The following is a 114200-nucleotide window of genomic DNA, read 5'->3' as shown; positions in this document are numbered from 1 at the left end:
CGGCGGCCTTCGCGAGCGCTTCGGTCTGCTCCTCGGCGCTCCACGTCAGTTCCGGCGCGACGCCCTGCGCTTGTGCGAGCGAGGCGAGTTGGAATGCGAGCGACTTCGCGAAGCCCGCCCCCGCCGAGGAGTTGTTGAGCGAGACGACGACGGAGAAGCCGCTGTCGGGGTCGCTGTAGGCGGCGGTGAGGGTGCCGGTGATGGCCCCGCTCCGGCCGTACAGCGGCCCGACCTTCTCCACGCCGAAGCTCCAGAGACGACCGTCCATGGCGATCTCCTCGGTGGGTTCGCCGTTCTCGTCGCGCTCGGGGTTCTTGGTCGGGAAGGCCTCGGTGACGACTCCGGCACTCTCCCCGCCGAAGGTGCCGCTGAGGTACCCGTCGTAGAAGTTCTTGAGGTCGGTGACGGTCGTGACCGTCGCGCCCGCTCCCGCGAGCATCGAGGGTGACACCTCGGCTACCTCGACCGGTTCGGCGTCGCAGACTGCCTTGCCACCGCTCGAGGGATAGGTGAGGCCCTGCAGCGTGTCGCCGGAGATCGTGGTGCTGTTCAGGGCGGGGAAGTACGTCGATCCCATATTCGCGTCGGAGAAGACGTGATCGCGCAGCAGGTCGGGGATTTCGAGCCCGGTCTTCACCTTCAGGGCGCGGGCGAGGAGCACGAGGTTCGAGTCCGACTGGTGGAAGTCGAGCCCCGGCCACGATTCGGGTGACCGCGAGAGCCCCTGCGCGAGCAGCTCCTGCTCGGCCCACGGCCGCGTCGGGTTGTTCGCGAAGATGTCGGCGAAGCCGCTCTTGTAGTCGGCGATGCCGGACCGCATCTCGCAGAGCTGCCGGTACGTGACGTCTTCGATGCCGGACTGGCGGGTCAGATCCTCCGACACCTTCCCGTCCAGATCGATCGTTCCCTCATCGACGAGGTCGAGCATGAGTGCGCACATGACCGGCTGGGTCGCCTGTGCTCCGCGGATACTGACGGAGCCGTCGACCCCGCTGTCGCCGTACCCGCGCAGATACTCGCTTCCATCGTTGCCCCAGACGCCGACGACGGCTTCGGTCGAACCGCTCTGCTGCATGGCCGACGCGATGGCGTCATCGATGCCGCTCGCGAGTGCCGGGTCGACGGTGTTGACGTCGGCGGAACTGGTCACCGAATCGCCGTCGGTGCATGCCGTGAGACCGAGTGCGGCGACGACGATGGCCCCGACGGCCAGCAGGCGGGTGCGAGGGGCAAAGCGCGGAATCAAATTCGACCGCCAATCTCGAAGGTGAATTGGACACAGAACACACGGGAGTCTACTGCGTGCGACTGGGAAGTTTGGCGCCGGGTAGGGCGAAGTGAGGCCACCCTTACTAGACTGACGTGGTGACGAATTTTTCGGATGACGTGATCTCGGGCGTGACCCGGCACATGAACGGCGACCATATGGCCGACAACCTCCTGATCGCGCGTGCTTTCGGGTACCCCGGCGCCACCTCGAGCACCATGGTGGGCGTGACCGGCGCCTCCGGTCGATGGCTCGTGACGGATGCCGAGGGAGAGCACGAACTGACGGTGGAATGGCCCGGTGGCCCGATCACGGAGCGACCGGAGATCCGGCGAGAGGTCGTCGCGCTCTACACCGCGGCGTGCGCGAAGCTCGGTGTGCCGGCGCGCGACGAGCACGGCGCGCAGCCGCAGAGCGACGCTGCGGATGCGTCCGTCGACGCGCCAGCCGCAGCGCCAGAGGACCGGCCGTTCTCCGTCGTCATCCGTGAGAGCTCGTGGTCGGATCACTCCGACAGCGAGGGGGCGACGTTCATGGAAGACATCATGCGCGGGAAGGGGTCGCTGCAGGACTACATCGATCTCGTCGCACAGCATTACTTCATGTACGAAGCCCTCGAGGCTGCCGCTGATCAGGTCGCCGCAGACCCGCGCTTCGCCGGTTTCCATTCGCCGTCGCTCGTGCGTCTGCCAGCACTCGAGGCGGACCTCGTGCACCTCATCGGCGCCGACTGGCGCGAGCAGATCGTCGCCGTTCCTGCAACGCTCGAGTATGCGGCGCGCATGCGGGAGGTCGCGGCTGAGGGCTGGGCGGCCGGCGTGGTCGCGCATCACTACACGCGGTATCTCGGCGACCTCTCGGGCGGGCAGTACATCGCGAAGCGCGTCGCGAAGCAGCACGATCTGCCGAGCGCCGGCATCGCGTTCTACGATTTCTCCGAGCTGGGCGATCTCGCCGAGTTCAAGCATCAGTACCGGGCGGCGCTCGATGTTCTCGGCGAGCAGCTCGACGAGGCCGAGCGCGCCCGGATGCTCGACGAGGTGCGCGCGGCGTACGCATTCAACACGGCGGTTTTCCGCGATCTGGGCCAGGCGAAGCTCGCGGTGGCGTAGTCGCCGTCACGCGATGCAGGATCAGGGGATCGGGCGGAGCCCGATCCCCGCACGCGTACTGTCTTTGCGGCGAGTGCTTCCGCTCAGACGGACTCTTCTTTGCCGCGCATGAACCGGACGACATTGGGGTCGACGATGACGTCGCGCGGCTGCAGCGGACGCTGCAGGTACAGGCCGTCGAGTGAGCGCACGCGGCTCAACGCCACATACGTCTGACCCGCGCTGAAGGCTCTGGGTCCGAGATCGACGACCGCTGCGTTGTAGGTGTGTCCCTGCGACTTGTGCACGGTGACCGCCCAGGCGAGGCGCAGCGGAAACTGCTCGAACTCAGCCACTACCTCTTTCTCGAGTTTCTTCGTCTCGGCGTCGTACCGGTAGCGGTACCGCTCCCAGACCATCGGTTCGACCTCGAACTCCTCGCGATCCACCTCGACCCACACGGTCCCGTCGACGCGCGAGACGGAGCCGATCGTGCCGTTCACCCAGCGCCCGTCCGAGTCGTTCCGCAGGAACATCACCTGCGCTCCCGGTTTCAGCTCGAGCACCTCGTCGGCGGGGTAGGTGTTCTCGCGGAACTCGCCGTTGATCTCGGCGACCGCGCGAAGCGATGAGCCGGTGATCTCGGAGAGGCGCTGGGCGTTGAGGCGATTCACCGTGGCGTTCGTCGTGGCGAGGGTGATGACGTCGCGCGGGGCTGGCCGCGCGCCCGCCGAGTTCAGCTCGTGCGCCTGATCCTCGGTCACGACCCCGTGGCGCACCGCGCCGAGAATCTGTTTGAAACGGTCGTCGCGCTGACGGTGCACTTCGAGCAGTTCGATGGTCGAGAGCGGCGTCGATGTCCACACGTTGGCGTCGAAGAACCACAGCGAGCGGTACGTGTCCGCGAAGTAGGCGCGCTCGTGGGGGTCGCGCGGAGGCACGGGCGGCAATTGGTAGGGGTCGCCGAACATGATGATCTGCGCGCCGCCGAACGGATCGTGCTTCTTGCCGCGCGCGAGGCGCAGCGATCGGTCGATCGCGTCCATCAGGTCGGCCGACACCATGGAGATCTCGTCGATGACGAGGGTGTCGATCGCGGCGAGCATCTTCTTGAGCTCAGCGGGCTGATCCAGCTCGTGGTCCGCGATGATGCCGGTGGGCAGCCGGAGCAGCGAGTGGATCGTCTGCCCGCCGACGTTGAGCGCGGCCACGCCGGTGGGGGCGCATACCGCGATGATCTTGCTCGTGTTCCACGAGAGGTGGTTCAGGATGGTCGACTTACCGGTGCCGGCGCGGCCGGTGATGAACAGGTGCTCGCGGGTGTGCTCGATGCGTTCGTAGACGGCGAGCTGCTCGGCGGAAAGTTCAGGACGGGCCACCCGAACAGGCTACTGCCCCAGGGCCCGTGCTGCGCGCCTCACCTGGGGGCGCGCACCGGAAGCAGCAGCAGGAGCCCGATGAGCAGCACGGCTCCGATGCCGATGATGCCGAAGATGGTCGCGCCCCCGATCGCGATCGCGATGGTGAAGCCCGCGGGTGCCAGGAACGAGACCGCGCGGCCGGTGGTGGCGTAGAGGCCGAAGATCTCTCCTTCTCGGCCCGGCGGAATGAGCCGGGCGAGGAACGAGCGGCTCGCCGACTGCACCGGTCCGACGAAGATGCAGAGCAGGAGACCGAAGATCCAGAACACCCACGAGCCCGAGTCGTGCAGCGCGAAGACGAGCATGGCGCAGATGACCATGAGCACGATCGACCAGACCATGACGCGCTTCGCCCCCAGCTGATCCTCGAAGAAGCCGACGAGGATCGTCGCCAGCCCCGCGACGACGTTCGCCGCGATGGCGAAGAGGATCACGGTCGTGTTGTCGAACCCGAAGCTCCGCGCGGCGATCACTCCGCCGAACGTGAAGACTCCTGCGAGCCCGTCGCGGAACACGGCGCTCGCGATGAGGAAGTGCAGGGTGTGCCGCGCATCGCGCCAGAGGCCGGCGACGCTCCGGAACACGTCGGCGTATGCGCGCAGGAACCAGCGTCCCTTGCTCTCGGGGTGAGCGGCCGCCGGGATCTCGGGCACCGCGAAGAAGACGGGGATCGCGAAGACGGCGAACCACGCGGCGGCGAGGAGCATGGCGATGCGCACGTTCCAGGCGCCATCCGAGGTGACGCCGAACCAGCCGACCTCGGGGAAGATGAACCCGACGAGGATGAGGGCGAGCAGTACGATCCCGCCGAGGTACCCCATGCCCCAGCCCAGGCCCGAGATCTTGCCGACGTTGCCGTTGTTCGCGATCTGCCCCAGCATCGCGTTGTAGCCGACGCTCGCGAACTCGAAGGCGACGTTGCCGATCGCGAGCAGCACGAGGCCGAAGATCAAGAACTGCTCGTCCGGGGCCACGAGCACCATCAGCAGGGTGGAGACGACGACGATGCCGGTGTTGATGCCGAGCCAGGTCTTCCGGCGTCCCGCTTGGTCGGTGAGGCGCCCGATCACCGGCGCGAACAGCGCGACGACGATGCCGGCGACGAGCAACGCGATCCCGAGCTCGGCCGAGACCCGCTCTTCCGGGCCGAACGGGGCGCTCGTGATGTAGACGCTGAAGACGAAGGTCGTGACGACCGCGTTGAACGATGCCGACCCCCAGTCCCACAGCGACCAGGCGAACACGGTTCGCTTCTTCACGGAGGCGGGGGCGGCTGGGCCCGACGCGGCGGGGGCCGGCAGCACGTGGTCGCTCATGGGATTCAGCGTAGCCCCGTCACGGCTCGGGGTGAGGAGCTTCGCTGCCGTTCATGGCTCCGTCATCTTCCGTTGGTTCCCTGGTGCGCGCTTCCGCTCCGCCGTAGGCTCGGGCCGGAGGCGCAGGAGCTTCCCTGACCCGAGGAGCCAGAATGCCCATCCAGCACACCGTCGTTTTCCGCCTCATCCACGCCAGCGGGTCTTCCGAGGAGGCGGAGTTCTTGGAGTCGGCGGCGCGTGATCTCGCGCAGATTCCCGGCGTGAACGGGTTCACCGTGCAGCGCCAGATCAGTCCGAAGAGCGGCCTGGAATGGCAGTTCTCCATGGTGTTCCTCGACGAGAGCGCGTTCCGCGCCTACAACGACCATCCGGCTCACGTCGAGTTCGTGCGGGCGAGGTGGGCTGTCGAGGTCGCCGAATTCCAGGAGTACGACTTCGTCGTGCACGTGAGCTCGGACGAGCGCTGAGACGTTCGCACTTCTCATTCTGAGAGTTGAGTGGGATCGACTCAAGTTTTGCCGTGCAGACTTGACCTTCGCTGAGCGGCGAGTAAACTTGAGTCCAACAGGCTCAACATCGTGAGCACTCGCGCTCTCGTGCGAGTCGGCGGTGACGAGCAGTCTCCGGCCAGGCGCTTCGTCTGGTCGATCCGATCGACAGAAGGAGCACATATGTCACGCGCAGTAGGCATCGACCTCGGCACCACGAACTCGGTGGTCTCCGTACTCGAAGGTGGCGAGCCCACCGTCATCGCGAACGCCGAAGGCCTTCGCACCACGCCCTCGATCGTCGCGTTCACGAAGGACGGGGAGGTGCTCGTCGGCGAGACCGCGAAGCGCCAGGCCGTCACGAACGTCGACCGCACGCTCTCCTCGGTCAAGCGCCACATGGGCACCGACTGGAAGACCGACGAGATCGACGGCAAGCGCTACACCGCGCAGGAGATCAGCGCGCGCACGCTGCAGAAGCTGAAGCGCGACGCCGAGACCTACTTGGGTGACAAGGTGACCGACGCGGTCATCACCGTTCCCGCCTACTTCAACGACGCAGAGCGTCAGGCGACGAAGGAAGCCGGCGAGATCGCCGGGCTCAACGTGCTCCGCATCATCAACGAGCCGACCGCTGCGGCGCTCGCGTACGGCCTCGACAAGGGCAAAGAGGACGAGCTGATCCTCGTCTTCGACCTGGGCGGTGGCACGTTCGACGTGTCCCTGCTCGAGGTGGGCAAGGATGACGACTTCTCGACGATCCAGGTGCGCGCCACGGCCGGTGACAACCGCCTCGGCGGCGACGACTGGGACCAGCGGATCGTGCAGTGGCTGATCCAGCAGTTCAAGTCCTCGACCGGTGTCGACGTGGCGAAGGACAAGATCGCGCTCCAGCGTTTGAAGGAGGCGGCGGAGCAGGCCAAGAAGGAGCTCTCGAACTCGACGAGCACCCAGATCCAGCTCCCGTACCTCTCGCTCACCGAGAACGGTCCGGCGAACCTCGATGAGACGCTCTCCCGCGCCAAGTTCGAGGAACTCACCAAGGATCTGCTCGAGCGCACCCGCAAGCCGTTCCAGGACGTCATCGCTGAAGCCGGTGTGAAGGTGTCCGACATCGCGCACGTCGTGCTCGTCGGCGGATCGACCCGTATGCCCGCCGTGACGGAACTGGTGAAGTCGCTCACCGGCGGCAAGGAGCCGAACAAGAGCGTGAACCCGGACGAGGTCGTCGCCGTGGGCGCCGCACTGCAGGCCGGCGTGCTGAAGGGGGAGCGCAAGGACGTTCTGCTCATCGACGTGACTCCGCTCTCGCTCGGTATCGAGACCAAGGGCGGCATCATGACGAAGCTCATCGACCGCAACACCGCGATCCCGACGAAGCGCAGCGAGACGTTCACGACGGCGGAAGACAACCAGCCCTCCGTCGCCATCCAGGTCTTCCAGGGCGAGCGCGAGTTCACCCGCGACAACAAGAACCTCGGAACGTTCGAACTCACTGGTATCGCCCCGGCCCCGCGCGGCGTGCCCCAGGTCGAGGTGACCTTCGACATCGACGCCAACGGCATCGTGCAGGTCTCCGCGAAGGACAAGGGCACCGGCAAGGAGCAGACGATCACGATCTCCGGCGGCTCGACGCTCTCGAAGGAGGACATCGAGCGCATGGTGCGCGAAGCCGAGGAGCACGCTGCTGAAGACAAGCAGCGACGCGAAGCGGCGGAGGTGCGCAACAACGCGGAGCAGCTCGCCTACTCGGTCGAGAAGCTCATCTCCGAGAACGACGACAAGCTGCCCGAGGACGTGAAGACCGAAGTGCAGGGAGATCTCGACGCGCTGAAGCAGGCGCTCGCCGGTGACGACGACGAAGCAGTGAAGAACGCTTCGGAGAAGCTCGGCCAGAGCCAGACGAAGCTCGGCGAGGCGATCTACGCGGCCGCGCAGGCCGAGTCTCCTGCTGAAGGCGGCGCCGATGCAACGTCGAACGACGATGACGTGGTGGACGCCGAAGTTGTTGAAGACGACGAGGAGAAGAAGTAACCATGGCGAACGAGGAACAGCGCACGCCCGGGGAAGACCCGAACGCTGACGAGGTTCCTGCTCAGGAGCCGGAGTCGCAGGACTCCGGCTCCTCGCCCCAGCCCGATCTCACGGTCGATGACATTCTGGGAGCGGAGCAGAGCGACGCCGCAGCGGACGCCGACGCGGCGAACGAGGCAGCGGCGGGCAACGAGGCGGACAACCCGTATCTCGATGATCTGCGGAGGCTGACGGCCGAGTACGCCAACTATCGGAAGCGCACGGAGTCGAATGCGGCTGTCGAGAAGCAGCGGGCGATCGCAGCGGCGGTCTCCCCGATGCTGACGGTGCTCGACGATCTGGATCGCGCTGAGAAGCACGGCGATCTGGCAGAGGGCACGGCGTTCGCAACGATCGCCCAGAAGATTCGCGGAACGTTCGAGCGCATCGGCGTGCAGAGCTTCGGTGAAACGGGTGAAGTGTTCGACCCGCAGATCCACGAGGCCATTGCACAGGTTCCGGTTCCCGGCACCGAGCAGCACACGGTGCTCGACGTCATCGAGCGCGGATATCGCATCGGCGAGGTCGAACTGCGCCCCGCCAAGGTCGCGGTGGCGGTGGGAGCGGATGGCTAGTCAGGATTGGCTCGATAAAGACTTCTACCAGCTTCTCGGCGTCTCGAAAGATGTCGGCGACGCCGAGCTGAAGAAGACCTACCGCAAGCTCGCGCGCAAGTACCACCCGGATTCCAACCCGGGTGACGCGGTTGCCGAGGCGAAATTCAAGGAGATCAGCGAGGCGTACTCGGTGCTCTCCGACCCCGAGCAGCGCGCCGAGTACGATCAGATCCGCGCGATGGGCGCCGGCGGTGCCCGCTTCACCGCGGGTGGCGGCGGAAACCAGGGCTTCGAGGACGTTTTCGGCGGCATGTTCGGCGGAGGCGCGCGCAACACCCATTTCCAGTCGGGCGGCCCTCAGGGCTTCGAAGACATCTTCGGAGGCATGTTCGGCGGAGCTCCACCGCGCGGGCCGCAGTCCGGGCGTGACATCCAGGCCACGACGACCCTCGACTTCGAGACGGCGGTGCAGGGTAAGACGGTCACGTTGCAGGCCTCGACCGGTTCGGTCAAGGTGAAGATCCCTGCAGGGGTCTCCGACGGCCAGAAGATCAAAGTGCGCGGCAAGGGCGAACCGAGCCCCACGGGCGGACCAGCGGGAGACATCATTCTCACCGTGAGCGTGCGCAAGCACCCCGTGTTCGAGCGCGACGGCCAGAACCTCCGCGTGAAGCTACCGGTGACGTTCTCCGAAGCGGCGCTGGGGGCGACGGTCGAAGTGCCGACACTCGGTGGCGCTCCGGTGAAGCTCAAGGTGCAGCCCGGCACGCCGAGCGGCCGCGTGCTTCGCGTCAAGGGGCGCGGAGTGTCGAGCTCGAAGGGCACCGGCGACCTTCTCGCCGAGGTGCAGATCGTGGTTCCCTCGCATCTGTCGCCAGAGGCGAAGGCGGCGCTCGAAGCGTTCCGCGACGTCGAACCGCAGGAGAACCCGCGAGCCGATCTCCTGGCTCGCGCGAAGGGATAATCTCCTCTCATTGAGCGAGGAGCGCAGTGCCGGCCGTGCGGCCCGCACTGCGCTCCTCGACGAGCCACACGAAAGCAGGTCAGCATCATGGCGAATCCGCAACTAGACCGTTTCACGCCGGTATTCGCCATTGCCGCGGCCGCAGAGCTCGCCGAGATGCACCCCCAGACCCTGCGGCAGTACGACCGCATCGGACTCGTCTCACCGCAGCGCACCCGCGGGAACACCAGGCGGTACTCGCTGCACGACGTGGCCAGGTTGCGAGAGGTCGCGCGTCTCTCCGCAGAAGGGCTCAGCCTCGAGGGCATCCGCCGCGTGCTCGAGCTCGAAGACCAGGTGCGCCGTCTCGAGGATCGCGTGCGCGACCTCGAACGCGCACTGACGGAGGAACGACTGCAGCGCCCCGACCGCCGCGTCTTCGCGGCCGGATCCGCCGGGGGAGAAGTGGTCACCCTCCGTCGCGGCACACGCATGCGGCGCAACGCCGAGGTCGTCGTGTGGCAGCCGTGAGTCCGCACGATACCGATGATCGACTCGAGGCCCTGTTCGCGCAGCTGACGCGCGAACCTGATTTCGACGCGCCGGAGCTGCAAGCGTTCGATGCCGCCGACCAGCTCATCCTCCGCACCGCGGCCGACGACTTGGCCGACCACCCATTCGAGGTCCCCTTGGGAGTCGACGACGTCGTCGTCATCGGCGACCGCCATGGCGCACTCACCCTCGGAGCCGCGACCGTGTTCGGAGTCGCGGGGATCCGGACCCATCAGGACCCGCTGCTCGGAGAGCGCGCCCTGGCTCAGAACGCCCGGCGCATGCGGTTGGCTGGCCGGTACACGAACCACGGGCTCGATGCCGCTGCGCTGACGGGGGCACGGGTCGTGCTCGTGCAACTGCCGCGCGGCCTGGACGCGCTCGCCGAGGTGTCTCGGGCGATCGCGCGCTGGGCGGACCCGGAGGTGCGCGTCTTCGCCGGCGGTCGCGTGAAGCATATGACGCGCGCGATGAATGACGTGCTCGCTCGCGATTTCGCGGAGGTCTCGGCAGGTCTCGGCTGGCGCAAGTCGCGCGTGCTCCGCGCGGCAGGGCCCCGAGTGCCGGCGACGACGGAGAGCGCGTTCCCGAGGTGGGGCACCGATCCAGATCTCGACTTCTCGCTCGCGGCCTTCGGTGCGACATTCGGCGGCCCGGTGCTCGACCACGGCAGCAGGCTGCTCCTCACCACGCTCGCCGACACGCAGCGGCAACCCGCCACGATCGTCGATCTGGGATGCGGCAACGGTGTGCTCGCCGTGTCGGCCGCGCGCCGCTTCCCCGAGGCGCGCGTGCTGGCGACCGATCAGTCCACGGCGGCCGTCGCGGCCACCCGCCTCACGGCCCAGGCAGCGGGGGTGGCGGATCGCATCGCCGTCGAGCGTTCCGACGCGCTCGAGGCGGTGCCCGATGCGTGGGCGGACCTGATCGTGCTCAACCCGCCGTTCCACACCGGCGCCACGGTGCACGCCGGAGTCGGTCATCGCCTCATCCGCGCGTGCCGCCGTGCGCTCGCGCCAGGCGGGGAACTGCGGCTCGTATTCAACTCGCATCTCGGGTACCGACCGCTCGTCGAGCGAGAGGTGGGGCCGACGCGGCAGCTCGCGCGCAATGCCGTCTTCACCGTGCTGTCGGCGACGCGCGAATCCTGACCGGGACAAGGCCGACGCGGCGCTGCGCGCGGAGGGCGCCGGAGCGCGGCGCCGCGTGAGGCCGGCGGCGCGCGATGCTGAGAGTACTGTGGAACCGATATGACGAATTCGGCTCCGGCGTTCCTCTGGCGGCTGGCCCCGAGCATCTACGGGCCGTCGGTGCTCTTCTCATTGGGCGAGTACGCGATTCTGCCGCTCGTCGCCGTCATCGCGGTCGAGATGGGCGCGAGCATCGCGCTCGCCGGGGTGATCGCCTCCGCGGCCGTCGTCGGGCAGGTGCTCGGCAACCTTCCGGCGAGCTGGGTGGTCTCACGAGCCGGTGAACGCGCGGCGATGCTGCTCGCCGCCGCCGTCGCCCTGCTCGGCTGCCTCGGGGTCGCCTTCGCCCCGACTCCAGCGCTGCTCGGCGCAGCCGTGCTCGTCATCGGGTTCGCCGCCGCCTCGTTCGGGCTCGCGCGGCACGCGTTCATGACGAAGCGCGTTCCGCTGCACTTCCGGGCTCGGGCCCTGTCGCTGCTCGGCGGAACGAACCGGCTCGGGCGGTTCATCGGCCCGTTCCTCGCCGCGGCCATGATCGCCACGACCGGCGATCCGGAGGCCCCGGTCTGGGCATTCGCCGCGTGCCTGGTGCTCGCTGCAGCGCTCGTCGCCTGGGCGCCCGATCCCGAACGCGCAGCGCCCGACGCCATCGCCGATCGAAGCGCGCGCAGCACCGCGTCGCGCACCGTCCCCAGTGAATCCCGCCCGGGGGTGCTCGGAGCGGTGCGCGACGGCGGGGCAGCGCTCCTGCGCATCGGAGGCGCCTCCGCGATCCTCTCCGGCATGCGGTCGATCAAGGACGTGCTGCTCCCGCTCTGGGGAGTGTCGATCGGACTCGACGCGACGCAGGTCGCGCTGGTCGTCGGCATCTCCGGCACCGTCGACTTCCTCTTCTTCTACACGAGCGGCCAGATCATGGATCGCTTCGGCCGCCTGTGGGCCAGCCTCCCTGCGATGGTCGTGATGGCGATCGGGTTCCTCGTGCTCGCGGGCACGCACGACCTACCGGGAGCCGGCGTCTGGCTGCTCGTGATCGCGATCGTGGTCGGTCTCGGAAACGGCCTGTCGAGCGGCATCAACATGACGCTGGGCGCCGACCTCGCGCCCGCCGACCGTCCGGCGCCGTTTCTCGCGGCATGGCGCACGCTGACGGACTTCGGCGGCGCTGTCGCGCCCCTCGCCGTCTCCGGGCTCGCCGCAGTGTCGCTGCCCGTTGCGAGTGTCGCCGCCGGGCTGCTCGCGGTCGCCGGCGCCGTCGGATTCGGGCGATGGATTCCGCGGTATCTGCCGCACGTCGGTCGGCGCCCGCCGCGATCCGGCGACTGAAGTGGTTCCAAGCCGCGCTTTGTAGACTGGTGCAGCGTCGCGCGTCGTACGCGCGAATCCGCACCCATCTCCGACCGAAGGACTCCCGCGCACCGTGAGCACCACCGATCGCCAGGCTCCCCTGCGTATTCTGCAGGGCTGCGACACCTTCTCTCCAGATGTGAACGGCGCTGCTCGGTTCGCCGAACGCCTCTCAGCCGGGCTCGTGCAGCGCGGCCACGACGTCCACGTCGTCGCACCAGCGAAACGCCACAGTCAGCACGGCAGCTACGTCGAGACCATCGAAGGCGAGCGCATGACCGTGCACCGGTGGGCGAGTTGGCGCTGGTACCCGCACGATTGGCTGCGGTTCGTGCTGCCCTGGAGGGCGCGCGGATACGCGCGAAAGCTGCTCGACCGGGTGCGACCCGACGTCATCCACATCCAGTCGCACATCGTCATCGGCCGGGCGCTCGCCATCGAGGGCGCGAAGCGGGGCATCCGAATCGTCGCCACGAACCACGTCATGCCGGAGAACGTGCTCGACTTCACGCTGCTGCCCGAGAAGGCGAAGCGCGTCTTCGTGCGCTGGGGCTGGAACGCCGCTGACCGCGTGCTCCGGCTCGCCGCCGCCGTCACCACGCCCACCCGTCGGGCGGCGGACTTCCTCGAGCGCAATACCCACCGCCGCGGTGTGCGACCGGTGAGCTGCGGGCTTCGCGCCTCCGATTACACCGCGGATCTCGAGCCGCGCACCGCGAACAAGCTCGTCTTCGTCGGTCGCGTCACGCTCGAGAAGGAGATCGACGTGATTCTCCGCGCGATCCCGCGCCTCGACGAATCACTCGACGTGCACTTCACCGTCGTCGGCGACGGCGACCAGCGCAAGAATCTCGAGAAGCTCGCCGAAGAACTCGGCATCTCCGATCGTGTCGAATTCACGGGCCGGGTCACCGACGCCGAACTGCGCGCGCACCTCACCAGTGCGAGCGTCTTCACCATCGCATCGATCGCCGAGCTGCAGTCGATCGCGACGATGGAGGCCATGGCCTCGGGTCTCCCCATCGTCGCCGCGAACGCGATGGCGCTGCCGCACCTCGTGCACGACGGGGAGAACGGCTTTCTCTTCCAACCGGGCAACGACCGCGAGCTCGCGAGCCGCATCACCCGCGTGCTGCAGCAGACGCCAGAGGAGTACCTGCGCATGCAGCGCGCGTCGCTCGAAGCGGTGACCGTGCACGACATCGATCGCACCCTCGACACGTTCGAGGAGCTCTACCGCGGCGAAGCCGACTCCCGCTGACCGTGCACATCCTCATCGTCACCGATCAGCACCCCGAATCGCTCGGCGGTGTGCAGGTGGCGATCCGCATGCAGCGACGCGCTCTCGAACGCCTCGGGCATCGTGTCACGGTCGCGGCACCCGCACTGCACCGACTTGGCTACTCGACGGCGGAGCCGAATCGCGACGCGTACATCGATCTCCCCTCTCGGCCGATCACGCGCGATCGCGAGTACAGCCTGATCTGGCCGGGGAGGAGTGCTGATCGCAGGCTCGCGAACGCGCTCGCGACCAGGCCGCCCGTCGATCTGGTGCACGTGCAGGGCGACTTCTGGGGAGCGATGATCGGCGTGCGTGCGGCACGAGGTCTCCGGGTGCCGATCGTGCACACGATGCACAACCACGTCGATGAGGGCACGCGCGCCGTGACGCCGCTCGCGCCGCTCGCGTTCGCGGGGCTGCGCGCGTGGCGACAGCTCGTTCTCGGCCGCCCGCGCGGGGGCGTCGACCCTGCTTCGCGTGGCGCGTGGCGGTACCTGGCCGAGCTCGCAGCCGACGCCGACGCCGTCACCGCACCGTCGCAGCACTTCGCCGAGGCGCTGCGACGGCACGGGGTGAGCTCCACCGTGCTCGTCACGCCGAACGGGGTGGACGACGAAGCGGTCGCCGCTGCTCGGGAGGTGCCGCGCTCGGAACGAACTCGCCCGAAGCTCGTGTGGCTCGGGCGCATGAGTCACGAGAAGCGCGTACTCGAGTTCATCGACGCGATCGCGCTGTCGGGAATCGACGCCGACATCGCCCTGCACGGAGCCGGGCTGCTGCTGCCGCGCGTCGAAGAGCGCATCGCTGCGCTCGGGCTCGCCGACCGGGTGACGATCCCCGGGCCGGTTCCCTATCCCGCTGCGCTTGCGGCGCTGCGGGATGCCGACGCCCTGGTGCAGACATCGATAGGGTTCGAGACGCAGGGCCTCACGCCGTTCGAAGCGGCAGCGCTCGGAACGCCGACCATCTTCTCCGACGCGGAGATCGCCGACGACGTCGACGTCGACCAGAAGTGGGTGGTGGCCGACGGAAGCGTCGCAGCCCTCGCGCGTGCACTGCGGGAGGCCGCCGCGGAATTGGCGGCTGCTCCGGGAGTGCGACGGGTGGATGCGTCAGTGGCGACGCGTTTTCTGCAGTCGGCTCGCAGCGGCGAGATGCTCGCCGTGTACGAGTCGGTGCTCAGCGCCGCTCGCAGCGCCTGAGGGGCGCGATGGGGAGCGCGTGAAGCTGCCGGAGCCGCGCGGTGCGCGCGATGGGGCTAGAAGCGCCAGACGGCGGCGGTGAAGCCCTCCGGCGGCGCCGGGGTCCAGTCCTGCTCCTCGGTGACGAGGCCGGAGCCTCCGGGGCTGTTCGACTGGATGATCGTGAAGGTGCCGTCGTCGTTGACCTCGGTGATGAGCACCGTGTGGACGCCGGTCACCCACGATGTGGGGGAAGCGGTGTACTCGTACTGGATGATGTCGCCGGCTTCGGCATCGGCGAGCGACACGCGAGTCGCGCCCGTGTAGTTCGCCACGGGATCGCCGCTTCCGTTCCAGGCGCCGTTGCCTGCCTTGACCCAGCGCTGCGCAGACATGATGCACTCGCCCGGAGCGTTCCACCCGGTGGGGCGGCTGGTGCCGATCTCGCTCTTCGCGAGCTCGATCGCCGCTTCGACGTCGTAACCGTGCGGAACCGTCGCGATCTCTTCTTCGACCTGCAGTACCGACTCGATGGAAGCGCCGGCGAGGGCGTCTTCAGTGGTGTCGAGCTGCTGGGCGACGGTGGTGACGGGCTGTACGGCTGCGGCCGGTGAGGAGAAATCCTCGAGCGGCACATCGGCCGCCGCTGGTGCTGCGCCGACGGCAAAGGTCACTGAGGAAACCAGGCCGACTACGAACACCTTGGCAGAAACATTCACGCGATAAACTCCGGACTTTCCAACAAAAAGCGCCGGGCGGTGGCCCGTGCGCCTCACCTAGTATGCGTTACCGTTCCGTTACTTTCAAGTTCAGTAGTCAGGTCTCGTACATCTTCAGGTTTCTTTCGGGCGACGAACAGGCGTCTGTGAGGTCTCCGACGCGGTCGGCGGCACCCCCGGTTCGGCGTGCTGACGAGAACCCGCTAGACTGGTGCGCGCTGGCTTCGGCCAGTGAGGAGGATTCGCCTAGCGGCCTATGGCGCACGCCTGGAACGCGTGTTGGGTTCACGCCCTCGGGGGTTCAAATCCCCCATCCTCCGCCATCAGGGCCCGTCGCATTGCGGCGGGCCCTGTCGCGTCTGCCGGCGTGGCGGGGGAGAGCCGCGCCGAGCTCACTCTGAGCTGGCGAGCAGCTGCTCTCGCACGCTTCGGCGCAGCACCTTGCCGATGAGCGAGCGGGGGAGGTCTTCGACCTGGAAGAAGCGTCTCGGCACCTTGTACGGGGTGAGGCGCGTGCGGCAGAAGTCCCGCAGGGCCGCCGGTTCCAGCTCCGCACCGTCTCGGAGCACCACTGCGGCGGCGACCTCCTCGCCGCCATCGGGCCTCGGCAGCCCCACGACGGCAGCCGCGACCACGTCCGGGTGCGCCGCGATGGCGCTCTCCACCTCGCTCGGCGAGACGTTGAATCCCCCCGTGATGATGATCTCTTTGAGTCGATCGACGATCGTCACGAACCCGTCGTCAGAAACCTCGGCGATGTCACCCGTTCGGAGCCACCCGTCGGGCAGCAGGGCCTCCGCAGTCTCGATCGGGCGACCCCAGTACCCCTGGAAGACCTGGGGGCCGCGGATGAGCAGTTCTCCGGCTTCGCCCAAGGGAAGGTCGGTCAGGGGATCCTCCGGGTCGACGACGCGGATCTCGGTGCTGGGAAACGGCACGCCGACCGTTCCAGGACGCCGGGTCTTGCCGATCGGATTGCCGAGTGCGACCGGCGAGCTCTCCGTCATCCCGTAGCCCTCGACGAGCAGGCCGCCCGTCGCGTCTTCCCATCGCTCGACCGTCGCGACTGGCAGGCTCATGGCGCCGGAGATGGCGAAGCGCACGCTGGAGAGATCGATGGTTCCGCGGGACGCCGCACGCGCGAGCTGATCGTAGATCGGAGGAACCGCTGGCAGGAACGTGGGAGCGCTCTTGCGCGCCGCCTTCGTCACGAGGTCGACGCTGAAGGTCGGGAACAGGACGAGTTTGGCCCCGATGCTCATCGCGAAGGTCAGGCACAGCGTCATCCCGTAGGCGTGGAAGAGCGGCAGCACTCCGTAGAACGTCTCGGATCCCGCGACGAGCCCCGGCACCCACGCCCGGCCCTGCATCGCGTTGGCCATGAGATTCGCGTGCGTGAGAATCGCACCCTTCGGGGTTCCGGTGGTGCCGCTGGTGTACTGCAGGAGCGCCGTATCCCGCATCGCAGGACCCGGGACGCGCTTGGAGAGCCGTCGGTGGTCGAGCAGCGATTTCCACGAGATGAGATCCTTCGCCCGCGGAGCGGTCGTCAGTTTCGCCCGCGATGCGCGCGCCGCCGGAATCGGCAGCCGCAGGAGGAGACGCTGCGCGCGGGGCATGGCGGCGGTCAGGTCAACGCTCACGATGCGTTCGAGCTTGAGATCCGACGGGAACCCGGCGACGGTGTCCACGACCTTGTCCCAGACGATGGCGAACCGGGCGCCGTGATCCTCGAACTGGTGCCGCAGCTCGCGCGCCGTGTACAGCGGGTTGTGCTCCACGACGATGGCGCCGAGCCGGAGCACGGCGTAGAACGCGACGACATGCTGCGGACAGTTCGGGAGCACGAGCGCTACGCGATCCCCCTTGGTCACGCCGATGCGCCGCAGCCCCTCAGCCGCGCGTTCGACCTGTTCCCCCAATTGCCGGTAGGTCGTCGGAGCACCGAAGAACTCGAGTGCGACATGGGAGGGAAACGCTCGCACACTCGCCGAGAGCATCTCGGGCAGCGATTGCGCCGGTTCATCGATCTCTGCGGGCACACCCTCCGCATACGAGGTGAGCCAGGGGCGAGAAGCGTGCGGGGAGGCGACCATGGTTCTATCCTGCCGTCTCGCCGGTCGCCCCGGCAGAATATTCCGCCTCGAACTCGGAGGAGCGGTGCGGAGCAGATCGCGCCACTATAGGGCAGCCGACGCCAGTTCGCGACCCCGATGACGACGCGCGCCGGCCGTCATTCACTGGAGAGGAACGTCCGCATCTTCGAGCCGACACGGGAAGAGCACCTGATGAACACGGATCACACCTCACGCACCGCGAGCGCGCATCGCCGCCCGCAGACCGACGCCAGGAAGGCCGCACCGGACCCGGAGGATTCGCGGAAGCCCGATGGGCCGACGGATCTGCAGAAGCGGTCATGGGTGTACGTTCTGCGCAAAACCCTCCGCGAATTCGGAGCGGACCAGTGCACCGATATCGCGGCGAGCCTCACGTACTACGCCGTACTCGCGCTCTTCCCCGCGCTCATCGCGATCTTCTCGCTGCTGGGCGTCTTCGGGCAGGGCCCTGCCGCGACGGATGCGATTCTGGGCATCGTCGACGAAGTCGCTCCCGGGGGGACGGCAGATGTGGTGCGCGGGCCCATCGAGCAGTTCGCCACTTCGCCCGCCGCCGGTTTCGCCCTGGTGAGCGGCCTCGTCGTCGCCATCTGGTCGGCTTCCGGCTACGTGACGGCTTTCAGCCGTGCGATGAACCGGATCTACGAAATCGAGGAGGGACGACCGTTCTGGAAGCTCAAGCCGGCCCAGCTGCTCGTCACGATCATCTCGCTCGTGCTCATCGTGATCGCAGCGGTCATGCTCGTGGTCTCGGGGCCGGTCGCCGACGCGGTCGGCTCGGCGCTCGGCATCGGCGAGACTGCGACGATGGTGTGGTCGATCGCGAAGTGGCCCGTGCTCGCCGTGGTGTTCGCGCTGATCCTGGCGATCCTCTACTACGCGACTCCGAACGCCAAGCAGCCCAAGTTCCGCTGGATGAGCATGGGAGCCTTCCTCGCGCTCATTCTCCTCGCGATCGCGACTGCCGCGTTCGGCTTCTACGTCGCGAACTTCTCCAACTACGACAAGACCTACGGTTCGCTCGCGGGCGTCATCATCTTCCTCCTGTGGCTCTGGATCGCGAACAACGCCATTCTCTTCGGAGCCGAATTCGACGCCGAACTGGAGCGCGGCCGTGAACTGCAGGCCGGCATGCCCGCGGAAGAACGCATCCAACTCCCTCCGCGGGATACCCGCAAGAGCGACAAGGCCGCGAAGAAGGAGCAGAAGGACATCGACGACGGGCGGGAGATCCGCGAGCGCAACGAGAGCTGACGGGCACCGCGGGCGGAGGGCCGGTCACGGCGCATAGCGCACGCACTGGCACGGCGCCAAGCCCTGTTCGTGCACCTCTCGCTCGGCCAAGCTGAGAAGACTTGAGATAGGAGAGCCATGTCCGCCACCGTCGACACATCATCCGCACTGCTCGCATTTCACGCGCGGGGGCCGCTGAGCGAATCGCTGCTCCGCAGCCTCGCCGGGGCGGAGGAGACCGCAGGTGCTCCGGAGGCGGCGCGGCGCGCGGTCGAGGAGAGTGCGGACATCACGCACGATGATGACATTCAGCTCGCGCTCTTCCTGCTCTACGCCTGCCACTACGGGTCCATCGACGGCATCTCCGCCGACTGCGAGTGGGACACCGCGCTCATCGAGGCGCGAGCGGTGCTGGAGGCGGCATTCGAATCGGAGCTGCGCGCGCGCATCTCGCTTCCCGAGATTCCGGCCCCGCAGGCGCGAGCCGTCGCGAAGGCTCTCTTCGATCTGACGTCGGCAGACGCCGGGCCCAGCCTGTCGCGGTACTTCGCCAAACGAGCGACGCAGGAGCAGGCCGAAGAGTTCCTGATGCAGAAGTCGATCTACACGCTCCGCGAAGCCGATCCGCATTCCTGGGCGATTCCGCGCCTGCGCGGGGGAGCGAAGGCGGCGCTCGTCGAGATTCAGGCGGACGAGTACGGGAGCGGCCGGCCGGACCGAGTCCATGCCACGATCTATGCGAAGACGATGCGCGAGGCGGGGCTCGACGACGCCTACGGGCGATACGTCGACGTCGTTCCCTCCATCACCTTCGCCTCGCACAACATGATGTCGATGTTCGGGCTCAACCGCAGGCTGGTCGGGGCGATCGTCGGGCACCTCGCCGCGTTCGAAATGACCTCCGCCATCCCGAATCGGCTGTACGGCGACGGATTCCGGCGCCTCGGATACGGCGAGGAAGTGACTGACTACTTCGACGAGCACGTCGAAGCCGACGCGGTGCACGAGCAGATCGCCGGGCGCGACATGGCCGGCGCGCTCGCCGAGGACCGCCCCGAGCTCCTGCCGGACATCATGTTCGGAGCGGTGGCGTGTCTCACCGTCGACGGTTGGATGGGAGAGCACATGCTCACCGCGTGGACTGAGGGGCGTTCGTCGCTCCGAGAGGCGACGGCCGCATGACTCCCGAGGAACCGTCGATCACTCCCTACCCCGACGGTCCGCTGATCGTGCGCGGGGCGATCAACCTGCGGACGTCGGACGGAGCGCCGATTCCGCAGAAGCGACGAACTATCGCGCTCTGCAGGTGCGGCCTCTCGACGATCAAACCGTTCTGCGATGGGACCCACCGGCTCTCCGGATTCCGCACGGACGACTAATGGCGGCATGATGGGCGACCGGGAAGCGGCTGAGTACGTCATCCCACTGCGCTGGCGCGCGGATGGCGAGCTCGCCGAAATGACGTCGTACCTGCGACAACTCGCCACATGGATCGACGTCACCGTCGTTGACGGGTCGGACGAGGAGCGGTTCTCGGCGCATGCTGACGCCTGGCGGGGTATCGTGCGGCATCTTCCGGTGACCGGCTCCGGCGCGGGCAACGGCAAGGTGCACGGGGTGCTCGCGGGAGTCGCAGCCGCGCGCCACGAGCGCGTCATCCTCGCGGACGACGACGTGCGGTACGACCGCCCCGCGCTGACCGCCGTGATCCGCGCCCTGGGCGCCGCCGATCTCGTCAAACCGCAGAACTACTTCACCCCCGCCCCCTGGCACGCGAGGTGGGATACGGGCCGCAGCCTGCTCAATCGCGCGCTGGGTGAAGACTACCCGGGCACGTACGGGCTGCGACGGTCCACGTTCACCGCCATGGGCGGGTACGATCCCGAAGTGCTGTTCGAGAATTTGGAACTCGAACGCACCGTCCGCGCGCACGGGGGGCGGGTCGCGCACCGACCCGGGATCTACGTCGCGCGGCGCCCGCCCTCGGCGCGCCACTTCCGGTCCCAGCGCGTGCGCCAGGCGTACGACAGCTGGGCTCAGCCGGCGCGTCTGCTCGCCGAAGCAGCGATCCTCCCGGTCGTGCTCTGGTGCCTGCGCAAGCGCGCACGTGCCATCGCCCTGCTCGGTGCGCTGCTGCTCGTCGCAGAGCGCGGTCGGCGGCGCAGCAACGGTCGCAGGGTCTTCCCGCGGAGCGCGCCCTGGTGGGCTCCGCTGTGGATGATCGAACGGGGCGTCACGATCTGGATCGCCCTCGCACTGCGCCTGCGCGGAGGTGTGCGTTACGGAGACGCGCGGCTCAGCCGTGCTGCTCACTCGCAGGCTCAGCTGCGCCGCCGAGTCGAGACAGGCGATCGATCGCGGTACGCAGGGTCCGCTCGTCCTTGACGAAGGTGAAGCGCACCCACGACGAGAGCGCAGAAGCCGTCTCCGACCCTGCGCGGCAGAACGCGGAGATCGGCACGCACGCCACGCCGATCGCACCGGGCAGCATGCGCGCGAACGCCGCACCATCGGGCGCGGCATCGCTCAGGAACGGTGTCGCGTCGGCGCACACGAAGTATGTGCCCCCTGGGACCACGAGATCGAAGCCGGCCGCGCGCAGGCCCGAGACGAGCAGGTCACGGCGATCCGCCAACGAGTCGCGCAGCTCGAGAATGTCGTCGTCGCCTGCGGCAAGGGCTCGTGCGATCGCGGGCTGGAACGGAGCTCCGCCCGAGTAGGTGAGAAACTGCTTCACCGCGGTCATCGCCTCGATGAGCGGCGCGGGGCCGACGGCCCATCCGATCTTCCAACCGGTGAGCGAGAACGTCTTGCCGGAGGACGAGATCGTGATGGTTCGGTCGGCCATGCCGGGAAGCGCCGCGAGCGCATGATGCCGGGCTCCGTCGAACGTGAGGTGCTCGTAGACCTCATCGGTCAGCACGAGTGCGTCGACGCGTTGCGCGGCGTCGGCGATGAGGCCGAGCTCGTCGGCGCTCAGCACGGTGCCGGTGGGATTGTGCGGAGTGTTGATCACGATCACGCGAGTGCGGTCTCCGACGGCGTCGGCGAGGGCGGCGCGGTCCACTCGGAACGCTCCGTCGATGTGCCGGAGGGGCACCGTCACATGCGTCGCACCCGACATGGCGATGAGTGCGGCATAGGCGTCGTAGAAGGGCTCGAGCGTCACGACCTCATCACCGGGACTGGTGAATGCGAGCAGCGCCGCGGCCAGGGCTTCCGTCGCGCCAGCCGTCACCAGCACCTCGGTCGACGGGTCGACGGCGATGCCGGTGTGGCGGAGACGGTGCTGCGCGATCGATTCGCGCAGGGCTGGGATCCCGCGCCCAGGCGGGTACTGATTCTCTCCCTGCAGGATCGCCTCCGCCGCGAGCCGACGGATCCACTCCGGGCCGTCGGCGTCTGGAAACCCCTGTCCGAGATTCGCGGAATCCGTCGCCAGCGCCAGTGCGGTCATCTCCGCGAAGATGGTCGGCCGGGTCGAGCCGTCGTCGGCCGCCAGGCCCGCCGCTGCCGCCACGGACCGCCATCGCTCAGTCATTCCGCCAGTCTAAGCGAGCACTCACCTGACTCGCGGCGGGCTGCCAGCGTCACGACCTAGGCTCGCCCCATGCCCGCACCCGACGCACACCGAGCCGCGCCCGACGGGCGCTCACGTCGTCGCTGGGATCGCATCGCGTGTGGCTCGTCGCGCGTTCGCGCCGTCATCAAACGGCGTCGGTGGCTCGACACGCTCTACCGCGTCGCCCTGACCGCGGTGGGTGCGCTCATCGTCGGCATCGGGCTGATCCTGGTGCCGCTGCCCGGGCCGGGCTGGCTCATCGTCTTCTTCGGACTCGCCATACTCGGCACCGAGTTCCACTGGGCGCGCCGGCTGCTCGTATGGGCGCGCATGGCCCTCGCTCGCTTCGCCGAGCGCTGGCGAGCACGGCGCTCGCGCCGCGCTGCTCTCGGCACCTGAGCCGCTGACCGCCCGGGAGCGGCGCGCGATCACGGCTCCAGCTCAGCGCGGAAATGACAACGGCGCCCCGGCTTCGCAGAAGCTGACCGGGGCGCCGTCGACGGAGGAACGACGCGCTACTTGATGAGCGGAACGTTGAAGATGAATCCGGGCTGCTCGCCGCGGCGGAATCCCTCGCTCGCCTTCACAGCGGCGATGATGTGGAACACGAACAGCACGACCGAGCCGATGCCGAGCAGGAAGCCGAAGATCAGTCCCAGGTATGGGATGAGCCCGAGAATCCATGTGGCGAGGCCGACGCCGACGCGCAGCAGCGAGAAGTTCAGGTTGTCGCGCTGGTAAGCGTAGAGACGCTGATCGCCCTTGTCCTTGTCGACGAGGAAGAAGATCAGCGCGGGAATCCACGAGAAGAAGACCGACAGCCAGTAGTTGAGCACGACATTGCTGGCCGGATCGGCGACCGGCTGAGCGTAGCCGGCGGGCGGCTGCTGGTAGCCGCCCGGAGGCGGAGGCGTCTGGCCCGGCGTGCCGTACTGCGGCGGCTGCTGGGGCTGCTGCGGCTGCTGGGCGTTCGGCGCCTGGTACTGCGGCGCCTGGTACTGCGGCGCTTGCGGCGGGACCGGAGGCGTAGCCGGCGCCTGGTACTGCGGCGACTGGAACTGCGGCGCCGTCGAAGGCGTCTCGGGAGCACTCGGGGGCGACTGGGGCGTCGCCGGAGGCGTGGGAGGAGCCGGTGGCGTGGTCGGTGCGGGATCGCCTGAAACGGGTGCGGCAGACTCTCGGCCGGGCTGATCCTCTGGGGGCAACGTAGTCATGTTCGGTCTCCTTCAAGACGTAGGATGCGTTTCCGAGGCTACCGCAGGTGGCTCACGACGCGGTAGCGCGTTGCAGCGCGCGACAGGATGGCGCAGCACCGCAGCAGCCGTCACGGGCCTGCGCTGCGCGGTGAACCCGTGCGGTGAACCCGTGCGGTGAACCCGTGCGGTGCGGCTCAGAAAGCGTCGGGGCTCGGTGCCGCCGTGTGGAGGATCGCGACGTCAGCGTGACGGTCGAAGCGGTATCCGGTGCCGCGCACCGTGCGCACGATGTCCTGGTACTGCGCCAGCTTCACCCGGAGACGGCGGATGTGCACGTCGATGGTGCGCTCACTGGGCACCTCTTCGTCGGTGCCCTCGCTCCACAGCGCGGAGATGAGCTCCTCGCGGCTGATCGTGCGCCCCTCGCGCAGCACGAGGTACTGCAGCAGTTCGAACTCCCGGAACGTGAGCGCGGCAGTGACGTTGTCGAGCAGGACGCGCTTCCGCGACAGATCGAGGATCACGCCGCTCGCAGCGTGATCCTGCTCTTCCGCTTCGTGCTGCTTCTGACGGGCGACAGCTGCGGGGTCGCCGAGCGCGAGGCGCACGACGTCGACGTCACGACCGCCCGTCTGCTCCGGGGCGAGGGCGACGGCTGCGTAGGTTTCGGCCGCCGGAGCGAGTTCGGCGACGAGCTGCTTGATGCGGGTGACGATGGCGCCGAGCTTCGGGTCGCCGTCGGCGATCTTGTCGTCGGCGAGGCCGACGTAGAGTGCGAAACCGCGCACCTCGGTGCCTTCGGGAACGCGGCGCTCTGAAGTGTGCTGCGGCGAGAGATCTGCGGCGAGGTCGGGGCGAGCGGCGCGGAGGGTCTGGGTGGTGGCGTTCATGATGATGTCCTTCGAGGCTGTCGAATGCGGTTCTGCGCAGCGGTGCGCGGAACACGGAGGCCGGTGACCGGCCAGTGGTGCGGGCGAAGCGGGCGGCGCTTCCGAGGAGTCTCAGTGGAAGCGGCGACCCGAGATCGCGGCGACGGGAAGATGTCGCGGGGTGGACGTACTGCTAGAAGACGTTCACATGCACATTCGACAACGCATGACACTCTGCCCGGCCATCATCATGCCGGGGTTCCCAAAGTTCACCTCGAAGGCGGACTGGGGACGAATGGTCTCATGCATAACCGCAAGTTAAGCAAAGCATTGCTCCGAGTGTCAAGCGGAAGCTGCGGATGCAGCAGAACTGAGCGGTCGCGCGGCCGGGTCAGTGGTCGGCGGTGCCGTACAGGCGGTCGCCGGCGTCGCCCAGGCCGGGGACGATGTACGCGTGCTCGTCCAAGCCGTCGTCGAGCGCTCCGAGCACCAGCGTCACTTCGCGGTCGCCCGCTGCCTGCTTGATCGCCTCGACGCCCTCAGGGGTGCCGAGCACGCAGATCGCCGTCACATCGTCGGCGCCGCGGTCGAACAGGAACTTGATCGCTGCCGCCAGTGATCCTCCCGTCGCGAGCATCGGGTCGAGCACGAAGCACTGACGCCCGGCGAGCGAATCGGGCAGCCGCTCGGCGTACGTCGTGGGCTGCAGCGTCTCTTCGTCGCGTGCCATGCCGAGGAATCCGACTTCGGCTGTGGGGACGAGCTTCACCATGCCCTCGAGCATTCCGAGCCCCGCGCGCAGAATCGGGACGATGAGCGGCAGCGGCTCGCTGAGCTTCACGCCCGTCGTGGGCGCGACCGGCGTCTCGATCGCGTGCGGTTCGACGCGCACCTCGCGCGTGGCCTCATAGGCGAGGAGCGTCATCAGCTCCTCGATGAGGAGCCGGAACGTCGGCTGGGAGGTCTTCGTGTCACGCAACACGGTGAGCTTGTGGGTGATGAGGGGATGATCCGCAACGAAGACTCGCATGGACCTATTCTATTGGCGTGACCCCCATCCCCCCATCGCGCGCCGAGTTCGAGTCGATGGGACTCGCGCTCCACCAGGCGCGCGAGGCATTCGATGCGGGCGAGATTCCGGTCGGAGCGCTCGTGCTCGATGCCGACGGGGTCGTCATCGGTGCGGGCGGCAACGCCCGCGAGTCGGTGCCGGATCCGACGGGCCATGCCGAGGTGCTCGCCATTCGCGAGGCGGCAGCTGCGCGTGGAAGTCGCATGCTCGACGGCTGCACGCTCGTCGTGACGCTGGAGCCCTGCGTCATGTGCGCCGGCACGATCCTCGCTGCGCGCATCGAGCGCGTCGTGATCGGAGCCTGGGACGAGAAGGCCGGTGCTGTCGGCAGTGTCTACGATCTGCTGCGCGACGGGCGACTGCCGCACGCGGTGCCTGAGGTGGTGGGAGGGGTGCGCGCCGACGAGTGCGCCGCGCTGCTCCGCGCCTTCTTCGAGCGCCGCCGCTAGCGGGGCGCGGGTGCCGCGCCTCGCGCACCTTCTGCGAGCGGGGTCACTGTTGGTGCGTGTCGCGCGCCCGACACGCACCAACAGTGACCCCGCTCCGGCGGCAGTGGGCGGGGTGCCCCGCCGGGGCACCCCGCCGGGGCACCCCGCACCTCACGGCCAGCGGGGTCACTTTGGGAGGGTGTCGGCGCGGTCGCGCGGCGCAACACTCTCCCAAAGTGACCCGCGTGGCAGTGGCGGAGGCGGAGGCTCAGTAGGAGGCGGAGGCGCCGAGCCGCCCCGGGCCCCGTCAGACGCGGGGCGCGACCGTGACCGGTTCGGCGGCGAACGACACGACGACGCGGTCTCCTGCGCGGAACGACTCGTCCGCCGCGTGCTGCGACGCCAGTTCGGTGCCGTCGTCGAACTGCACGACGGTACGGCGAATGGGCCCGAGGAACCCACTCGACAGCACGACCCCGCTCAGCGGCGTGGCGAAGGATCCCGGAGTCTCTGCCGCGAGCCGCACGTGCTCGGGGCGCACATACGCCACCACTCGGGCGCCGGCCACGCCGGTCGTACCGGTTCCCGCCGGAACGATCGTCGGGAGCCGGGCGCCGCGGATGTTGACGAGCTCCCGTTCCTGCGTCGCCTCGAGCTGGTTGGAGAGCCCGACGAAGTCGGCGACGAAGGGCGACGCCGGCCGGCGGTAGAGGTCTTCGGGGGTGCCGAGCTGCGCGATCCTGCCGCCCTCCATCACCGCGACCCGGTCGGAGATGGCGAGCGCCTCCTCCTGATCGTGCGTGACGAATACGGTCGTGATGCCGAGGTCCGTCTGGATCATGCGGATCTGCTCGCGGAGCCGCACCCGCACCTTGGCGTCGAGCGCCGAGAGCGGCTCATCGAGTAGGAGTGCCCGTGGGCGAGTGACGAGCGCGCGCGCCAGGGCGACGCGCTGCTGCTGCCCGCCGGAGAGCTCGTGCGGGAAGCGCGCAGCGAGGTGGGTCAGCCCGACGATCTCGAGCATCTCGCCGATGCGTGCGACGCGCTCGGCCTTCGGCACTTTGCGCATGCCGAGCCCGAACTCGACGTTGCGCGCCACGGTCAGGTGGGGGAAGAGCGAGTACTGCTGGAAGACCATGCCGATGTCGCGTCGGTTCACTGGCACGCCGGTCACGTCGTCGTCGCCGATTCGCACGTGCCCGGACGTCACGTCTTCGAGGCCCGCGATGCAGCGCAGCGCCGTCGTCTTCCCGCAGCCCGACGGGCCGAGCAGGCAGACGAGTTCGCCGGGTTCGAGCGCCAGGTCGATGCCGTGCAGCACGGTGGTCGCCCCGTACGCCTTGGTCACCTGTTCGAGGCGCACGGCGGCGCCCGATCGGGTCTGGGTCATCGTGCCGTTCATGAGGAGGACTCCTGGGAAGTGTTCGAGCGGGAACCGCGTCGCGTGTGACGGCGCGGAGCGCCCCCGGTGCTGCTGACGAGGAGAAGAACGAGGAAGGCGCCGACCAGCGAGAGCAACGATACCGCGACGGCTACGAACGGGTCCGACTTCGAGATCTGCAGCAGCGCCGTTTGGAGCGTGACGCGGTTGAGCAGTGAAGACACGGTGAACTCGCCGAGCACGATCGCGATGGTGAGGAGCGATGCCCCGAGCAGCCCGCGCCGCACTCCGGGCGTGACGATCCGCACGAGAACGGTGCCCCATCCGGCACCCAGCGACCGAGCGGCCTCGGCGCGGGTGCGGGCGTCCATGCCCTGCAGGTCCGAGTTGATCGCTCGGTAGGCGAAGGGCAGGACGAGCACGCCGTAGGCGAGCGAGAGGGTCCACGCTCCGGAGCCGACGACGGAGCCGAGTGCGCGGTAGATCGGCGCGAACCCGACGACGAGCACGATGGCGGGGATCGCGATGGGCAGCACGGTGAGGAGGTCGAGCGCTCGTTCGAGTCGGGGAAACCTCAGGTGCACGAGCACGACGGTCGGGAAGAACACGCCGAGCACGATCACGAGAGTGAGGGCGGCGAGGAGGAAGGAGTTGCCGAGGCCCTGGAACAGCGGCCGGTACGCGCGGGCGTTATCGGGGTCGAAGAGCGCGAGCCAGTGGTTGGGGCCGTACCCGCCGGTGGTCTGCCGCAGCGTGAACTCGAGCATTGCGAAAAGCGGAATGAGGAAGACGAGTCCGATGACGCCGACGACGGCGTAGGCGGCGCCTCGTGACGGGCGACCGGGCATGCGCGTGCTCATCGCTGCCACCGCCCCGCACGGGCCATGAGTCTGCCGTAGGCGAGCATCACGACGGTCATCACGACGATCATGCCGAGCGCGAGTACGCCGGCAGTCGCAGAGTTCGATCCGCCGGTCTCACCGATCAGTGCCGCGCGGATCTGCAACGGGACGATCTGCGCGCCCTGGCTGATGAGTGCGGCCGCCGTGGCATACGACGAGAACGCGTTCGCGAAGAGCAGGAGCAGCGAGCCGAGGAACGCGGGGGCGAGTACGGGCAGGCCGATCCGCCACCAGTAGCTGAAGCTGTTGCCGCCGAGCGTCGCGACCGCTTCAGCCCAACCCGGCTGCAGGGCGACGACGGCTGGCAGGAAGGTGATGACCATCAGCGGCACCTGGAAGTAGAGGTAGGGGAGGATCAGCCCGGGCAGTTCGTACAGCCAGACCCCTTCGGCGTAGATGTCGACGCCGAGGCGATCGCGGAGGGTGACTGTGACGAGCCCCTGGATGCCGATCGTCGCCACGAAGGCGAAGGCGAGCATGACGCCGCCGAACTGAGCCAGCACGGAGCTCGCAGCATCGATGACGCGTCGGAGCGGTCCGTTCTCCGGGAGCCCGGCGAGCGCCCAGCAGAGAATCGCTCCGATCAGGGCGCCGACCACGGCGGTGATGCAGCTGACGCCGACGCTCGCGCCGAAAGCGCTGAGTGTCGCCGGCGCGGTGAGCACCTGAAGGTTTGCGAGGGTGAATCCCTGATCATCGGTGAAGCCGCTGCCCACGGCGAGCATCGTGGGTACGGCGAGGAACAGCAGGATGTAGACGGTGAAGGGGGCGAGCCCGATCAGCGAGATGAGGCGTTTCACGTGGGCTCCGGGCGGTCGGCCGAACTGAGATGACGATGGTGCAGACGCACGCGTGCGGTGGGGGCTGATCGCGCCCCCACCGCACGGATCGGGGACTACTTGATGGCGTCGGCCCAGCGCTCCCCGAGGAGCGTGTTGGCGGCGGCCGTGTCGTCTTCGGTCGGGGTGATCCAGTCGTCGCTGCTCGTGCCGAACGTGGCGGCCTCGAGGAGCGACTCATCGACGGAACCGGCCTGCTGCAGCGCGTCGGCCCGCACCGGAACCGCATTCGCCTCGAGGTACAGGCTCTGCACCTCGTCGGAGAAGATCCACTCCTGCCACAGCCGGGCGGCAGCGGGGTTGGGGGCGTCCTTGTTGATGGCCTCGTTGTAGAAGGAGACGTACGCGGGCCCTTCGAGCACGGTGGTCTTCCAGCTGGGCTTGTCAGCGGCGGCCGCGATGTTGTTGAACGACCAGTCGAAGACCAGCGGCGTCTCGCCCGAGGCGATGGTCGCCGGCGTCGGGTCGACGGTCAGCAGGTTGCCCGCGTCCCGCAGCTCGGAGACGAAGTCGATGCCGGGGCCGAAGTCGTCGACGCCTCCGCCGTTCAGCGCGGAGATCGAGCCGACGGCGGCGAACGCCGCACCGGCCTGCGTCGGGTCGCCGTTGAGCACGACGGATCCCTGGTACTCCGCATCCAGCAGGTCGTCGAGCGCCTTCGGCTCGGCGAGCGCGTCGGCGTCGTAGCCGATCGACATGATCCCCGAGTAGTTGTTCACCCAGAGGCCGGTCGACTCCTTGTTGCCTGCGGGAATGTCGTCCCAGGTCTCCACCTGATAGGGCGCGAACTTGTCGAGGTTGTCGAGCGCCACCGCGGTGCCGAGGTCGAAGACGTCGGGCGCCGTGTCCTGCCCCTGCAGGTTCTCCGCGGCCTGGATCTCCTCGGCGCTCGATGCATCGGGCGACGCCGAGTTGACGGTGATGCCGTACTTGTCTTCGAAGCCGGTGATGATCTTGCCGTAGTTGGCCCAGGTCTCTGGCAGCGCGATGACGTTGAGCTCGCCCTCCTCCTGCGCCGCGGCCACGAGTGCATCCATGCCGCCGAAGTCTTCGGCGCTGGTGGCGGTGGCTGCGTCGGTCGATGAGCTCGATCCGCCTTCGGCGTTGCTCGCCGTGGAGCAGGCGGCGAGCGAGCCGCCGATGAGGAGGGCGGTGATCACGGCGGCGGAGCGCACAATAGCGCGAGAGGTCACGGGTGTTCCTTCCAACAGATGGGGTTCGGATCGCCGGGAGGCGCGTGCGGACTCGCCCGTGAGGGGCGGCCGATCCGAGACCCCACGCTAGAAGTGCGCGGTGGCCGGGACGGAGCTACGCGGTGGCTGCTGGGTGAACGGTGCGTGCACCCGATGCAGCACGAGCGCGGATCGGGCGGTCAGTCGCTCGACAGCATGACGATCGAGCTCGTCGACAGTGTGGCGGCATCGGGGTCGAGGTAGACGTCGGGTTCGATGTAGATGACGCGTGCGGCGGGGACGGCCTCGCGCACGCGTCGCTCGGCGAGGTTGATGATGACCGAGACTTCGTTCATGGTCTTCGTCGGGGCGATGTCGACCTTCGCGCCGACCATGAACTCGTCGGGGCCGAGATAGAGGGTCTTCATGTGGATGATGCGAATGATGTCCTGCGACTTGAGGAGCGCCGCCTCGATCTTGGCGACGTCGTCGTCGTTCGCGCCCTCGCCGACCAGCAGGCTCTTGACCTCGATGCCGAGCACGATGGCGACGGCCACGAGCAGCACGCCGATCGCGACGGTTGCGATGCCGTCGAAGAGCCCGTTGCCGGTGAGTACAGTGAGGCCGACGCCGATGAACGCGAACACCAGACCGAGCAGTGCGGCGAGGTCTTCGAGCAGCACGACGGGCAGCTCCGGCGCCTTGGATCGGCGGATGAACTGGAACCAGCTCGAAGTCCCCTTGTGCGGCCGGCTCTCTCGCACCGCGGTGCGCAGCGAGAAGCTCTCGAGCACGATGGCGATGAGGAGCACGGCGAGCGGGAGCCACCACACCTCGAGCGCGTGGGGGTGCTGAATCTTCGACACGCCCTCGTAGACGGAGAAGACGCCGCCGATCGAGAAGAGCACGATCGCGACGACGAAGGCGTAGACGTATCTGACGCGACCGTAGCCGAACGGGTGCTCCTTATCGGCCTTCTGCTGCGCTCGCTTGCCGCCGACGAGCAGCAGTACCTGGTTTCCCGAGTCGGCGAGCGAGTGCACGCCCTCGGCGAGCATCGAGGAGGAGCCCGAGAACGCCCACGCGATGAACTTCGTCACCGCGATTCCCAAGTTGGCGAGTAACGCCGCGATGATCGCCTTGCTGCCGCCTGACGCGCTCATTCCAGATGCCTCCCATGATGGACCTCGAGTGTCCGAATTGCTGGCCCAAGTCTATGCCGCACCCCGCGTCGGGGCGGTATGGAAACGGACAAGGTCAGCGTCTCATTCTGTCGGAGGTGCTCCATACACTGGGGGCATGGACGAATCGACAGCTTTCCGTACCACTGCCCGCCTGCCTCGCACCGCGATGATCGGTGTCGGTTCGATGGGAGGCGCGATTCTCGAGGGCCTGCGCGCACCCGACGTCGACATCGAGCGCCCGATCGTCGTGACGACGAAATCCGAGGCGAGCGCGCGGGCCTTCGCCGACGCGAGTGACGTGACGGCGACGTCGTCGGAGCGGGATCCGGACGCCAACCGGCGCGCCGTGCGCGGCGCCGAGCTCGTCGTGCTCGGCGTCAAGCCGTGGATGATGCGCGACGTCGTGCGCGAGATCGCCGCCGACCTGGAACCGGGCGCGGTCGTGGTGAGCGTGGCCGCCGGCGTGCCGAGTTCCGCGATCGAGGCCGAGCTGCCCGAGGGGGTGCCCGTGGTGCGGGCGATGCCGAACACGCCGTCGACCGTCGGCCTCGGGGCAACGGGCATCGCGGGCGGCGCCTCAGCCACGTCGGAGCACGTCGCGCTCGTGCAGCGCATGTTCGCCACAGTAGGGGAAGCGCTGGTCGTGCGCGAGGATCAGATCAACGCCGTCGCTGCGGTGTCGGGATCCGGCCCGGCCTATCTGTTCCTCTACGCGGAGGAGATGACGGCGGCAGCGGAACGCGCGGGATTCGACGAGGATCAGGCTCGCGCACTCGTCAAGCAGACGATCGTGGGCGCAGCCCAGCTGTGGGCGCAGAGCGATGAACGCCCCGAGACGCTCCGGCGGAAGGTCACCAGCCCGAAGGGCACGACCGAGCAGGCCGTGCTCGAACTCCAGAGCGGTGGCTGGGCCGACCTCTTCGACCGTGCGCTCGCCGCCAACATCCGTCGCTCAGAGGAGATCGAGCGGGGGGAGTGAGCCGGGCTATCCGATCGCGGCGAAACGCTCCACGTCTGCGGCGGTGCCGCTCACGATGATCAGGTCGTGACGCGAGACGATCGTGTCCTGCGTCGCGTGGGTGAAGGGCTGCCCCGGCGTCTTCACGCCGACGACGGTGACGCGATAGCGCGTGCGCACGCCGCTGTCGCTGAGGGAGCGATTGCGGATGGACCGCGGCGGGTACATCTTCGCGATGACGTAGTTGTCGTCGAACTGGATGAAGTCGAGCATGCTGCCGCTCAACAAGTGCGCGACCCGCTCGCCGGCCTCGCGCTCGGGGTAGATGACGTGGTGCACGCCGATGCGCTCCAGGATCTTGCCGTGCGACAGCGAGATCGCCTTCGCCCAGATCTGCGGGACGCCGAGATCGACGAGGTTCGCCGCGATCAGCACGCTCGACTCGATCGAAGCCCCCGTGGCGACGACCGCGATCTGGAACTCGTCCGCGCCGATCTGCCTGAGCGCCTCCATGGAGCGGGCGTCGGCCTGCACCGCGTGCGTGACGCGGTCGGCCCACTTCTGCACCAGGCCGGGGTCGGTGTCGACGACCAGCACTTCGCGATCCTGACGATCGAGCTGCCCGGCGGTGGCAGCGCCGAAGCGCCCGAGACCGATGACGATCACCGGGGCATCACTGCGAATATCAACCAACGATCGGCCTTTCTTCGGGGAGGCGGAACATGCGTGAGCGGCTCGTCGCTGCGACAGCCGCCGCCAGCGTAACGGTTCCCACGCGGCCTGCCCACATGGTAGCGGCAAGAATGTACTTGCCCGGGTCATCGATCTCACTGGAGAGGCCCGTCGAGAGGCCGCAGGTGCCGAACGCCGAGATCGCCTCGAACAGCACGATGTCGAGCGGTTCTCGAGTGAGGTGCATGATCGCGACGGAGGCCGCGAGCACGATGGTCGCGCCCCAGATGAGCACGGAGACGGCCACGCGCAGCACTTCGTTGGGGATGCGCCGATCGAAGGCCTGCATGTCCTTGTACCCGCGCGCTTCGGCATAGGCCGCGAGGAACAGTACGGCGATCGTCGTGACCTTGATGCCGCCGGCCGTGGAGGCAGATCCGCCTCCGACGAACATCAGCATGTCCATCACCAGCAGCGTCGACCCGTTCATATCGGACGGGTCCATGACTCCGAGCCCGCCTGAGCGCGTCATCACCGACATGTAGACCGAGCTGAAGAGCGTGTCGCCGAGCCCCTGCGAGCCCAGGGTGCGGGTGTTGTTGAATTCGAGCCCCGCGATCGCGATCCACCCGAAGACGACGAAGAGGAGCGTCGTCGTCAGCGTGAGCTTCGCATGCAGCCCGAGCCGCTTGTGCGCCCGCCAGCCCCCGCCCACCACGTAGCGGTAGAGGGCGAAGATGACGGGGAAGCCGATGCTGCCGAGAAAGACGCCGACGGCGAGCACGCTGAGGAGATAGGTATCGGTCGCGAACGGTTCGAGACCGCCTGGAAGCGGCACGAACCCGGTGTTCGTGAAAGCGGATGCGGCAAGGTAGAACCCGTTCCACAGCGCGTGCCAGAAGGTGTACCCCTCTGCGATGAGGCGCGGGGTGATGAACGCGGTGAGCGCGAGCTCGATCACGACGAGACTCGTCGCGACCGCGGCCAGGAGGCCGCCGATCTCGCCGAGGCCGACGGCCTGGCTCTCGGACACGTCCCGCCCCATGCGCATCGGGTTCGTGTCTCCGGCGGCCAGCAGGCGCGAGCGCAGCCCCAACCGACGAGTGACGGTGAGGCCGAGGATGCTCGCCAGCGTGAGGACGCCGATGCCGCCGATCTGCAGGCCGCCCAAGATCAGCAGATCGCCGAAGAGCGACCAGTGCGTCGCCATATCCACGGTGGAGAGCCCGGTGACGCAGATGGCCGATACCGCGGTGAAGAGGGCGTCGGCGAGCGGGGTGACCTCGCGCGTGCTGCTCGCGATCGGAAGCGAGAGGAGCGCCGTCCAGACCAGGATCAAGCCGGTGAACACCAGAAGCGCCACACGTGCAGGCGATGAATGGATCAGGCTTCCGATCCACGACTTCAGCGAGAGCGCTCCGGTGAACCGGGCGCTCACAGCGCGTGTCCTCACGACTCCTGCTTTCGGGGCGATGGTGAGAGTCGAAGCATGACGCGGCCTCGACTCGATGCTGTCATGGTACACATCCCGGAGTCCTCATGAGCGCGACACGTGCGCAAGGCGCTCGCAGGCCGGGACAGATCCGGGCTCCTCCCACTACTCTGGTGCCTATGCCAGATATCTTCGGAGTCATCGCCGACGCGACCCGGCGCGACATTCTGCAGGCGCTGCTCGAGAAGCATGTGCAGCAGGCCGAGATGAGCGTGTCTGAAATCGTGGGCAGGCTCGAGATCAGTCAGCCCACCGTGTCGAAGCATCTCAAAGTGCTGCGCGAGGCCGAACTCGTGGTCGTGCGCGAAGAAGGGCAGCACCGGTTCTACTCGCTCGACCCCGAGCCGCTCGAGATGGTGGAGGACTTCGTGATCCCCTTCCTCTCGGCCGGGTTCGAGACGGAAGTGACGGTGGAGTACCTGTCGGAGAGCGGTGAGCGCGTGCACGGGCCCGGCGAGCACGATGAGTTCGACGAGGTGCTGCCCGAAGAGGCGACCGCAGCAGCAGAGCGGATCGGCCGGGCTGCGGCGCGTGCAGAGCACCGGGTGAAAGAACTCGTCGCGCGATTCAAACTGCGCGGCTGAGCGGCTCGAGGCGGCCGTTCGCACCGCTCGGTTCGCATCTGCGGCCGACGCCAGGTAAGATCTATGTTTTATGGGCCCCGACTCCCAGCGGCCCGAGAGACGTTGTGAGGTTAATGTGGGTTCAGTAATCAAGAAGCGTCGTAAGCGCATGTCAAAGAAGAAGCACCGCAAGCTGCTTCGCAAGACGCGTCACCAGCGTCGCAACAAGAAGTAGTCGACGCCGTCAGAAGACGGCCGATCGATGAAAGGCGCCGCCCATCCCGGGTCGGCGCCTTTCTCGTGCCCGGAATGTCAGACCGTTCTGGGTGCGCGTAGACTCGAGGCATCATGTCTGCCGTACGCCTGACCCTCATCGGCAAGCCGGGCTGTCACCTGTGCGACGACGCTCGATCGGTCGTCGAGGAGGTGCGCGAGCGGCTCGATGCAGCCGGCGTCGCGACGACGCTCGACGAGCGCGACATCACTCGTGACGCGGCCCTCGCCGAGCTGCACGCCGAGCACATCCCGGTGGTGCAGATCGACGGGCGACGTCACGCGATCTGGCGCGTCGATCCGGATCGCCTCGCCGCCGCCGTGACGAAGGCCGCCCGCAATCCGCTGCGTGCGCTGCGTCGCCGATAGCCCCGAATCCCCGACCGTACGTCCGCAACCCGAGGAGTCCCCATGGCACTGCGCCACATCGTCAGCTGGAAGTTCGCCGGAGAGACCCGGGAGGAGCGCGACGCGCACGCGGCTCGGGCCATCGCCGCCATCGAGCCGCTCCGAGATCTCGTGCCCTCGGTGCGCGCGCTCTCCGTGCATCGCAATGAGCTGTTCGACGGAGCGAACTACGACGTGACGCTCATCGCCGACTTCGACGATGAGGCGGGGCTCGCCGAGTACGCGTCGCACCCCGAGCACCTGCCGGTGATCGACCTGGTGAAGGGCATCGCCACCGCCAGGGCCGCCAGCGACTTCACGATCTGAGCGTCGGCCGCCACGTCCGCGTGCGTTCCGCCGACGCCCGGTCCTCGAGCCGACGCCCGGTCCTCGAGCCGACGCCGTGTCGGAGCGCCGAGACCCGGTCGGAGTACCGAGGCTCTATCCTGCGTACGAGATCTCGGGAGGGGCCGGGTGCGCGGGCAGGGAGTCGGCGTCGGCCGGGTACGAGTCTCCCTCGTACGCGACGTAGCCGCGCTGAATCTCGATCTGGTCGGCCAGGTACTTCGCGTCGTGCCAGACGCCCCAGATGAAGCTCGACCCGCGGCGCGACTGCCACGGTATGCCGAGGAAGTAGACGCCGGGCTCGACGGACACGCCGCGCTGCTGCACCGGTCGACCGCGTTCGTCGAACGCATCGACCTCGAGCCAGGAGTAGTCGACGGTGAAGCCGGTCGCCCACACGATCGAGGTGATCCCCGCAGTGGCGAGGTCGAGTTCGAGAATGGGATTCGCGACGCACTCCGGAGTGGGCCCGAACTCACGCGCCTCAGGCTCCTCCGGCAGGTCGAGTCCGTTGCGCTCGATGTACGCGTCCGCCTCGTCGAGCAGCGACAGGTAGTTGTCGTCGCCGCGCGCGATGTTCGCGGCGAGATCGGTGCCGAAGCGCAGCACGCCGTCTGAGAAGGCGTTCGCGCGGCCGACGAGCGTGATCCCCGAATCGGCGAGCTCGCGGAAGTCGATCGTGCGGCCACCGTTCGCTCCGCTCACCGCGATCGTCACGTGCTCGGCGCCCTGCGGCGGTGCCGAGGCCTCCCACTTGCCGAGCACGCCCAGCCACCAGACGAAGTTGCGACCGCGGTAGCGCTGAGGAGGACGGTCGTGGGGGCCAACGGCGAGTACGACGTCGCGGCCGGATCGCCGCAGTTCGTCGGCGATCTGCACTCCGGAGGAACCGGCGCCGACGACGAGCACACCGCCGTCCGGCAGCTGCTCCGGGTTGCGGTATCCGCTCGAATGGATCTGATGCACGCCCGCATCGCTCGGCACGAGCGGCGGGATGGACGGATTCTGGAATGCGCCGGTCGCCGCGACGACGTAGCGCGCCCGGATCGGACCGGCCGATGTCTCGGCGATGAAGCCGGGCGCCCCTGAGGCTTTGCGGACGCTCGTCACGTTCACGCCGGTGCGGATCGGCAGCTCGAAGCGCTCCGCGTACTCCTCGAAGTACGCGGCCACGCGCTCCTTCGGTGCGAACGCGTCGGGATCGACGCCGGTGAACTCCAGGCCGGGGAAACGGTCGTGCCAGGCGGGGCCGTTGGCGACGAGCGAGTCCCAGCGCTCTGAGCGCCAGCGTTCGGCGATGCGACGCCGTTCGAGCACGATGTGCGCGATGCCCCGCTGGGACAGGTGTTCACTCATGGCGACTCCGGCCTGGCCGGCGCCGACGACGAGGACTTCGGTGGCCTCGATTTGCTGGCTCGTCATACGTTACTTCTCCACTCGCATCGCTTCGCTGCTGACGCGTTTCGGGTGCAACGCCCCGAGACGCTCCGGGCGAGATCCTTGCCCGGGTGCCTCTCAGACAACCTCACGAGACGAGCATCTGGCCAATACACGTTCGCGGTACACTCGATCACCGCAGCAGATCGATCCCAGGGAGAGCATCGGATTTGGGGATGCCCCGGTTGCGGGGCGAGGGAGGCTCAGTTCGGGGAGAACAGGGCTCCGATCGCCTCCTCGACGGCGCGCGCGCGGCTCGATCGCCGCACCTGCGCGAGCGACGACACCTCCATCGTGAGCCCCGCGGCGTCGTCCGATATCTCGACGGCGGCGATCTCGGCCCCGGCGTACGTCTGCGCGGTACGCGGGCGCTGGTTGAGAATGGAGAAGCCGAGGCCCATGGCCACCATCGAGCGAACGGTCTCGTAGCTCGTGCTCCGGTATCTGAGGTTCGGGGAGATGCCAGCATCGGTGAGAATCCGCACGAAGTAGTCGCTGCTGCTCGGCAGATCGAGCAGCACGAACGGCTCGTCGGCGAGTTCCGCGAGTGCGATCCGTTCCCGCTGCGCGAGCGGATGGGAGCGTGCGAGGATCACGTGCGGCCGGAACTCCGCGACGAGGGTGTTCTCGATGCCGTCCCCGCTCGGGAGGTCGTAGGTGACGGCGAGCTCGGCCCTCCCGTCGCGGAGCGCCGCCAGGCACTCCGAGTGATCGCCCTCCAAGACGGTGACGTCGAGCCCCGGGTGCGTCTCGCGCACCGAGCTGAGCAGGCGCGGAAGCACGAACGGCGCGAGCGTCTTGAAGCAGGCGATGGTGATGGAGCCGTGCACCTCGCGCTGGTCGGAGCGGATCGAATCGATCGTGTCGTTGAGGGTGCCGAACAGGTGGTGCGCGTCGCGCAGCAGCGTCTCGCCGGCCGTCGTGAGGATGAGCCCCTTCGAGTGCTGACGGATGAACAGCGAGGCGCCGAGGGAGCGCTCGAGCTGCGTGATCGCCGTCGAGACCGCCGATTGCGCGACATGCAGCTCGGCACTGGCCGCCGTCATGTTGAGGGTCTTCGCGCACTCGGCGAAATAGACGAGTTGCGTGAGGGTGATCGGGAACCGCTGCACCATGTCGGGCCTCCTTGCTCGAACGAACGAAGCGTTCTCGCCGCCATAGTCGATCTGATGAATAGATATGGTGAGTAACTTTTAGCTATTTTACAGATACCGGAATCGCTCGAAGAATGGGGGAAAGCCGGGCGTGAGAGCGCCACTCGACGAGGAGGATCCTGTGACGGAAACGACGCACGTGCGCCTGCGCAAGTTCAACACTAAAGAGACGTACCCCGAGCAGAATCTCGACAACGATCTCTGCCAGGCCGTCGTCGCGGGCGGGGTGGTCTACCTGCGCGGGCAGATCGGTCAGGATCTCGACACCCGGGAATCGGTCGGCATCGGCGATGTCGTCGCGCAGACCGAGCAGGCGATGTCGAACATCAAGATGCTGCTCGACGAAGCGGGGAGCCGCCTCGAAGACATCGTGAAGGTCACCATCTACATCATCGATCCGCGATACCGCGGAGACGTGTACCGCACCGTCGGCAGGTGGCTGACAGGCGTCTACCCCGTCTCGACGGGCATCGTCGTGCAAGCGCTCGCGCGCCCGGAGTGGCTCGTCGAGATCGACGCGACCGCCGTGCTCAGCGAGCGGTGAGCGCATGACCTTCTCACTGCTGCTGCGCGATCCCGAGTCGGGAGAGTTCGGATCGGCCATCTCGTCGTCGTCCCCCGCCGTGGCGGCCCGGTGCGTGAACCTCGCCGACGGCATCGGCGGTGCGCACTCGCAGAACGTCACCGACCCGCGGCTCGGGCACCGGCTCATCGAGCAGCTCCGCGCGGGGGCGACGGCCGCTGAGGCGCTCTTGGCGGTCGTCTCCTCCACCGACCAGACCTCGATCGCATACCGCCAGCTGCTCGTGCTCGACGCCGATGGCAGAACCGCCGTCCACTCGGGGGAGCGGGCGCTCGGAATCTTCGGGGCGACGGAGCGCGAGAACGCCGTCGCGGGCGGCAACATGCTGGCGAGCCTCGACGTGCTCGATGCGCTGGTCGAGACGGCGCTCACATCGCACGGCTCGATCGAAGAGCGGCTGCTCGCAGCGCTCCAGGCGGCGATCGCCGCAGGCGGCGAGGCCGGCCCCGTGCACTCCGCCGGGATCTCCGTCGTCGCGAATGCAGGTTGGCGGGTCACGGATCTCCGGGTGGACTGGTCCGACGACCCGATCGCCGAGCTCGGGCGCGCGCTCGACGAGTGGTTGCCGCAGCGCGACGCGTACGTGAACCGCGGGCTGAACCCGGCAGCCGCACCGTCGTACGGGGTGCCCGGCGATGAGTGACGCACTGAAGCAGCGGATCGTCGAGCAGCGGGAGCGCATCGACGACGATCTCATCGCACTCTCGAACCGTCTGCACGGCGACCCCGAACTCGGATGGCAGGAGCACCGCTCGTCGGCAGCGGTCGCCGCGGTGCTCGCGTTTCACGGATTCGCGGTCGAGCAGCCGTATCTCGGCCTGGAGACCGCGTTCCGAGCGACGCTCGGCGATCCGGAGTCCGCCGGGTTCACCGTCGGCTTCCTCGCCGAGTACGATGCGCTTCCGGGGCTCGGGCACGCCTGCGGGCACAATCTGATCGCCGCGATGTCGGCGGGTGGCGCGATCGCGCTGGCAGCGGTCGCCGATGAGCTCGGGATCGCCGTCGAGGTGATCGGCACGCCGGCCGAGGAGGGCGGGGGCGGCAAGATCGAGCTGCTGGAGCGCGGAGCGTTCACCGAGCTCGACCTCGCGCTCATGGCGCACCCGGCACCCGTCGATGTCGCCGAGGCGCGTCCGTTCGCCGTCGCGCACTGGCACGTGCAGTTCGACGGCGTCGCGGCGCACGCCGCCGCGTATCCCGAGCGCGGGGTGAACGCGAACGACGCGTTCATCATCGCCCAGACCGCGATCGCACTCCTGCGTCAGCAACTCCCCTCCGGCGTGCGCGTGCACGGGGTGCAGACGCGCGGAGGCGAAGCGCCGAACGCGATTCCCGAACGCACGGAGGGGCGCTGGTACGTGCGCGCCGAGACGATGGAACAGCTGCTCGCACTCGAATCGCGGGTGCTGCGGTGCTTCGAGGCGGGCGCGCTCGCCTCCGGCGCGAAGCTGACCGTCACCCCGGAGAGCAAGCGATACGCCGAGATGCGCACCGATGCGGAGGCGCTCGCCGTCTACCGAGCCAATGCCGTCGCACTCGGCCGCGACTTCGACGTCCCGCCGGAGGCGGCCACGATGAATCGCGCCTCCACGGACATGGGCAATGTCTCAGCCGTCGTCGACGCCATCCACCCCTACATCGGAGTCGGCGGGGCGGCGTCCAACCACCAGCCGGCCTTCGCCGACGCGTGCGTCGGGCCGATCGCCGAGCAGACCCTCCGCGACGGCGCCACCGCGCTGGCGTGGACGGCCCTCGACGTCGCCCGTACGCGCGGGCATTCCGCGTAGGCCGCAGCCCGACCGGCACCCCCGCGAGCGCTGAATGCCCGCGAACCGCGAATCACCACATCCAGGAGCAAAGGAACCGTCAATGTCGACCTCCGAACCCATTCGAGAGCTCAGCGACCTCGTCGACCAGAAGAGCCTGCGCAAGAGCGTCGCCGCCGGCGCCATCGGCGTGCTGGTGCACTGGTTCGACTGGGCCGTCTACGCCTACCTCGCGGGCACCATCGCCTCCGTCTTCTTCCCCGAGGAGAGTGCGACCGCCGGCCTGCTCGCGACCTTCGCAGTCTTCGCGGTCTCCTTCCTCGTGCGCCCGATCGGCGCCATCATCTTCGGGCGGCTCGGCGATCGACTCGGCCGCAAGCAGACCCTCTCGATCGTGATCCTCGCGATGGCGCTCTCGACGCTCGTGCTCGGGCTTCTGCCCGGGTACTCCACGATCGGCATCCTGGCTCCGATCCTGCTCATCGCGACGCGCATCGTGCAGGGGCTGGCTGCCGGCGGCGAGTTCGGCAGCGCTGCGGCCTTCCTCGGCGAGTTCTCGCCGGCGAAGCGCAGAGGCTTCGGCGTCAGCTGGCTCGAGTTCGGCAGCCTCCTCGGGTTCCTGCTCGCCTCATTCGCAGTGTTCCTGCTGAACCTGGCCTTCGATCAGCAGCAGATCGCCGATTGGGCCTGGCGCATCCCGTTCCTCATCACGGTGCCGCTCGGCTTCATCGGCCTCTACATCCGCCGCAAGATCGAGGACACCCCCGAGTTCCAGCAGCTGCAGGAGCTCGAGACCGTCTCGCACGCCCCCGTCAAGGAGGTGTTCCAGCGCAACTTCAAGGAGTTCATCCAGACCTGCGGCATGGAGACCTTCATGAACGTCACGTTCTACGTCGTGCTCGTCTATCTGCTCACGTACCAGGAGGTGACCGTCGGCATCGATGCCGGCAACGCGGCGCTTCTCTCGACGCTCGCCTCCGCGCTCGGACTCATCGTCGTGCCGCTCGCGGGGATCGCATCGGATCGCGTCGGACGCAAGCCGGTGCTGCTCACGGCCGCGGTCGCGCTCACGGTGCTCTCCGTTCCGCTGTTCATGCTGATGAACGACCCAGCGCCGTGGGCGACATTCGTCTCGACGCTCGGGCTCGCCCTGATCCTCGCCATCGTGCTCGGCACCCACGCCGTCACCGTCGTCGAACTCTTCCCGACCCGCACGCGGCAGACGGGCCTCTCGATCGCCTACGCCCTCACGGCGGCACTGTTCGCCGGCACCGCACCGTACCTGCTGACCTGGCTCATCGACACGACGGGCGATCAGCTCGTCCCCGGCTACTTCCTCGTCGGAGTCGGGCTCGTCGGCGTCGTGACGGTGCTCAGCCTGCCCGAGACCCGCGGCATCCCGCTGCTCAAAGCGCAGGATCTCGAGACGGCGACCGTGACGATCCCCGATATTCGCACCGCCGGTAGTTCCAGCACTCTCAGCACCCCCAGCACCCCCAGCACCCCCAGCACCCCCGGCACCCGCATCGAAGGAGACCCGTCATGACCAGAACCCTCGCAGAGTGGCAGGCAGCCGCGGCCGCACTCGAATTCGATGGCCGACCGGTGATCGACGGCGTGAGAATCGCCGCGAGCACCGGTGAGACCATCACCAAGACGAACCCAGCCACCGGCGCCGCTCTCTCGGAGATTCACGCGTGCAGCGACGTCGAGGTCGACGCCGCGGTCGCCTCCGCCAGGGCCGCCTACGAGTCGGGAGCGTGGTCGCGGGCCGGCGCCGGCTTCCGCCGCGAACGCCTCCTCGAACTCGCGTGGCTGATCGAAGCTCGGGCAGATGAATTCGCGCTCTACGACTCTCTTGACATGGGCAAGCCGGTGCGCGAGTCCGCGTCGATCGACGCACCCGGATCCGCGGCCCTCTACCGCTTCTACGGCGAGGCCATCGAGAAGCAGGAGGATCTGATCCCGGTCACGCCGCCGGGGTCGACGGCGCTGGTGACGCGCGAAGCGCTCGGCGTCGTGGCGGTGATCGTGGCGTGGAACTATCCGCTCGAGATCGCGACGTGGAAGCTCGCGCCCGCGCTCGCCGCAGGGAACTCGGTCGTGGTCAAGCCTCCGGTGGAGGCCTCGCACTCGACGCTGCTGCTCGCCGAGCTCGCGATCGAAGCCGGCATCCCCGCCGGAGTGCTGAACGTCGTCACGGGGCGCGGATCCACCGTGGGACGCGCGCTCGGTCGGCACGAGGACGTCGATATGCTCGCATTCACCGGCTCGACCGAAGTCGCCAAACAGCTGCAGCAGTACGCCGGGCAGTCGAACATGAAGCGACTCGCGCTCGAAGCGGGGGGCAAGAGCTCGAATCTGATCTTCGCCGACTGCGACGACCTGCGCGCTGCAGCCGAGAAGGCCGCCTTTGGAAGCTTCTACAACCAGGGCGAGGTCTGCTCGGCGAACTCCCGCATCTTCGTCGAGCGGGAGGTCTACGAAGAATTTCTCGCGCTCTACGCAGAAGCGGCTCTGGCGTACGCGCCCGGTGACCCGCTGGATCCTGCGTCGGGAATCGGTTCGCTCGTTTCAGAGAGGCACGCCGACGAGGTGTGGGCGACGATCGAGCGGGCCCGCACCGACGGCAGGATCGCCGCAGGCGGCACCCGGCCCGAGATCAACGGCTCGCGCGCCTTCATCGAGCCGACGATCGTGACCGACGTGCCGGCCGATCATGAGGTGCACACACGAGAGATCTTCGGACCCGTCGCTGTCGTGACACCGTTCGACTCGGAAGACGAGGCGATCGCGCGCGCGAACGAGACCCCGTTCGGCCTCGCGGCCTCGCTCTGGACGGGAAGTCTCTCGCGGGCGCACCGGGTGTCGCAGCGCCTGGTGGCCGGCACCGTCTCCGTCAACACCGTCGACGCACTCGGCTTCACCACCCCCTTCGGCGGATTCAAGCAGTCCGGTTTCGGGCGAGACCTGTCGGTGCACGCGCTCGAGAACTACACCGACTACAAGACGACGTGGCTGCAGTGGGGGTGAGCACCGTGGACCGCGCCAGGTGATTCACGACACGATCGCACCGGAACACACCAGTGAACGCGTCAGAGGCCACTTCACACCGAAGTGCGAACCGATGTCGACGCGGCATTCAACACAGCAGAAGAGGAAACGAACATGAACGGTCTGGCAGAAAAGGTTGCATTCGTCACGGGCGGAGGCTCGGGCATCGGGCGGCAGGTGTCGCTCCGCCTGGCGCGGGAGGGCGCGAAGGTCGGCGTCGTTGACCTGCGCGAAGCGGCGGCTCAATCAGTCGTCGAGGAAATCGTGGCCGGTGGTGGCGAAGCGATCGCCGTGGTCGCCGATGTCACGTCGGCGGCGCAGGTCGAGGCAGGAGTCGAACGCCTCGTGGACGCGTACGATGCCGTGCACTTCGTGGTGAACTGCGCCGGGGTGGCGCTCGGCGAAGGCGGCGTCGTCGACTGCACTGAGGACGCATGGGATAAGACCATGGCGATCAACGTCAAGAGCATCTTCCTCACCGGCAAGTACGCCATTCCCCGCATCATCGCAGCGGGTGGCGGCTCGATCGTGAACATCGCGTCCGTCTTCGGCATGGTTGCAAACCCAGATGAGTGCGGGTACGCCGCTTCGAAGGGCGCGGTGATCAACCTCACGCGCCAGATGGCGGTGCAGCACGCGCAGGATCGCGTGCGCGTCAACGCGGTGCTCCCGTCCGACTGCGATACGCCGCTCATCGCGGGTCTTCTCGGCGTCGAAGGCGCCGCGCTCGAAACTGCGAAGGCAGAACTCGCCGCGCCCATCCCCTTCGGACGGCTCGCTCAGCCCGAGGAGATCGCTTCGGGCATCACGTTCCTCCTCTCCGATGACGCTGCATTCATCACCGGGGTCTCACTTCCCATCGACGGCGGCTTCCTGACCAAGTAGGTCGGAAGCAGCCACTGGAGAAAGCCAGCAACCATGAGTGCAACGTCGCAACCTCACGTTCCCACGATCGAAGACAAAACGATCCAACCCATTCCCCTCGACGAGCGTCACGGCAAACCACGTGACCTCTTCACCATCTGGTTCGGCTCGAACATCATGGTGCTCACGATCGTCACCGGCGCCCTCAGCACGACGGTGTTCGGGCTCGACTTCTGGAGCGCGGTGATCGCCGTCGCGATCGGCAACCTCCTCGGCGCCGTCTTCATGGCGCTCCATTCAGCGCAGGGGCCTCAACTCGGCGTTCCGCAGATGGTGCAGACGCGTGGCCAGTTCGGATCGTACGGCGCACTTCTCGTCGTGATCGTGACCGTGCTCATGTACGTCGGTTTCTTCGCGGCGAACCTCGTACTCGGAGGCCAGGCGCTCTCCACGATCATTCCCGGGCTGCCGGTGAACGCCGGCATCATCATCATCGGCATCGTGAGCGTCATCGCGACGATCTACGGATACCGCCTGATCCACGCCTATACGAAGATCTTGAGCATCGTCTCCGGTATCGCGCTCGTGGTCGCATTCGTGCTGCTCGCGATGTCGGCGACGGGGAGCGACTTCGGCGTCGTGGGCGGCTTCAGCTGGGGCGGCTTCATGGGAACCGTCTCGGTAGCGGCTCTCTGGCAGATCGCCTACGCGCCCTATGTCTCCGACTACTCGCGGTACCTCCCCCGCGATACGGGCCCGAAGGCGGCGTTCTGGGCCTCCTACTGGGGCTGCGTGCTCGGCGCGACGCTGCCGATGATCCTCGGCGCACTCGTGGGTGCGAAGCTGCTCGCCGCCGGAATGAACCCGGACAACGTGGTCGAAGGAATGGGACAGTTGCTCCAGCCGGTGACCGTCGTGATCGTCGGCATCTTCTCCTTGGGCGTCGCGGCGACGAACTCCATGAATCTGTACTGCGGCGTGCTGTCGACGCTCACCGTCGTCCAGTCGTTCAAGCCCTCGTGGACGCCGCGTGCCAAGACTCGTGCAGTGACGGCGGTCATCATCTTCGCGATCGCGCTCGGCCTCGCGCTCATCGGGGCCGACAACTTCCTCGTGTACTACTCGAACTTCCTCGCCCTGCTGCTGTACGTGCTCGTGCCGTGGACGGCGATCAACCTGGTGGACTACTACTTGCTGAAGCACGGCGACTACCGCGTCGCCGACTTCTTCAAACAGGACGGCGGCATCTACGGCCGATTCAACTGGGTGGCGATCGGCTGCTACGTCCTCGGCGCAGTCATCCAGATCCCATTCATGGTGACGGCGCTGTACACCGGTCCCATCGGAGCCGCGCTGGGTGATGTCGATATCTCGTGGATCGTCGGGCTCATCGTGATCTGCCCGATCTACTTCTTCGCGCAGCGCGCTGTGGAACGCCGCCAGGCGGAACGTCGCATTCCGGTCGAGGTCTGAGCCGATCGAATCCGCTCGAGGCCGCCGGGGGCCGGCGGCCTCGAGCCAGGGAGCGTTGATGAGTACGATTGCGGATGCCGGCGACGGGCTCACCCGGTCGACGGGCGAAGACGGCGTGCTCGTGCTGCACGCGCTCGAGCGGGCTCGGCATGACCCGTTTCGAAGCTTCATCGCCGTGGCGGAGTCGGCGCCGCGGTCGTCTCATCCCCGAGCCGCGTTCGCCGGGGTGCCCTTCGCAGCGAAAGACAATCTCGAAGCGCGCGGCTTCCCGACCACCGCGAATACTCCGGCGTTGCTCGGCACGTCGGGCACTGCAGAGAGCCCGGTGGTCGCTGCGCTTCGCGCTGTCGGTGCGGTGTTGATCGGCAAGACGGGCATGCACGAGCTCGCACTCGGCGTCACGTCGAGCGCAGCCGCGTTCCCCGCGACCGTGAATCCGCGGGATTCGCGTCGGAGCGCCGGTGGCTCATCGGGGGGCTCGGGTGCAGCAGTGGCCGCGGGGATCGTCCCCTTCGCGCTCGGCACCGACACTGGGGGATCGATCACCATTCCAGCCGCGTGGTGCGGAGTCTACGGTTTCCGCCCATCGACGGGCCGCTGGTCCGCTCAGGGGACTGTGCCGCTCTCGAGCACGCGCGATACGGTCGGCGTGATCGCCGAATCCGTGCAGTGGATCGCCGAGGTGGATCGCGTGGTCGCCCCCCGATACCAGGGGCACCGAAGCGGGCGTCCACCGAAGCGCTCTCGGATGCGCATCGGGATTCCCGATGAGGACTCAGAGTGGGTGACGCACTGCGACGCCGAGGTCGCGCGTGCATGGATGGAGGCGTTGCTGATTCTCGCCCAAGTACCCGACATCGAGCTGGTACCGGTGGTGGATCCGGGCCTGCACCGAGCGGAGCGGTCGTGCGGAACCACTATCGAGCTCTACGAAATCTCACACGAGCTGACGCGCTATCTCGGCCGGCTGCCGGAGCCGATCCCGTTCGGCGAGCTTCGCGATCGAGTTGCCCGCGCGGAGGTTCGCGATCTGCTCGACGAGTCGCTCGGGCACCGCAATGATCAGCACGGGTACGCGGCGGCGCTGAGGCTGCGCAGCGCTCTGCAGCGCATGCACACGGAGTTCCACACAGCGTATGCGCTCGACGCCCTGCTCTACCCATCCGTGCCGATGGTCGCCTCGTTGCTCGAGGCTCCTCGTCCACGGGCCGAGGCGGCCATGGGCGAGCGGGCGCCAGGCGATGCCGGAGTCTTCGTGCGCGCAACGCGGAATGTGAACCCGGGCTCGGTGGCGGGCGCCCCGGCTCTCACTGTGCCAGCGCCCCGTTACTCCGAAGGTCTCCCTGTGGGGCTCACACTCGAAGGGGCGCGCTTCGCCGATCGCCGGCTCATCGAGGTGGCCGGACGCGTGGCCCGCCGGTTGCACGAACATGCCGATCAATTGAAATGATCTAGATCACATCAAAAGACTATTTTACCGATCGATCCGGCCCTGGAACCATTGGGAACCAATGACGGTCTTCCGTCCAGTCACCGACGACTGAAAGGACACAGAACATGACTTTGCAGCCAGAGACGCTCTCGGACCGCGAGGCCGCAGCCGAGGTGCCGAGCGGAATCGCCGAGATCGCCAAGCGTCATCTCGTGATGAACTTCACGCCGGCGAGCAAGTATCGCGACGACGAACTCCCGGTGTTCGTGCGGGGGGAGCACTGCTCCGTCTTCGACGAGAGCGGGCGCCAGTTCTTCGACGGTCTCGCCGGTCTCTTCTGCGTGCAGCTCGGATACACGCATGGCGCAGAGGTCGGCGAAGCGGTGCGCGAGCAGCTCGCCACGCTCCCCTTCCAGACAACATGGAGCGTCACGCATCCACCCGCAGCACTACTGGCGCAGAAGATCGCCGAACTCGCGCCCGGCGACCTGAACCGCGTGTTCTTCGCGTCGGGCGGCGGCGAATCGAACGAGGCCGCGATCAAGCTCGCGCGCCAGTACCACATCACTCGCGGTGACCACGCGCGGTACAAGTTCATCGCGCGTCGTGTCGCGTACCACGGCACCAGCTTCGGCGCGATGTCGCTCAACGGCATGACCGACGTGCGCAAGATGTTCGAGCCGCTCATGAACGGAGTGCGGCACACGCACAACACGAAGCGCTACCGTCGGCCTGAAGGCGAGACCGCGGCGCAGACCACCGAGTTCCTGCTCGGCGAGCTGGAGTCGCTGATCGTGCAGGAGGGCGCGGATACGATCGCTGCGCTCATCATGGAACCGCTGCAGAACGCCGGCGGCAGCCTGACGCCTCCGACATCCGAGTACTTCGCCGGTGTGCGCGCGCTGTGCGACACATACGGCATCCTGCTCATCGCCGACGAGGTCATCACCGGATACGGCCGTCTCGGGTCGTGGTTCGGTTCCGCGCACTACGGGTTCCAGCCCGACATGATCACGTTCGCCAAGGGAATCGCGTCGGCGTACGTTCCCCTCGGCGGCGTCATCGCGAGCGATCGGATCATCGAGACCGTGCTGGACGGGCCCGTCGGCATGTTCAACCACGCGCTGACCTACGGCGGGCACCCCGTCGCGTGTGCAGCGGCGTTGAAGAACCTCGAGATCATGGAGCGCGAAGGCGTCGTCGAGAACGTTGCAGCCCTGAGCCCGTACCTGGGCGAGAAGCTCGGCGAGGTCGCTGCGAAGCACGTCAAGATCGTCGGCGACCTGCGCGGCGACGGCTTCCACCGCAGCTTCGAGCTGGTCACCGACCACGCGGCCAAGCGCTGGGCCGCTGATCCCCTCTCTGCGGGCGACTTCGTCAGCGGGCACCTGAATCCGGCGCTCGCAGAGGTCGGCCTCATCTGCCGCGTCGCGATCGACGCGGAGGGCAACCCGCTCGTGCAGGTGTCGCCGCCCCTGGTGATGACGCGCGAAGACATCGACGAGCTCGCGTCGCTGCTCGACCAGGCCTTCACCATCGCCTCCGACGGAGCAGGCCTCTAGCGGCTGCGCTCGTGGGCGGCTCGGCCGAGCATCATCGTGGATGCTCGACCCGAGTCGCCCTTCACGCCTCACGCGGATAGCGGGGGCGATCCTGTGCTGCTCGGGACGGTTCCCGCGCGGCGAAGCCTCAAAGGAGAGAACCATGACGCAGGAACCACCCGTCGTCACGCAGACATTCGTGCGATTCGAACAACAGCACATCATGCCCATTCCCGAGAACGAGCGGACGGGCACGAACTGGTCGCTCTTCGCGATCTGGGTCGGGCTGAACATGATGCCTCTCACCGTGGTCACCGGTGCCGTCGCGAGCGGCGCGTACGGGCTGCCGATCGGGTGGAGCATCGTCGCGATTCTCGCGGGGAATGTGATCGGCGCGTTCGGCTCCGCCCTGCACGCCTCGCAGGGGCCGCATCTCGGGATCCCGCAGATGCTGCAGGCTCGCGCGCAATTCGGATATCTCGGAGCGAGCCTCTTCGCGCTGATCGCATTCGTGATGTTCATGGGGTTCTTCGCGAGCATCCTGATCGTCGCGAAAGATGCGCTCGCGGCGGTCTTCCCCGACTTCAACGGGACGGTCGCGATCCTCGCTTTCGCTGCGATCGGGATCGTGCTCTGCGTCTTCGGCTACGACCTGCTGCGCAAGACGATGGTGTGGTTGTCGATCGTGATCGCGGTGGCGGTCACCGTGTCGATGATCATGTTCTGGACGAAGCCGGAGGTGACCTCGCAGCGGGCGGAAGCCGCGTTCACCTACGAGGGCTTCTTCGCCATGCTCGCGATCGGCATCGTCTGGCAGCTCGCGTATGCGCCGTACGTCTCCGACTACTCGCGGTACCTGCCGAAGGCGACCGGACCGAAGACCGCGTTCTGGAGCACGTACCTGGGGCTCGTGGTCAGCTCGGTGTTCGTGATGACGCTCGGTGTGCTGCTCGGAGCCGCGAACCCGGAGAACCCGCTCGCGGCCCTCGGTGACTTCCTCGGCCCGGTCGGCATGGTCGTGCTCATCATCTTCGCGGTCAGTTCAGCGCTCATCAACGGCGTCGAGCTGTACTCGGCAGTGATGAACGCGCTCACGGTGATGCAATCGAACTTCAAGACCGTCATCACCTCCGGCACGCGGGTCTGGACCACGATCGTCTGCGGCGTACTCGCCACCCTCATCGCGATTCTGGGTCAGGGGGACTTCATGACGATGTTCGAGAGCTTCCTGACGCTGCTGCTGTACGTGCTGATTCCGTGGTCGGCGATCAATCTCGCCGATTACTTCATCGTGCAGAAGGGGCACTACGTGGTCGCGGATCTCTTCGATCCGACCGGTGGCCGCTACGGCAAGTGGAATGCGGTGGGGCTCTCGAGCTACGGGATCGGACTGCTCGCACAGGTCCCGTTCATGATCACCCCGCTGTTCACCGGGCCCCTCGCCGAACCGCTGCAGGGCATCGACATCGCCTGGCTCGTCGGCTTCGCGGTGACGGCAGCGGTCTACCTGCTGCTCGTACGCCGCCGCGCCCAACGCCGCACGCTCGAGCAGGACTCGGCGTCGGCCTCGGAGTCGCGCACCGCCTCGGAGTCGCACACCGGCTCCGCCTGAGCGCGGCGCGCCCACAGGGGTTCGGCGGGAAACCGGCGGTTACCGGGCCCCGTGGGCTGCCAGCAGGAAGAACTCGGGCGGAGTCGAGTGCCCCATCGCCGCGTCGGCGAGCACGCGACCGATCGCGGGTGTGAACTTGAACCCGTGGCCGGAGAACCCCGCACCCACGGTGATCGGGCCGACCGTGTCGAGCACGAATCTCCCCGAGTCGGTCGAGGTGTACGTGCAACTGATCTCGGTCGGCGAGTCCGGGTCGAGCCCCGGGAACCATTCGGTGACGTACCGCCGCAGCGTCGCGCGCTGGGCATCGCTCGCGCGGAACGGGCGGGCGTCAGGGTCGACGGTCTCGCCGACCCTGTGGAAACCGACCTTCACGCCTTCTCCGGGGCTCGGCATCCCGTAGACGGGGGCGGCGAAGCTCGCCAGCAGCTCGGGCGGCAGCAGATGGTTGAACGACGGCCACGGGATCGACGCCGATCGCGGCGCGAAATGTGCCGGATGCTCCTCGGTGACGGTGAGCGACGGCAGTTCGACTAGGCCGTCGAGCAGCGGCGCCGTCCACGCGCCGGCGGCGACGGTCACATGATCGGCGACCAGCTCGCGGATGCCGCCCTCGCGGCCGCGGCTCGTCACGCGCACCCGGGCGTCGTTCGCGCTCGTCTCGATGCGCAGCACCTGTTCGCCGCGCTCCACGATCGCCCCGTGGCGGATCGCGCTCGTCTCGAGCGCTGCGAGCGCACGTGCGGCGTGCACGATGCCGGCATCCGCGCTGAGCAGCGCGCCGCCTGCGAAGCGCATCCCCGGCCAGCGGGTGCCAGCCTCGTCGGCCGAGAGCAGCGACACCGCAGCTCCGCGCGCGAGGAGCGCATCGTGTGCGGACGCGACCACGCTCTCGTCTCCGTGCGTCACGAGTCCGTGGAGGCCGAGCAGCTCGGTGCGGGTCTCGGATTCGAGCGTGCGCCACAGCGTGGTCGCCTCGTCGAAGAGGTCGAGGTACGCGGGCTCGTCGTACGCGTTGTTGAGGTTGCGCGTCGAGCCGTGCGACGCGCCGCGAGTGTGGTGCGCTTCGAAGCGTTCGAGCAGACGCACGCTCGCTCCGCGGGAGGCGAACTGCCGGGCCGTGGCGAGACCCATGGCGCCGCCGCCGATCACGAGGTGGTCGGTGGGCTCGCTCACAGTCGTGCGATCTCTTGTCGCGGGCGTACGGCGATGTCGGTGAGCTGGACGTCTGCGGGAGCGTCGACGACGAAGCGCACGGTCTCCGCGACGGACTGCGGGCGGATGTATCGCTCGGGCCGGTACTGATCCGCCGGGATGCCGGCGCGCAGCATGTCCGTGTCCGTCTGCCCGGGAGCGATCGTGACGACGCGCACCCGGTGCGGTTCTTCGTCGATGCGCAGGACGTCGGCGAGGCCGCGCAGAGCGTGCTTCGACGCGGTGTAGACGGCGCTGCCCGCGACCGGACGGGTGCCCGCGCCCGAACCGATGAAGACGACGGTCGCAGCGGCGGCGCGCAGGAGGGGGAGCGCTGCGCGGGTGATGAGCGCGGGCCCGGTCACATTGCTGGCCAGATGGCGTTCCCAGGCCGATGCGTCGGCTGTCTCGACTGAGAGATGCTCGCCGATCGCCGCAGCGTGCACGAGCACGTCGAGTCGGTCGAGGTCGGCGATCCTGCGCGAGAACGCTTCGTGTTCGGTGACATCGAGCTGCCACGCGGTGGCACCGGTCTCTGCGACGACCGCGTCGAGACGCCCGGCGTTGCGCCCGACGGCGATGACGCGATGGGTGCGGGTGAGGTCGCGAACGATCTCGCGCCCCATGCCGCCGGAAGCACCTGTGACGAGAGCGATGGGGCGGTCGTTCGAACGGTGGTCAGACACGGTGGGCTCCTTCGAGCGGTCGGTGATGGGCGGCGGAGTCTGCGGCCGCGCCGCGGCTCGGCGAGAGCCCGGATCGGGCCCGTCGGGCGACGACGATGAGACTGCGCGCCACGCGATCGGTCTCGCGCAGCATCGGAGGATCGGTTCCCGGCATCGGGCTGATCACCGTGTCGTGGAGCGCCGCATCGACCGGAATGCCGGCGACGTGCACCGCGTTGTCGAGCGAGCCGTCGGCGTGCACGAGCAGCCCGGTCGCCGAATCGATGTCGAAGGCGCCGGTCTCGCGGGGTTCGCCGGATCGCGCGCTGATGCGGAACGGCCGCGCTCGCCCGGCTTCGACCAGGCCGAGCGCGAGCGGGTCGGAGCTGTCGGCGAGGCGATGGAAGTGCATCCAGGAATCGATGAGTGTCGCAGCGGCCACCTGCGAATCGGTCACGCACGGCGACGCGGCCGTGAACCCCGCGTCGGAGATGGCGACACGAGCCCTCGGGCCGATGAAGCGCACGAACCCGGCCTCGGCGAGCGCCAGCAGCTGGCGGTTGCGGAACGCGGGCGGTCCGGATCCTGCCATGCCGCCGACGGCCATGAGCATCGCGAATCCCGAGGCTCTCGATTCGGCGTCGAAGCCTCCGAGCGAACCCACGCGGTTGGCGACCCCCCGCGCAGAGCTCACCGACCAGAGCCCCGCCTTCCAGGCGCTGTCGCGACCCAGCGCGGCCTCATCGAGATCATGGGACACGCGTCCCGTCACCCAGGCGTCGAAGGCTTCCGCGCTGTCGAAGACGTGTCGGACCGGGCGCATCTCGCCGAGCAGATCGAGTCGGTCGGCGGCATCCGCGATGAACGGCGCCACCGCGTCAGCCACGTCCTGGGCGACCGCTTCGAGCGCATCTGCGTCAGCGGCGTCGCGATCCGAGGCGGGGTTCGCGACGGGAGCGGCGGCGAGATGCGGTTGGATCGCGGCGGCGATCACCGTCTCGACGTCATCGGCGGTGCCCGACGCCGCGTCCGGCCGCACGCGTCGCAGTGTGCGGTAGTGGTCGAAGTGCGCGTCGGCGACGATGCGCGGCCAGAACTCGCGGTCGAAGTCGATGGGTCGAGGTGCCGTCGCCCAGTCGACGCCGGCGAGAAAGCGCTGCTCTGGTCGCGGGGGGAGCGAACCGTAGAGCGTCTTCGCGCGGAACGGGACTCCGCGCCCCGAGGTCACATGCAGCACGGGCTCGCGCCCCGAGGGCTCGTAGCGCAGCCCACCGCGCGCCCGCGCGTCGGCGACGAACTCGCCGCCGCGCCCGAGCGTGAGCAGCGCCATGGTGTCGAAGAACCCCATGCCCATTCCGCGCACGATCACGTGCTCTCCCGAACTCACTCCGCTCAGGTCCTGCTCGACGGGACTCGCCGGTCGCACCCACGACAGTTCGGGTCGCTCGGCGAGTACTGCTGCGAACTCGCGTTCTTCCGCTGTCTCGATGGTCGGCAGCCACCCGGTCGCGAGCACGACGGCGTCCGCTTCGACCGCACCGCCGTCGCGCAGGCCGATGCGCTGCCGCCCTGCATCGCCCTGGACCACGCTCACGGCGCGCTCGCGGTGGCGAATCACGCGCACGCCATCGGGCAACTCTGCGATCGCTCGCTCGAGGCACCACTCCAGGTACTCGCCGTAGAGTGCTCGGCTCGGGTGCGACTCCGGGCGGAACGCCTCGAGCTCGCGGCGGTACGCATCGGCGAATCCGGGTCGGATCGGGTGGGCGTCGACCACCGCAGCGTGCGCCGCCGGAATGCGGTCGATCGCCGCGGCGAGCGCATCCGAAACCGTCGTGCGCGTCGCCGACTCGTTCGTCGGCTGCGTTGCGAGCGCCAGCAGCCCCCATTCGTAGAGTGTGGGGCCGACGCGGACCGGACCCGTGATGGAGCTGCCGGGCTCGGTGAAGAGCGTCACGGCGTCGGCGAGGGTGTTCATGCAGAGCTCGCGGGTCTGGTCGGTGCGCCAGATGCGCCCGGCGCCGAATGCAGTCTCCTCGATGAGGTGCAGTTCGAGGTCGCGTGCGGGTTCGGCGCCGTCAGTGCCCGCGGTGTCGGGCTCGGAGGCGGCTGCGTGCAGGTGGGCTCCGATGCGCTCGACGAGCGACGTGCCGCGCGGCCCGACTCCGATGATGGCGATCGTCGGCAGAGGGGTCATGGTTCCGTTATACGCGGCCGGGGGTCCGGATGTCTGATCGGATGACCGTTTATGACGCGAGAAGTTCATGAAGTTCTGTGACACCGAGGATTTCCGCTAGCTTATGAGAGCTATAACATTAGCCGGGTTGCCTGCAACATGACGCAGAGACAGCACCACAGATTCACGAGTTCGCAGAAGGAGCACCATGAAGAAGCACCGCATCGCCTGGATCGCCACGATGGCAGTAGCCGCGATGGCGCTCACCGGGTGCTCGGCGAACGCTGGCGGCGGCTCCGGCGACGGCGCGGCGCAGGAGGGCGGCACGCTCACCTACCTCGAACCGCAGACCTGGAACACGCTCTACCCGCCGGCCGCGGGCTTCTACCCGAACGGCGGCGTGGTCAACCAGGTGACGGATCGCCTGCTCTACCAGAACCCCGAGACGCTCGAGCTCGAGCCGTGGATCGCGAGCGAACTGCCCGAGGTGAACGCGGATGCGACGGAGTACACGTTCAAGCTCCGCGAGGGAGTGACCTACTCCGACGGCACACCGCTCGACGCGGAGAACGTCGTCAAGAACTTCGATCTCTACGGCAAGGGCGACACCGACCGCGCTCTGTCGATCTCCGAGGCCATCAACAACTACGACCACGGTGAGGCGATCGACGAGTACACGGTGAAGTTCTTCTTCACCGCCCCGTCTCCTGGCTTCGCGCAGGCGACGTCGACGATCAACTCCGGCCTGCTCGCGAACGCGAGCCTCGACCGCACGAACGAGGAGTTCGGGCCGGGCAACGCCACCGAGATCATCGGCAGCGGGCCGTTCGTGATCTCGGACGAGCAGATCGGCAAGCAGACCGACCTGGCGGTGCGCGAGGACTACGACTGGGCGCCGGAGTCGCGCGAGCACGAAGGTCGCGCCCACCTCGATGCCGTGAACATCATCGTCGCCGGCGAGTCGAGTGTGCGCGTCGGCACGGTCACCTCGGGTCAGGCGCAGATCGCTCGATCGATTCCAGCACCCGACGAGGCGCAGTTCGCCGGCGACAACCTGGCGCTCGAGCACGCCGCCACGAATGGAGTGAACAACAGCCTCAGCTTCCGCTTCGCCCACGCCCCGCTCACCGACATCAAGGTGCGACAGGCGATCATCGCGGGCATCGACCGCGAGGCGATCGTGAGCACACTCTTCACCGAGAACTACCCGCTCGCCACCGGCATCCTCGCGGAGACCGCTCTCGGCTACACGGATACTTCCGAGTTCTACGAGTACGACCCGTCGAAGGCGGAGCAGCTGCTCGATGAGGCCGGCTGGGCGCCGGGGTCGGACGGCATTCGTGAGAAGGACGGCGAGCGCCTCTCGATCACCTTCAACGAAGCGCTCCCGCAGCCTCGCTCGAAGGAGGTCGTCACCCTCATTCAGGAGCAGCTCGCAGAGCTCGGCATCGAGGTCGAGCTCTTCCCGGGCGATCAGGCCGCTCAAGACGAGGCGCGACTCGACGCCGACACGATCCAGGTCTACCACTCCATGGTCGGCCGCGCGGATTACGACGTGCTGAAGTCGCAGATCTACTCGACGAACCGCAACGCGAACCTGAACCTCGATACGGAGTCCGGGACCATCCACGACCCCGAACTGGACGCCGCGCTCGCCGAGATCGCCTCCGTGCCGACGGCTGAGGAGCGCGCCGACGCATCCGCGAAGGCGCAGCAGCGCATCGCCGAGCAGGCCTACGTGCTGCCGCTCTTCGAGGAGCCCCAGGTCTTCGGGCTCCAGGCCTCCGTGCAGGGCTTCGCCACCGAGTCGATCGGCAGGCCCTCCTTCTACGACGTGCAGCTCGGCAAGTGAGTCGGGCGGCGCTGCTGCGACGCGTCGGCCAGGCGATCCTGGTCCTCGCGCTCGCGTACACCGCCGCCTACGTGCTGCTCGCGGCGCTGCCGGGCGACGCGGTGATGGCACGCTTCGGCAACCCCGACCTCGGGCTCTCAGCCGAGCAGCTCGCCGACATTCGGGCGAGCTACGGGGTGGATCGCCCATTCCTCGTGCGGTTCTTCGACTCGGTCGGGGCGTTCCTGCAGGGGGACCTCGGGTATTCCGTGCAGAGCGGGGCGGCGGTCTCCACTCTCCTCGCCGAGGCGCTGCCGTCGACGCTCACGCTCGCGGTGGTCGCGCTGATCCTCGCCGTCTTCCTGGCGGTCGTCATCGCGTTCACTGCGAGCTACGGAGCCGGCAGCTGGTTGCGCCGCGCGTTCCGCAACCTGCCGCCGCTCTTCGTGTCGCTGCCGGTCTTCTGGATCGGCATCGTGCTCATCCAAGTCTTCTCGTTCCAGCTCGGTCTCGTGCCGACGATCGGAGCGACCGAGCTGCAGGCGCTCATTCTGCCCGCCATCACGCTCGCCATCCCGATCGCGGCGCCCCTCGCGCAGGTGCTGCTGCGCAGCATCGACGAGGTGAGCGAGCAGCCGTTCGTCGCGGTGGTGCGCGCCAGGGGAGCCAGCACCAGTTGGCTGCTGTGGCGCAACGTCGCCCCGAACGCCCTGCTGCCCGCGATGACGATGGCCGGTCTGCTCTTCGGGGAACTCGTGGGCGGAGCGATCGTCACCGAGGCCGTCTTCGGACGCGTCGGCATCGGCGCGCTCACGGCGCAGGCGGTCGCCAACCGAGACACCCCCGTGCTGCTCGCGGTCGTCGTCATCGCGACCGTCGTCTTCGTCACGATCAACCTCGTGGTCGATCTGCTCTACCCCGTGCTCGATGCGCGGCTCAGGCAGCGCACCGCGCGCAAGTCGATAGGAGCGACCGCATGACCGCGATCGACGTCTCAGCCGCACGCGCGGTGCCGCCGACCGGGGCGCGCGCCTGGTCGTGGCGCGCCCTTCGGCGCCCGGGCATCATCGTGCCGGCGCTCGTGCTGCTCATCGCACTCGCGTGGGCCGTGGCCCCCGGGCTGTTCACCTCCGTCAACCCGACCGCGAGCGTCGGGCCGGCACTGCAGGCGCCGAGCTCCGAGCACTGGTTCGGCACCGACGCGACGGGGCGCGATCTCTACGCACGCGTGATCTACGGCGCTTCGCAGTCGATCAGCGCCGCGTTGATCGCCGTACTCGTCGGGCTCGTCGCAGGCTCGCTCATCGGCATCACCGCGGGCGCCGTCGGCGGCTGGGTGGATGAGGCCCTCATGCGCGTGGTCGACGTGCTGCTCGCGATCCCGACCCTGCTGCTCTCGCTCAGCATCGTGATCCTGCTCGGCTTCGGCACCGCGAACGCTGCGATCGCAGTGGGAGCCACGTCGATCGCAGTGTTCGCCCGACTGTCGAGATCCCAGGTCGTGAGCGTACGCGCGAGCGAGTTCGTCGAAGCCGCCTACGGCTCCGGCGGTACGTTCTTCGGGGTGCTCTGGCGGCACATTCTGCCGAACTCGCTCACCGCCGTGATCGCGCTCGCCGCGCTGCAGCTCGGTTCGGCGATCCTGCAGATCTCGACGCTCGGATTCCTGGGATACGGAGCGCCGCCGCCCACGCCGGAGTGGGGCCTGCTCATCGCGGAGGGGCGCAACTACCTGGCCACCTCGTGGTGGCTGACCGTGCTTCCCGGAATCGTCGTGGTGTTCGTGGTGCTCGCGAGCAACCGACTGAGCCGGGCCATCAGCGTTGGAGGCAACGCATGAGCGTCGAACCGCTGCTCAGCATCCGCGATCTCGCCGTGCAGTACCGCACCCGGCAGGGACACATCGACGCCGTGCGCGGCATCGGTTTCGATGTGCGCGCCGGCGAGGTCACCGCCGTGGTGGGCGAGTCGGGATCCGGCAAGACCACGGTCGCCCAATCGGTCATCGGCCTGCTCCCCGCCAACGGGCGGGTGACCGCCGGCAGCGTCACGCTGAACGAGCGACGCCTCGGGTCGACCGAACTCGTCGGCCTTCCCGAGCGGCGCTGGCGCGACCTGCGCGGCCGATGCATCGGGCTCATTCCGCAGGATCCGGGCAACTCCCTCAACCCGGTGCAACCGGTCGGAAAGAGCATCAGCGAATCGCTGCGCATCCACGGCCGGCCGAGTCGCGACGAGGTGCACGATCGCGTCCACGCACTGCTCGAGCAGGTCGGCATCGATCAGCCGATCAAGCGGGCCAAGCAGTACCCGCACGAGTTCTCAGGCGGCATGCGTCAGCGCGTCCTCATCGCGGCGGCGCTCGCCAATGATCCCGAGCTGATCATCGCCGACGAGCCCACCTCCGCGCTCGACGTCACCGTGCAGCGCACCGTGCTCGATCTGATCGACCGCCTGCGCGAGGAGATGGGAACGGGCGTGCTGTTCATCACGCACGACCTCGCGGTGGCGGCGGATCGCGCCGACAGCGTGGTCGTGATGCGCGGAGGCGAAGTGCAAGAGGCCGGCCCGGCAGCGCAGGTACTGGCGAAGCCGTCATCTGATTACACGAAGCAGCTCATGGCCGATGCGCCCTCGTTCGGCAAGCTCGTCGAGCGGGAGACGATCGCTGTCGCATCCGTTCCCGGCGGTGCAGCTGCGACTCCCGCATCACCTGCGCCGGCGGCCCCGCTCGTCGAAGTGCGCGACCTGCATCAGGTGTTCGGGCGCGGCTCAGACGCCTTCGTCGCGGTCGACGGGGTGTCGTTCACGGTCGCGCGGGGCACCACCCACGCCCTCGTCGGCGAGTCGGGTTCGGGCAAGACCACCACCGGTCGCGCGATCGCCGGCTTCTCCGTTCCGACGGCGGGCAGCGTGCGCGTCGACGGTGCAGAGGTCACCGAGCTGCGGCGCTCCGGCCTGCGCGAGTTCCGGCGGACCACGCAGATGGTCTACCAGAACCCGTACGGCTCGCTCGATCCTCGTCTCTCCGTTGGGCAGACGCTCGCCGAGCCGCTCAAGAACTTCCGCATCGGCACTGGGAGTCGCGCGGATCGCGTCGAGCGGGTCGCCCACGCGCTCGAGATCGTCTCGCTGCCTGCCGAGTTCGCTCAGCGTCGCCCCCGCGAGCTGTCGGGCGGGCAGCGGCAGCGGGTCGCCATCGCCCGCGCACTGATCGTCGAGCCCGAGCTGGTGGTGCTCGACGAAGCCGTGTCGGCGCTCGACGTCACGGTGCAAGCGCAGATTCTTCGACTGCTCGCGCGCCTGCAGCACGAGTTGAGCCTCACCTATGTCTTCATCTCGCACGATCTCGCCGTCGTTCGCCAGATCTCCGACACGGTGACCGTGCTGCAGCGCGGCCGCCAGGTGGAGCACGGCCGCACCGAAGACGTGTTCAGCAATGCGCAAGACCCCTATACCCAGCGCCTCATCGAGGCGATCCCCGGCGCATCGCTGTCGTCGGGGCACTGGGAGATCTGACACTAGAAGGAGCACCACCGCAATGACCCTTCCCGCATTCGTCCACACCGACATCATCGCCGCACTGACCGGCATCTCCCCGGGCGACGCCCTCGATCGGGCGCGCGATCGCCGCCCGGAATCGAAGCAGCACGCGCAGGGCAGCTTCGAGGCGCTCTTCGTGCCGCTCGACGCCTCTGAGGTGTCGCTGGCCGAGCGGGCCGCAGTCGCGCTCTTCGTCGCGCGGCTGCACGAGGAGCCGGAGGCCGTCGCGTTCTACGGTGCGCTGCTGCGCGAGACGGGGGGTGGTGCCGGGCTCGAGCCCCTGATCGTCGCAGAAGCCGAGCGCGCTGCCGGGCAGGGCCCGTACGGGGCGTTCCGCGCGGAGAACGCCCCAGAGAGCGAAGCCGGGCCCGAGTACAGCGTCGCCTCGGTCGAAGCCGCCTATGCGCTGGGCGATCGGCTCTCAGCGGCGCTCGAGCACGCGCACATGCTGGTGCTCCACCCGCGCGACGCCGATCGTGAGCGCCTCGGTCGGCTGCTCGACGCCGGATGGAGCAGCACCGGTATCGTCACGCTCTCCCAGCTCATCTCGTTCCTCGCGTTCCAACTGCGCGTCGCCCACGGCTTGCGCGAACTGCGCGAGAGCGTCGGCGGCGCCGCGGCGACGCGCGCCGAAGACCTCCCGGCGCTCGCCGCCGACGTCGCCGCGGTGGCGCGCGAACGTGCAGGGGCGTCGACCGAACAGGCGCCGGTTGCGGCTGCAGAGGCACTGCCAGCTGCGCCTCGTGTCGACGAGCCAGCACGCTTCACGCAAGACGTGCTGGGGTGGAAGCCGTGGCTCGAGCCCCTGCCGGTCGCCGAGTTCACCGAGGCGCACTACGACGCGCTCGTGCAGCGCGACCGCGTGCACATGCCGTACTTCCGGTTGCTCGCGCGTGATCCCGAAGCGCTGCGGGAGCGCACGCTCACCGACCTCGACATCTTCTTCAACACCGACGCCGGGCTGCCTCGCGCCGAGCGCGAACTCGCAGCGGCCGCCGCTTCGCGCTTCAACGGGTGCGTGTTCTGCGCCTCGGTGCATTCGCGGTTCGCGACGGAGCAGGGCGCCGATCGTGCCGAGGTGCAGCGGTTGCTCGACGAAGGGGTGGGGGCGCGGATTTCGACGAGGATCGACGCCATCGTCGACGCGACCGTCGCTCTGACGGCGACGCCGCCGCGCTTCGGGCAGCCCCAGATCTCCGCCCTGCGCGACGTGGGGCTCGCCGAGCTCGAACTGCTCGACGCGATTCAGGCGGGCGCCTTCTTCAACTGGGCGAACCGCCTGATGCTCTCGATCGGTGAACCCACGACGGCCTGAGGCTCACCGCCGGCTCCCCGATCTATCGATGAGCCGGCGGGGCCGAAGGATTGGTCTCCTGCAACTTGGCACTTGTGGACCTTGAGGCAGACCAATGCGGCCGGGCAAGCTGGTGCGTATGACCGAATCCCAGGCATCAGCGTCCACCGCAGCTCCGACCACCGGCTCGCCCCTCGTCAAGCGAGGCCTCGCCGACATGCTCAAGGGCGGGGTGATCATGGACGTCGTCACCCCCGAACAGGCGAGGATCGCGGAAGACGCCGGTGCCGTCGCCGTGATGGCGCTCGAGCGCGTTCCGGCGGACATCCGCGCACAGGGCGGGGTGGCGCGCATGAGCGACCCGGACCTCATCGACGGCATCAGAGCGACCGTTTCGATTCCCGTGATGGCGAAGGCCCGCATCGGGCACTTCGTCGAAGCGCAGGTGCTCGAAGCGCTCGAGGTGGATTACATCGATGAATCGGAGGTGCTGTCGCCTGCCGACTACGTGAACCACATCGACAAGCAGCGGTTCACGGTTCCGTTCGTGTGCGGGGCGACGAACCTGGGCGAAGCGCTTCGCCGCATCTCAGAGGGTGCGGCGATGATCCGCTCGAAGGGCGAGGCCGGCACCGGCGACGTCTCGGAGGCGACCAAGCACATCCGCACCATTCGCGGGGAGATCGCCCGCCTCTCCGCGCTCGGTCCGGATGAGCTGTACGTCGCGGCGAAAGACCTGGCTGCGCCGTACGACCTCGTCCGAGAGGTCGCGGCCGCTGGCCGCCTGCCGGTGGTGCTCTTCACCGCGGGCGGGGTGGCCACGCCCGCGGATGCGGCGATGATGATGCAGCTCGGCGCCGACGGGGTCTTCGTGGGATCCGGCATCTTCAAGTCGGGCGACCCCGCGAAGCGTGCCGCCGCCATCGTGCGAGCGACGGCGCGTTTCGATGACCCCGGCGCGATCGCAGAGGCCTCCCGCGGACTGGGAGAGGCCATGGTGGGCATCAACGTCGCCGACCTGCCCGCCCCGCACCGCTTGGCCGAGCGAGGGTGGTGACGGAGCCCCGCTCGGCACCCGTCGTCGGGGTGCTCGCGCTGCAGGGGGGCGTGTCGGAGCACGGCGACGTGCTCGAGCAGCTCGGCGCGCGCGTCGTGCTGGTGCGACGCGAGAGCGACTTCGCGGGTGCTGACGGACCGCGCATCGATGCGCTCGTGCTGCCCGGCGGAGAATCCAGCGCACAGGATCGGCTGCTCCGCCTCTTCGATATGGCTGAGGGCCTGCGATCGATCATCACGGAGGGGCTCCCCACGCTGGGAACGTGCGCCGGGCTCGTGCTGCTCGCCCGAGAGGTGCGGGATGCGGCACCCTCTCAGAGATCTCTCGACGTGCTCGACGTCGCCGTGCGACGCAATGCGCTCGGCCCGCAGCTGGTGTCGCACGAGGTCGACATCGCGGTCGACGCGGCTGAGGTGATCGGGCGGCAGGGTGGCCGCGTGCGTGCGGCGCTCATCCGCGCTCCGGAGGTGCTTTCAGTCGGAATCGGCGCTCGCGCGATTTGCCGAGTCGACGGGCGCGTGCTCGGCGCCACGACGGCGGCGCCCGGGGGCGACTCGGACGCGGGGCCCGAGCGCGACGCGGATGGCAGGATCGGCGCTCGCGACGCTCGGCGCAGGCTCGGTACGGTGACGGGCATCGCCTTCCATCCGGAGCTCACGGGCGACGCGGCCTTCCACAGGGCGCTCCTCGCGCAGGTCCGCTGATCGGCATGGCGTGCGGGCGCGGGGAAGGGGGGAAGCGGAGGGTCGCGCCGGCCTACGTGCTGTGCAGGTGCAGCCGTTCGCCGACCGTGTTGAAGATGCTGATCACCTCGCACGGCGTCGTCCCCTCGGCCTGCATGAGGTGCGGCACCGTCGTGTCGAACTCCGCCGCCTCGCCTCGACCGAGCACGTGCTCGCGCTCGGCGAGTGAGAGGCGCAATCTGCCCGACAGCACGTAGAGCCACTCGTGTCCCTCGTGCACCTGCAACTCGCACTCGGGAGCTCCGGGGTGGTAGGTGATCTTGAACGCGCGCACCTCCGAGGCCTCCCGCGTGAGCGGAGCGATTGTCATCCCGTCGCGACGAATCGTGGTGCGGTGCACGCGAGGGTCTCGATCCGGAGCGTCGAGGAGGTCATCGACGCGGATGCCGAGCTGTCGGGTGACGGGGAGCAGGAGTTCGAGGCTCGCTTGCCGTTTGCCGGATTCCAGCCGCGAGAGCGTGCTCGTGGACATCCCGGCCCGAGCCGCGAGGTCCTCCAGAGTCCACCCTCGATCCTGCCGCGCGGCGCGCAGTCTCGGCCCGAGGCGCTGCAGTTCATCCATGATGCTCCTTGCCATTATCGCAAATCAAATTGCAATTATTGCACATTCCCCCGAGGCTGGGACCATGACGAATACTGAATGGGATGCCATTGTGATCGGCGGCGGGGCGGCAGGACTGAGTGCGGCGCAGGCGCTCGGACGTTCGCTTCGGCGCACCCTCGTGATCGACGGGGGCGCACCGCGCAACCGCTTCGCCTCTCACATGCACAACGTGCTGGGCCTCGACGGCACTCCGCCGCTCGAGCTCGTCGCACGCGGACGCGCCGAGGCCGAGACCTACGGGGTCGAGTTCCGGCAGGCGGACGTGCGCGGGGTGCGGGATACGAAGGGGGAGACGTCGTCCGCTTCCCTGGAGGCCGGCAGCCCGGGCGGTTCGATGTCCGTCGAACTCGGATCGGGAGAGGTGCTGCAGACGAGGGCTCTGATCGTCGCGACGGGTGTGACCGACGTGCTGCCCGAGATCCCCGGACTCGCGGAGCGATGGGGCACGAGCGTCCTGCACTGCCCGTACTGCCATGGCTGGGAGGTTCGGGGCAGGCGAATCGCGGTGATCACCACCTCGCCGCTCGGCATGCACCAGGCGAAGCTGCTGCGGCAGTGGAGCGATGACGTCACCGTGTTCACGGCCGGACTCGTCGACGCGCGCGGCGACAGCGTGCTCGATGCCGATACCGAACGCGGAATGCGGGCCCGGGGCGTGCGCTTGGTCTCGGCCCCGGTCGTCGAGGTTGTCGGATCGGGTGCCGATGTCAGCGGGGTGCGCACCGCCGACGGGCGGGAGTTCGAGATCGACGCGGTCTTCACGGGATTCGCCATGGTGCCGCAGGATCAGTTCCTCTCCGGCGTCGCGCTCGACCGCAGTGAGACCCCGATGGGCCTCACGGTCTCGGTCGATCCGATGCAGCGCACGAGCCACCCGCGCATCTGGGCTGCGGGGAACGTCGTGAGCCCCGCGGCCTCCGTGCCCCTCGTGATGGGTGCGGGCAACATGGCGGGTGCAGCGGCGAATGCCGCGCTCGTCGATGAGGATTACGCGCTCGCCGCAGCTGGGGTGAACTGAGGTGGGCGCGCACCAGCACGGGCCGCACGCCCCTGGCGAGCAGCGCTCGGGGGATGAAGCGCACGGGCACACCGATGCGAGCGCGGTGCCGTCGGATCCGGTGGCCTTCTGGGAGCAGCGGTACGGCTCGGCCGACCGGATCTGGTCGGGTGCGGTGAATCGTGCGCTCGCAGATCTCGCACATGACTGGGCGCCGGGGCGCGCCCTCGACCTCGGAAGCGGAGAAGGCGGTGATGTGCTCTGGTTCGCGGAGCGCGGATGGGATGCGACTGGCATCGATCTCTCGTCGACCGCCGTCGCCCGGGCGCGGGCCGCGGCTGCGGAGCGGGGTCTCGCGCGGGCGCATTTCATCGCCGCAGACCTCGGCGAGTGGTGCGACGATCCGGCCGGCGTCGACGGCAGCGCATCACCGTTCGATCTCGTCACAGCGAGCTTCTTCCAATCACCGGTCGCGCTGCCCCGCGACCGCATTCTGCGGACGGCCGCTGGCCGCGTGGCCCCCGGAGGGCGGCTCGTGCTCATCGCCCACGCCGCCGCGCCCCAGTGGTCGTCGCATCACGACGAAGACTTCCCGACGCCCGCGACGGAGCTCGCGGACCTCGGGCTGCGCCCGGACGCGTGGACCGTCGAGGTCGCAGAAGTGCGCGATCGCTCCGGGCGCGGCCCCGACGGAACGGCGCACCTGCTCAGCGATTCCGTGGTGGTGGCGCGGAGGCGCTGACCGATGCGGGGAGCGGCGATGACGCTCCCCGCCGGATCCCGCATTATCCGTCTTTTCCCCCCGCACCGATACCTGTCCTACCGGTCAGTTTTCACGTACCCTGTCACCATAGTTTCGTCATAGGAAGCCTGACGGAGCGCCGACGAGGGGGGTTACACCATGACTGCAGAGCGCGGAGAAACCGCAGCCGAGACGAGACGCGGATGGACGAAGGCGCGAGCAATCCTCGCAGGCGGGCTCGTGCTCGGCGTCGGCGCCGCGATCACGCTCGCGGCCTGGACCGACAACGAGTGGGCCACGGGCGTCTTCGGCAGCGGCAACTTCGGCATCGAGGGCTCGACCGACGGCACGGCGTTCAGCGATCATCCGTCGGAGGCTGAGGCTGCGGACCTCGCGTTCACGGTGGGTGCCGAGAACCTGGCGCCCGACGACGTGGTCTACGCGCCGTTCGCGGTGCAACTCGAGCGAGACTCCACGTACGATGCCGAGGTGACGATCGGCCAGGCGGTCGATCCCGCGCTCGTGGGAGTCACCGCCGACTACGTCTTCACAGACACGCTCGGGTGCTCCGAAGCCGCCTATGCGGCCGGGACGGATGAGAACGCGGCGACGTTCGCGCTCGGCAGTCTCGACGACGTGCAGAACGTGTGCTTCCGGGTGACCGCGGGCGATGATCTTCCGCAGGGCGTGAACGGTGAGATCACCTGGAACTTCGCGGCGGTCTCGGGCGACGCGCTGTAGGACGACCATGACCGGGAGGAGCCGACCGAGTGGTCACGGTGGACACGGCGGACACGGCGGGCACGGCAAGGCGACGGGAAACTGGTTCACGAAGGCGCGAGCGCTGCTCGCCGGTGCACTCGTGCTCGGCGTGGGCGGCTCGTTGACGCTCGCCGCCTGGACCGACACCGAGACGGCTCGGGCGACCTTCACGGCGAGCACGTTCGGCATCGTGGGGTCGGTGAACAACGGGGCGACGTACACCGAGAACCCGAGCACCGCACCCGCGGCGCTGAGTTTCGCCGTGACCCCGACCGCGATGTCGCCGGGGACCACCACGTACGCGAAGTTCCTGGTGCGCACGACCGATGCGACGAACGTCACCGGGAACGCGACGCTCAGCGCGCCGACCACGACGACCAGCACGGCGACGAGCCTCGCTGGATTCCTCACGTACGGGGTCCGCGTGATCCCGGCGGCGCAGACCTGCGACTCGACCTCCTTCGGCGGTTCGACGAACGTGATCGTGCCGAACGGGAGCGCGCTGACGGTGGCGGGGAGCGGCTCGACCGCGCTGGCCGCGGGCGGCGCAACTCCCGTCGCATACTGCTTCGCCGTCACGCTGCCCGGCGGAACCTCGAACGCGGCGCAGGGGATGAACACGACGGCGACGTGGACGGTAACGGGAACGTCCACCTCGTAATCGGGCGCGCGTGAAGGGGAGACGATGACGCGGGGCAAGGCGGGCCGGGTTGCGGCGAACACGCTGCTGAATGTGGCGGCGCTCGGCGGTCTCGTCTGCATCGTGCTCGTGCTGGTGTCCGCGCTCTGCAACGTCTCGCTCATCATGTTCAAGACCGGATCGATGTCGCCGACCATCCCGAGCGGATCGCTGGCCGTCGTTCGCGAAATACCCGCGACGGAGATCGAGGTCGGCGACGTGCTCACCGTCGATCGGCCCGGCGAACTGCCCGTGACCCACCGGGTCACCTCCGTCGAGGGATCGGGGGAGAGTCGTACGATCACGATGCGGGGCGATGCGAATGAGGCCGAGGATCCGCTTCCGTACACGGTGACCGACGCGCGCATCGTCATGATGTCGGTGCCGCACCTCGCGAAGGCCGTGGTGTGGTTCTCGAACCCCTGGGTGCTGGGCGGGCTCACGCTTTCGGCCTCCGCGCTCGTCACCTGGGCGTTCTGGCCCAGGCGACGAAGCGATCCCGATGCGCCGCGGCACGCCCGCGGAGCGCCGGCGAACAATCACGCATCCGCAGTACTGGCATTGGGTGCGATCGCGATGGGCGCCGGCTCACTGGCGCTGACCCCGACCGGAGCGCAGGCCGCCGTTTCATCGCACGCTCAGGTCGTCATTCAGAGCGAGCACATCACGCTCACCTCGATCGGCGATGCGGACGCCATGCGCACGATGCGCCCCGGAGTGCCGGTCACCTGGCAGGTGGGGGTACGGGTGAACGCGCCAGAACCGGGAACGGTGGAGGTCTCGCTCGAGGCGGCGGGATCGCGTGAACTCGGGCTGGCACTCGACGTGAGCAGTTGCGACACGGCCTGGGTGGACGGCGCCTGCGCGGGGGACGAGACATTGCTGGAGAGCCGGCAGCACATCGATGGAGGAGCGGATGCGATCGCTCTGACCGCGCTGAGCTCCGCGGAGGAGCGGTGGTTGCTGCTGACGGCGGTGATGCCCGAGCAGGCATCGGGCATGGTCGCACTCACCGTACGCGCTGCCGGCGGCGGCGAAGCCGTGACGACGAGCCCTCGCCCGGTCGCACCGTTGCCGACCACCGGTGGGGAGCCGGCGTGGACGCTCGGCTTCGTCGCCATCGCGGCCGGGCTGGCGGTGGCAGGCGCCGCCTCCCTCGCCCGCGGGCGACGGGCGGTGGAGGAGTGATGCAGCGCCCCGTGATCCCGCGTCGCTCCCGTGAGAGGAGGGCGCTGAGTGCGGACCCCCGTGCGCGGCTTCGTACCCGGATCGCCGCGGGCGTCATCGCCCTGGGCATCATGGCCACGGGCCTGTCGCAGCCGCCGGAGGAGACTGAAGCGCTGTGGGCCGACGGCGAGTCGGGGCGGGCGACCTTCACGGCACTCACCGTGCCCGTCGCGCCGTACGGCGGTGACTGCGGAATCGTGGGGTCGTTGCTGAACCTGGGCCAGTCGACGCTCACGATACGGTGGCGGCTCCCCGCCGGCTACGCCCTCGCCGATGCTCGGATCAGCTACACCGGCTCGAACGGACTCGTACCGGCGGTGGACACGCTCCTCGGCACCTCGCTGCGCACGACGCAATCGAACGGCGTCTACACCACTGTGCTCAGCGGCGCACTGCTCAACGCCGTACTCGGGGCGTCGAGAAGCGTCTCAGTGCAGATCGCACACCCGAGCGGCTGGATATCCCCGGCCCGAACGGTCGTCGGAAACTGGCCCTTGCTCGGTCTCGGGACCGCGACGTGCAGCATGACGCCGGCCGCGTGAACGACGATGGCGCCCATCCGCCGGAGCGGAGGGCGCCATCGAGGTGTGCACGCGGTTAGGGGAGCAGGCGATTCGGCCCGCGGAAGAGGTACGTGACCTCGCGAATCGACTGCTGCTTGAGCAGGAGCATCAGCACGCGGTTGAGGCCCATGCCGAAGCCGCCGTGCGGGGGCACGCCGTAGCGGAAGAAGTCGAGGTAGAAGCTGAGCTCCTTCGGATCCATGCCCTTCTCGACGGCCTGAGCTTCGAGCACCTCGATGCGGTGCTCGCGCTGCGCGCCCGTCGAGATCTCGGTGCCGCGGTAGATGAGGTCGTAGCTCTGCGTGAGCTGCGGGTTCTCAGCGTTGCGCATGTGGTAGAACGGGCGGATCGACGCGTCGTAGTCCGTGAGGAACACGAAGTCGTGGCCGAACTTCTTCTTGACGTGAGCCGCGATGCGGCGCTCGCCCTCCGGGTCCATATCGGCGTCGGCGCGAGGCACCTCGTAGCCCTCCGCCTTCACGATCTCCTTCGCCTCGGCGAGGGGGATGCGCGGGAACGGGCGCGACGGCACCTCGACCTCGATGCCGAAGAGCTTCTCGATCTCAGCGCCGAGCTGCTCCTTCACCGCGGTCAGGCCGGCGACGAGCAGCTCCTCATGCAGCTCCATCACGTCTTCCGGGGAGTCGATCCAGCTCAGCTCGGTGTCGATCGAGGTGAACTCGGTCGCGTGCCGCGACGTGAACGAGTGGTCGGCGCGGAAGGCGGGCCCCACCTCGAAGATGCCGCCGAAGCCAGCGGCCTGAGCCATCTGCTTGAAGAACTGGGGGCTCTGGGCGAGAAACGCCTTGCCCTCGAAGTACTCGACCTCGAAGAGCTCGGCGCGCGACTCGGAGGCGCTCGCCATGAGCTTCGGGGTCTGGATCTCGATGAAACCGCGATCGACCCAGACCTGGCGCAGCGCGTGCAGGAACGCGGTCTGCACGCGGAAGACGAGGTTCTGCTCGGGTCGGCGCAGGTCGAGGAAGCGCCAGTCGAGACGCACGTCGATGTTCGAGTCGCCGGCGACCGGGTTGTCGGGGAGCGAAGCCGTGACGACCTCGATCTCCTCGATCTGGACCTCGACGCCGCCGAGCTTCACGCGCTCGTTGTGCTGCAGCTCTCCGGTGACCGTCACGAACGAACCCTGGGTCAGTTCGGAGATCGTGGTGGTGCGGGGCACGAGCACGTCCGAGCGGGGGTTCTCGGGATCCGGCTCGCGCAGCACGCCGCCGTTGACGAGCTGGACGGCTCCCGACTCGTCGCGCAGCACGACGAACTGCACGTACCTCTGGTCGCGAACCTTCTCCACCCACCCGGAGACTCGTACGGTGCCGTCTTCGCGGGCGGCCAGGTCCTTGATCAATACACGCTCAGTCACCCGGACAGTCTAGCCGTCGCGCCACGAGGCGCCGTACGGGGCCGTCTCACGAGAATTCGCCGCGGAATCGACGGAAACGCGCACCCGGCTACCTGCCGTCCATGTTGCAGTGCTAGCTACATGGGTATGAACTCCTCAATCGCTCCCCCCGTCGGCGGCACTCGTTCTCTCCTGCAATCGCTCGTACCCTCGCTCGTGCCCAGTGAGCGGCGCGTCGTTCAGGCGTGCATCGATGAGCCGGATCGCGTGGCGTCGATGTCGGTGGCCGAACTCGCGAGCCGTGCGGGGGTGTCGCCAGCCACCGTGGTGCGGGCTTGCCAGCGGCTCGGGTTCGAGGGGTACCAGCAACTGAAGGAGCTGCTGATCAGGGATGCGGCTGTGGCGGACGAGACGGGCTCGCCCGCCCAGCACCGCCACCCGGTCGAGCGGGTCTTCGAGCGTGCCATCGCCGGGATCCAGGGGGCTCTCGGCGCGCTGGATCTCGAAGCCTTCGACGGAGCGGCGCGGGAGATCCGCGAGTCGTCGCGGCTACTGATCGTCGGCAACGGTGCATCGCTCGCGGCCGCGCAATCGATCGGTCTGCACTTTCTCACCAGCGGGAAGGTGTGCGAGAACCCGGTCGACATCATCTCGCAGCACGTCGCAGCGAAGCTCCTGAAGCCGGGCGACGTGTGTCTCGCCGTGAGCGACAGCGGTATGAACAATTTCACGCTGCGATCGGCGCAACTCGCCGCGGAGGCGGGAGCCACGGTCGTGGCGATCACCAGCTATGCGAAGTCGGAGCTTGCCGAGATCGCGCGATTCCCCCTCGTGGCCGGCGCCGATTTCCATCGATGGAACGATGAGACGGTGACCGGCAACATCGTGCAGATGCTGCTGCTCTCTGCGCTGCATTCCGCCGCCCTGGGCGACGCACCGGGTGCGATGGCCGCGCGAGCGGAGGTGTACGACGAGGTGCTGACCATGGTCACTCGCCCCGACGAGGTCTGAGAAACACGGAGTTCGCGAAGGCTGCCCCGTCCGTTCTCGGGTTGGCCCCCACCGGTTCACCTTGATCGCCCACTCTAGGAATCAAGCGTTTCCTCAATCGGATAGCGCAGGAAACAAGATTCCATGGAGGTCTCGGTGGCACGGCTCGTACTCAATCAGATCACCCGCGCATTCGGTGACGTGACGGCGGTGGATCGCATCTCCCTCGACATCGCGGACGGCGACTTCCTCGTGCTGCTCGGCCCGTCGGGCTGCGGCAAGACGACACTGCTGCGCATGATCGCGGGGCTGCTCGACCCGACCGGCGGCAGCATCGAGCTCGACGGCACCGATATCACGGGCATGCCCGCGCGCAAGCGCGACCTGGCCATGGTGTTCCAGAGCTACGCGCTCTACCCGCACCTGAGCGTCGCGAAGAATCTGGCGTTCCCGTTGAAGGTGCGCGGGGCATCGAAACAGGAGATCACGAGCCGGGTGCTCGCAGCCGCGGAGTCCGTCGACATCGCGCACCTGCTCGAGCGGAAGCCGAAGGAGCTGTCGGGCGGTCAGCGCCAGCGGGTCGCGGTCGCGCGTGCGCTCGTGCGGGAGCCTCGGGCATTCCTGATGGACGAGCCGCTCTCAAACCTCGATGCGAAGTTGCGTACCGCGACGCGCCAGGAGCTCGCCGCGCTGCACCGCACGCTCGGGGCGACCTTCGTGTACGTCACTCACGACCAGATCGAGGCGATGACGATGGCGACGAAGATCGCCCTGCTCAACGCCGGTCGGCTCGAGCAGTACGGCACGCCTGAAGAGCTCTACGACACCCCGAGCTCGGTATTCGCCGCTGGATTCCTCGGTTCACCGGCCATGAACCTCCTGGACGCCACGCTCACCACCGCCGATGGCTCGATCGCCGTATTCGCGCCCGGTGTCGAGGCGCTGCTCTGGAAGGGCGCCTCGCCTGACCGGGACATCGTCGTCGGCATCCGTCCCGAGCACCTCAGCGTGCACGATGGCGCCGACGCTGCAGCAGTGCCGACAGCGGGTGCAGCGCTCCGCGGCACGGTCGACCTGGTCGAGAACCTCGGGCGCGAGCAACTCGTGCACTGCCGGATCGGCGACGAGCGCGTCACCGTCTCATGCGATCGAGCGGAGACCTGGCGCGCGGGCGATCTGGTCGTGCTCGCCGCCCCTGCCGCGCGGGTCCATCTCTTCGACCGGGCGAGTGGCCGCCGCTTGGAATGGCAACCGGACGCCGAGCCAGAAGCGCCGACTTATCGTCCGCGCGCCGAGCTGTCCGCTTCAGTTCCCGGGTGACGCCGGGTTCCCGCCTGCTTCTCGCTTCCCATCCGCACACACTCCTCCATTCTCCTCCCGAAAGGATCCATCATCATGCGACTCCGACGTTTCGCCGCCTGTGGCGCGCTCGCGCTCGCCGCGAGTCTCCCATTGGCGGCCTGCGCCACCGGCAGCAGTGCGACCGACTCTGCAGCATCCGTCGTTCCCGAGCTGGCCGAAGACCAGCAGGTCGAAATCGTGTTCGAGAGCTACAACCTCACCCAAGCCGGTGTCTGGACGGACACGGTCACGCAGCTCATCGAGGAGTTCGAGGAGCAGCACCCGAACATCTCCGTCACCGCGCAGCCGACTCAGGGCGCCGCGGCTGCGGCGGGCAACTACGTCGGCAGCGTGCAGACGCAACTGCTCGCGGGGGATCCGCCCGACGTCGCCCAACTGACCTTCGACGCGCTCGAGTACACCGCGACGCAGCTCGGTGCGAAACCGCTCTCCGACCTCGTGAGCGAAGCGGAGCTCGAGGAGGCGTTCGGCGGGGAGAACCCGATGCACCCGAACGCTCGAGTGCTCGCCGACTGGGAGGGCAAGACGTACGGCATGCCGTATGTGTTCTCAACGCCGGTGATGTACTACAACGCCACAGCCCTCGCTGATGCAGGCATCACCGGAACCCCCGATCTGAGCACATGGGACAAAGTCGAGGAGGTCGCGGCTCAGGTGAGCGCCGAGACGGGCAAGCCGTCGCTCGACATCTCGTGCACTGTCAAGGGGGGCAGCTGGTGCATGCAGGGCCTCTTCAAATCGAATGGCGGCGAGGTGCTCTCCGAGGATCGCAGCACCATCGGCTTCGGGTCTGACGCGGCGGTGACGACCGTCGAACGCTTCGCCGAGATGAGTGACGCCGGCGTACTGCGGAGCGCCGACGCCTCTGCGCAGATGGAGGGCCTCGCCAAGGGGGACACCGCGATGATCCTGATCACTTCGGCTCTCCAGGGCATGTTCATGCAGGCCGCCGAAGCCGGCGGATGGACGCTCGCGGCCGCTCCGATGCCGGCCTTCGAGGGCCAGGAGGCCGTGCCGACCAACTCGGGCTCGGCGCTCTTCGTGCTGAGCGATGATCCGGCGAAGCAGCGCGCCGGGTGGGAACTCATCAAATTCCTCACGAGTGACCGCGCATACGAGCTCATCTCGAGCCAGATCGGCTACCTGCCGCTGCGCACCGGGCTGGTAGAGGAAGGTGGCGCGCTCGCTGACTGGGCGGCGAGCAATCCACTGATCGAACCGAATCTCGATCAGCTCGAGCGGATGGAACCGTGGCTCTCCTACCCGGGCAACAGCTATGTGCAGGTCGACGACCTCCTCGCGACCGCGATCGAAGACGTTGTCTACTACGGCAAGCCTGCCGAGTCGACGATGACCGAGGCCGCGGAGCGCGCCCAGGAGCTGATCGACTGATGCTGCAGACTCCGACCGACACCATCGCGCTCGCTCCGATCGCCACCGCCGTGCTCGCCGTGGAGGGCACCCACAACTTCCGCAGTACTGCTGGGTACGCGGCGTCGACGCGAGCGATCCGTCCGGGAAGCCTCTTCCGCTCGGACGCACTCCACCGGCTGAGTGATGCCGGCAGCCGGCAACTCGTCGAGCACGGCATCGTGCGCATCATCGACCTCCGCACAACCGAGGAGCTCGCAGAAGCCCCGAGCGCGCTCGTCGCCGCGGGCGTGGAAACGGTGCACCACCCGATCTTCGGCAGCGCGGGCGTTCCACTGGCGAACGGGAGCATCACGCTCGCCGAGCTCTACCGCCACATGATCGATGAGCGCACCGAGCGCCTGACCGGTGCGCTGCGCCTGATCGTCGATGCTCCAGAGGGCGGCGTGCTCGTGCACTGCACCGCCGGCAAGGATCGCACCGGCCTCGTGGTAGCCGCAGCTCTCTTGGCCGTGGGCGTCGAGCGAGACCAGGTCGTCGCGGACTACGCGGCGAGCGGCGAAAATCTCGCGGGCGAGTGGTCGCAGCGCATCCTCGCCGCTACCGCTGAGCGTTTCGGCGATCTGAGCTCGGCGGTGCAGGAGCTGCTGCTCGCCAGCCCCGCTGACGCTCTCGAGGCCACGCTCGATCACATCGACGCCCGCTTCGGCGGCATCGTGCCGATGCTCAGTGCGCACGGCTTCACCGAGACCGAGCTCGCGCGACTGCGCGCTCGTCTCCTCGACTGACCACCCATGAAAGGACTCCCCGCAATGACCTCCCAGCACCCACCCGTCGAGCACTTCATCCTTCACCTCAGTGACACCCACTTCGTCGGCGACTCAGAACTGCTGCACGGTGCGATCGACAGCGACGCAAATCTCGCGCGGCTCTTCGAAGACTTCGCGCGCACCCAGGCGCGGCCTGAAGCGATCGTCTTCACCGGCGACCTCGCCGACACCGGTCGTGAAGACGCCTATCGGCGCCTGCGGGCGCTCGTCGAACCCGCCGCGGCAGCCATCGGCGCTCGGGTGATCTGGGTCATGGGCAACCATGACACCCGCACCCCCTTCCGCAAGCACCTCCTGGACTCCGACGCTGGGGAGGAGAGCGTCGACATGGTGCACGACGTGAACGGGTTGCGGATCATCGCGCTCGATTCCACCGTGCCGGGCGAGCACTACGGCGAGATCACCGATGCGCAGTACGCCTGGCTGGCCGAGGTGCTCGCAACGCCGGCGCCGCACGGCACGCTGATCGCGCTGCACCATCCACCCGTGCCCTCGTTGCTCGAGCCCATCTCCTTCGTCGAACTCCGCGACCAGCAGCGCTTTGCGCAGGCGATCTCCGGCACCGACGTTCGAGGGGTGCTCGGTGGACATCTGCACTTCAACACGTTCAGTGAGATCGGGGGTGTCCCGGTGTCAGTGGCCTCCGCGACCTGCTACACCCAGGACCTCAACGTACCCGCCGGTGGCATGCGCGGCCGCGATGGCGCACAGGGGTTCAACCTCGTGCACTTGTACGACGATCGCGTGATGCACACCGTCGTTCCGATCGGCGAGTTCTCGACCGTGTACGAGATCACCGCCGAGCAGATGCTGGCGTGGTCCGAGCTCTCGCTCGACGAAGTCAGCGAGGAGATGGCGCGCACAGCCGATCAGCCCGAACCGACCTCCGTCTGAATCGATTCGTGACGGGGCGGCCACGCCGCATTGGCGCTCCCGCCCCGTCACCGTTGCACCGCCCATAGAGAGAAACGGATTCCCGTTGTTCATCCAGGTCCCCCCTCCGCAGGTGCTCCCGGCAGCAGTCGAGACCGCCATCGCTGGTTCGCCCGCACACGCGCCCCGCGATCCAGCGCCCACGCCGGCGAAACGCGCTCGCCGCCGACGATTCGAGGTGGCTCCGTATCTGTACGTGCTGCCGGCCACGTTGCTGTTGATCATCTGGACGTATGCACCGCTCATGCAGACGTTCGAGCTGTCGTTCTACGACTGGAACCTGATTCCGACGGTGCCGAAGACACCCGTCGGGTTCGAGAACTACGCCACAGTGCTCTCACTGCCCGAGCTGCATCAGGCGCTGTGGAACACCCTCGTCTACACCCTGGCGTTCCTCGTGATCTCGGTGGCGCTTCCCGTCGTCTTCGCGCTCATCGCTCGGAGAGTCGATGGGCGGGCCAAGACGGTCTACCAAGCACTGATCTTCGTGCCGTTCCTCGTGACACCCGTCGCCACAAGCGCGATCTGGCGATGGATGTTCGCCCCGGAAGGCGGCACGATCCCGGCCATCGCGCGTTCGCTCGGTTTCGACATGGGCAACGTCTTCCGCGAGCCCGACTCGTCGCTCTGGGCGGTCGTTGTGATCGTGGGGTGGCAAATGCTCGGATTCGGCATGCTCGTCGTCTCGGCCGGGCTCGCGGGAATCAGCCCTGACTACGGCCATGCCGCCGCGACCGATGGGGCGCGTGCTGGGCAGATCACTCGCAGGATCACGCTTCCACTGCTCTCGCCGTCGCTCGTCTTCCTCGGCCTCATGACCATCCTGCTGTCCGCGCAGTGGACGTTTCCGATCATCGATCTCGCGACGCAGGGCGGGCCGGCAGGATCCTCGACGAACATCTACTACCTCCTGTACCAGTTCGGCTTCCGAAACTTCGACGCCGGCCTCTCCGCCGCCGCCGGCACCGTCTTCTTCATCGGGTTCGGACTCATCGCGCTCCTCTTCGTCGAGCTGTCCGAGCGCTTGAGCTTCCACGACAATTAAGGATCCATCGCATGAGCTTCTCCCTGGTCGCCCCGCAGCATGCCGAGGTCGACGAAACGCCCTTCGCGGCTCGCAGGTCCCGTGGCTCCGCCCGCGACTCCGCGACTCGTGCAGGTGCACGATCCCGATCGCGCCGCCGCATCGGGAGTATCCCTGCCTACGTCATCCTCACGGTGCTCGCAATCGTGTCGATCTTCCCGATCTATTGGATGTTCGTCACCGCATTCAGGCCTGCCGATCAGATGCTGTCGACGAACCCGCTACCAGGGCCCTTCAGCCTGGAGAACTTCGAGTACGTGCAGCAGACCATCCCGATTCTCGGAATGCTGGGCAACACGTTCGGCATGGCGCTGCTCCTCGCAGTCGGGCAGCTGCTCATCGCGATCCTCGCCGCCTATGGGTTCGCTCGCTGGAGCTTCCGCGGGCAGAAGATCCTCTTCCTGCTCTTCGTGGGCTCTTGGCTCGTACCGTTTCAGGTCACAATGATCCCGAACTACGTACTGATCTCCCAGCTCGGTCTTCTGAATACGATCGTCGGCGTCATGGTGCCCCAACTCGCAGCGGCGTTCGCGGTCATGCTGCTGCGCCAGCACCTCGAATCCTTTCCGCGCGAGCTGCTCGATGCGGCCGACATGGACGGTCGCGGCCCCTGGCGGACGCTCTGGGAGGTTGTCGTGCCGAACCTGCGTCCTGCGCTCGCCGCGCTTGCGATCATGCTGTTCATCAATGCGTGGAACGAGTACCTGTGGCCCTCGCTGATCATGCAGCAGTCGAACGACCTGATCCAGGTGGGCATTCGCGGGTTCCTCGGGGCCGAAGGCAACAACTGGGGAGCGGTCATGGCCGCGAGCGCGATGGCGTGCCTGCCGATCTTCATGATCTATCTCTTCCTCCAGCGCTACGTCGTCGACGCCTTCGTGCGCTCTGGACTGAAGTAGCCGGTGCGTGCGCGGGCGCGTCAACGTCCACCCGCGCCCGCGCTCGGCCCCGAACTCCCAGACACCCCGAACGTACAATGGAGACGTGAGCGACAAACTGCTGCATTTGGTGCGCCATGGCGAGGTGCACAACCCGGATCGCGTGCTGTACGGCCGCCTTCCGGGTTTCCGCCTGTCAGAACGCGGTCACCAGATGGCGGAGGCCGCAGCACTCGAGTTGGCGGGCAGCGACCGGGTCGTCACCAAGCTCTTCGCTTCGCCGCTGGAGCGCGCGCAGCAGTCGGCGCGCCCGATCGCAAGTGCGCTGAGCCTCGAGATCGCGACCGAGGAACGCATCATCGAGCCGACCAATGCGTTCGAGGGCATGGTCAGCTCCGGCGCCGACCGCGCCTTCACGAAGCCGCAGTACTGGTATCGCTACCTCAATCCGTTCCGTCCGAGCTGGGGCGAGCCGTACCGGCAGATCGCGGATCGCGTGCGCTCGGCGATGAACGACGCCTGGGATTCGACGCGTGATGGCGACATCGTGATGGTGTCTCACCAGTCGCCGATCTGGATGGCGCACCTCGACATCACCGGAAAACCCCTGTTCCACAATCCATCATCGCGACGTTGCGACCTGTCGAGCATCACCACCTTCGAGAAGCGCGGCGAGCGCTGGTTCGAGGTCGACTACCGTACCCCCGCCGCCGGTCTGATCGACGACGCCGTAGATGTAGGAGCCGTATGAGCCTGCGACGCACCGCAACCGCTGTCACCCTGACGCTCTCGGCCGCACTCGTGCTGGTCGGCTGCAGCAGCGAGGGCGCCGACCTCGCCTCGCAGTACCAGGAGGGGAGCGACAAGGGCTACGTCTCCGGAGACGGCTCCGCGCTGAGCATCCCGGTGTCGGAGCGCACCGATCCTGTCGAGTTCTCCGGCGTGGACGAGAGCGGCGAGACGTTCGGCTCCGATGACACGGCCGGCGAGGTGACGGTCGTGAACTTCTGGTACGCTGGGTGCGCTCCGTGCCGCGTCGAGGCCCCCGATCTGGTCACCGCATTCGATGAGTACTCGGATGCGGGCGTGCAGTTCGTCGGTGTGAACACGCGCGATCAGGTGGCTCAGGCGCAGCAGTTCTCGCAGGAGTTCGACATCGAGTACCCGTCGATCATGGACAACGCGGGCGGCCGGTCCGTGCAGCGCGCCTTCGCCGGCCAGGTGCCGCTCAACGCGGTGCCGACGACCCTGGTGCTGGATCGCGAGGGCCGAGTGGCGCACCGCGTGCTCGGGCAGCTCGCGAGCGCCTCTCAGCTGAGCACCTTGATCGACGAGACGCTCGCCGAATCGAGCGACACCGCCGGCGAGCAGTAGCGGTGGAGCACATCGTCGCTGACGGGCAACTGCTCGTCGCATCGCTCATCGCAATCGCCGCTGGGCTGCTCTCGTTCCTCTCCCCGTGCGTGCTGCCGCTCGTCCCCGGCTACCTCGCGTATGTTGGCGCGACCGCGGCAGCCCACGGAGCGCAGCGCGGGGTGGCGACTGCCGGGTCTGTCCCTGGAGCGCGCGCGCCGCGCGGTCGGGTGCTGCTCGGCTCGGTGCTGTTCGTGCTCGGCTTCACCGTCGTGCTCGTCGCGTTTCTCGCGGCCGCGGGAACGGTCGGAGTGTGGCTCCTCGAGTGGGAGTACGTGATCACTCGAGTCATGGGCGCGGTGATCATCGTGATGGGGCTCGTGTTCGTCGGGCTCTTCAACCGGATGCAGACGACGAAGAAGATGCGCATCAAGCCGAAGCTCGGGCTCGCTGGGGCGCCACTCCTGGGCGCGGTGTTCGCCGTCGGATGGACGCCCTGCATGGGCCCGACGCTCGGTGTGATCATGACGTTGAGCTTGCAGCAGGGCTCGGTGGCTCGATCGGTCGTGCTGGCGATCGCCTATTGCATCGGTCTCGGCCTCCCCTTCATTCTCGCCGCGCTCGGCTTCGGGTGGCTCACGCGGACCATGACATTCTTCAAACGGCATATTCGTGTCGTGAACCTGATCGGCGGCGGGCTGCTGATCCTCATCGGTCTCCTCATGGTGACCGGCCTCTGGAGCAAGATGATGTACGCACTGCAGGCGGTGATTGGCGGCTATGTCACGCCCCTCTGATTACGACGACGGAACCGGCGCGGGCGGGTCGCTTCGCGCAGAATCGCCCGAGCTCGGTTTCACCGGCTGGATGCGGTGGTTTTGGCGGCAGCTCACGAGCATGCGCGTCGCGCTCGTGCTGCTCCTGCTGCTCGCCGTCGCGGCGATCCCCGGTTCACTGGTGCCGCAGCGCAGCGCCGACCCGAACGGCGTGGTGCAGTACCAGGCCGATCACCCCAAGCTCTTCCCGATTCTGGACGCCTTCCCGATCCAGGCGTTCGACGTGTACGGATCGGTGTGGTTCTCTGCGATCTACCTGCTGCTCTTCATCTCGTTGATCGGCTGCGTCATCCCGCGCATCACGCACCATTGGAAGGCGTGGCGCGGCCGACCCCCGAAGACGCCGGCTCGCCTCGAACGCATGGCCGGTTTCTCCGAGGTGCGTCTGGTGAATCCCGATGCCAGCGACGAGGATCGCGCGGCCTTCGCCGAGCGCGCCGTCGAGGAGGCCGCTCAGCTCCTGAAGAAGATGCGCTACCGCACCGAGATCCAGCGCGTCTCGCGTCGCGGCGTGGAGACCGTGTCGGTCTCGGCCGAGCGCGGGTACCTGCGTGAGACCGGCAATCTGCTCTTCCACATCTCCCTGCTCGGCGTGCTCATCAGCGTGGGCGTCGGTGGGATCTTCACCTTCAACGGGCAGAAGGTGCTCGTCGAAGGGGAGACGATGGTGAACCAGCTCATCGACTACGACACGGTGAACACGGGCCGGGCGTTCGACTCGACGAGCCTCGACCCGTTCGGCTTGAAGCTCGACTCGCTCGACGTCACGTACGTCACGCCCGATGACGGCAACACGCACGCGATCGGTCAGGTGCGCGACTACACGGCGAACCTCGAACTCATCGACCCCGAGGACGGAAGCGTCAGCGACGAGACGATTCAGGTGAATCACCCGTTGCGCGTGCACGGCTCCCCGATCTACCTCATCGCCAACGGGTACGCTCCGCGGATCACCGTGAAGAACGCGGAGGGCACCGTCGTCTACAGCGAGGCGATGCCGTTCATTCCGCAGGACAACATGACGATGACCTCGCTCGGCGTCGTGAAGGTGCCGTACGGCATCACCGATGCGGCGGGGGATCAGGTGCAGGTCGGCCTGCGCGGCTTCTTCTACCCGACCAAGGCCGATCTCGACACGGGCGCCTATACGTCGAACTACCCCGACCTCGAGAATCCGGTGCTCACACTCGACGTGTTCGTCGGCGACCTCGGCATCGACGACGGTGTGCCGCGCTCCGTGTATTCACTCGACACGTCGAACATGGAGCAGCTCACCGGGCGCGCGATCGACGCGGAATCGATCGAGCTCGTGCCGGGCTCGACGGCCGAGCTGCCGAACGGGATGGGCACGATCACGCTCGACGACGTGCCGCGCTACGCGTCGTTCGACGTGATGCGCAACCCGGCGCAGACCTACGTGCTCGTGTTCGCCTTGCTCGCGCTCGGCGGCCTGGTGTGGTCGCTGTTCGTCGCGCGTCGTCGCATGTGGATGAAGGCGGTTCCCACCGAAGACGGCCTGGTGCTCCAGTACGCGGCGCTCGCCCGCGGAGACGACCCTGCGCTCGAGCGGGCAGTCGAGGAGCTGCGCGACAAGCATCGCGACCGCCTGTAGCTGTACGGTCCCAGATCGTTGTTGTGGCAGATTGCGGCGTCATCGACTCCAAGGTCACTGTCATCGAACGGCCACTGCCGGAAGACGGCGGAACCGTCGAAGTTGAAGTCACAACCGCAAAGCCTGGTGCGCGCGTGACCGGGTGGCTCGTCAGTTTCGACTACGACCACTGAGAGGTGAGAGCGGTGCTGTCAGCTCTTCCGTAGCTGAGGGTTGAGCTCGAGCATGCTCTCGATGGTGGGGTCGAGGAACGGCCCGATCGAGCCCACCGTCGCGACCCAAACGTTGTCTATGAACGCGAACCGGACCGGCATCGACTTCCGACGCTGCGGATCCTCATCGATGTACGTGACCCCGTCCGCCGTCTCACCTTCCACGAACACCGAGTCGTCGAGCGCGGACGTGAACTTTTCCCGCACCTCCGTGCTGAGTTCAGCGACGACCACGTCAATAATCCCGTCGGACTGCGGGTACGCCCATCTGCAGTGAGACAGCTGCTCCGCTGACTCGTAGGCAGAGACGGCCGCAGGTCCGAACGACTCAAGTGACAACTCAGAAAGCCGCTCAGGGCCGACTTCGACGTACTCCGGACGATCGTCGCCGAGGATCTGATGGACCTTCTCGAGCGGCAGCAGCACGTCGCAGCTCGGGACCACGATGTCCACTGGGTCTGTCACGTCTGTCGGTGCCGGTGCTGGGTCGGATGTGGGCTCCGTGCTCGCGAGCGGAGCGGGCTCCTCGGTCGGTTCTTCCGATGGCTCAGGGGCACACGCGGCTAACGCGCCGACAAGTATGAGGGCGGTCGCTGCGGTGAGGCCAAGACGGCGAAGCTTCATGCGTTCAATGTATCGAATCGGTGGCCCTCACATGCCGCCAGCCCGCCGGTTCACGGGGCGGCATAGCGATCACTCACTCATCCAACGTGACGCACTCTAACGGCGAGGCCGAGGCGTCAAGAGTCGTAACTTGACAGTTCCGTCAGCTAGCTAAATTTGACGGTTCCGTCAATTTGCAAAACTTGACGGTGCGTGCGTATTTGCGAACTTGACCGTTCTTGCCTATTCTGCTGCTTAACGATACGATCAAGTCATGGCCAGACCGCCGATTAAGACTGCCCCGGATTTCGGGTATGCACTGCGCACTGCGCGCGAGGAGCAAGGTCTCACCCAGGTGGATCTGGCAGAGCGAGCAGACGTGTCCGTCAGGTGGCTTTCAAACTTCGAGCGCGGCAAGTCGCCTCGGGCAGAACTCATCAAGGTGATGCACGTGGCTAGGGCTCTCGGGTTCGTGTTCCAGCTAACCGAAAACGATGGAGATGCAGTTCAGTTTGCCGATGGCGTGCCCAGCTCCATTCACGGCATCGGCCTTCTCCCAATCGGCCTCACTCGAATCAACCGCATGGCCGCAGAGAACGCACTTAAGTCTCTTGGCGGCTCCAGAGGGGTCGATATTCTTAAGAACGTGTCACTCCCTAGCGTGGCGGATCTTGGCATCTCGTCGGTCTATCAGGGAGCACTGTCAGATGCGACGCGCAACATGGTCTCGTCGATGTCCGCGATCTCGAAACGCTCGCGAACAGACGCACCGACAACCGGCGAAACTGATTCAGGGTCACCCGACGACGAACCGGAACTTAATGGCGAAGCGTGAGCTCAACGTCTTCTTATACGGCCAGAAAATTGGCGTTCTGTCTGGAAGTGCATCGCAGGTCCAGGGCTTCAAGTACGTCAAGAACTACTCGGGTCCGAAACTGTCGCTATCGATGCCACCCACCCTGCGAAGTGCCCCTCGGATCACAGCGTCCTCATGGTTTGAAGGCCTACTTCCCGAAGGCCATGAACTTCGGAGTTCGATGGCGAGTGTTCACGACTCTCGAGACACGACCACGTTCGGCTTACTCTCGGTCGCTGGCCTTGACTGCGCAGGGGCGGTGCAGCTCGTCGACAGAGAGGAACTCCTCTTGCGCTCGGGGCGAGTCAATGAAATAACTGACCCGGAGATCGGGGAACGGCTCAAAGCAGCGGCGACGAATCAGCCGGTAAGTGAAGATGCTGAGCGGTGGTCGGTCGCCGGTCAGCAGGGAAAAATCGCTCTTCATCGAACTGAATCGGGCGTGTGGGCGAAGGCGGAAAACGGCCTTCCCACAACTCACATCCTGAAGCCCGGAATCACGCGGGTTGGCGATGACGAGTTACGTGATCAGGCGCTGATTGAGCACGTTACGCTCGACGCCGCTCGGCGGATGGACCTGTACGTCGCGAGATCAGAATTCTCCTACTTCGACGGTGTCCCGGCCATCGTCGTTGAGAGATACGACCGCGTTTGGGATGACGGGGAGTGCCAGCGGATTCACCAGGAAGATTTTTGCCAGGCTCTGGGGCTTGGTCCTGAGAAGAAGTATGAAGAAAACGCTGGTCCGAGCGTCGCGGATATTGCGGCGCTGATCGAGCGGACGGCCTCGAGTGCCGCGTTATCGGAGCTCATGCGGTACCGGTTCATGGAGATGGTTATCTTCAACTACCTCTCGGGGAGTCCCGATGCGCATGCTAAGAACTACTCGATGCTGTTGCTTCCAGACGGTGATTCGCTCCTCGCGCCGATGTATGACGCGGCATCGGGATTCGCGTTCTCTAAGCGCCGCGGAGGACTTAAATTCCCTCGGGCGGCGATGAAGATCGGGCATCACGACAGGTTCGGTATGTGCTCTGAAGATGATTGGAAGAAGTTCGCAAACGACGTGAAGTTCGACTTTGATCTGGTTCGGCGCGCTCGCGCGGTGATGGCTGAGCGGACTGAGATGGCTTTTCGCTCTGCCATCACGAACGCTCCTGCAAGAGAAGAGTCCATTAACCACTTACTTTCCAGCCCGATGCTGGAGAGGATCGGACGTATCTGCCGATCAGTTTCTGACGCCAACACAGGGGAAGCGGCAGTCATCGACCTGGCACACGAGTAGCGCACATCATCGGTGGCGTATCAGGCAGAAGTGTCTCCAAGCACTCTTCGGTTGATCGAGAGAGGGCAAGGCGAGAGGGCTCGGATCGGCGCGCTTCTCTCATTCGCGCGGGTGCGCCGCTGGCGCTCTGGCTCGGGCTCGGCAGCCCCGCCCCGCTACTTCGCGTCGTTGACCGCCGAGACCTTCTGCGAGAAGTAGACCGGGATCAGTGAGAGGAGGATCATCACGGTCGCCACCACGTTCACCTGGTTCACCTCATTGGGCCGCGCCATCTGGTTCATGATCCAGAGGGGGAGGGTCTCGACGCCCGGGGGAGCGGTGAAGATCGTCACCACGATCTCGTCGAACGAGAGTGCGAACGCCAGCAGGCCGCCCGCGATGAACGCGCTGCGGAACTGCGGGAACGTGACGAGCCGGAAGGTCTGGCCGATGCCGGCTCCGAGATCCATCGAGGCCTCGTCGAGATTCGGGTGCATGCGGCGCAGGCGGGCGATCACATTGTTGAAGACCATGACGACGCAGAAGGTGGCGTGAGCGATGATCATGCCCCAGTAGCCGACGTTGATGCCCATGGGCTTCAGCACCTGGAAGTACGTGTTCGAGAGCGCGACACCGGTGACGATGCCGGGAAGGGTGATCGGCAGCACGATGAGCAGGTTGACGGTGTGCTTGCCGAAGAAGTTGAAGCGCTGCAGCGCGAACGCGGCGAGCGTGCCGAGCAGCAGGGCGAACGCCGTCGCGACCGAGGCCACGATCACCGAGTTCAGCAGGGCGGCGTGCACGGCGGGATTCGTGAGGGCCTTGCCCCACCACTCCAGCGAGAAGCCGGGGATCGGCCAGCCCGAGACGCGGCCCGAGTTGAACGAGTTCATGACGATCACGAACAGCGGGATGTACATGAACCCGAGCGCGATCACCGTGATGACGGCGAGCGCGACGCGCGTGGTGCGGTTCAGACGAAGCATGGCGGTCTCCTGCGAATCTCGGTCAGAGGTTGTTGAGCGCGCCGGTGCGGCGCACCGCGCTCAGGTAGATGATGACGAGCACGATCGGCACGAAGGAGAATGCCGCGGCGAGGGGCGGATTCAGATTGATGTTCTGCGCGATGATGCTGCCGATCATCTGCGTCGAGCCGCCCACGTACATGGCCGCAATGTAGTCGCCGAGGCTCAGTGAGAACGTGAATACGGAACCGGCGATCAGTGCGGGGAGGAGGAGCGGGGCGACGATGGTGCGGATCGTGCGCGCGCCGCTTGCGCCCAGGTCGGAAGAAGCGTCGAACAGATTGGTCGGGATCTGCGACACGGCGGCGTATACCGGAATCGCCATATAGGGGAACCAGAGGTAGACGAGGGTCAGGATGACGGTCAGGGTGCCGAAGCCGGGGCCTGTGATCCCGAAGGGCGATAGCGCCCAGTTGAAGAATCCCTCATCGGTCCACACGAGGCGCATGGCGATGATCTTCACGAGATAGCCCGCCCAGAGCGGCAGGGTGACGAGCACGGCGAGTGCGGCCCGGAGTCTCGGCCCCGCGACTTTCGCCATGAACACGGCGAGCGGAATGGATACGGCGGCGCAGATCGCGGTGACCGCGAGGGCGATTCCGAGTGTGCGCAGCGCCGTCGACAGGTAGGCCGGAACGGTGACGAGCTGCTCGAAGTTCTCGAGCGTGAACCCCGGCTTCACCCGCGAGGTGAACGGGTCGGTCGTCCAGAATGCGGTCATCAGCAGGAGCACGAGCGACAGGATGTACACGCCGAGCAGCCACGCCATCGGCAGCGTCAGCAGCGATGCGAGACGGCCGCGCGGGTGGCGGTAGAGCGCTGTCGACACCGGTTTGGTGCGGCGCTCGAGGGTCGGCTGGTTCGACACGATGGTTCCTCACTGACGGGTCGTGGTGTGGCGGGTGGGGCGGGCGACCGGGGCGGCGTGCCCCGGTCACCCACCGTCGGGCGGTCAGCCCTTGACGGTTGCCCAGGCGCTGGTCCAGTCCTGGTAGTTGGTGCACTGCACATCGGTGCGGCCATCGAGGCACTGGTCGATCGGGGTGGTCCAGAACCACACCTGCTCGAAGTACTCCTCGTCGGTCGCATTGAAGTACTCGCAGTGCTCGCGGGCTTCGTCGCTGGTCTCGCAGAACGCGGCGTTGGCGGGCGCCATGCCGAAGTTCATCGCGATCTGCCCGTTCACCTCCGGGCTGCTCGTGTAGTCCATCCACGCGTACGCGCAGTTCGGGCTCTCGGATTCGGCCGCGAGCATCCACGCGTCGGACCACCCCGTCGAGCCCTCCTCGGGGAGCACGCTCTTGAACTTCTCATCCTGCGTGGCCTTGCGCAGCACCTCCCAGGAGGTGCCGACGACCGAATTGCCGCCGGTGAACGACGTCACGTTGGTGGCGGGCGACCAGTACTCGGAGACCATGGTGTTCTGCTGCTGCAACAGCTCGACCGCTGCCGCCAACTGCTCTTCGTCGAGGGCGTACGGGTTCTCGATGCCGAGGTCGGGCTGCGTCGCCATGAGGTAGATCGCCGCATCTGCGATGTAGATGGGGCTGTCGTAGGCGGCGATGTTGCCGGCGTACGGGCTGTCCTCCTCCCACACGACGTCCCAGCTGGTCGGTTCTTCGGTGACGACGTCCGAGTTGTACTCGAGGATGTTCGCGCCGCGGCCGATCGGAATGCCGTAGACGTTGCCGTTGAGGGTGTCGTAGAGCTGGCCCTTCATCCCCTCGACGATGTCGTCGCCGAAGTTCGGAATCAGCTCCGTGTTGAGCGGCTGCACGTTGCCGTCGACGATCAGTCGCAGACTCGCGTCGCCGGAGGCCGAGACGAGGTCGTACTCACCGGTGCGCATGAGCTGGACCATCTCGTCGCTCGTCGCCGCCACCTTGCGGTTGACCTTGCACCCGGTCTCGGCGGTGAATTCGTCGGCCCACGCGGGCTCCACGAATCCCGACCAGGCGACGATGTTGAGCTCGGACTCCATGTCTCCGAGCGACTCGAGCGCGGGGAGGTCGGGGACGTCGATCGAGATCTCTCCCGGTGCGGACTCACCGCCGCTGCTGGAACAGCCGGAGAGGGCGAGTCCGGCGGCCGCGACGAGCGCCGCCGGGATGGCGAGTTTCTTGTGCATCGTTACTCCTTCGTAGGCGATTGGGTATTGCAGGGGTGTCTGGGTGCGGGTCAGGCGCTGGGCACGACGACCGCGTGATCGCGGGCGAACCGGAGGCTCACGGCGTCTCCGCGCGAGATGCTCGGGCTGGTGCGCGGCGTGTGCGTGTTCTGCGCTTCTGAGATGAAGCGGGTGCCGCTGGCGGTCTCGACGAGGTAGCGCGTGTGCGCGCCGGCGTAGACGGTCTCGAGGATGGTGCCGGGGAGCGCGATGTCTGCAGGGTCGAGTGGGGCGGTCGGGTCGACGAGCCGCACGCGCTCGGGGCGCACGCTGTGAGGGGTGCGTTCGCCGAGGATGCGCTGCGCCGCGTCGTCCGCGAGGAGGTTCGTGATGCCGAGGAATCTGGCGACGAACTCGGTGCGGGGGAACTCGTACACCTCGCGCGGACTGCCGACCTGCTCGATCTTCCCGTTGTTGAATACGGCGACTCGGTCGGAGAGCGTGAGCGCTTCCTCTTGATCGTGCGTGACGAACACGAACGTGATGCCGACCTCGCGCTGGATCTGCTTGAGCTCGAATTGCATCTGCTCGCGCAGCTGCTTGTCGAGGGCGCCGAGGGGTTCGTCGAGCAGGAGCACCTTGGGGCGCAGAATGAGGGCGCGAGCGAGGGCGATCCGCTGGCGCTGGCCGCCGGAGAGCTGCGCGGGCGAGCGGTCGGCGACGTGCGCGAGCTGCACTTGCTCGAGCGACTCCGCCACGAGACGACGGCGCTCGGCGGCGGAGACGCCGCGTACTTTGAGTCCGTACGCGACGTTCTCGGCGATGGTGAGATGTGGGAAGAGCGCGTAGTCCTGGAAGACCGTGTTGACGTCGCGGTCGAACGGCGCCGACTTCGTGACGTCGGTTCCGTGGAGCAGGATCGAGCCTGCGGTGGGCTCCTCGAAGCCGGCGATCATGCGGAGCACGGTCGTCTTCCCGGATCCCGACGGCCCGAGCATCGAGAAGAACTCGCCGGCGCCGATCTCGATGTCGAGGTCGTTCACGGCGACGAGGTCGCCGAACTGTTTGCGAACGCCGCGCACCGATACGGCGATGTCCCCCTGCGGTACTGGGGTGGGGGCGTGGTGTGTCATACGGTTGCTCCTCAACGTCGCTGTCGGCCCGATAGATGAAACATAACATATGGGTTTATAGGATTAGAGCGCGCTCGGAGTTCTCCGCATCACGGTTTGATCACGGAGTGGCGGCGGCGAAATCTCAGTTCGCTCGTGACACACTCGGTACGTTCGCGAGAATCGGAGGAGAACGGTGAGCGCTCAAATGCCGTCCGCGCCCCCGAGCCGGCTCCGCACGGCAGCGCTCGCGCCGATCGGCGACGAGGGCCGCATCGAGCTGGTCGAATCCAGGATCGTCCAGGCGATCTCGGTCGGCGCCTTCACCGAAGGCGAGCGGCTCCCCAGCGAGACCGAGCTCTCGGCCCTGCTCGGAGTCGCCGTGGTGACAGTTCGCGAAGCGCTGAGCGGATTGCGCCACCGCGGCCTCATCGAAACCCGGCGCGGTCGCAACGGCGGCAGCTTCGTGCGCCCGAGTCACGGCTCCGTCGAGGAGGTCAATGCGCGCGCACTGCAGGCGATGCCGCGCGTCGCGCTCGCCGACCTCGCCGTGCACTACGAGGCCGTCTGCTGCGCCTGCGCCGAATACGCGTGCCAACGCTCGACGCCGGAGGAGATCGACGTCGTGGCCGCCGTGATCGAACGCGCTCGCGACCTCGATCGCGTCGCCTGGCGACGCCGCGTCACCGAGATCCAATTGGAGCTCGCGGCGCTCAGCCAGTCCGTGCGCCTCACCAAGGAACACGTGCGCGTGCAGACCGAGTTCACGCCCCTCCTCGCGCTCCAAGACCTCGACGAGGGAGCGCGACTGGCGACGCAGCGGGCGCTGCTCGCGCAGATCCGCGCTACCCGTGCGCGCGACATCGACGCGGCGCGATCCGCTATCCGTGCTTCGGTGCGCGCCTCGACCCGCTGGCTCGTGAGCCTCCGAACAGACTTGATCGCGGCGCCGCGCGATGCCGATCTTCGTGGCACACTGGAAGCGCGTCGTCGGGAGGGGTGACTCTCCGGCGACCTCAAAGAAGAGGAAGAGAGTGCCGTGACCGCCGCGCCTGATATTGCAGATGCCCCGCTCCGGGTGGCCCTGCGCCACGTCGATGACTTCTTCGATGGAGTATTCGCCCCGCTCGACCGGTGGGTGCCGTCGCTGGCATCGGCCCTGCGCCGCGAGTCCGAGGCGGGCGCGCTGACGGGCGCCCAGCTCGCCGCGATCGCCAAGCCCGGCGCCCACCAGGTGCTCGACACCGAGGGGCGTCCGCTCTACGGCGCAGGATTCTGCGCGAGTGAAGAGCTCGTCAGCGAGGGGAACCCGCTGGCGTGGTGGCAGGGGCCCGAGCGCGCGCTGCTCGCCTCGTCCACGTTCGGCCCGGGCCAGGCGGCGATCGACCTCATGCGGCTCGAGTGGTACCGGGTGCCGGAGGCGACGGGGGACCGGCACGTCGCGGGCCCCTTCGTCGACTACCTGTGCTCGAACGAGGTGACGATCACGTCGGCGGTTCCCGTGCTCGTCGGGGGTGACTTCTGGGGAGTCGTCTGCGCCGATGTCCTCGTGTCGTCGCTCGAGGACGCGCTGCTCCCGGTGTTCGTCGGGCATCGGGGCTCCACGCTCGTGAACGCGAACGGCCGCGTGGTGCTGTCGAACGATCCCGACTTCGAAACAGGCGACCGGTACCCGGGAGCGGACCCCGAGGGCGGGCTGAGCGAGCTGGATCGCTCGAACGTCGACGTGCGGGTGCTCTCGTCTCAGCGCTACCCGTTCTCGCTCCTCGTCACCTCCTGAGAGGGGACGCGCGCTACAGCAGGTGCCCTCCGCCCGTCACCTTCATGCGGCTGACGAGGTTCTTCACATCCTGAGCTCGGCTCTTCGACGTCACGAGCAGCACATCCGCGGTGTCCACCACGACGACATCCTCGACCCCGACGAGTGCGACGAGCCGGCTGCTCTCCGAGACCACGATGCCGCTCGACGCATCCGAGAGCACCTGCGCCCCATCGCCCAGCACCGCCAGATCACTGCCGCGACCCCGGGTGAGCAGGTTCGCGACCGAGGCGAAGTCGCCCACGTCGTCCCAGTCGAAGTGGGCCGCGACGCAGACCATCTTGCCGGCGGAGGCCGCGGGCTCTGCGACGGTGTAGTCGATTGCGATCTTCGGAAGGGTGGGCCACAGGCGCTCGCGCACGTCGGCGCCGCGCTCCGTGTCCCAGGCGGCCGCGATCTCGCGCAGCGATTCGACGAGCGCTGGCTGCTGGAGGGCCATCTGCTCGAGCAGCACCGACGCGCGTGCGATGAACATTCCGGCGTTCCACAGGTATCCGCCGTTCGCGAGGTACCCCTCCGCCTGCGCGGCGTCGGGCTTCTCGACGAACTCCGTCACGTCGTACACGTCGAAGGGCGCCAGATCGCGACGCGCGTCACCGGTCGAGATGTACCCGAAGCCGGTCGCGGGGTGCGAGGGGTGGATGCCGATCGTGGCGATGTATCCCTGATCCGCGGCCTGCACCGCCGTGGTCACCGCGCGCTGGAATAGCACGTCCCCCCGAATCACGTGGTCCGCCGCGAACGAGCCGAGGATCGCGTCGGGGTCGCGCAGTTCCAGGATCGCGGCCGCGAGACCGATGGCCGCCGACGAGTCCTTCGGCTCGCTCTCGGTGACGAGGTTCTCGCCGAGCAGCTCGGGCAGCTGCTCGGCGACGGAATCCCGATGCGAGATGCCGGTCACCACCATGGTGCGCTCCGCCGGAACGAGCGGGGCGAGCCGATCCCACGTCGCCCGGAGCAGCGAGTCGCCGGACCCGGTGAGGTCGAGCAGGAACTTGGGGGCGTTCGCCCGCGACAGTGGCCAGAGCCTGGAGCCGACGCCGCCCGCCGGAATCACGCACGTGAGGCGTTCAATGGCTGGGATGCGCGCAGAGCTCTCGGTCATGCGCTCAGCCTACTGCGCGGCCCCAGGAGATCGACTCGCCTGCGGCACTGCGCTCCTGTGGAACGCCGAGCGGATTCTCGTCGAGCAGCGCAGCGGGCAGGTATGCGCTCGGCGCATTCTGGAAGGCGACCGGGCGGAGGAATCGCCCGAGTGCTGCGGTGCCGACCGAGGTGCTCGCGTCGTTCGTCGTCGCCGGCCACGGCCCGCCGTGCTGCTGAGCGGGCGTCACCGCGACGCCGGTCGGCCAGCCGTCGAAGAGCACCCGGCCCGCATGTCTGGAGAGCGCGGTGACCAAGTCTGAGAGCGCGGCGTCGGCTCCGGCCGCGGCCGATCGCTCGTGCTCTCCCAGGTGGACGGTGCCGGTGAGGGACCCGGTGATGAACTCGCCGACGAGCGGAGCGAGCGGCGTGCCATCCGGTACCTCCACGATGACGGAGAACGGGCCGAAGTGCTCCTCTGCGAGGACCTCGCTGTTGGCGCGCAGCGTCTCCAGGGTGACCCGCACGATCGTCGGGGTGACCCATCCGTTCCCGGCCTCGTCCACGCGACTCGTGCCGATGACGACCGGCTGCACCCCGTCGACCGCGAGCACGCGATCCACGTCCTCGAGGTAGGTGTCCGTGATGCGCGGACCGAGGAGCCGATGCTCGCTCGTGCCGAGTTCCGAGGCGCCCGCGGCCGCGAGCGCTTCGAGGAACGCGTCGTCGACTGCGGCGAACAGGAGTCCGGGCTTCGTGCACAACTGGCCTGCCGATCCCGCCACGCTCGCAAGATACTCGGAGGCGAGTGCCGGACCGCGCGAGGCGAGCGCCTCGGAGGTGACGAAGACCGGGTTCACGCTGCCGAGCTCGCCGTAGAACGGGATCGGTGCTGGGCGCGCCGCCGCGATGTCGGCGAGGATGCGGCCTCCGTGCGTCGAACCCGTGAACGACCCGGCGCGGACTCTGGGGTCGCGCAGCGCGGCGACTCCGGTCTGCTGGCCGTGGATGAGCTGGAGCGTGCCTGCGGGCAGCCCGCGGTCTGCGATGACGCGCTGGGCGAGCGCTGCCGTCGCCTCCGACAACTCGGGATGCCCCGAATGAGCTTTGACGATCACCGGGCATCCGGCAGCGAGAATCGCCGCTGAATCGCCCCCGAGCACGGAGAACGCGAACGGGAAGTTGGACGCCGAGAAGTTGAGGACCGGTCCAACGGGAATGTGCGTGCGACGCAGGTCGGGGCGCGCGCCGAGCACGAACTCGGGATCGGCTTCGTCAATGCGCGCGTCCAGGTGCGCACCGGAGACGACGGCGTCGGCGAAGAGCCGGAGCTGCACCGCGGTGCGCGTGACTTCTCCGCCGAGGCGAGCAGGGGTGAGCCCGGTTTCCGATTCGGCGATCGTGACGAGACGATCGCGTTCGGCATCGAGCGCATCGCCCAGTGCGGTGAGGAGTGCGGCTCGCGACCGCGGAGGGAGGACCGCCAGAACGGGCGCCGCGGACGCCGCACGGCTCAGAATCTGGTCGAGTGCTTCGGGTGAGGTGTGCACGATGATCTCCGTTTCACTGCTGAGTGGTGGTGCTGGTGCTGCTGCTGGGTTCGGCGGTGCCTGAGCGGGACACCCGGCGCCGACGGACGGGCTCGCGCTCAGTCACCGGTGGGGTGGAGCGCCGCGGTGAGATCGATCTCCACGGTGGCGTTCTTGGGCAGCCGGGGCACGCCGAGCGCGGTTCGCGCGTGGCGGCCGGCTTCACCGAGTACCGCTCGGAGGAGCTGCGACGCCCCCTCGGCGACGGCCGGCTGGTCGTCGAAGTCGTCGCCGCTCGCGACGTACACCTGCAGCTTCAGCAGTTGCGCGACGCGGTCGAGCCCGACGGACTGCTCGATCTGGGCGAGCGCGTTGAGCGCACACAGTTCCGCAGCCTGTCGACCGCGTGCGGCGTCCTCTCCCGATCGCACGGCCCCGGTGAACGCGACCCCGCCGTCGCGTTTGGGGATCTGACCCGACACGTAGACGGTGTCGTTCCGCACGAGTACGGGGTCGTACGAATACGAGCCGGCTGCGACCTGCGGCAGCCGATGCCCGAGGGCGGTGAGGCGCTGCTCGGGGGTGGTGGGGTGAGTGGGCGATGCGCTCATCACTGAGCTCCTGTTCCTCGGGGAGCGGATGGAGTGGATTGGTGCAGTACCGGTGCGCCGACGCGTCGGCGCGGGCTGGGGCGGAACATGCGTCCTCTGCCAGTGAAACCCTGGGCATTGTGTCGCGTCCAGTATCGTTTTTAGCTGGAGCGATGCGGTATTGGTATTGTCGGCAGAAATTCCCAATCACTGCCTGGTCGATGCCTCCAGGGACTTAATGGATGCTGAAAGAGTGTTAGACAGGTATCTTGAACGGCTTCAATACTGATGGTCATGCTTCGTCCGCCTCATCGTCGAGGACTCGTCGAGAGTGGATGCGCTTCCGAAACGACTCGCCCAGAGCTGGTCGCCACACGTCGAAATTGGGAAGGCCATGAACATCGATACTTCGAAGCACACGTCGGTCAGGGATCAGCAGAGCATCGCCGCTCCCTCGAGTCTCACAGAGACCATCTCCATCGCCCCGGCCGCGCGCAAGCGCGTCCTGCCCAGCGGGGTCGACAAAGCCGTCAAGGCGGCCATCGGCATGCTCGCGATCCTCGCCATCTGGGAACTCATCGTTCGCGTCTTCCAGATACCGACCTACCTGCTCGTCGGGCCCATCGCCGCGTTCGAGAAGCTCTTCGCCCAGCCCGACTACTTCGCCCACCACGCCTGGGTGACCGTGACCGAGGCGCTCGCCGGCTTCGCGCTCGGCACGGGGCTCGGGGTGCTCTGCGGAGCGACGCTCTTCTACATCCCGGCGGTGCGCCACTTCTTGTATCCGGCGCTCATCGCAGTGGACACCATCCCCAAGGTGGCGCTCGCGCCGCTGTTCATCGTCTGGTTCGGATTCGGGTTCGAGTCGAAAGCATTCGTCGCGATGGCGATCGCCTTCTTCCCACTCGTCATCAACACCTTCGACGGGCTCTCGGCCGTGCCGAACGAGCTGAAGGAGCTCGCGCGCATCAACAACGCGAGCGCCTGGATGCGCATGCGGAAGATCGAGTTCTGGTACGCGCTCCCGTCGATCTTCTCCGGTGCCAAGATCTCCATCTCCCTCGCGGTCGGCGGCGCCGTGGTCGGCGAGTTCATCGCCGGCACCGACGGACTCGGCCAGGTGATCCTCCGAGCGAACGCGCAGAGCGATCTCGCCACGATGTTCGCCGCGTTCATGGTGCTCGCCGCCATCTCGCTCCTGCTCTTCTATCTCATCACCGTGATCGCGGCTCGACTGCTGCCGTGGCGCAATCACGTCAAGTAGCGCCTTCGATCCGCACCGCTCCGCAGCATCTCCGCTCTAGAAAGGAAGCCCGCACATGCGCGCACAGAAATCAACGGTCGCGGCAATGATCGCCGCCACCGCGCTCCTCGTGACCGGCTGCGCCGGTTCCGGCGCAGCCGGCGACAGCGGCACCGACCAGGTCAACTTCATGCTCGACGTCGCCGTACTCCCGAAGCACGCCCCCTTCTACGCCGCAGTGGATGCCGGGTTCTACGAGGCCGAGGGCATCGAGGTCGAGATCATGCCGGGCTCGGGATCGGCGAACACAGTGGCCTCCGTCGACACCGGCCGCGTCGACTTCGGATGGGCCGACTACAACGTCTCCATCCTGAATCGGGCCCAGGGCGCATCGATCCGCCAGATCAACCTGGTGCAGGGCAAGTCGGCCTACGCCGCGCTGGCGCTGCCCGATTCCGGAATCTCGGACTGGGACGATCTCAAAGGAAAGACCGTCGCGACCGAGGGCAACGGTGCCATGGTCGCGATGTGGCCAGCGGTGCTCGACAAGCTCGGGTGGAGCGAGGGCGACGTCGAGATCGTCTCGGCGGCCGGGGAGGCGAAGATCCCGGGCCTCATCGCAGGCCAGTGGGATGCGAACCTCGCGCTCTCCGTCTCCGACGGGCCGACGCTCATCGCGGAGGGCTACGACCCGGTGATCCTCAACTGGGCCGATCTCGGGCTGCTCTACTACGGCAACGGCGTCATCACCTCAGACCAGACCATCGACGAGAACCCGGAGCTCGTCGAGCGTTTCAACCGAGCGACGCAGCGAGGGTTCGCCTGGGCATGCCAGAACCAGGAGGAGACCGCGAAGTCGTTCGACGCGAAGGTGCCGGGCTTCGACGAGGCCGCCGTCGCCGACGCGATCTCGGGCCAGTGCGATCTGATGTGGGACGACGAGAACACGGAGAACGGGTTCGGCACCATGAGCGATGCGGGGGTGCAGAAGCAGATCGATCTCGCCGCGGAGTACCTCGGACTCGAGAATCCCGACGACGTCTCGCCCGCCGACATCTACACGAACGAATTCCTCGAGCCCTTCGGACCTGACGAGCAGATCGAGGCGCCGACCGCGTGAGCGGGTGGCGGAAAGGACACCGATCATGACGATCACCGAGCCGGTCATCAGCGTCCGAGACGTGGGGATGACCTACACCGCCAGGGGCGGCGCGAGCAATACCGTACTGCGCGGCTGCGATTTCGACATCGCCCCGGGCGAGTTCGTCTCCATCGTGGGCCAGTCGGGCGGCGGCAAGACCACGCTGCTCAAGATCATCTCCGGGCTCCTCGAGAACACGGAGGGGGAGGTGCTCGTGCGCGGACGCGGAGTGAAGGAGGCCCTGCGCGACATCGCGATGGTCTTCCAGAGCCCCACCCTGCTCCCATGGCGCAACAATCTCGCCAACGTGCTGCTGCCGATGGAGTTCCGCAAGCGCTCCAACAAGGAGGCGAAGGCGCACGCGCTCGAACTGCTCGAGCTCGTGGGTCTCGGCGACAAGGCGAAGAACTACTCGTACGAGCTGAGCGGCGGCATGCAGCAGCGCGTCTCGATCTGCCGAGCCCTGGTCTCGCACCCCGAGATCCTGCTCATGGACGAGCCCTTCGGTGCGCTCGACGCCATGACGCGCGACCAGATGAACTTCGAGCTGCAGCGCATCTGGCAGGAGACGAAGCGCAGTGTGCTGTTCGTCACCCACAGCATCCCAGAGGCGGTGTGGCTCGCGGATCGCGTGCTCGTCGTCGGGGATCGGCCCGGCCGCATCATCGCCGACATCAAGGTCGACCTGGCGAGGCCCCGCACCAAAGACACACGATACGCCGACGGGTTCGCGGAACTCGTCGCGCAGGTCGAGGGGCTTCTCGGCGTCGAAGCCGGAATCAGCTGACCGACAATCACGAAGCAGTTAGGAAGATACGCACTATGGCAAGAATCATCTGCGACCCGCAGGCAGTCACCGAGCGCTACGGTTTCGTCCCGAACGATCGCCTCCTGTTCTCTGCGATTCGCCTCGACTCGTTCCCGTTCGTCACGCCGCTCATCTTCGAGGACGCCGGCACCGAGTTGATGCTCGCCCGTCAGCAGGAGCAGGGCAACATCGTGACCGGCGGCGGCGTCGACCCCGAGCGGATCCGCTTCTACGAGCCCTGGGTCACGATCGATCCCCGGCCGGTCGCCGACTTCCCGGCTGCCGCGAGTCTTCCGGCTCTCGTCAAGGAGCTCGTGGGAGAACGGCCGGTCGACCTCGATCCCCGTGCTCCGTATACGCACTACCTCAAGCTCAGCGGTGAGGTCGACGTGCGCGTCGACCTGCCCGGAGCGCGACCGGTGCACGTGTACGAGGTCGAGCAGGCGGCGGTGCTCGCCCGATTCGCGGGTTGGCGCGCTGCAGGAATTCCCGTCGCCGAGCGGCTCATCTCGGAGGTCGGGCACCTCGTCGGCCTGGAACGCGAGCTCTCGGCCGATGCCGACACCAGGTTCTCCGCGCTGTCCGACGTCGCGGACCAGCTGGGGGTCGACGCGATCCTGCTGTCTTCGGCTCCGAACTACTCGGAGGTCACGGGTACGGTCTGGCAACCGGGAACCGTCGCGCTGTGGGCCGACGGGCGCGTATTCGTGATCGCGGAGCAGCAGCTGCGCGGGATCGCGGGAACGCCCGCTGGCGCCTACGATTCGGCGGCCGAGGCCATTTCGGCGGTCGCGACCGGCCCCCGGATCGCCTTCGAGGAGCAGTGGGAGCAGTGCGCGCTCGGCATCCGCCTCACCGATGCCGGCTCCGTGCTGGTCTCCGCCTCCCGGGCGCTCGGCTCGTGGCGCGATGAGCGCGACGCCGAAGACCTGCCGTTCCAGGTCATCGCCGCCCGCGCCTCGACCACGGCGATCGAGCAGACGGTCGCCTGGGCCCACGAGCACCTCGATGCTGGCGAGACCTTCACCGAGAACGTGCTCTACGCCCGCTACCTGGAGTATCTCGACCGCTTCCGCAACGAGCAGCGCATTCCATTCGGCATCGAGCCCTACTTCACCAACCTGCACTCGTCGCAGCGCATGCTCTTCCCCGGTCCGCCGACGGAGTTCCCGCTCGACGCATCCACCACGTGCATCCAGCTCGACGCCGGCGTGAAGGTCGTGATCGACGGCGTGGTGGTCGCGACGAGCGACATGGCGCGTTCGGTGCTGCGCACTCCCGAGGGCCGGGAGGCCTACGAGATCCTGACGCACGCGGTGCGCGAAGTCATCATTCCGCAGTTGCGCCCGGGCGTGATCTGCGAGGACGTCCACGCGAGGACCCTCGAGCACCTCGCGACGGTGCGGCCGAGGATGCAGGAGATCGGTCTGCTCGGCGACGAGGTCGACTTCGACGTCGAGTACAGCAAGCGCAACGTCGGCCACCTCATGGGCAAGCAGGAGTCGTTCGCGAACGAGCTGCGACCGGGATACCGGTTCGTCTTGCGCGAGGGCTCGTACGGCGCGGCCGAGATCCCGTGGCGCTACGACCGCCATGCGATCGGCACGGAGGACCTCTGGTACATCGGGCGCGACCGCACCTACAACCTGACGCTGCGCGAGCAGTAGGACTCCGAGGGCTACTGGGCCTCAGCCGCCTCGCGGAGCTCGTGGACGATTCGCCGGGTCAGGGGCCGGGTGTCGTCCTCGCGCCAGACGGCGTGCAGTTCGATGGGCCGCGGTTCGCTCGTGACGAGCGGCGCGTAGGTGACGCCGGCGATGCCGAGCGTGGCCGCGGATTCCGGAACCAGGGCCACACCGGTGCCTGCGCCGACCAGGGCGACCATCGTCGACACCTGACTGACCGTGAACCGGTGCTTCCACCGGGAGATCGGCATCATGCGCGTCGCGATGTCGTAGAAGTAGCGCGCCTCGACGGGCGAGTGCATGATGATGTCCTCGTTCGCCAGGTCCTCGACTCCGATGGGACTCGTGCGGCGCGACAGGAGATGGCCCTCCGGCAGTGCGACGAGCAGCCGCTCGCGATGGATGCGCCTCGAACCGAAATGGGCGGGGTCGAAGGGCGGTCGACCGATCGCGACGTCGATCTCGCTCTTCGTGAGCGCGTCGAGCTGGTGGGTGGTGACCATCTCCTGCAATTCGATGGTCACGTCGGGAAGCGCGTGGGAGAGGCGCGCGAGCAGGGGGCCGAGCAGCGTGAACGCGCTCGACGCGGTGAACCCGATGCGGACGACGCCCGAGAGCCCCGCAGCGACCGTGCGCGCGATCTGCGGGGCCCCGTCGGCGATGGCCAGGATGCGGCGGGCCTCATCGAGGAACGCGCGACCGGCGTCGGTCAGCTCGACGCGGCGGTTGCTCCGGCGCAGCAGTTGCACGCCGACGATCGCCTCCAGGCGCTGGATCTGCCTGCTGAGCGGCGGCTGGGTCATCTGGAGCCGTTCGGCGGCTCTGCCGAAGTGCAGTTCCTCGGCGACGGCCACCAAGGCGCGCACCTGATCAAGCGTGTACGACACGTGCTCTCCTTCGCTCACCCCGGCCCGACCGCCGTACCGATCACCATACCTTCCGTGCATGAAATGATCCATAACGGATGTTGGACAGGTATCTATTCTCCAACCTAGCGTGAAGGCATCGGATCCCCAGCATCCTGATCGCCCGCTGCGACGGTGCGTTACCCACATTCCCCGGAGGTTGAACGTCGTGCCCAATTTGGAACCCGCTGCACTCGCGAGTCAGATCGGATCCGGACTGCTCTCATTCCCGGTCACCCACTTCGACGCGGAGCAGGAGTTCGCCGAGGCGACCTACCGCGAGCACATCGAATGGTTGAGCGCCTACCCGGTCGCCGGGCTCTTCGCCGCAGGCGGAACGGGTGAGTACTTCTCGCTCACGCTCGACGAAGTCTCACGCATCGTCTCCGCCGCCGTGCAGCAGGTCGGAGGCCGCACCGCGGTGCTCGGCCCGGCGGGTGGCTCGGTGCGCGCGGCAGTCGAGCAGGCGCGGGCCGTCGAAGCGGCAGGCGGAGACGGCATCCTGCTGTTCCCGCCCTACCTGACCGAAGCCGGGCAGGAAGGTCTCGCGGCATACGTGGAGGCCGTGTGCCGGGCCACCACGCTGGGCGTCATCGTCTACCACCGCGCGAACGCCCAGTACTCCGCCGAGACCCTCGTGCACCTCGCGGATCGGCTGCCGAACTTCATCGGCTTCAAAGACGGCGTCGGATCGATCGAGCAGATGACCCAGATCTACTCGACTCTGGGCGATCGGCTCACCTACGTCGGCGGGCTGCCCACAGCAGAGACATTCGCCCTGCCGTACCTGGAGCTCGGCGTCACGACCTATTCGTCGGCGATGTTCAACTTCGTCCCGGACTTCGCCATCGACTTCTACAACGCCGTGCGCCGTCGCGACCACGCATCCGTCTTCGCAGCGCTGCGCGACTTCGTCCACCCGTATCTCGACGTGCGCAACCGCGTTCCCGGATACGCGGTGTCGATCGTCAAGGCCGGTCTCGATGCCGTGGGTCGGACCGGAGGACCCGTGCGCCCACCGCTGCAGGAGCTCACCCCGGAGGATCGCAGGGATCTGGCGCAGGTCATCGAGCGAGCGGCGGTTCCCGCGCTCGTCTGAGGCGCGTGAATCATCGTTCGCGGTGCGAACCACGGAGCCGGGCGTGCGAAGCGCGCCCGGCTCCGTCTCGTCTCTGCAGCGGACGACTGCGACACGAGGCTGCATCATCAGACGAGCACAGGCGTCTCCCGGCCATCGGGCGCGTGCAGGAGCGCTCACGAAAGGTGTCATAATGGTTCCGCAGTGGATTCTCAGCCATGCTTGGTGACGGGGGTTCCCGCACATGGCGAGATGGCTATGTCAGCCGCCGGGTGACTCTCGGCGAAGCCCGACGAAGGAGGAAGCCCGTGTCAGCCCAAACGGCAGCAGCCGCACCGGTGGCGAGGAAGAAGGTCCGCCCTGGCGGCACCCTCTACCGCGGTAACGAGGGAATGTGGTCCTGGGTGCTGCACCGCATCACGGGTGTCTCCATCTTCTTCTTCCTGCTCGTGCACGTGCTCGACACCGCCCTCGTGCGGGTCAGCCCAGAGGCGTACAACGCCGTCATGAGCACCTACAAGACGCCGGTGATGGGCCTCGGCGAGGCCGTGCTCGTCGCGGCGATCGTCTTCCACGCCTACAACGGCATCCGCATCATCCTCGTCGACTACTGGAGCAAGGGTGCCAAGTACCAGCGCACCATGTTCTGGGTCGTGATGGGGCTCTGGGCGGTCACCATGGCCGGCTTCCTGCCCCGCCACCTGATGAACGTATTCGGTCACTGAGCGCGAGGAGAACAGACATGTCATTGACGATTGATGCTCCGCGCGCGAAGACGCCGGCGAAGAAGCGCACCAACTGGGAGAAGTGGGGCTGGGTCTACATGCGCGTTTCGGGCGTGCTGCTGATCGTGCTCGTGTTCGGCCACCTCTTCTCGAACCTCATGATCGGCGACGGCGTGCACGCCATCGACTTCGGTTTCGTGGGCGGCAAGCTCTCGCAGCCGTTCTGGAAGGTGTGGGACACCCTGCTCCTCTGGCTGGCGCTGATCCACGGCGCGAACGGCATGCGCACCATCGTGAACGACTACGTGACCCGTCCGCGTCTCGCCCAGGGTTTCAAGGTCGCGCTGTTCCTGTCGGCCGCCCTGCTCATCCTGCTCGGCACCTTCGTGATCTACACCCTCGACCCCTGCCCCGCGGGAGCGGACCCGGCGCTCGTCGCGTCGTTCTGCCCGACGCCGTAGCCCCCGCGCGCAGCAACGGATTTCGAAACGAAGAATAGGATTCACGTGACCACAGACACCCACCAGGGCGAAGACGTCACCGTCAAGGACGGCGTCATTTATCACCAGTTCGATGTCGTCATCGTCGGCGCAGGTGGCGCGGGCATGCGCGCCGCGATCGAGGCGGGGCCGAAGGCCAAGACCGCCGTGATCACGAAGCTCTACCCCACGCGCTCCCACACGGGCGCGGCGCAGGGCGGTATGGCCGCGGCGCTCGCGAACGTCGAGGAAGACAACTGGGAGTGGCACACCTTCGACACGGTCAAGGGCGGCGACTACCTCGTCGATCAGGACGCGGCCGAGATCCTGGCCCGCGAAGCCATCGACGCGGTCATCGACCTGGAGAACATGGGTCTGCCCTTCAACCGCACCCCGGAGGGCAAGATCGACCAGCGCCGCTTCGGCGGCCACACGCGCGATCACGGCAAGGCGGCGGTGCGCCGTGCGTGCTACGCCGCGGACCGCACGGGCCACATGATCCTGCAGACGCTGTTCCAGAACTGCGTGAAGCTCGGCGTCAACTTCTTCAACGAGTACTACGTGCTCGATCTGGTGATGACCGAGGTCGACGGCGTGCGCAAGCCTTCCGGCGTTGTGGCGTACGAGCTCTCGACGGGCGACCTGCACGTCTTCCAGGCGAAGTCGATCGTGTTCGCGACCGGCGGGTTCGGCAAGATCTTCAAGACGACCTCGAACGCTCACACCCTCACCGGTGACGGCGTCGGGATCGTCTGGAGGCAGGGTCTGCCGCTCGAGGACATGGAGTTCTACCAGTTCCACCCGACGGGCCTCGCAGGCCTCGGGATCCTCCTCACGGAGGGAGCGCGAGGCGAGGGCGCGATCCTCCGCAACGCGTCGGGCGAGCGCTTCATGGAGCGCTACGCCCCCACCATCAAGGACCTGGCGCCGCGAGACATCGTGGCCCGCTCGATGGTCCAAGAGGTGCTCGACGGACGCGGCGCTGGCCCGCACAAGGACTACGTCTATCTCGACTGCACGCACCTCGGTGCGGAGGTGCTGGAGACGAAGCTCCCCGACATCACGGAATTCGCGCGCACCTACCTGGGCGTCGACCCGGTGACGGAGCCCGTCCCCGTGTTCCCGACCGCGCACTACGCGATGGGCGGCATCCCGACGAACAACGACGCGGAGGTGCTCTCCGACAACACCACGGTCGTTCCCGGCCTCTACGCCGCGGGCGAGTGCGCCTGCGTCTCGGTGCACGGCTCGAACCGCCTCGGCACCAACTCGCTGCTCGACATCAACGTGTTCGGCAAGCGCTCCGGCAACAATGCGGCCGACTACGCGCAGACCGTCGATTTCGTCCCGCTTCCCGAGGATCCGGCGAAGATGGTGCGCGAGATGGTCGAGGGCTTCCGCAACGGCACGGGCACCGAGCGCGTCGCCGATCTGCGCCGCGAGCTGCAAGAGGCCATGGACCGCGGTGCTCAGGTGTTCCGCACCGAGGAGTCGCTCACCGAGGTGCTCGGCGTGATCAACGACCTGCGCCTGCGGTACATCAACGTCGGAGTCCAGGATCGCGGCAAGCGGTACAACACGGATCTCCTCGAAGCGATCGAGCTGGGGTTCCTGCTCGACCTGGCGGAGGTGCTCACGTACACGGCCCGCAACCGCAAGGAGAGCCGTGGCGGGCACATGCGCGACGACTATCCGAACCGCGATGACGAGAACTACATGCAGCACACCATGGCGTATCTCTCCGGAGATCCCCACTCGGCGGACCCAGAGGATCACATCCGCCTGGACTGGAAGCCGGTCGTCGTCACCAAGAACGAGCAGGGCGAGTTGCGCTACCCGCCGCTGGAGAGGAAGTACTAGGTCATGAGCATTGCAACTGCTGAAGCTCCCACCGCCGAAGCTCCGGAAGCACCGAAGCCCTTCACGGTGACCCTGCTGATCCGCCGATTCGACCCCGAATCGGGTCGCGAGGCGTTCTGGGAGGACTTCGACGTCGAGATGTACCCGACGGATCGAATCCTCGACGCTCTGCACCGCATCAAGTGGGATCAGGACGGCACGCTCTCGTTCCGCCGGTCGTGCGCGCACGGCATCTGCGGGTCCGACGCGATGCGGATCAACGGCCGCAACCGTCTCGCCTGCAAGACACTGATCAAGGACCTCGACATCTCGAAGCCGATCTACGTCGAGGCCATCAAGGGGCTCCCGCTCGAGAAGGACCTCATCGTCGACATGGAGCCGTTCTTCGCGGCCTACCGCGAAGTGCAGCCGTTCCTCGTCTCGGGTTCGGCTCCCGAGGGCGGCAAGGAGCGTCTCCAGACCATCGAGGACCGCGAGCGCTTCGACGACACCACGAAGTGCATCCTCTGCGCGGCGTGCACGACGAGCTGCCCCGTGTTCTGGACGGATGGGCAGTACTTCGGCCCCGCCGCCATCGTCAACGCCCACCGGTTCATCTTCGATTCGCGCGACGAGAACGCGGAGGTGCGACTCGACATCCTGAACGACACCGAGGGCGTCTGGCGCTGCCGCACGACCTTCAACTGCACCGATGCGTGCCCGCGCGGCATCCAGGTCACCAAGGCCATCGCCGAGGTCAAGGCCGCGATCCGCACCGGGAAGACCGCGTAGGGCACGCCGAGGTTCGCTCCTCGGTTACAGTGGCTGAATGACGTCGCCCCGGAGTTCCTCCACACGAGTGGAGGACTCCGGGGCGACGCGCGTTTCCGAGGTCGTCGAACGCGGCAGACGGCGATGGCGATGGGCCCAGCAGCTGCGACCCGTGCGCACGTACATGCACTTCTCCGACGTCGGCGGAATCGTGCTCTCCGGAGGCATGAGCTACCAGGCCCTCTTCGCCGTCTTCGCGGCGCTCTGGTTGGGCTTCGGCATCTTCGGGATCGTGCTGCGGGGCCGACCGGAACTGCTCGAAACGCTGGTCGCCCAGATCAACCTCTTCATTCCCGGGCTCGTCGGGAGCGGAGGAGCCGTCTCGATCGACGAGCTGATGAGCGCACGCGCCTTCGACTGGTCGAGCGGCATCGCGGGGTTGGTGCTCGTGTGGGTCGCGCTGAACTGGTTCACGGGCACGCGCCGGTCGATCCGCATCATGTTCGGACTCGAGGTGCGTCTCTATCGGAACCCCGTACTGCTGAAACTGCGGGACTTCGTGCTCGCGATCATCTTCTTCGCCGCGATCCTCGTATCAGCGGCGCTCACCGTGCTCAGCTCCAATGTGGCCGATCAGTTCCTCTCGTGGATCGGTGCGGATCATGCGAACTGGTTCGTGGGTACGCTCGGCACCGTTCTGAGATATGCCGCGGTCTATGTGTTCGATCTCGTGCTGCTGGTCGCCATGCATCGCTACCTCGCCGAGGTCCGAGTGCCGCGGTGGCGCCTCATCGTCGGCTGCGGCCTCGGCGCCCTCGTGATGCTCGGACTCAAAGCGCTGGGCGGCGTGCTCATCGGCGGCGCCACGAGCAATCCCCTCCTCGCCACCTTCGCGGTGTTCGCCGGCCTCCTGCTCTGGTTCAATCTCATCTGCCGCACGCTGCTGCTGACATCGTCCTGGATCGTGACGGGGATCAATCCGGAACTCGGTCTCCCGAACGATCAGTTCACTGAGTCGCGCAGTACGCCGGGGCACCGCTGAGCTCGTTGCTCGCTTCGAGCGGGAACAGCGTCCACGGAGACGCTCGCCCGTCGGCGAGGCGCAGCTGGATCTCGATGATCGCCGCGGTGGGGTCTCCGACCGATGGTGCTCGCAGAGGGATCGGCGTGCTCGTGTACCACCGCGCATCGCCGAGGACCTGCATCTGCTCAGGGTGCTCATTCGTCTGCCCATGATCGATCACGCGCGCGAACACGAGTGCGCCGTGCAGCGCTGAGCGACCCTCGATGTAGACGCGCCCATCGCCGCACCGCGCCCAGCGGGGCTCGAACGGAGTCAGCGACGGATCGCCCGTCTCCTCCGGATCGGGATCGGGATCTGGATCTGGATCTGGATCGGGATCGGGATCGGGGCCGGGCTCAGGTTGCGGCTCAGGGGCCGGATCGGGCCGCGGGTTCGGCTCCGGAGACGGCTGCGGTTCGGCCCCCGGGCCCACATCGATGCCCGGTGTCGCGTCGGCATCGGGTCCCTGGCTCGGAGGGGCATCGGTGCCGGCCGGCGTCGCTTCGAGGACCGGCGAACCGTTCGCCTCGGTGTCTGCTGCGCCCTCGTCGTTCGACCGGTCCTCGAGCATCGCGCCGGCGTCGCCCTCCGCCGACTCGCTGCTCGACCGGTCGGCGCCGTCCCCGGTTCCCGGCTCCGATCCGTCTTCGCCGTCGCCGTCCGATCCCGCTCCGTCCGCTCCACTCGTCGGTTCGGAAGCGAGCGCGGGCGTGCTCGGCGCGTCGGACTGCGACAGGAAGAGCGCTCCGCCGCCGATGACGATCGCAGCCGCAGTGGCCGCGGCGATCAGCAGGGTGCCCGAAAGGCCGCTCAGGATGCCGCCGGCCGCAGTACCCGCTGCGCCAGCGCCAGACCCGGAGCCGCCGCCGGCAGGAGTGACTGGCGACGCCCCGCCAGTCGCGCCGTGCGGGATGCTCCCTGCGGGGCCCCGTGCGGAATCCGCGGCCAACCCAGCCGCAGTGGCGGGTGCCGTCCCGCCCACACCGCTCAGGAAGCCGAGCGTCGGGCCCCCTCCGAGCAGGACGCCGACGAGTACGAGAGCCAGCTGACGATTGAGGACGGAGTACTCTGCGGCGACACCTGCGCAGCTCTCGCACGTGTCGAGGTGAGTCGACACGGCCTGGCTCGCCGCTGCGGTGAGCTTTCCGCGCTGGTATCGCTGCAGATGATCGAGCGTGGTGCCGCATGCTGCATCGCGAAGCTCGCGATCGATGTGAGCCTCCACCCATGCCGACTGGAGCGCTTCTCGCGCCCGTTTCGCGAGCGCCGAGACGCCGTTGGCTGAGAGCCCGAGAATCCTGGCGACATCGCGCGGAGGCATTCCCTCGACTTCGGTGTACCAGAGCACGGCCTGCCACCGCTCATTGAGGCTCTCGAATGCTCGTGCAGCCGCGTTCCGGTCGAAGGCGTGGTCTTCCCAGGGGCCGGCCTCGGCGAACTCGGGAATGCGCTCCAGCTCGTCGCTCGTGTCCTCCGGCCGGCGCCAGACGTCTGCGGCGATGGTGCGAACCGTTCGGTACATGTACGGCCGGAAGGCCCCGTGCGGGCCGCGGCCGTCGAGAATGAGCTCGAGGATGCGCAGATACGCCTCTGAGACGATGTCCTCTGCAGAAGAGCTGGTTCCGAAGTGGCGAGCAGCCGCGAGACCGGCCCGAGAGTGGCGCTGCCAGAGCACCGCGAACGCTGACGTGTCGCCCGCCCTGACGATGTCGAGCAACTCCGCGTCGGAACGCTCCGCGTGCGCTGATTCTGGCATTCGGGGTCTCCTCACGATCCGGCTACCCCTGTGAATGAAAGCTGCGCGAGCGCCGCCTTCTGATCACCGCGACCGTTTCGCGGAAAACCCCCACTTCTAGTATGCGTCGCACTCACGCAAATCTCGAACGTGAAACATTTTTCGAGGTTCTCTCCAAGCGAGCGTCATGATCCGCCGATCTCCCCGTTATATGTCCGAGCTCGGTTCCCGTCTCCCCAACCCCAGGGACCCCCGGGGCGGGAGCCGAGCGCTCATCTCCGGCCCACCCCTCGATCCCGTTCTGGAGCAGACCGATGCGCACCGCTTCTCCGATCACCCGGCACCTGCGACTGATGGCAGTGCCAGCTGCGGCTGCGGTGACGATCGCCGGAGCGTGGATCGATGCTGCTATAGGGGTGCCGGAACGCACTCGCTCGTCCGACGCGGCCCCCGGTGCGTCATTCGCCGAGACCCTGATCTGCATGAGCGCAATCGGCGCGTTCGGCACCGCACTCCTCACCAGAGTCGGGGCGCGTAAGCGACGGCACCGACTCTGAATCAGCCCGCGCCAGGGAGCGGCGGCGGATCGCCGGCCCTGAACTCTCGCACAGCGGTTTACGCTGGAGACATGGAGCAGCAGCGCGCGGTGGAGCCATACGACGTCGTCGATCTCATCACGACCAAGCGGTTCGGGCGAGCCCTCGATCCTGATGAGATCGCCTGGCTCATCGACGCGTTCACGCGCGGCGTCGTCGCTCCAGAGCAGATGAGTGCGTTGCTCATGGCCGTGGTGATCCAGGGCATGGGGCGTGACGAGATTCGAGCCATGACCGAGGCGATGATCGCGAGCGGCGAGCGAATGGACTTCACGGCCCTCGGGCGACCGGCCATCGACAAGCACTCCACCGGCGGCGTCGGCGACAAGATCACGTTGCCGCTCGTCCCGTTGCTGGCATCGCTCGGAGTCGCAGTGCCGCAGCTCTCGGGACGGGGACTCGGCCATACCGGAGGGACCCTCGACAAACTCGAGTCCATTCCCGGTTGGCGGGCTTCGCTCAGCACTGAGGAGATGATCACGATGCTCGCCGATATCGGAGGCGTGATCTGCGCCGCCGGTTCAGGACTCGCCCCGGCGGATCGCAAGATGTACGCCCTGCGCGACGTCACGGGCACGGTGGCGGCGGTGCCGCTCATCGCCTCGTCGATCATGAGCAAGAAGATCGCGGAGGGCGCCGGCGGGCTCGTGCTCGACGTGAAGTTCGGGTCGGGCGCGTTTCTCCCCGGGCTCTCGGACGCGCGGGAACTCGCGACCACGATGGTGCACCTGGGCGCCGACTCCGGGCTCGAGACGGTTGCGCTGCTCACCGACATGGATGCGCCCCTGGGGCGCGCCGTCGGCAACGCGAACGAGGTGCGCGAGTCGATCGATGTGCTCGCCGGGGGAGGCCCGGATGATGTCGTCGAGCTCACCCTTGCGCTGGCCGGGGAGATGCTCGCGTTGGCCGGCATGTCCGACGTCGATCCCGCTCCCGCACTGCGAGACGGGCGGGCGATGGACTCCTGGCGGCGGCTCGTGGCCGCCCAGGGCGGCGACCCGCAGGCCACGCTCCCCGAAGCGCACGAGCACGAGGTCGTGCGGGCAGGCTCGGACGGGATCGTGCAGCGAGTGGACGCCCGCGCGGTGGGCGTCGGCGCATGGCGGCTCGGCGCTGGGCGAGCTCGGCCCGGCGATCCGGTCGATCATGCGGCGGGGGTCGAGGTGCTCGTGCGCCCCGGCGACCGGGTCGTCGCGGGCGATGCGCTCTTCATCGCTGGGTGCGACCATGCGGGAAGGATGGCTCGCGGTCTCGAAGTGCTCCGCGGTGCGGTCGAGCTCGGGAGTACCGTTCCCGATCCTCGTCCGCTCGTCGCGGGTCGTATCATCGCCGACGGGTGACTGCGGAGGGGTGACTGCGACCGGTGACTGCGACGGGTGAGGACGCAGGGCTCAGGCCTGTCGAGCGAGGAGCTCCCCCAACACGTGAGGGATCGCGGCGGCTATCTCGAGGGCTGTGACCGGGCGGCCTGAACCATCGGCCGATTCATCACCGGAAGCGTGGCGCGCCGCGCGATCGTGCAGCACCGCTGCGGTGGCCGCGAGGCGCGCCAGGAGGCCGGGATCAGAGCGCGCATCTGCGCTCCGACCAGCCACGAGGGCGCCGAGAAGCCCGGCGAGCACGTCACCCGTTCCCGCGCTTGCGAGCCACGGGGTGGCCGGGCCGGAGCGCCGCACCCAGCCGTCGGGGGAGGCGCAGATGGTCACCGATCCCTTCAGCAGCACCGTCGCGCGAACTGCCGACGCGAGCTGCGCAGCGGCTCGTGCCCGGGGCCCCGGCTCGATGCCGCGCGGATCCCATCCTTCTGGCAGGCCACCGAGCCTCACGGATCGCCACAGCCGCTCGAATTCGCCGCCGTGGGGCGTGAGGATCAGGGGCGCGGCGCGGACCGAATCGTCGACGACGAGGTCGAGTGCTCCCGCATCGACCACCACGGCCGCGTCGCCCGCGAGCAGGCCGCGCAACTGGGCTAGTTCTGCAACCGAACGCGACGTCGCATCGGTACCCGAACCGATGACCCAGGCATCGCAGGGCCGGCCCACCGGCGGGCCGATCACCGTCTCGGGTCGCGCCTCGAGCACTGCCGCCGCAGCGGTCGGCAGCCCGTACGGTGGCGCGGACTCGTCATCGGGCGGAACATAGCGCACCATGCCGACCCCGGTGCGCCACGCGGCGCTCACACCGAGCACAGCGGCACCCGGATAGTGAGCGGCACCGGTGCGCATGCCGAGCACGCCCCGCCGATACTTATCGTCATGCGGGCCGGGCGCTCGGAGCATCTCCGCCGTGTGGCGCTCGGTCCAGCGTGCGATCATGCCGACTGCGCTCCCGTCTGCAATCCCTCCAGATACTCGCGAACCGAGCGTTCCAGGTCGCCCAGGGAGTGCTCTGCCGCCGCGCGTCGCTCTGCGGCGGAGCCCACGTCGCTGAACGTATCGAGGTACACCTTCAGCTTGGGCTCGGTGCCGCTCGGCCGAATCATGACCCTCGAACCGTTCGCGAGGTCGTAGCGAAGCACATCGGCGGGAACCTCGGCTGCGCCGGGCACGAGCAGGTCGCGGGTCTCGACGACCGGCGACGCGCCGAGTTCCCGCGGCGGGTCCTCCCGCACGCGAGCCGACAGCGCGGAGGCCGCGGGCATCGACGGCAGCCGGAGCGTCACCTGGCCGCTCGCGAAATGACCGAAGCGCTCGCTCGCCTCGTCGAGACGGTCCCAGATCGTGCGTCCCTGCGAGGCGAGCTCCCGAACCATGGCGACGGCATCGGCGCTCGCCGAGATCCCATCCTTGTCGCGCACGACCGCCGGATGGATGAGATAGCCGAGCGCCTCTTCGAATCCGAAGACCAGGCCCGGTACGCGCGATACCCATTTGAAGCCAGAGAGCGTCTCCGCATACGTGAAGCCATACGCCTCGGCGACGGCACGGAGCGCAGGGGAGGAGACGATGGTGCACGCCAGGGCGCCGCTCACGGCCACCTGGCGCTGCTTCGCGCGTGCAACGGCCCGCTCCGCTGCGCGCCAGCCCAGCAGCAGGCCGAGCTCATTGCCCGTGAGCCGCCGATAGCCCGACGCCTCGGCATCGTGCGGGGCTGCGAGGGCGAGGCGATCCGCGTCGGGATCATGAGCCACGATGAGGTCGGCGTCGACGGCGCGCGCCGTTCGGTATGCGAGGTCGAGTGCGCCTGGCTCCTCTGGGTTCGGGAAGTCGACGGTGGGGAAGTGGCCGTCGGGCAGCAGCTGCTCCCGCACCGGGATCACTCGGGGGAGGCCTGAGGAGCGGAAGACGCGCTGGGCGAGGTCGGCCCCCACCCCGTGCATGGCGGTGTAGACGACGCGGATATCGGTGTCGGTGCCGATGGACACGCCTGGGGCGTCGAGTCGCTCCGGCAGACCGGCGAGCACGGCGGCCGACGTCTCCGACACGTAGGCGTCGGCGACACCGCCGCCCAGCACCGAGTACCCGTGCGCACGCGGAATCTGCCCCACCGGGGTGGCGGCGATGCGTTCGATGTGAGCGGCGATCGCGGCGTCCGTCGGAGGAGCGATCTGGGAGCCCGCGTCCTCATCGCCGAGATACACCTTGTACCCGTTGTCGCGCGGGGGATTGTGGCTCGCGGTGATCATGATGCCCGCCGACACATCGAGGTGCCGGACGGCGAAGGCGGTGAGCGGAGTCGGGCCCGCTTCGGGGAGCAGGTATGCCGAGATGCCCGCACCGCTCATGACCTCCGCCGCGTCGCGCGCGAACGTCGCGGAGCCGATGCGACCGTCGTACCCGATCACCACGGAGGGCGCGTCGCGGGACGCACGTCGCTTCGCCGCTTCCCAGAGGTATGCGGCGAAGCCGGCGGTGGTCTGCGATACCACGACGCGGTTCATGCGCATCGGGCCGGCGCCGATCCGCCCGCGCAGGCCCGCCGTGCCGAACGCGAGACGGCCTCCGAAGGACGCCGACAGCTCGCCGATGGCCGCTTCGTCACCGCGCCTTGCTCGCTCGATCAGCGCTCGGGCCTCGGCGCGTGTGCTCGCGTCGATGTCGGCGTCCGCCCAGGCCGTCGCCTCGGCGATCATCGTTTCCAGGTCGGCGGTCGTCAGCTTCTCGTCGTCGCCCGCATTCCGCGCAGCATCGGCTGCGCGCGCCCTCCGCGGAGAGTGTGTTTCGGATGATGCCATCGCGGCGTCTCCCTTCCCCTGGTCATGCCCGTTTCAAGCTACCACTCTCGGGCTGGAGCCATGCCGCCGTGCGATGATGGTGTGCGCGTTCGAACTGCGAATGCACCTGCGTCGAGGGGAAAGTCCTATGTGCTCACCGGTTCGTTGTTCCACGTGCAACAAAGTGACGTGGACCGGGTGCGGCCTGCACATCGAAGAGGCGCTCGCCGGGTTCGAGAAGGATCAGCTCTGCACCTGCGAGCGGTAACGGTCGCGCGTCTGCTCTCGCTCACGTCAGGTCGGCGCTGGGCTCGCTGATCGAGTCGTCGGACGGCTCGAGATCACCGCACCCGATCGCTGCCTGGATCGCGAGCCAGCATTCTGCCGCGTCCTCCATCGAGGAGAGATTGCGATCGATGATCTTCTCGATGCGCGAGATGCGCGCGATCAGCGTCTGGCGATGCACGTAGAGCCGCTCTGACGCGCGGACCCAGCTTCGGTTCTCCTCGAGGAATGTTCTGAGCGTCTGCGTCAGTGCCGTGCCGCGCTGTTCGTCGTAGGTGCGCAGCGGACCGAGTACCTGCCGCGCAATGCGTCGGAGCTGATCGGGGTCGCTCGGCAAGAACAGCGACGTCGCGTCGTGCTCGGCGTATGCGAGCAGCCGACCGGCTTCGTGATTGCGGATCAGCGCGCGGCGAGCCTGCTGCATGGCGACGGGGAGCTCGTCGATCAGATGGAAGCGGGCGCTCGCACCGATCCCTCCGTTGCGCTCTGCGAGGGCCTCGAGCACCGCGCGCGGTTCGGGACCCGACTCCACGAGGAGGAGCAGCTGGCCATCGCGCACGATGGCGAGCATCGCGGTCTCGGCTGCGGCGAAGAGCGACTGCGCTTCGGCGAGCGCAGCCCGCGGATCCTTCGGCTGTGCAACGGCGCAGATGAACGGCGCTCCCACCCCGAAGCCGGAGAGGAGACGCGCTGCGGCCGTCGAGGGCACTGTCCCATCGCAGAGCTCGGACAGGAGGAGCGCTCCGTGCAACTGCTCGAACTGCTTGGAATCCGCTGCGGGGAGGCCGAGGGCGGCGCTCGCGACGACCCGGGCGACCATGCTGAATCGCACGTCGTGCGCGGTCTCGAGCACCGGGAAGCCGATCTGGGTGGCGTGCGCGAGGGCCGCAGCGTTGAACGGCGCCCGCATCATCGTGGCGTCGACGGCGATCGCGGCGATGCCCGCGGCGTACATGCCGTCGAGGTACGCGCACTGCTCGGCGTCGCCGCCGGGAACTGCGATGCCGGTCGTCATGACGAGAGTGTCCGGGCCCAACCAGCGCCAGGGGTCGGCCAACTCGCAGACGTGGGCCCATGACACCGGCCGATCTTCTCCGACACCCGGCGTGAGCGACGACGTTCCGATCGCCCGAAGCGCGAGGAGAGACCCGACCGTGAATGTCATGGCGTCTGCTCGCACCTCGGCGAGGGCGAGCCCGGCCCTCGTTCAGCAGCTCGCGACCGGGGCATCATCTCGGAGGGATCATGGCGGTCAGAATCGCCTCTGCCGCTCGGTACCCTGACGCGACGGCGCCCGACAGCGATTGCGCGGTCCCCGTGTGCTCGCCCGCGATCGCGACGCGTCCGGCCGGCTGCTCGAACACCCGGGCGTCGCCCGTCTCCCAATCCAGGTTCGCGGCCGAGTACGAACCGCGCGCCCACGGATCGTCGGCCCAAGTGGTCAGGAGAACCTCGCCGTCGATCTCGAGCTCCGGTCTCATGCCGCGCAGCGCGCGCGTCCATCCCTCTGGCCCGTCCGCGACGTTCAACGCGCCGAGCGCGGCGGGCCCGCCGGCGAAGGACGACAGCGCATTGATGCGATGCTCACCGTCCACGGAGAGAGAGCGCCACGACCACCAGGTGTGATCGGCGTTCTGCAACGCGATGTCTGCATCGACGCGAGCGAGCGGCACCCCGAGCTTCGCGGCGACCCCCATGAACCGGTGGTCGAGCGCGCGCTGCTGCTGCTCTGGCAGCGAGAACCCGAGGTCCAGCTCCCGCAGGAGCGGGAGCGGGACCGCGATGACGGCAGCGTCGGCGTCGAGGCGAGAGCCATCGTTCAA

Annotated in this window: 108 protein-coding genes and 1 tRNA gene (2 of these 109 running past the window's edge); 72 read left to right on the top strand and 37 right to left on the bottom strand. The window is 67.7% G+C overall.

Annotated features, from left to right (window positions below; all coding sequences use genetic code 11):
• Positions 1-1246 carry the 5' portion of a serine hydrolase gene (locus JE033_RS06940; protein ID WP_200330342.1) on the bottom strand. 11 nt of this gene lie to the left of the window's left edge, so the window shows 1246 of its 1257 coding nt (coding positions 1-1246); its start codon is at positions 1244-1246; the stop codon falls past the left edge of the window.
• Positions 1247-1365: 119 nt separating this feature from the next.
• On the opposite strand from JE033_RS06940, the gene JE033_RS06935 reads away from it, so the two are divergent.
• Positions 1366-2379, top strand: coding sequence for a biliverdin-producing heme oxygenase (locus tag JE033_RS06935; RefSeq protein ID WP_370567917.1), 1014 nt, complete (start codon positions 1366-1368; stop codon positions 2377-2379).
• A gap of 83 nt (positions 2380-2462) precedes the next feature.
• On the opposite strand, the gene JE033_RS06930 is transcribed toward JE033_RS06935, so the two are convergent.
• Positions 2463-3737 (bottom strand): DEAD/DEAH box helicase, encoded by a 1275-nt coding sequence (locus JE033_RS06930; protein ID WP_200330340.1) that lies wholly within the window; start codon positions 3735-3737, stop codon positions 2463-2465.
• A 38-nt stretch (positions 3738-3775) separates the two neighbouring features.
• The gene (locus tag JE033_RS06925; RefSeq protein WP_200330338.1) at positions 3776-5095 is read right to left on the bottom strand and encodes an MFS transporter; all 1320 of its coding nucleotides are present in this window, start codon (positions 5093-5095) and stop codon (positions 3776-3778) included.
• 152 nt (positions 5096-5247) lie between these two features.
• Here JE033_RS06925 and JE033_RS06920 point away from each other — a divergent pair, with 152 nt between their 5' ends.
• The 9 genes from JE033_RS06920 to JE033_RS06880 all read left to right on the top strand — a co-directional run bounded on the left by JE033_RS06920 (position 5248) and on the right by JE033_RS06880 (position 14729).
• Complete coding sequence (locus JE033_RS06920; RefSeq protein WP_200330336.1) at positions 5248-5562, top strand: Dabb family protein; 315 nt, start codon at positions 5248-5250, stop codon at positions 5560-5562.
• Positions 5563-5766: 204 nt separating this feature from the next.
• The gene (dnaK, locus tag JE033_RS06915; protein WP_200330334.1) at positions 5767-7617 is read left to right on the top strand and encodes a molecular chaperone DnaK; all 1851 of its coding nucleotides are present in this window, start codon (positions 5767-5769) and stop codon (positions 7615-7617) included.
• 2 nt (positions 7618-7619) lie between these two features.
• On the top strand, positions 7620-8231 hold the full coding sequence (locus tag JE033_RS06910) for a nucleotide exchange factor GrpE (RefSeq protein ID WP_090146384.1): 612 nt from the start codon (positions 7620-7622) through the stop codon (positions 8229-8231).
• Positions 8224-9177 (top strand): DnaJ C-terminal domain-containing protein, encoded by a 954-nt coding sequence (locus JE033_RS06905; RefSeq protein WP_200330332.1) that lies wholly within the window; start codon positions 8224-8226, stop codon positions 9175-9177. The genes JE033_RS06910 and JE033_RS06905 overlap by 8 nt, the downstream gene beginning before the upstream one ends.
• Positions 9178-9264: 87 nt before the next feature.
• A complete protein-coding gene (locus JE033_RS06900) occupies positions 9265-9687 on the top strand; it encodes a heat shock protein transcriptional repressor HspR (protein WP_176698262.1) in 423 nt (140 codons plus the stop codon).
• Positions 9684-10859 carry a class I SAM-dependent methyltransferase gene (locus tag JE033_RS06895; protein ID WP_370567916.1) on the top strand — a complete coding sequence of 392 codons (1176 nt, stop codon included), beginning with the start codon at positions 9684-9686 and terminating at the stop codon, positions 10857-10859. Before JE033_RS06900 ends, JE033_RS06895 begins: the two co-directional genes overlap by 4 nt.
• Positions 10860-10958: 99 nt before the next feature.
• Positions 10959-12224, top strand: coding sequence for an MFS transporter (locus JE033_RS06890; protein ID WP_200330328.1), 1266 nt, complete (start codon positions 10959-10961; stop codon positions 12222-12224).
• A gap of 94 nt (positions 12225-12318) precedes the next feature.
• A complete protein-coding gene (locus JE033_RS06885; RefSeq protein WP_090146392.1) occupies positions 12319-13506 on the top strand; it encodes a glycosyltransferase in 1188 nt (395 codons plus the stop codon).
• Between the two features lie 2 nt (positions 13507-13508).
• Positions 13509-14729 carry a glycosyltransferase gene (locus tag JE033_RS06880; protein ID WP_200330326.1) on the top strand — a complete coding sequence of 407 codons (1221 nt, stop codon included), beginning with the start codon at positions 13509-13511 and terminating at the stop codon, positions 14727-14729.
• A 56-nt stretch (positions 14730-14785) separates the two neighbouring features.
• Here JE033_RS06880 and JE033_RS06875 read toward each other — a convergent pair whose 3' ends face one another.
• A complete protein-coding gene (locus JE033_RS06875) occupies positions 14786-15382 on the bottom strand; it encodes a CHAP domain-containing protein (protein WP_336662708.1) in 597 nt (198 codons plus the stop codon).
• Between the two features lie 280 nt (positions 15383-15662).
• Here JE033_RS06875 and JE033_RS06870 point away from each other — a divergent pair.
• A tRNA-Ser gene (locus JE033_RS06870) sits at positions 15663-15750 on the top strand.
• A 69-nt stretch (positions 15751-15819) separates the two neighbouring features.
• On the opposite strand, the gene JE033_RS06865 is transcribed toward JE033_RS06870, so the two are convergent.
• Positions 15820-17523 (bottom strand): long-chain-fatty-acid--CoA ligase, encoded by a 1704-nt coding sequence (locus JE033_RS06865; protein WP_200330324.1) that lies wholly within the window; start codon positions 17521-17523, stop codon positions 15820-15822.
• 192 nt (positions 17524-17715) lie between these two features.
• Here JE033_RS06865 and JE033_RS06860 point away from each other — a divergent pair, with 192 nt between their 5' ends.
• The 4 genes from JE033_RS06860 to JE033_RS06845 all read left to right on the top strand — a co-directional run bounded on the left by JE033_RS06860 (position 17716) and on the right by JE033_RS06845 (position 21162).
• Positions 17716-18798 (top strand): YihY/virulence factor BrkB family protein, encoded by a 1083-nt coding sequence (locus JE033_RS06860; RefSeq protein ID WP_200330322.1) that lies wholly within the window; start codon positions 17716-17718, stop codon positions 18796-18798.
• Positions 18799-18915: 117 nt separating this feature from the next.
• Positions 18916-19959, top strand: coding sequence for an iron-containing redox enzyme family protein (locus JE033_RS06855; protein WP_200330320.1), 1044 nt, complete (start codon positions 18916-18918; stop codon positions 19957-19959).
• Positions 19956-20156, top strand: coding sequence for a CDGSH iron-sulfur domain-containing protein (locus JE033_RS06850; protein WP_090146401.1), 201 nt, complete (start codon positions 19956-19958; stop codon positions 20154-20156). Before JE033_RS06855 ends, JE033_RS06850 begins: the two co-directional genes overlap by 4 nt.
• Positions 20157-20163: 7 nt before the next feature.
• Entirely contained in the window at positions 20164-21162 is a 999-nt protein-coding gene (locus JE033_RS06845; RefSeq protein ID WP_234037110.1) for a glycosyltransferase family 2 protein, read from the top strand.
• On the opposite strand, the gene JE033_RS06840 is transcribed toward JE033_RS06845, so the two are convergent.
• Positions 21074-22318, bottom strand: a complete 1245-nt coding sequence (locus tag JE033_RS06840; RefSeq protein WP_200330318.1) for an aminotransferase class I/II-fold pyridoxal phosphate-dependent enzyme — start codon at positions 22316-22318, stop codon at positions 21074-21076. The two genes, JE033_RS06845 and JE033_RS06840, sit on opposite strands and share 89 nt — an antisense overlap.
• Positions 22319-22387: 69 nt before the next feature.
• Here JE033_RS06840 and JE033_RS06835 point away from each other — a divergent pair, with 69 nt between their 5' ends.
• Positions 22388-22738 (top strand): TIGR02611 family protein, encoded by a 351-nt coding sequence (locus tag JE033_RS06835; RefSeq protein ID WP_200330316.1) that lies wholly within the window; start codon positions 22388-22390, stop codon positions 22736-22738.
• Between the two features lie 116 nt (positions 22739-22854).
• Here the strand turns inward: JE033_RS06835 and JE033_RS06830 are convergent, their stop codons facing one another.
• The 3 genes from JE033_RS06830 to upp all read right to left on the bottom strand — a co-directional run bounded on the left by JE033_RS06830 (position 22855) and on the right by upp (position 25434).
• Complete coding sequence (locus JE033_RS06830; RefSeq protein ID WP_200330314.1) at positions 22855-23553, bottom strand: DUF4870 domain-containing protein; 699 nt, start codon at positions 23551-23553, stop codon at positions 22855-22857.
• 176 nt (positions 23554-23729) lie between these two features.
• Positions 23730-24425, bottom strand: coding sequence for a winged helix-turn-helix domain-containing protein (locus JE033_RS06825; protein WP_200330312.1), 696 nt, complete (start codon positions 24423-24425; stop codon positions 23730-23732).
• Positions 24426-24795: 370 nt separating this feature from the next.
• Entirely contained in the window at positions 24796-25434 is a 639-nt protein-coding gene (gene upp, locus JE033_RS06820) for a uracil phosphoribosyltransferase (RefSeq protein ID WP_090146417.1), read from the bottom strand.
• 56 nt (positions 25435-25490) lie between these two features.
• Between upp and JE033_RS06815 the strand changes: the two genes are divergently transcribed.
• Complete coding sequence (locus JE033_RS06815; RefSeq protein WP_200331087.1) at positions 25491-25925, top strand: nucleoside deaminase; 435 nt, start codon at positions 25491-25493, stop codon at positions 25923-25925.
• A gap of 286 nt (positions 25926-26211) precedes the next feature.
• Here JE033_RS06815 and JE033_RS06810 read toward each other — a convergent pair whose 3' ends face one another.
• From JE033_RS06810 to JE033_RS06790, 5 genes are all read right to left on the bottom strand, one after another.
• A complete protein-coding gene (locus tag JE033_RS06810) occupies positions 26212-27306 on the bottom strand; it encodes an ABC transporter ATP-binding protein (protein ID WP_200330310.1) in 1095 nt (364 codons plus the stop codon).
• Positions 27303-28145, bottom strand: coding sequence for an ABC transporter permease (locus tag JE033_RS06805; RefSeq protein WP_234037109.1), 843 nt, complete (start codon positions 28143-28145; stop codon positions 27303-27305). The genes JE033_RS06810 and JE033_RS06805 overlap by 4 nt, the downstream gene beginning before the upstream one ends.
• Complete coding sequence (locus JE033_RS06800; RefSeq protein WP_090146423.1) at positions 28142-28987, bottom strand: ABC transporter permease subunit; 846 nt, start codon at positions 28985-28987, stop codon at positions 28142-28144. Before JE033_RS06800 ends, JE033_RS06805 begins: the two co-directional genes overlap by 4 nt.
• Positions 28988-29082: 95 nt before the next feature.
• Complete coding sequence (locus tag JE033_RS06795; RefSeq protein ID WP_200330308.1) at positions 29083-30219, bottom strand: ABC transporter substrate-binding protein; 1137 nt, start codon at positions 30217-30219, stop codon at positions 29083-29085.
• A 179-nt stretch (positions 30220-30398) separates the two neighbouring features.
• On the bottom strand, positions 30399-31361 hold the full coding sequence (locus tag JE033_RS06790) for a cation diffusion facilitator family transporter (protein ID WP_200330306.1): 963 nt from the start codon (positions 31359-31361) through the stop codon (positions 30399-30401).
• Between the two features lie 136 nt (positions 31362-31497).
• Here JE033_RS06790 and proC point away from each other — a divergent pair, with 136 nt between their 5' ends.
• Complete coding sequence (gene proC / locus JE033_RS06785; protein ID WP_200330304.1) at positions 31498-32361, top strand: pyrroline-5-carboxylate reductase; 864 nt, start codon at positions 31498-31500, stop codon at positions 32359-32361.
• A gap of 6 nt (positions 32362-32367) precedes the next feature.
• On the opposite strand, the gene JE033_RS06780 is transcribed toward proC, so the two are convergent.
• Both JE033_RS06780 and JE033_RS06775 read right to left on the bottom strand, forming a co-directional pair.
• Complete coding sequence (locus JE033_RS06780) at positions 32368-33033, bottom strand: TrkA family potassium uptake protein (protein ID WP_176698264.1); 666 nt, start codon at positions 33031-33033, stop codon at positions 32368-32370.
• Positions 33026-34399 carry a TrkH family potassium uptake protein gene (locus JE033_RS06775; protein WP_200331082.1) on the bottom strand — a complete coding sequence of 458 codons (1374 nt, stop codon included), beginning with the start codon at positions 34397-34399 and terminating at the stop codon, positions 33026-33028. Before JE033_RS06775 ends, JE033_RS06780 begins: the two co-directional genes overlap by 8 nt.
• 224 nt (positions 34400-34623) lie before the next feature.
• Here JE033_RS06775 and JE033_RS06770 point away from each other — a divergent pair, with 224 nt between their 5' ends.
• From JE033_RS06770 to JE033_RS06755, 4 genes are all read left to right on the top strand, one after another.
• On the top strand, positions 34624-35088 hold the full coding sequence (locus JE033_RS06770; protein ID WP_090146433.1) for a helix-turn-helix transcriptional regulator: 465 nt from the start codon (positions 34624-34626) through the stop codon (positions 35086-35088).
• Between the two features lie 115 nt (positions 35089-35203).
• On the top strand, positions 35204-35302 hold the full coding sequence (locus tag JE033_RS06765; protein WP_005504750.1) for a 30S ribosomal protein bS22: 99 nt from the start codon (positions 35204-35206) through the stop codon (positions 35300-35302).
• Positions 35303-35415: 113 nt separating this feature from the next.
• Complete coding sequence (locus JE033_RS06760; RefSeq protein WP_200330302.1) at positions 35416-35709, top strand: glutaredoxin family protein; 294 nt, start codon at positions 35416-35418, stop codon at positions 35707-35709.
• Positions 35710-35751: 42 nt separating this feature from the next.
• Positions 35752-36054, top strand: a complete 303-nt coding sequence (locus JE033_RS06755) for a Dabb family protein (protein ID WP_090146438.1) — start codon at positions 35752-35754, stop codon at positions 36052-36054.
• Between the two features lie 114 nt (positions 36055-36168).
• Here the strand turns inward: JE033_RS06755 and JE033_RS06750 are convergent, their stop codons facing one another.
• Entirely contained in the window at positions 36169-37494 is a 1326-nt protein-coding gene (locus tag JE033_RS06750) for an NAD(P)/FAD-dependent oxidoreductase (RefSeq protein ID WP_200330300.1), read from the bottom strand.
• A 218-nt stretch (positions 37495-37712) separates the two neighbouring features.
• Positions 37713-38624 (bottom strand): LysR family transcriptional regulator, encoded by a 912-nt coding sequence (locus tag JE033_RS06745; protein ID WP_200330298.1) that lies wholly within the window; start codon positions 38622-38624, stop codon positions 37713-37715.
• Positions 38625-38784: 160 nt separating this feature from the next.
• Here JE033_RS06745 and JE033_RS06740 point away from each other — a divergent pair, with 160 nt between their 5' ends.
• From JE033_RS06740 to JE033_RS06695, 10 genes are all read left to right on the top strand, one after another.
• Entirely contained in the window at positions 38785-39207 is a 423-nt protein-coding gene (locus JE033_RS06740) for a RidA family protein (protein WP_200330296.1), read from the top strand.
• Positions 39208-39211: 4 nt separating this feature from the next.
• Complete coding sequence (locus tag JE033_RS06735) at positions 39212-39889, top strand: DUF1028 domain-containing protein (protein ID WP_200330294.1); 678 nt, start codon at positions 39212-39214, stop codon at positions 39887-39889.
• Entirely contained in the window at positions 39882-41033 is a 1152-nt protein-coding gene (locus JE033_RS06730; RefSeq protein ID WP_200330292.1) for a M20 family metallopeptidase, read from the top strand. Before JE033_RS06735 ends, JE033_RS06730 begins: the two co-directional genes overlap by 8 nt.
• 82 nt (positions 41034-41115) lie before the next feature.
• Positions 41116-42558 carry an MFS transporter gene (locus JE033_RS06725; RefSeq protein WP_200330290.1) on the top strand — a complete coding sequence of 481 codons (1443 nt, stop codon included), beginning with the start codon at positions 41116-41118 and terminating at the stop codon, positions 42556-42558.
• Positions 42555-44045: an aldehyde dehydrogenase family protein gene (locus JE033_RS06720; protein WP_200330287.1), complete on the top strand. Its 1491-nt coding sequence runs from the start codon at positions 42555-42557 to the stop codon at positions 44043-44045. Before JE033_RS06725 ends, JE033_RS06720 begins: the two co-directional genes overlap by 4 nt.
• 135 nt (positions 44046-44180) lie before the next feature.
• On the top strand, positions 44181-44951 hold the full coding sequence (locus tag JE033_RS06715; RefSeq protein ID WP_200330285.1) for an SDR family NAD(P)-dependent oxidoreductase: 771 nt from the start codon (positions 44181-44183) through the stop codon (positions 44949-44951).
• A gap of 33 nt (positions 44952-44984) precedes the next feature.
• Positions 44985-46403, top strand: coding sequence for a cytosine permease (locus JE033_RS06710; protein ID WP_200330283.1), 1419 nt, complete (start codon positions 44985-44987; stop codon positions 46401-46403).
• Between the two features lie 58 nt (positions 46404-46461).
• Positions 46462-47853: an amidase family protein gene (locus JE033_RS06705; RefSeq protein WP_200330281.1), complete on the top strand. Its 1392-nt coding sequence runs from the start codon at positions 46462-46464 to the stop codon at positions 47851-47853.
• 107 nt (positions 47854-47960) lie between these two features.
• Complete coding sequence (locus tag JE033_RS06700) at positions 47961-49397, top strand: aspartate aminotransferase family protein (protein WP_200330279.1); 1437 nt, start codon at positions 47961-47963, stop codon at positions 49395-49397.
• A gap of 142 nt (positions 49398-49539) precedes the next feature.
• Complete coding sequence (locus tag JE033_RS06695) at positions 49540-50988, top strand: cytosine permease (RefSeq protein ID WP_200330277.1); 1449 nt, start codon at positions 49540-49542, stop codon at positions 50986-50988.
• A gap of 39 nt (positions 50989-51027) precedes the next feature.
• Here JE033_RS06695 and JE033_RS06690 read toward each other — a convergent pair whose 3' ends face one another.
• The 3 genes from JE033_RS06690 to JE033_RS06680 are packed head-to-tail and all read right to left on the bottom strand — an operon-like array spanning position 51028 to position 55044.
• Positions 51028-52164 (bottom strand): FAD-dependent oxidoreductase, encoded by a 1137-nt coding sequence (locus tag JE033_RS06690; protein ID WP_370567915.1) that lies wholly within the window; start codon positions 52162-52164, stop codon positions 51028-51030.
• The gene (locus JE033_RS06685; RefSeq protein WP_200330275.1) at positions 52161-52868 is read right to left on the bottom strand and encodes an SDR family oxidoreductase; all 708 of its coding nucleotides are present in this window, start codon (positions 52866-52868) and stop codon (positions 52161-52163) included. The genes JE033_RS06690 and JE033_RS06685 overlap by 4 nt, the downstream gene beginning before the upstream one ends.
• Positions 52861-55044 (bottom strand): FAD/NAD(P)-binding protein, encoded by a 2184-nt coding sequence (locus JE033_RS06680; protein WP_200330273.1) that lies wholly within the window; start codon positions 55042-55044, stop codon positions 52861-52863. The genes JE033_RS06685 and JE033_RS06680 overlap by 8 nt, the downstream gene beginning before the upstream one ends.
• 187 nt (positions 55045-55231) lie before the next feature.
• Here JE033_RS06680 and JE033_RS06675 point away from each other — a divergent pair, with 187 nt between their 5' ends.
• The 7 genes from JE033_RS06675 to pdxT all read left to right on the top strand — a co-directional run bounded on the left by JE033_RS06675 (position 55232) and on the right by pdxT (position 63452).
• Positions 55232-56875 (top strand): TIGR04028 family ABC transporter substrate-binding protein, encoded by a 1644-nt coding sequence (locus tag JE033_RS06675; RefSeq protein WP_200330271.1) that lies wholly within the window; start codon positions 55232-55234, stop codon positions 56873-56875.
• Complete coding sequence (locus tag JE033_RS06670) at positions 56872-57834, top strand: ABC transporter permease (protein WP_090146468.1); 963 nt, start codon at positions 56872-56874, stop codon at positions 57832-57834. The genes JE033_RS06675 and JE033_RS06670 overlap by 4 nt, the downstream gene beginning before the upstream one ends.
• Positions 57831-58694: an ABC transporter permease gene (locus JE033_RS06665; RefSeq protein ID WP_200330269.1), complete on the top strand. Its 864-nt coding sequence runs from the start codon at positions 57831-57833 to the stop codon at positions 58692-58694. The genes JE033_RS06670 and JE033_RS06665 overlap by 4 nt, the downstream gene beginning before the upstream one ends.
• Positions 58691-60373 carry an ABC transporter ATP-binding protein gene (locus tag JE033_RS06660; protein ID WP_200330267.1) on the top strand — a complete coding sequence of 561 codons (1683 nt, stop codon included), beginning with the start codon at positions 58691-58693 and terminating at the stop codon, positions 60371-60373. The genes JE033_RS06665 and JE033_RS06660 overlap by 4 nt, the downstream gene beginning before the upstream one ends.
• A 22-nt stretch (positions 60374-60395) precedes the next feature.
• Positions 60396-61712: an alkylhydroperoxidase domain protein gene (locus JE033_RS14915; protein WP_200330265.1), complete on the top strand. Its 1317-nt coding sequence runs from the start codon at positions 60396-60398 to the stop codon at positions 61710-61712.
• A 118-nt stretch (positions 61713-61830) separates the two neighbouring features.
• Positions 61831-62748, top strand: coding sequence for a pyridoxal 5'-phosphate synthase lyase subunit PdxS (gene pdxS, locus JE033_RS06650; RefSeq protein ID WP_200330263.1), 918 nt, complete (start codon positions 61831-61833; stop codon positions 62746-62748).
• Positions 62745-63452, top strand: a complete 708-nt coding sequence (pdxT, locus tag JE033_RS06645) for a pyridoxal 5'-phosphate synthase glutaminase subunit PdxT (RefSeq protein ID WP_370567914.1) — start codon at positions 62745-62747, stop codon at positions 63450-63452. The genes pdxS and pdxT overlap by 4 nt, the downstream gene beginning before the upstream one ends.
• Positions 63453-63504: 52 nt before the next feature.
• Here the strand turns inward: pdxT and JE033_RS06640 are convergent, their stop codons facing one another.
• Positions 63505-64053, bottom strand: a complete 549-nt coding sequence (locus tag JE033_RS06640; RefSeq protein ID WP_090146478.1) for a helix-turn-helix domain-containing protein — start codon at positions 64051-64053, stop codon at positions 63505-63507.
• Positions 64054-64117: 64 nt separating this feature from the next.
• Here JE033_RS06640 and JE033_RS06635 point away from each other — a divergent pair, with 64 nt between their 5' ends.
• From JE033_RS06635 to JE033_RS06610, 6 genes are all read left to right on the top strand, one after another.
• Positions 64118-65113, top strand: coding sequence for an NAD(P)/FAD-dependent oxidoreductase (locus JE033_RS06635; RefSeq protein WP_200330260.1), 996 nt, complete (start codon positions 64118-64120; stop codon positions 65111-65113).
• 1 nt (position 65114) lies between these two features.
• Positions 65115-65834: a class I SAM-dependent methyltransferase gene (locus JE033_RS06630; protein ID WP_370567913.1), complete on the top strand. Its 720-nt coding sequence runs from the start codon at positions 65115-65117 to the stop codon at positions 65832-65834.
• Positions 65835-65993: 159 nt separating this feature from the next.
• Entirely contained in the window at positions 65994-66575 is a 582-nt protein-coding gene (locus tag JE033_RS06625; protein WP_090146482.1) for a SipW-dependent-type signal peptide-containing protein, read from the top strand.
• A 7-nt stretch (positions 66576-66582) separates the two neighbouring features.
• Complete coding sequence (locus JE033_RS06620) at positions 66583-67257, top strand: SipW-dependent-type signal peptide-containing protein (RefSeq protein ID WP_200330258.1); 675 nt, start codon at positions 66583-66585, stop codon at positions 67255-67257.
• Between the two features lie 24 nt (positions 67258-67281).
• A complete protein-coding gene (locus JE033_RS06615; RefSeq protein WP_200330256.1) occupies positions 67282-68463 on the top strand; it encodes a signal peptidase I in 1182 nt (393 codons plus the stop codon).
• On the top strand, positions 68463-69044 hold the full coding sequence (locus JE033_RS06610; protein WP_090146488.1) for a hypothetical protein: 582 nt from the start codon (positions 68463-68465) through the stop codon (positions 69042-69044). Before JE033_RS06615 ends, JE033_RS06610 begins: the two co-directional genes overlap by 1 nt.
• A 55-nt stretch (positions 69045-69099) precedes the next feature.
• Here the strand turns inward: JE033_RS06610 and aspS are convergent, their stop codons facing one another.
• Positions 69100-70443 carry an aspartate--tRNA(Asn) ligase gene (aspS, locus tag JE033_RS06605; protein WP_336662759.1) on the bottom strand — a complete coding sequence of 448 codons (1344 nt, stop codon included), beginning with the start codon at positions 70441-70443 and terminating at the stop codon, positions 69100-69102.
• 126 nt (positions 70444-70569) lie between these two features.
• Between aspS and JE033_RS06600 the strand changes: the two genes are divergently transcribed.
• The 11 genes from JE033_RS06600 (at position 70570) to JE033_RS06550 (ending at position 81671) form a co-directional block, all read left to right on the top strand.
• Positions 70570-71433: a MurR/RpiR family transcriptional regulator gene (locus tag JE033_RS06600; RefSeq protein WP_200330254.1), complete on the top strand. Its 864-nt coding sequence runs from the start codon at positions 70570-70572 to the stop codon at positions 71431-71433.
• Positions 71434-71568: 135 nt separating this feature from the next.
• Entirely contained in the window at positions 71569-72732 is a 1164-nt protein-coding gene (locus tag JE033_RS06595; RefSeq protein ID WP_370567912.1) for an ABC transporter ATP-binding protein, read from the top strand.
• Positions 72733-72807: 75 nt separating this feature from the next.
• Complete coding sequence (locus tag JE033_RS06590) at positions 72808-74166, top strand: extracellular solute-binding protein (RefSeq protein ID WP_200330250.1); 1359 nt, start codon at positions 72808-72810, stop codon at positions 74164-74166.
• Positions 74166-74933: a tyrosine-protein phosphatase gene (locus JE033_RS06585; RefSeq protein ID WP_200330248.1), complete on the top strand. Its 768-nt coding sequence runs from the start codon at positions 74166-74168 to the stop codon at positions 74931-74933. Before JE033_RS06590 ends, JE033_RS06585 begins: the two co-directional genes overlap by 1 nt.
• 24 nt (positions 74934-74957) lie before the next feature.
• Positions 74958-75869 (top strand): phosphodiesterase, encoded by a 912-nt coding sequence (locus JE033_RS06580; RefSeq protein WP_090146498.1) that lies wholly within the window; start codon positions 74958-74960, stop codon positions 75867-75869.
• A gap of 217 nt (positions 75870-76086) precedes the next feature.
• Entirely contained in the window at positions 76087-76953 is an 867-nt protein-coding gene (locus tag JE033_RS06575; protein WP_370567911.1) for a carbohydrate ABC transporter permease, read from the top strand.
• 11 nt (positions 76954-76964) lie between these two features.
• Entirely contained in the window at positions 76965-77891 is a 927-nt protein-coding gene (locus tag JE033_RS06570) for a carbohydrate ABC transporter permease (protein WP_090146500.1), read from the top strand.
• Positions 77892-77976: 85 nt separating this feature from the next.
• On the top strand, positions 77977-78621 hold the full coding sequence (locus JE033_RS06565; protein WP_200330244.1) for a histidine phosphatase family protein: 645 nt from the start codon (positions 77977-77979) through the stop codon (positions 78619-78621).
• Entirely contained in the window at positions 78618-79244 is a 627-nt protein-coding gene (locus JE033_RS06560; RefSeq protein WP_090146505.1) for a TlpA disulfide reductase family protein, read from the top strand. Before JE033_RS06565 ends, JE033_RS06560 begins: the two co-directional genes overlap by 4 nt.
• Positions 79245-79246: 2 nt before the next feature.
• The gene (locus JE033_RS06555; protein ID WP_200330242.1) at positions 79247-80020 is read left to right on the top strand and encodes a cytochrome c biogenesis protein CcdA; all 774 of its coding nucleotides are present in this window, start codon (positions 79247-79249) and stop codon (positions 80018-80020) included.
• On the top strand, positions 80004-81671 hold the full coding sequence (locus tag JE033_RS06550) for a cytochrome c biogenesis protein ResB (RefSeq protein ID WP_200330240.1): 1668 nt from the start codon (positions 80004-80006) through the stop codon (positions 81669-81671). The genes JE033_RS06555 and JE033_RS06550 overlap by 17 nt, the downstream gene beginning before the upstream one ends.
• Before the next feature lie 191 nt (positions 81672-81862).
• Here the strand turns inward: JE033_RS06550 and JE033_RS06545 are convergent, their stop codons facing one another.
• Positions 81863-82507 (bottom strand): hypothetical protein, encoded by a 645-nt coding sequence (locus JE033_RS06545; protein ID WP_200330238.1) that lies wholly within the window; start codon positions 82505-82507, stop codon positions 81863-81865.
• Between the two features lie 253 nt (positions 82508-82760).
• Between JE033_RS06545 and JE033_RS06540 the strand changes: the two genes are divergently transcribed.
• Both JE033_RS06540 and JE033_RS06535 read left to right on the top strand, forming a co-directional pair.
• On the top strand, positions 82761-83321 hold the full coding sequence (locus tag JE033_RS06540) for a helix-turn-helix domain-containing protein (protein WP_200330236.1): 561 nt from the start codon (positions 82761-82763) through the stop codon (positions 83319-83321).
• Positions 83308-84627 carry a HipA domain-containing protein gene (locus JE033_RS06535; RefSeq protein WP_200330234.1) on the top strand — a complete coding sequence of 440 codons (1320 nt, stop codon included), beginning with the start codon at positions 83308-83310 and terminating at the stop codon, positions 84625-84627. The genes JE033_RS06540 and JE033_RS06535 overlap by 14 nt, the downstream gene beginning before the upstream one ends.
• 155 nt (positions 84628-84782) lie before the next feature.
• Here JE033_RS06535 and JE033_RS06530 read toward each other — a convergent pair whose 3' ends face one another.
• The 4 genes from JE033_RS06530 to JE033_RS06515 form a co-directional block, all read right to left on the bottom strand.
• Entirely contained in the window at positions 84783-85592 is an 810-nt protein-coding gene (locus JE033_RS06530; RefSeq protein ID WP_200330232.1) for an ABC transporter permease, read from the bottom strand.
• A gap of 22 nt (positions 85593-85614) precedes the next feature.
• Positions 85615-86499: an ABC transporter permease gene (locus JE033_RS06525; RefSeq protein WP_090146515.1), complete on the bottom strand. Its 885-nt coding sequence runs from the start codon at positions 86497-86499 to the stop codon at positions 85615-85617.
• 84 nt (positions 86500-86583) lie between these two features.
• On the bottom strand, positions 86584-87759 hold the full coding sequence (locus JE033_RS06520) for an extracellular solute-binding protein (RefSeq protein WP_200330230.1): 1176 nt from the start codon (positions 87757-87759) through the stop codon (positions 86584-86586).
• Positions 87760-87809: 50 nt separating this feature from the next.
• The gene (locus tag JE033_RS06515) at positions 87810-88871 is read right to left on the bottom strand and encodes an ABC transporter ATP-binding protein (protein ID WP_200330228.1); all 1062 of its coding nucleotides are present in this window, start codon (positions 88869-88871) and stop codon (positions 87810-87812) included.
• Between the two features lie 175 nt (positions 88872-89046).
• Here JE033_RS06515 and JE033_RS06510 point away from each other — a divergent pair, with 175 nt between their 5' ends.
• Positions 89047-89853 carry a GntR family transcriptional regulator gene (locus tag JE033_RS06510; RefSeq protein ID WP_090146520.1) on the top strand — a complete coding sequence of 269 codons (807 nt, stop codon included), beginning with the start codon at positions 89047-89049 and terminating at the stop codon, positions 89851-89853.
• Positions 89854-89889: 36 nt separating this feature from the next.
• Entirely contained in the window at positions 89890-90630 is a 741-nt protein-coding gene (locus tag JE033_RS06505; RefSeq protein ID WP_200330226.1) for a hypothetical protein, read from the top strand.
• 13 nt (positions 90631-90643) lie between these two features.
• Here the strand turns inward: JE033_RS06505 and JE033_RS06500 are convergent, their stop codons facing one another.
• The 3 genes from JE033_RS06500 to JE033_RS06490 form a co-directional block, all read right to left on the bottom strand.
• Positions 90644-91774 carry a mannose-1-phosphate guanylyltransferase gene (locus JE033_RS06500; RefSeq protein WP_200330224.1) on the bottom strand — a complete coding sequence of 377 codons (1131 nt, stop codon included), beginning with the start codon at positions 91772-91774 and terminating at the stop codon, positions 90644-90646.
• Between the two features lie 4 nt (positions 91775-91778).
• Positions 91779-93302 (bottom strand): aldehyde dehydrogenase (NADP(+)), encoded by a 1524-nt coding sequence (locus JE033_RS06495; protein WP_200330221.1) that lies wholly within the window; start codon positions 93300-93302, stop codon positions 91779-91781.
• 98 nt (positions 93303-93400) lie between these two features.
• Positions 93401-93892: a RidA family protein gene (locus tag JE033_RS06490; RefSeq protein ID WP_200330219.1), complete on the bottom strand. Its 492-nt coding sequence runs from the start codon at positions 93890-93892 to the stop codon at positions 93401-93403.
• 373 nt (positions 93893-94265) lie between these two features.
• Between JE033_RS06490 and JE033_RS06485 the strand changes: the two genes are divergently transcribed.
• The 4 genes from JE033_RS06485 to JE033_RS06470 are packed head-to-tail and all read left to right on the top strand — an operon-like array spanning position 94266 to position 98730.
• Positions 94266-95135, top strand: a complete 870-nt coding sequence (locus JE033_RS06485) for an ABC transporter permease (protein WP_176698266.1) — start codon at positions 94266-94268, stop codon at positions 95133-95135.
• Positions 95136-95190: 55 nt separating this feature from the next.
• On the top strand, positions 95191-96234 hold the full coding sequence (locus tag JE033_RS06480; protein WP_200330217.1) for an ABC transporter substrate-binding protein: 1044 nt from the start codon (positions 95191-95193) through the stop codon (positions 96232-96234).
• A 25-nt stretch (positions 96235-96259) separates the two neighbouring features.
• On the top strand, positions 96260-97042 hold the full coding sequence (locus JE033_RS06475; RefSeq protein WP_200330215.1) for an ABC transporter ATP-binding protein: 783 nt from the start codon (positions 96260-96262) through the stop codon (positions 97040-97042).
• Positions 97043-97077: 35 nt separating this feature from the next.
• Positions 97078-98730 carry a M24 family metallopeptidase gene (locus JE033_RS06470; RefSeq protein WP_090146533.1) on the top strand — a complete coding sequence of 551 codons (1653 nt, stop codon included), beginning with the start codon at positions 97078-97080 and terminating at the stop codon, positions 98728-98730.
• 11 nt (positions 98731-98741) lie between these two features.
• On the opposite strand, the gene JE033_RS06465 is transcribed toward JE033_RS06470, so the two are convergent.
• Positions 98742-99635 (bottom strand): LysR family transcriptional regulator, encoded by an 894-nt coding sequence (locus JE033_RS06465; RefSeq protein ID WP_200330213.1) that lies wholly within the window; start codon positions 99633-99635, stop codon positions 98742-98744.
• Between the two features lie 187 nt (positions 99636-99822).
• Here JE033_RS06465 and kdgD point away from each other — a divergent pair, with 187 nt between their 5' ends.
• From kdgD to JE033_RS06435, 6 genes are all read left to right on the top strand, one after another.
• The gene (gene kdgD, locus JE033_RS06460) at positions 99823-100752 is read left to right on the top strand and encodes a 5-dehydro-4-deoxyglucarate dehydratase (RefSeq protein WP_200330210.1); all 930 of its coding nucleotides are present in this window, start codon (positions 99823-99825) and stop codon (positions 100750-100752) included.
• A gap of 287 nt (positions 100753-101039) precedes the next feature.
• Entirely contained in the window at positions 101040-101456 is a 417-nt protein-coding gene (gene sdhC, locus JE033_RS06455; protein WP_336662772.1) for a succinate dehydrogenase, cytochrome b556 subunit, read from the top strand.
• A 17-nt stretch (positions 101457-101473) separates the two neighbouring features.
• A complete protein-coding gene (locus JE033_RS06450) occupies positions 101474-101917 on the top strand; it encodes a succinate dehydrogenase hydrophobic membrane anchor subunit (RefSeq protein WP_090146540.1) in 444 nt (147 codons plus the stop codon).
• A gap of 45 nt (positions 101918-101962) precedes the next feature.
• Positions 101963-103795 (top strand): succinate dehydrogenase flavoprotein subunit, encoded by a 1833-nt coding sequence (gene sdhA / locus JE033_RS06445; protein ID WP_200330208.1) that lies wholly within the window; start codon positions 101963-101965, stop codon positions 103793-103795.
• 3 nt (positions 103796-103798) lie between these two features.
• Positions 103799-104566 carry a succinate dehydrogenase iron-sulfur subunit gene (locus JE033_RS06440; RefSeq protein WP_090146545.1) on the top strand — a complete coding sequence of 256 codons (768 nt, stop codon included), beginning with the start codon at positions 103799-103801 and terminating at the stop codon, positions 104564-104566.
• A 37-nt stretch (positions 104567-104603) separates the two neighbouring features.
• Positions 104604-105587 carry a YihY/virulence factor BrkB family protein gene (locus tag JE033_RS06435; RefSeq protein WP_200330206.1) on the top strand — a complete coding sequence of 328 codons (984 nt, stop codon included), beginning with the start codon at positions 104604-104606 and terminating at the stop codon, positions 105585-105587.
• Here the strand turns inward: JE033_RS06435 and JE033_RS06430 are convergent.
• Positions 105553-107364, bottom strand: coding sequence for a sigma-70 family RNA polymerase sigma factor (locus JE033_RS06430; RefSeq protein ID WP_200330205.1), 1812 nt, complete (start codon positions 107362-107364; stop codon positions 105553-105555). The two genes, JE033_RS06435 and JE033_RS06430, sit on opposite strands and share 35 nt — an antisense overlap.
• Before the next feature lie 293 nt (positions 107365-107657).
• Between JE033_RS06430 and JE033_RS06425 the strand changes: the two genes are divergently transcribed.
• Positions 107658-107900: a hypothetical protein gene (locus tag JE033_RS06425; RefSeq protein ID WP_200330203.1), complete on the top strand. Its 243-nt coding sequence runs from the start codon at positions 107658-107660 to the stop codon at positions 107898-107900.
• Between the two features lie 71 nt (positions 107901-107971).
• Positions 107972-109279 carry a thymidine phosphorylase gene (locus JE033_RS06420; RefSeq protein WP_200330201.1) on the top strand — a complete coding sequence of 436 codons (1308 nt, stop codon included), beginning with the start codon at positions 107972-107974 and terminating at the stop codon, positions 109277-109279.
• A gap of 51 nt (positions 109280-109330) precedes the next feature.
• Here the strand turns inward: JE033_RS06420 and JE033_RS06415 are convergent, their stop codons facing one another.
• From JE033_RS06415 to JE033_RS06400, 4 genes are all read right to left on the bottom strand, one after another.
• Positions 109331-110254 carry an ADP/ATP-dependent (S)-NAD(P)H-hydrate dehydratase gene (locus JE033_RS06415; RefSeq protein WP_200330199.1) on the bottom strand — a complete coding sequence of 308 codons (924 nt, stop codon included), beginning with the start codon at positions 110252-110254 and terminating at the stop codon, positions 109331-109333.
• Positions 110251-112011: a phospho-sugar mutase gene (locus tag JE033_RS06410; RefSeq protein WP_200331071.1), complete on the bottom strand. Its 1761-nt coding sequence runs from the start codon at positions 112009-112011 to the stop codon at positions 110251-110253. The genes JE033_RS06415 and JE033_RS06410 overlap by 4 nt, the downstream gene beginning before the upstream one ends.
• A 370-nt stretch (positions 112012-112381) precedes the next feature.
• A complete protein-coding gene (locus tag JE033_RS06405) occupies positions 112382-113542 on the bottom strand; it encodes a PucR family transcriptional regulator (RefSeq protein WP_200330197.1) in 1161 nt (386 codons plus the stop codon).
• A gap of 64 nt (positions 113543-113606) precedes the next feature.
• Positions 113607-114200: the 3' portion of an NAD(P)/FAD-dependent oxidoreductase gene (locus tag JE033_RS06400; RefSeq protein ID WP_200330195.1), read on the bottom strand. 642 nt of this gene lie beyond the right edge of the window; the window shows 594 of its 1236 coding nt (coding positions 643-1236); its start codon lies off the right edge, out of view — the gene reads right to left on this strand; the stop codon is at positions 113607-113609.

This window comes from Leucobacter sp. L43 (genome assembly GCF_016597785.1).
Classification (GTDB): domain Bacteria; phylum Actinomycetota; class Actinomycetes; order Actinomycetales; family Microbacteriaceae; genus Leucobacter; species Leucobacter alluvii.
Note: the sequence above shows the minus strand (reverse complement) of the source record. Positions and strands in the feature narration are given on the sequence as shown.

Excerpts from the sequence above, each read along its gene's own strand:
- JE033_RS06635 (WP_200330260.1), top strand. The coding sequence starts at position 64,118 with ATGACGAATACTGAATGGGATGCCATTGTGATCGGCGGCGGGGCGGCA.
- JE033_RS06550 (WP_200330240.1), top strand. The coding sequence starts at position 80,004 with ATGTCACGCCCCTCTGATTACGACGACGGAACCGGCGCGGGCGGGTCG.
- JE033_RS06450 (WP_090146540.1), top strand. The coding sequence starts at position 101,474 with ATGTCATTGACGATTGATGCTCCGCGCGCGAAGACGCCGGCGAAGAAG.
- JE033_RS06665 (WP_200330269.1), top strand. The coding sequence starts at position 57,831 with ATGACCGCGATCGACGTCTCAGCCGCACGCGCGGTGCCGCCGACCGGG.
- JE033_RS06530 (WP_200330232.1), bottom strand. The coding sequence starts at position 85,592 with ATGCTTCGTCTGAACCGCACCACGCGCGTCGCGCTCGCCGTCATCACG.
- JE033_RS06475 (WP_200330215.1), top strand. The coding sequence starts at position 96,260 with ATGACGATCACCGAGCCGGTCATCAGCGTCCGAGACGTGGGGATGACC.
- JE033_RS06815 (WP_200331087.1), top strand. The coding sequence starts at position 25,491 with ATGGGACTCGCGCTCCACCAGGCGCGCGAGGCATTCGATGCGGGCGAG.
- JE033_RS06435 (WP_200330206.1), top strand. The coding sequence starts at position 104,604 with ATGACGTCGCCCCGGAGTTCCTCCACACGAGTGGAGGACTCCGGGGCG.
- JE033_RS06610 (WP_090146488.1), top strand. The coding sequence starts at position 68,463 with ATGCAGCGCCCCGTGATCCCGCGTCGCTCCCGTGAGAGGAGGGCGCTG.
- JE033_RS06675 (WP_200330271.1), top strand. The coding sequence starts at position 55,232 with ATGAAGAAGCACCGCATCGCCTGGATCGCCACGATGGCAGTAGCCGCG.
- JE033_RS06600 (WP_200330254.1), top strand. The coding sequence starts at position 70,570 with ATGAACTCCTCAATCGCTCCCCCCGTCGGCGGCACTCGTTCTCTCCTG.
- pdxS (WP_200330263.1), top strand. The coding sequence starts at position 61,831 with ATGACCGAATCCCAGGCATCAGCGTCCACCGCAGCTCCGACCACCGGC.
- JE033_RS06770 (WP_090146433.1), top strand. The coding sequence starts at position 34,624 with ATGCCAGATATCTTCGGAGTCATCGCCGACGCGACCCGGCGCGACATT.
- JE033_RS06425 (WP_200330203.1), top strand. The coding sequence starts at position 107,658 with ATGCGCACCGCTTCTCCGATCACCCGGCACCTGCGACTGATGGCAGTG.
- JE033_RS06430 (WP_200330205.1), bottom strand. The coding sequence starts at position 107,364 with ATGCCAGAATCAGCGCACGCGGAGCGTTCCGACGCGGAGTTGCTCGAC.
- JE033_RS06415 (WP_200330199.1), bottom strand. The coding sequence starts at position 110,254 with ATGATCGCACGCTGGACCGAGCGCCACACGGCGGAGATGCTCCGAGCG.
- JE033_RS14915 (WP_200330265.1), top strand. The coding sequence starts at position 60,396 with ATGACCCTTCCCGCATTCGTCCACACCGACATCATCGCCGCACTGACC.
- JE033_RS06585 (WP_200330248.1), top strand. The coding sequence starts at position 74,166 with ATGCTGCAGACTCCGACCGACACCATCGCGCTCGCTCCGATCGCCACC.
- JE033_RS06920 (WP_200330336.1), top strand. The coding sequence starts at position 5,248 with ATGCCCATCCAGCACACCGTCGTTTTCCGCCTCATCCACGCCAGCGGG.
- JE033_RS06590 (WP_200330250.1), top strand. The coding sequence starts at position 72,808 with ATGCGACTCCGACGTTTCGCCGCCTGTGGCGCGCTCGCGCTCGCCGCG.
- JE033_RS06835 (WP_200330316.1), top strand. The coding sequence starts at position 22,388 with ATGCCCGCACCCGACGCACACCGAGCCGCGCCCGACGGGCGCTCACGT.
- JE033_RS06500 (WP_200330224.1), bottom strand. The coding sequence starts at position 91,774 with ATGACCGAGAGCTCTGCGCGCATCCCAGCCATTGAACGCCTCACGTGC.
- upp (WP_090146417.1), bottom strand. The coding sequence starts at position 25,434 with ATGCGAGTCTTCGTTGCGGATCATCCCCTCATCACCCACAAGCTCACC.
- JE033_RS06830 (WP_200330314.1), bottom strand. The coding sequence starts at position 23,553 with ATGACTACGTTGCCCCCAGAGGATCAGCCCGGCCGAGAGTCTGCCGCA.
- JE033_RS06845 (WP_234037110.1), top strand. The coding sequence starts at position 20,164 with ATGATGGGCGACCGGGAAGCGGCTGAGTACGTCATCCCACTGCGCTGG.
- JE033_RS06910 (WP_090146384.1), top strand. The coding sequence starts at position 7,620 with ATGGCGAACGAGGAACAGCGCACGCCCGGGGAAGACCCGAACGCTGAC.
- JE033_RS06485 (WP_176698266.1), top strand. The coding sequence starts at position 94,266 with ATGAACATCGATACTTCGAAGCACACGTCGGTCAGGGATCAGCAGAGC.
- JE033_RS06640 (WP_090146478.1), bottom strand. The coding sequence starts at position 64,053 with ATGGATGAACTGCAGCGCCTCGGGCCGAGACTGCGCGCCGCGCGGCAG.
- JE033_RS06790 (WP_200330306.1), bottom strand. The coding sequence starts at position 31,361 with ATGAGCGCGTCAGGCGGCAGCAAGGCGATCATCGCGGCGTTACTCGCC.
- JE033_RS06825 (WP_200330312.1), bottom strand. The coding sequence starts at position 24,425 with ATGAACGCCACCACCCAGACCCTCCGCGCCGCTCGCCCCGACCTCGCC.
- JE033_RS06865 (WP_200330324.1), bottom strand. The coding sequence starts at position 17,523 with ATGGTCGCCTCCCCGCACGCTTCTCGCCCCTGGCTCACCTCGTATGCG.
- JE033_RS06470 (WP_090146533.1), top strand. The coding sequence starts at position 97,078 with ATGGCAAGAATCATCTGCGACCCGCAGGCAGTCACCGAGCGCTACGGT.
- JE033_RS06755 (WP_090146438.1), top strand. The coding sequence starts at position 35,752 with ATGGCACTGCGCCACATCGTCAGCTGGAAGTTCGCCGGAGAGACCCGG.
- JE033_RS06560 (WP_090146505.1), top strand. The coding sequence starts at position 78,618 with ATGAGCCTGCGACGCACCGCAACCGCTGTCACCCTGACGCTCTCGGCC.
- JE033_RS06720 (WP_200330287.1), top strand. The coding sequence starts at position 42,555 with ATGACCAGAACCCTCGCAGAGTGGCAGGCAGCCGCGGCCGCACTCGAA.
- JE033_RS06760 (WP_200330302.1), top strand. The coding sequence starts at position 35,416 with ATGTCTGCCGTACGCCTGACCCTCATCGGCAAGCCGGGCTGTCACCTG.
- JE033_RS06850 (WP_090146401.1), top strand. The coding sequence starts at position 19,956 with ATGACTCCCGAGGAACCGTCGATCACTCCCTACCCCGACGGTCCGCTG.
- JE033_RS06710 (WP_200330283.1), top strand. The coding sequence starts at position 44,985 with ATGAGTGCAACGTCGCAACCTCACGTTCCCACGATCGAAGACAAAACG.
- JE033_RS06810 (WP_200330310.1), bottom strand. The coding sequence starts at position 27,306 with ATGAACGGCACGATGACCCAGACCCGATCGGGCGCCGCCGTGCGCCTC.
- JE033_RS06420 (WP_200330201.1), top strand. The coding sequence starts at position 107,972 with ATGGAGCAGCAGCGCGCGGTGGAGCCATACGACGTCGTCGATCTCATC.
- JE033_RS06490 (WP_200330219.1), bottom strand. The coding sequence starts at position 93,892 with ATGAGCGCATCGCCCACTCACCCCACCACCCCCGAGCAGCGCCTCACC.
- JE033_RS06805 (WP_234037109.1), bottom strand. The coding sequence starts at position 28,145 with ATGAGCACGCGCATGCCCGGTCGCCCGTCACGAGGCGCCGCCTACGCC.
- JE033_RS06905 (WP_200330332.1), top strand. The coding sequence starts at position 8,224 with ATGGCTAGTCAGGATTGGCTCGATAAAGACTTCTACCAGCTTCTCGGC.
- JE033_RS06680 (WP_200330273.1), bottom strand. The coding sequence starts at position 55,044 with ATGACCCCTCTGCCGACGATCGCCATCATCGGAGTCGGGCCGCGCGGC.
- JE033_RS06695 (WP_200330277.1), top strand. The coding sequence starts at position 49,540 with ATGACGCAGGAACCACCCGTCGTCACGCAGACATTCGTGCGATTCGAA.
- JE033_RS06410 (WP_200331071.1), bottom strand. The coding sequence starts at position 112,011 with ATGATCGCCGAGGCGACGGCCTGGGCGGACGCCGACATCGACGCGAGC.
- proC (WP_200330304.1), top strand. The coding sequence starts at position 31,498 with ATGGACGAATCGACAGCTTTCCGTACCACTGCCCGCCTGCCTCGCACC.
- JE033_RS06625 (WP_090146482.1), top strand. The coding sequence starts at position 65,994 with ATGACTGCAGAGCGCGGAGAAACCGCAGCCGAGACGAGACGCGGATGG.
- dnaK (WP_200330334.1), top strand. The coding sequence starts at position 5,767 with ATGTCACGCGCAGTAGGCATCGACCTCGGCACCACGAACTCGGTGGTC.
- JE033_RS06735 (WP_200330294.1), top strand. The coding sequence starts at position 39,212 with ATGACCTTCTCACTGCTGCTGCGCGATCCCGAGTCGGGAGAGTTCGGA.
- JE033_RS06730 (WP_200330292.1), top strand. The coding sequence starts at position 39,882 with ATGAGTGACGCACTGAAGCAGCGGATCGTCGAGCAGCGGGAGCGCATC.
- JE033_RS06925 (WP_200330338.1), bottom strand. The coding sequence starts at position 5,095 with ATGAGCGACCACGTGCTGCCGGCCCCCGCCGCGTCGGGCCCAGCCGCC.
- JE033_RS06725 (WP_200330290.1), top strand. The coding sequence starts at position 41,116 with ATGTCGACCTCCGAACCCATTCGAGAGCTCAGCGACCTCGTCGACCAG.
- JE033_RS06855 (WP_200330320.1), top strand. The coding sequence starts at position 18,916 with ATGTCCGCCACCGTCGACACATCATCCGCACTGCTCGCATTTCACGCG.
- JE033_RS06705 (WP_200330281.1), top strand. The coding sequence starts at position 46,462 with ATGAGTACGATTGCGGATGCCGGCGACGGGCTCACCCGGTCGACGGGC.
- JE033_RS06900 (WP_176698262.1), top strand. The coding sequence starts at position 9,265 with ATGGCGAATCCGCAACTAGACCGTTTCACGCCGGTATTCGCCATTGCC.
- JE033_RS06660 (WP_200330267.1), top strand. The coding sequence starts at position 58,691 with ATGAGCGTCGAACCGCTGCTCAGCATCCGCGATCTCGCCGTGCAGTAC.
- JE033_RS06540 (WP_200330236.1), top strand. The coding sequence starts at position 82,761 with ATGGCCAGACCGCCGATTAAGACTGCCCCGGATTTCGGGTATGCACTG.
- JE033_RS06890 (WP_200330328.1), top strand. The coding sequence starts at position 10,959 with ATGACGAATTCGGCTCCGGCGTTCCTCTGGCGGCTGGCCCCGAGCATC.
- JE033_RS06535 (WP_200330234.1), top strand. The coding sequence starts at position 83,308 with ATGGCGAAGCGTGAGCTCAACGTCTTCTTATACGGCCAGAAAATTGGC.
- JE033_RS06480 (WP_200330217.1), top strand. The coding sequence starts at position 95,191 with ATGCGCGCACAGAAATCAACGGTCGCGGCAATGATCGCCGCCACCGCG.
- JE033_RS06570 (WP_090146500.1), top strand. The coding sequence starts at position 76,965 with ATGAGCTTCTCCCTGGTCGCCCCGCAGCATGCCGAGGTCGACGAAACG.
- JE033_RS06750 (WP_200330300.1), bottom strand. The coding sequence starts at position 37,494 with ATGACGAGCCAGCAAATCGAGGCCACCGAAGTCCTCGTCGTCGGCGCC.
- JE033_RS06700 (WP_200330279.1), top strand. The coding sequence starts at position 47,961 with ATGACTTTGCAGCCAGAGACGCTCTCGGACCGCGAGGCCGCAGCCGAG.
- JE033_RS06580 (WP_090146498.1), top strand. The coding sequence starts at position 74,958 with ATGACCTCCCAGCACCCACCCGTCGAGCACTTCATCCTTCACCTCAGT.
- JE033_RS06745 (WP_200330298.1), bottom strand. The coding sequence starts at position 38,624 with ATGGTGCAGCGGTTCCCGATCACCCTCACGCAACTCGTCTATTTCGCC.
- JE033_RS06440 (WP_090146545.1), top strand. The coding sequence starts at position 103,799 with ATGAGCATTGCAACTGCTGAAGCTCCCACCGCCGAAGCTCCGGAAGCA.
- JE033_RS06860 (WP_200330322.1), top strand. The coding sequence starts at position 17,716 with ATGAACACGGATCACACCTCACGCACCGCGAGCGCGCATCGCCGCCCG.
- JE033_RS06615 (WP_200330256.1), top strand. The coding sequence starts at position 67,282 with ATGACGCGGGGCAAGGCGGGCCGGGTTGCGGCGAACACGCTGCTGAAT.
- JE033_RS06620 (WP_200330258.1), top strand. The coding sequence starts at position 66,583 with ATGACCGGGAGGAGCCGACCGAGTGGTCACGGTGGACACGGCGGACAC.
- JE033_RS06405 (WP_200330197.1), bottom strand. The coding sequence starts at position 113,542 with ATGACATTCACGGTCGGGTCTCTCCTCGCGCTTCGGGCGATCGGAACG.
- JE033_RS06545 (WP_200330238.1), bottom strand. The coding sequence starts at position 82,507 with ATGAAGCTTCGCCGTCTTGGCCTCACCGCAGCGACCGCCCTCATACTT.
- JE033_RS06840 (WP_200330318.1), bottom strand. The coding sequence starts at position 22,318 with ATGACTGAGCGATGGCGGTCCGTGGCGGCAGCGGCGGGCCTGGCGGCC.
- JE033_RS06520 (WP_200330230.1), bottom strand. The coding sequence starts at position 87,759 with ATGCACAAGAAACTCGCCATCCCGGCGGCGCTCGTCGCGGCCGCCGGA.
- JE033_RS06715 (WP_200330285.1), top strand. The coding sequence starts at position 44,181 with ATGAACGGTCTGGCAGAAAAGGTTGCATTCGTCACGGGCGGAGGCTCG.
- JE033_RS06515 (WP_200330228.1), bottom strand. The coding sequence starts at position 88,871 with ATGACACACCACGCCCCCACCCCAGTACCGCAGGGGGACATCGCCGTA.